A 112360-nucleotide genomic window follows, 5' to 3' on the forward strand; every position below is an offset into this window, starting at 1 on the left:
GCGGCGACTGGCCGTGCAGCACCTGGAGGAACAGCGGCACGAACACGTCGTCGCTTGTTACCGTCAGGGCCAGCAGCGACATCACGCCATAGACGAGCATCAGCGGCGCGCCCCGGCCGAAGGTGCCCTCCGGCAGCAGACGCCGCGGGCCGCGGCGCTCGTTCACGATGACCAGGGCGGACAGCGCGACGCCGCCGACGAGACCGGCGATGTTCCATGCCGGCCGGGTCGACAGGCTGCCGGCCGACACCGCGAGCACGGCGGCGCTGAGCAGCGCCATCTGTACGACGGGCAGTGGCGAGGCGCGCCTCGCATCGACCTCGCGCGGCAGCACCAGCGCGGCGATGGCGGCGAAGGTCAGTGCCAGCGGGATCAGGACATGGAAGGCGCTGCGCCAGGCATCGAGCTCGGCGAACACGCCGCCGATCGCCGGGCCGACCAGCGTGCCGATCCCCCACATGCCGGACACCAGCGCCATGGCGCGGGGCCACAACGCTTGCGGGAACAGGATGCGGATCATGGCGTAGGACAGCGAGATGAGCAGGCCGCCGCCGAGCCCCTGCACGGTGCGCCCGACCAGCATCACCGGCATCGCGGGCGCGAAGCCGCACACCAGCGCGCCCAGCGCGAACAGGATCGCCGCGGTGACATAGGCGCCGCGCGGCCGCAGGGCCTGCAGCAGGCGCGCCGAGCAGGTCGCGCCGATGATCGAGGCGATCACGAACAGTGTCGTGTTCCAGGCATAGTAGCCGAGGCCACCGATGTCGCGCACGATGGACGGCAGCATGGTTGTGGTCAGGAACACGTTGGTGGCGTGCAGCGCCACGCCGCCGGCGAGCATCAGCGACGACAGCGCGTTGCGCCCGCCGAGCAGTGTGGCCCAGCCGGGCCTTCCGCCCGTCACGGGGGTCGGATCGATGATGGCGGTGGAGGAATCGGACGAGGAAGACAAGAGATCGGCTCCGGGTAGGGAACGGTTCAGGCACGGACGCCATGCCGCCGATCCTTCATAGAACCTCAACCGCTGTTGAGGTCAACCCGGCGCTCCGGCGCCGATGCTCACACCGTCAGATGCGCCAGGATGTCATCGCGGGCGAGCGTGGCGGCGGCACCGGCGCGCACCACCTCGCCATGATCCATGACGGCGATATGGTCGGCGACGCGCTCGACCAGGGTGAGGTTCTGTTCGATCACCAGGAAGGCGGTGCCCCGCTGCTTTCGTTCGGCGATCAGGTCGGCCATGCGGATCACGTTTTCGTATTGCACGCCCTCGGTCGGCTCGTCGATCACGACGAGGGGCGTGTCGGCGGCAAGGCCGCGCACGAACGACAGCAGCTTCTTCTCGCCGCCGGACAGCGTGCCGGCGTGCTGCCGCCGCCGCTCGGCGAGCCGCGGGAACACGGCGAAATACGGCTCGAACGCGGCAAGATCCCGTGTCGGCCGCATCAGCGTGAGATTTTCGGCGACGGTGAGATCGTCGAACACGACGCGTTCCTGCGGGCAGTAAGCCAGACCGAGCCGCGCGCGGTGTGACGGCGACAGCGCGGTGATGTCGCGGCCGGCCATCGTCACGGTGCCGTCCGACGGGCGCAGGAAGCCGCAGGCGAGCTTGGCCAGCGTCGACTTGCCGACGCCGTTGCGGCCGAGGACGCACAGCGCCTCGCCGGCGCGGACCGACGCGGTGACGGCGCGCACCACGAGGCCGGAACCATAGCCGCCGGACAGGCGGTCGAGCGCGAGCATGGCGGTGTCGGTCATCGCGTGCCTCCGACATAGACGGCGCGGACGTCCGGATTGGCCTGCACCTGCTCGACGCTGCCGTCGGCGAGGAAGCGGCCCTGGTGCAGCACCACCACACGGTCGGCGAGGCGGCGCACCAGTTCCATGTCGTGCTCGATGATGATGATCTTGAGGTCGAGATGCTGCTGTGCCCAGCGTACAGCTTCGATCACGGCGCCGGTCTCGTCATGCGACAGCCCTGCGCAGGGTTCGTCGAGCAGCAGCAGGCGCGGTTCGGTGATCAGTGCCATTGTCAGTTCGAGGATCTGACGTTCGCCATGGGAGAGGTCCGAGGCCGGTTTGTCGGCATCCGACAAAAACGGAAAGCGATGACGCATTTCGTCGAGCACCGGCGTGGTCCAGCCGAACAGGCTCGGCCGCAGCAGGTCGAACCAGCGGCAGCGGCCGCTCCACAGCGCGATCGCAAGGTTCTCGGCGATGGTCAGGCGTGGGAACACCGACGGGGTCTGGAATTTGCGGCCAACACCGGTCCGCGCCACCGTGGCGGGGCGCGGGTGCGGCACGTCACGGCCATCGATGGTGAGCCGGCCGGCGCGCTTCGGCAACGCACCGGTCAGCACGTTCAGCGTCGAGGTCTTGCCGGCGCCGTTGGGGCCGATGACGCAGAGGATCGCCTCCGCGCCGGTGGTGAGGGTCAGGCCGTCGAGGATGGTGACGTCGCCCATGCGGACATGGACGTCGTCGAAGCCGACGCTCAGGGGCGCCGCCTTGCGCGGCTTGGTGGGCGCGGCCTGGAGCGGGACCTTGACCACACGCAGCGGCAGCCAGCGCTTGAGCGGCCCGACCAGCGTCATCAGGCCGCCCGGCAGGCGCAGCACGACGGCGATGAAGAACAGCGCCACCACGATCTCCCACCACGGAAAGCGGTCGCGCAATTCGGCGGATAGGATGCCGACCGCGACGGCGCCGGCGACGGGCCCGAGCACCGTGGCGCGGCCGCCGACCGCGGCGAACACGACAAGGTCGCCGGAAAAGGCGAAGCCGGCGAGATCGGGGGTCACGAGATTCTGTTGCGGGGCGTAGAGCGCGCCGGCGAGGCCGGCGAGACCGCAGGCCACGGCGAACGCCGTGGCCTTGATGCGTGGCGTGTCGTACCCGAGGAAGGCGAGGCGGCGCTCGTTCTCGGCCACCGCTCGCCACAGTGCGCCGATCGGCGCGCGCAGCAACCAGTCGACGCCGGCGATGCCCAGAGCCAGCATCACGGCGATGAGGTAGTAAAGGTCGAGGAAGCCGTCGAGGCCGGGCAGGCCCGGAACATTGCGCAGGCCGTTGAAGCCGCCGGTGACGCTCGTCCAGGTGGTCGCGACCTGGAACGCGGCGAGGGTCAACGCCAGCGTGATCAGCGAGAACGACGGGCCGCTCTCGGTGCGGCCGCGAAACACGGCGGCGGCGAAGACGAAGCCGAGGGCTGCCATGGCCAGCGCCGCGAGCGGCAGCAGGCCATAGGCCAGCGGCGATGCCCCCAACCCGAACAGGCCGTAGGCGGTGAGGTAGGCCGCGAAGGCAACGAACAGGCCCTGCCCCAGCGGCAGGATGCCGGCCTGTCCCCAAGCGAGACCGACGCCGATCGCCGCCAGCGCATACAGCAGATAGAGACCGAGCTGGTAGGCCCAGAAATCGCCGACGAAGGTCGGGATCACGAGCAGCAGCGCGAGGACGAGGCCATTACGGCCGAGGAAAGAGGCCACGGGGTCGCTGCCACAGGAACAGGATGGAAAGGAGAAGCATGGCGAGATAGGCGGTGGTCGGGCTGACGGCCGCCGAGAGGCCGCTTTGCAGGCCGCCGATGATGCCGGAGCCGGCAACGAGCCCGGTGATGGTGCCCATGCCGCCGACCACCAGCGCGAAGAACGCGTTGACGATCAACGTAAGGCCCATGAACGGCTCGACCGGCGTGAGTGGCGCGATCATCACGCCCGCGATGCCGGCCCAGGCGGTGCCGGCGACGAAGGTGTTGCGGGCGAGCTGGCGGGTGCGGATGCCGACGGCCTCCGCGAGCACGGGGTTGCCGACCATGGCGCGGATGCGTGCGCCGGTCGGGGCGCGGGCGTACCACACGAACAGCAGCGCCAGCACCGCGATGGAGATCGCCATCAGCAGCAGGCGATAGGTCGGATAGGCCTCGCCGAAGATCGTCACCGAGCCGCTGATGGGAATGTCGACGCTGCGAAAGCCGCGGCCGAACGCCAGTTCGACCAGCTTGCGCAGCAGCAGCCCGAGCCCCCAGGTGGCGAGCAGGGTCTCGAACGGATCGTAGCGCAGCGGCCGGATCAGCACGCGCTCAACGACGAGGCCGATGGCGCCGCAGACGATCGCGGCGGCCGGGATCGCCGCGAGATACGGCAGCCCCGCCTTCTGCACGACATAGGCGGTGTAGCAACCGACCATGACGAACTCGCCATGGGCGATGTTCAGCACATTGAGCAGGCCCATCACCACGGCGAGGCCGAGCACGACCTGCGCCAGGATCAGGATTTCATAGACGACATTGATCGCCTGGGTGACGACGACAGGATCCATCGGCGACCTTCTGTGCGCCTTCAGCTGCAGGTCTGTTGCGTCGCGACCGCCTTGAACGTCTCGACGACAGTGAATTTGGTGCCGTCGCAACGCGCGAGGAAGACGTTCTTGTCGGTATGGCGATGGCGCACGGTCATGGTGCCGCTCGGCGTGTCGAATGACAGGCCCTCGGCCGCGGCGGCGAAGGCCTTGGCGTCCAGCGACCTGGCTTTCGCGGCGGCGGCCGCCGAGAACACGAAGGCGTCATACAGGCCCTTGGAGATGGTGCACTGCTGCGGCGCCTTGTCGCCATACTTCTTGGTCAGCGCGCCGATGAACGCCTTGTTCTCGGGGGTATCGATGTCAGCGAAATAGCCGAGGCTGGAGTAAAGGTTCTTGCTGGCGTCCTTGCCGATGCCGGCGAGGGTGTTCTCCTCCAGCAGGCACGACATGCGCAGGATGTCGTCAGAAAGGTTGAAGTCGGCAAAGGTGCGGTTGAAGTTGACGTTGTCGCCGCCGACCAGGGTTTCCAGCACGATTGCCGGCTTGGCGCTCTTAATCTTGGTTACTGAACTCTCGAACTTGTTGGGCGCGCCGAACGGATAGTAGTCTTCCGCCACCACGGTGCCGCCGAGCGCGGCGATGAACTTCTTGGCTTGCTCGTTGGTGGTGCGGGCCCAGACATAGTCGTCGCCGATCAGGTAGAAGGTCTTGCCCTTCGCCAGCTCGACCAGCTTGGGCAGCGACTTCTGCAGCTGCTGCTCCGGTGTCTCGCCGAGGAAGTAGACATTCTCCGAGCAGTCCTGCCCTTCGAACACCGGTGTATAGACGTAAGGCACCTTGCCCTTGACGGCGTTCTCGACGCCCTGGCGCACGGCGCTGTCGTGGGCGCCGAAGATCAGCTCGACCTTGTCGCTGAGCAGCAGGCGCACCGCGCTCTTGGAGGCTTCCGCCGGTGCGGCGCCGCCGTCGGCGTAGACGATTTCCACCTGTCGCCCGAGGACGCCACCGGCGGCATTGACGGTGGCGGCGCCGAGTTCGGCGGCGGCGCGCTGTGCCGGACCGAACAGCGCGGCGGGGCCGGAGTCCGAGACGAAAACGCCAATCTTCAGCGGACCGGCGGCGGATGCGGAGCGGATCACGGCAGGCAGGCTGGCGGCGAACGCGCCTGCGGCGGCGGTGCGCAACAGGTTGCGGCGGCTGAGCATCAAGGATTTCGGCATGGTCGTTCCCCCTGTGTGTGCTTGTTGTGGTTAGCGTGATGGCGCCGGCAGCGGCGGCAGCAGCGTGTCGAGTGCCAGCGCGCAGGCGAGCAGATCGCGGTCGCGGCCCGCCGGGCCGTCGAGTTCGAGGCCGACCGGCAGCCCCGCCGCGGTCAGGCCGACCGGGATGCTGACACCGGGAATGCCCGCGTTGCTGCTCGGGCCGGTGTTGCGCACCACGGTGATGAAGGTCGGCACCGCGCGGCCGTTGAGCGTGATGGTTTCGTCCTCGCCGAGCGGCGGCGCCGGCAGCGGCGTGGTCGGGAACGCCATAACGTCGATGCCCGCGGCGAAGTAGCTGCGGTAAGCCTCGATCAGTCGCGGCCGGTGGGTGTCGCGGGCTTCGCGGTAGATCGCCTCGGGCACGGCGGTCGCAGGATCGAGCACGGAGCCGAGGATACCCTTGACGTCGGGACTGGCGGCGCCGGCGACGATGTCCGCGAAGCGAATGTTCAGTCCTTCCTTCTCGAGGTAGCGGTCGAGGTCGCGGTGCACCTCATAGAGCGCGACGCTGAAGCCCACGGCTTCGTCGAGCGCCTGCACGTCGGGCAGGTCGGCCTCGATCAGCACGGCGCCGGCCTCCTTCATGGTGGCAAGCGCGGCCTCGCACAGCCGCCACGTTTCGCTGTCGATGTCTTCCCAGAAGTAGGTGCGTGGCACGCCGACCCGCAGCCCCTTGAGAGAAGCCGGCACGCTCACCGGCGTCTCGCCGGTCACGACGCTATCGATCAGCGCGAGATCCGCCGCGCGGCGCGCCAGTGGCCCGGCGGTGTCACGGGTCGTGGAGATCGGCACGATGCCGTCCTGCGACCAGCGCAGGAGCGAGGGCCGGAAGCCGAAGGCGCCGCAGAAGGCGGCCGGCACACGCACCGAGCCACCGGTGTCGCTGCCGAGGCTCGCTGGCACGAGACGCGCGCCGACCACGGCGCCCGAGCCGCCGCTCGAGCCTCCGGGAATGCGGGACGAATCGTAGGGATTGCGGATGGCGCCGAACGCGCCGTTGTTGGAAGTGATGCCGAACGCCAGCTCGTGCATGCCGGTCTTGCCAAACAGGATCGCACCGGCGTCAAACAGCGCCTGGGCGACCGGCGCGTTGCGCTTGGGCCGATGCTGGCGCAGCGCTGGCGTGCCGGCGGTGGTCGGCAGCGCCGTGGTGTTGATGTTGTCCTTGAGTGCGACGGGCACGCCGTGCAGTGCGCCGAGCACGGCGCCAGCCTGGCGGGCGCGGTCGGCGGCACGCGCCGCCTGACGCACCTGGTCGGCGTCGAGCGCGGTGAAGGCATTGAGGTCGGCGTGGGCCAGCGTGCGGGCGAGCAGCGCTTCTGCGAGCGCCTCCGCCGTCACGTCGCCGGCGCGGATCGCCTGGGCGGCCGCGACGACATCGAGTTCATGGTACGCCTTCATGGAGCAAACCTCGCCGCCGGTATCGGGGAGAGGATGCTAGCGACCGGTCCGTCGCGGCGGTATCGACAGAAATGTGGATGTTTCGGCGTGGCCGATCATATCGCGCTGCACCATGAGCGCAGGCGGTCCGCGCGGACGTGCCGGGATCGGAACGTCAGGCGTTGAGGCTCTCGCGGGCGATGAGGGCGGCGAGTTCGGCCCGATTGGCGCAGCAGCGCTTCTGCATCGCGCGGTTGATATGGGTGCGCACCGTGGCAAAGCCAATGTTGAGCAGGCGGGCGATGTCGCGGTCGGTACAGCCGCGCGCCACCAGGGCGGCGACATCGCTCTCTCGCGCAGTCAATTGCTCGTAGCGATGGCTGCCGCGTTGCAGTGCGCGGCGCAGGAACGGCTCCAGCGCGTTCAGCAGATCGAGGTCGCGCTGCTCGAAATCCGGGCGGCGGGCGCTGCGCCAGATGCGGAAATCGCCGAGATCCTCGTCGCCGTCGAACACGTACATGTTGATGCCGTGGTGCAGGCCGTCGCGGGCGAGAAAATCGTTGTAGAACGCGGTACGCACCATCTCGCGGCGTGGCAGCACCTGCTCGACAAAGGTGGCGCGGCGGCACTGCCGCAGCTGCGCGGTCATCGGATCATGAAACTGAAACCATTCGTCATAGGTTTTCAGGTTGTCCGGATCCATGTTGTGGCCGACGCGGTGCTGAAAGCGCACCTGCTCCGACCGCCAGATATAGGAGGCGCCGAAGTCCGCGCGCAGCAGGCGGATGACGTCGCCGAGCACGGCGGCGCGCAGGTCGACCTCCGGCGTCAGCCGTTCCAGCCGGCCGACGATCGCGCCGAACAGTTGTAATTCATCGGACGTGACATCTCTGATGGTTGTCATCGCAGCCGTCTCCCTCGCCGATCCTCCGGCGGCAATTCTGTCCTACAGCAATTCGCATGCCAAGGTCGTTAGGCGGATTTTTATCGGGAGCGGTGGCGCCGTCGCCCCGTCGTTGGACGGGGTCACTGCGAATGCGGCCGCGATTTGCCCGGGAGTCTGATCTTCAGCCAGTCGTCACGCTTGCGGCAGAGGGCCTGGATATGCCGGTCGAGCTCTTCCATGAACGCGGTCGCCAGTCGCGTGGTCTCCAGGTGTCTTGGCCGCATCGCGAAGAATGTGAATTCGATGGCGGGCTCGAAGCGGCAGATCGCGATCGACGGGTCGCTGCGGTAGAGGACGCCGAGCGGCTCGACGATCGAGACGCCGAGGCCGCGCGCCACCAGCCCGCTGGCCTCGACCGACGTGAAGACCTCATACTGGGTCAGCCGCGACACGCCGCGTTCCTCGAATTTGGCATCGATCAGGTGGCGCATGCGGCTTTCGCGCATGAAGGAAATGACCTGCTCGCCCTCGAGATCGTCCACCGAAATCGCCGCGCGTCCGGCCAGCCGATGGTCCGCGGGGACGATGCATACCGCGCGGGCATGAAACAGCGGTTCGGTGACCAGCGCCGGATGCTGGATCTGGAGCAGCGTGAAGCCGAGATCGACTTTCTGGCTGGTGACGAGCTGGCTGATGGACGTGCTGACATTGAGGTTGATGCGGGTCTTGTCGTGCTCGCGGGCAAAGGCCGCAATGGCGTCGGCGAGCAGCGTATGACCGATGGAGGCCGCCGCGGCGATGCGCAGTTCGCCGCTGCGCAGATGAGCCAGATCCCGGGCGAACTCCGTGATGTCGCTGATCGATGTCATCAGGCGGCGAACCTCGACATAGAGCAGATGCGCCTCGTTGGTCGGCATCAGACGCTTGCGGACGCGTTTGAAGAGCTTGAGTTTCAGGTCGTATTCGAGCGCCGCCAGGATCTTGCTCATCGCAGGCTGTGACACCCGCAGCCGGTCGGCTGCGGCCGTGACCGTGCCCATCTCCATGAAAACCTGGAATGCCTCCAGTTGCCGGTGCGTGAGCGCCACGGTGCCTCCTCTGTCGCTGCGTCAACATAACATCTGATTATGATTTTCAAAGTTCTTGATATTTGACCCCCGCCACGGAGCATGGTTGTTTGCCGACAACGGGCGCGAGCTACCGGTAAAACGCAAGATTCGGTCGTTCAGGGGATGAAATGCGGGAAGGGAATAACATAACTTCCGGAAATATTCTTGAGGTCACGTCGGTCACGAAGCGCTTCGGTGCGTTCCTGGCCGTCGATGACGTGTCGTTGAGTGTCCGCGAAGGCGAGTTCCTGACGCTGCTGGGGCCGAGCGGCTGCGGCAAGACCACGCTGCTGCGCATGATCGCCGGGTTCGAGTGGCCGACGTCGGGCGAGATCGCCATCGGCGGAAAGCGCATGAACGAAGCGGCGCCCTATGCGCGCCCGATCGGGATGGTGTTCCAGAATCTCGCGCTGTTTCCGCACCTGTCGGTCGGCGAGAACGTCGCCTATGGGCTAAAGGCGCGCCGGGTCGATCGGCGCCAGATCGAGCACGAGGTGACGCAGGCGCTGGCAATGCTCGGCCTCGCCGGCTTCGAGCGGCGCTATGTGCATGAACTCAGCGGCGGGCAGAAGCAGCGGATCGCGCTGGCGCGGGCGCTGGTCATTCGCCCCAAGGTGCTGCTGCTCGACGAGCCGCTGAGCGCGCTCGACATGAAGCTGCGGCGCCAGTTGCAGCGCGAGCTCAAGCAGATCCAGCAGCAGGTCGGCACCACCTTCATCTTCGTGACCCATGATCAGGAAGAAGCCCTGACCATGTCCGATCGCATTGCAGTGTTCAGCCGCGGGCGGATCGAGCAGGTCGGCACGCCGCGCGAGGTCTATGGCCAGCCGGCGACGCCCTTCGTCGCGCAGTTCGTCGGCGAATCCAATTTCATGATCGGCGTCGTCATGGGCCGGGAGGGCGATGTCTTCACCATTCGCCTCGATCCGACCGGCCAGGTCGTGCCGGTGCGATCGGCGACGTCCTTCGATGTCGGATCGCGCGTCGGCTTGTCGGTGCGGCCGGAGCAACTGGCGCTCGGTGGCGAGCAGGGCGCCTACTTCGAGGGGCGGGTGTCGGACCTGTTCTATGTCGGCGCCAACACCCGCTACACGATCGAGGCGGCGGATCAGGCGTTCATCGCGTTGCAGCCGAGCACGCAAGGTGGCCATGCCGGCTGGCGGCCGGGAGACACGGTGCGGATCAGCTGGCCGCTCGATGGCGCGGCGTTGGTGCCGGCGGACGAGCATGCCGCTCACGCGCGATAGGCCGATGTGATGTCAGACAAGGGAAGCATTCGCATGTCGATGAAAGCTGGATTGAACGCGGCGCTGGCCGTCGGATTCGCCGTCGTGCTTGCGCATCGTCCGGCGAGCGCCACCGAGCTGCTCGTCGCGACCTGGGGCGGCGGCGTCGAGAAGGTGTGGAAGACCGCGTTTGCCGACCCGTTTGAAAAGGAGACCGGCATCAAGGTCCGCATCGTGCCTGTCCCCACGCCGGACGCACAGCTGCGAACCCAGGCGGGTCATCCGCAATACAACGCCGTCATGGTGACCTATCCGCAGGGCGCCAACCTGATGCGGGATGGCCTGATCGAGATGTTCGATCCGGCAGCGCTTCCGGCAACGGCCGACACCAGTCCCGATGACCTGATGCGCGATGCGCAGGGCCGGCTCGCCGGCGCCAGTCCGTACTTCATGTACTACGGCATCGCCGTCAACACGGATCTCGCGAAGCCCGGTGATTTCTCGTCCTGGAGCGAGCTGGCGAATCCGAAGTGGAAGGAGAAGATCGCGATCACACGGCCGATCTACCTTTCGTCCTATGACCTGCCGATGTTGGCGAAGGCCGCGGGCGGTGATGTCAGGAATATCGAGCCGGGTCTGTCGCTGCTCAAGCAGGTCGTGCGCAACACGCTGACGACCTACACCTCGATCGCACACATGAACGGGCTTTTGACCCGCGGCGAAATCGCGGCGGGACCGTATTATTCCGGGCGGCTGTGGCATCTGCGGCAGCAGGGTGCGCGCAACGTCACCATGGTGGTGCCGCGCGAGGGTGCGCTGATGATCCCCTATCTGCTCGTGGTGCCCAGGGGCGCGCGCGACATGGAGGCGACCACGCGCTTCCTGAACTATGTCTCGCAGGCCGAGCCGCAGGCGCGCGGCGCGGTGCTCGGCGGCTACCTGCCCCTCAACCGGACCGCCAAGCTGCCGCCGGAGGCGGAGGAGCAGATGGGCATGTCCCTGAAGGAGCTGATGTCGAAGCTTTATCGGCCGGACTGGGCCTACACCGCCGAGCATGAAGAAGAGCGCATCAACATCATCGAGAAGCTGATCGCCGACACCAACTAGGGCCGGCAGGCCGTCATCGCACCGTCCGCGAAGCCGCGGGACGGATCCTATCGACCATCAGACCCAGATCGCACGGGACCCCTGTTCCATGAACGCTCAAGCTATGTCTCAAGACAACTTCATCGATACTCTGGCGGCGATGACGCCGGACCAGCGCAGGCAGGCCATCGAGGCCGCTCCCTTGCCCGCCAACATCGGGCACCTGCTCGATCAGGCGGCGGCGGACGCCGGCGATACGCTGGCCTGGAATTTCTTCGAGACCGGAGAGACGATCACTTACGCCGAGCTGGTTCGCGCGGTGAACCGCACAGCGAACGCACTGCGCGCCTGGGGCGTCACGCGCGGCGCCCATGTTGCGGTGATGCTGCCCAACTGCCCGCAGATGCCGACGATCTGGCTCGCGCTGGCGCGTCTCGGCGCGGTGATGGTTCCTGTCAACGTGCGCTACACCCGTCGCGAGCTGCGTTACATCCTGGACGATTCCGAGGCTGGTTTCCTGATCTTGCACAGCGACTTCGCCGCGCTGCTGGCGGCGACGGCCGATGACACGGCGCCTCTGTCGGTCGCCGCCGACCGGATTGCACTGTTCGGCGGACGGGCCGAAGGCTTCGCCGGGCGGATCTGGGAAGACGAGGTGCGCGGTCACGCGGAGACGTTCGCCGCGGACGCATCGATCGGCCATGGCGACCTCATGAATATCCAGTATACGTCAGGCACGACCGGCTTCCCCAAGGGCTGCATGCTGACCCATCGCTACTGGCTGAGCGCGAGCAAGGTCAACGGGCTGCGCGACGGCAAGCGCTATGAGCGGGTTCTGGCCTCGACGCCGTTCTTCTATCTCGATCCGCAATGGCTGCTGCTGCTCGCCTTCCATCATCGCGGCACGCTGTATGTCGCGCAGCGCCAGAGCGCCAGCCGCTTCGCCGGCTGGCTGCGCGAGCACCGCATCAACTTCTGCCTGTTTCCGGAAGTGGTGTTCAAGCAGCCGGCGTGCCCCGACGACGGCACCTCCTATCTGCGGCGCGCCAACATCTATGGCGTGCGCAAGGAGATCCATCCCGAGCTGCGCCAGCGCTTCAGCGTTCCCGCGATGGAAGCGTTCGGCATGACGGAAACGGGCCCGACGCTGTTCGTGCCGCTCGAGGCGACGCAAATGATCGGGTCCGGCTCCTGCGGCGTGCCGACTGCGTTCCGTGAATGCCGCGTCGTCGACGAGGCCGGACAGGACGTACCGCGCGGCGAGATCGGCGAGCTGGTCGTGCGCGGTCCGGGCATGATGCTCGGCTACTACAAGAAGCCCGAGGCCAACGAGGCATCGTATTTCGGCGACTGGTTCCGCACCGGCGACCTGTTTCGCCAGGACGAGAACGGCTTCTTCTACATCGTCGGCCGCCTCAAGGACATGGTGCGCAGGGCCGGCGAGAACATCGCGGCCCGCGAGGTCGAGGCGGTTTTGAAGAACCTGCCGGACGTGCACGACGCCGCTGTCATCGCCGTTCCCGACGACCTGCGCGGGCAGGAAGTGAAGGCCTATGTGGTGCTCCAGCCGCATGCCACGGCCGGCGTCCCGCCGACGCAACAGATCTTCGATCACTGCTCGCGCAACCTCGCAGCGTTCAAGGTGCCGCGCTATCTTGAGTTTGTCGATGCGCTGCCGAAGACTCCTTCGGAGAAAATCGCCAAGAGCGAGCTGATCCGCGCCAAGAGCGACCTGCGCGTTGGCGCGTATGACCGGGTCGACGGTCTCTGGCGCTAACTGGAACTGGAGGGCCCATGGACGAGATTTGGCAACAGCCGGCGCATCAACTGGCGCGTTTGATCCGGGAGCGGCGGCTGTCGTCGCGTGAGACGGTCGGCGCCGTGCTGGACCGGATCAAACGCCTGAACGGACCAGTCAACGCGTTCGCCCTGGTCGATGACGACCAGGCTCTGCGTAGCGCGGATGCCGCCGATGCGGAGATCCGCGCCGGCGTCAACTGCGGGGCGCTGCACGGCGTGCCCGTGCACGTCAAGGATCTGCTGCCGACCGCAGGGATGCGCACTGCGTTCGGCTCCGCTGCCTTCGCGGACAATGTCCCCGAGCGCGACGCCCGGGCGATCGCGCGGGTGCGGGAGGCCGGCGGCATCGTCATCGGCAAGACGACGACGCCGGAGCTTGGACACAAGGTGCTCACGGACAGCCCCGTGCACGGCATCACGCGCAACCCCTGGTCGCCGGAGCATTCGCCCGGCGGATCCAGCGGCGGTGCGGCCGTCGCGGTGGCCATGGGCTTCGGCCCGCTCGGCGTCAGCACTGATGGCGCTGGATCGAGCCGTATTCCCGCGTCGTGCTGCGGCATCGTGGGCCTCAAGCCGACGATCGGCGCCGTTCCGCACGAGACCTCGCCGGATCTGTTCGGCTCGTTGACCTGCATCGGCAGCATGGCGCGTGACGTCGAGGACGTGGTCCTGCTCCACAATGTGATGGCGGGCCCCGATCCGGGCGATCCCTGGTCCTATGGCGGTCGACAGAGCCCGCTGCGGCTGCCGGACGATCCGCTCGCCATCCTGCGCGGCCTGCGGGTGATGTGGCTGCCGCGCACGGTGAACAAGCATCTCGACGCCGATGTGGAAGCGCATTGCGCGCGGGCGGTCGCCCGCATGGCTGGCGAAGGGGCTATCGTTGTCGACGGGCCGGCGCAGTTCGACTGGGCGCTGGACGAAGCCCTGGTGCTGATGCGGTCCTATCAGGGCACGCGCTTCAAGGGCCTGCTCGGGCGCTGGCGCGACACGATGGATCCGACGACGGTGGCGTCGATCGAGGATGGCGGCAAGCTGTCCGCGGAGGCCTTGCGCCGTGCGCTGTTCGCGCGCACCGAGCTTCTGCGGCGTGTCCTGGCGCTGTTCGAGACCGCCGACGTGATCGTCACGCCGACGGTGTCGGTGCCGGCCCTGCCCGTCTCGCAGCGCGCCGACCAGCCCCTCATGGTCGATGGCGTCGCGGCCGGCTCGCTGCGCGAGGGCTGGTACAGTTACACGATCCCCTTCAATCCCAGCGGCAATCCGGCGATTTCGGTGCCTTGCGGCTTTGCCGCGAACGGCATTCCCGTCGGCCTGCAGATCGTCGCGCCGTGGCACGAGGAACAGCGTCTTGTCGCGCTGGCCGCGGCCTTGTCCCACTTGCAGCCGTGGCGGCATCTCTGGCCTTCACTCGCAATCGGAGCGGAACGCACATGATCATCGACTATGGATGCCGGCCGCCAGTGCCGGAGTTCGCCCAAACCGGCTCGACGCATCTCAAGCGCTATCGCTCGATCTACGCATCGAGCGAGCGGGCGGTCGGTGATCGCGATGCGCACACGCTGGCGGACCTCATCGGGATGTATGACAGCGTCGGCGCCGAGCACGTGGTCGTCAAGGCGCGCGATCTCGAAACCACGTTCGGCTGGCGCATCTCGAACGAGGACGTCGCGAAGTTCTGCAAGGACAACGGCCCGCGCTTCATCGGCTTCGCCGGTGTCGATCCGCACAAGGGAATGACAGCGGTTCGCGAGCTGGAAACCGCCGTGCGCGACCTCGGCCTGCGTGGTCTCAATCTGCAATGCTTCGAGCACAAGCTGGCGATCAACGACAAGCGTCTCTATCCGCTGTATGCGAAATGCGTCGAGCTCGACATTCCCGTCAATCTCCACACCAGCATCAACTTCTCGACCGCGACGCTGATGGAGTATGGCCGTCCGATCCTGCTCGACGAGGTCATGGTGCATTTCCCGGACCTGCGGGTCTGCGCCGCGCCGCCCGGCTTTCCCTGGGTGCATGAACTGATCGGCGTCGCTTGGCGGCACGCCAATGTCCATATCGGGCTGGTGGCTGTCCGTCCGAAATATCTCAACGTCGCCGGCTCGGGCTACGAGCCGCTGCTGCAATACGGCCGCACGATTCTCCAGGATCGCATCATCTTCGGCTCGTCCTATCCGATGATGCCGATCGAGCGCACGGTGCGCGAGGTCGAGGATCTGCCGCTCGACGACACCGTCAAGCGGAAGTGGTTGTACGGCAACGCGAAGAAATTCCTCCGCATCTGATGCTGCTGGGCAGGGAGCGGTGGTGATGACTCGATCGATTGGACTGCAGGCGCCGCTCCCGGTGCCGGCCGAGGAGCGGCGGCGACGGCTGCGGACGCGTCTCGTTCGCGGCGTCATGCTGCTGCCCGCCCTGCTGCTGCTGGCGTTCTTCTTCGTCAGCATCGGCAGGATGATCGCGATGACGGTCGTCGATAGCAATGGCCTGACGCTGGCGTTGTATCGCGAGTTCATCGCCCGGCCGGACTATCTCGGGATCTATGTCCGCACGATCGTCGTGTCGCTGGCCGTGACGGCGCTCAGCATCGTCGCCGGCTATCCGATCGCATACGGCATCTGGCGTTACCCCGGCAATCGCAACATTCTAATGATCCTGGTCATCCTGCCATGGCTGGTGAGCATCGTGGTGCGCACCTATGGCTGGATCGTCATCCTCGGGCCACGGGGGCTCGTCAACGAATGGCTCAAATGGGCGGGCGTGATCGAGAGCCCGATCCGGCTGATGTTCAATACCACCGGCGTCATCATCGGGCTGGTCCACGTCTTGATGCCGTTCATGATCATTTCGGTGCTGACCGTGCTGCTGCATCTGGACAAGAGCCTCGATGAAGCCAGCAAGAGCCTCGGCGCGCGGCCGTGGTATGGCTTCTGCCGCGTGACGCTGCCCCTGTCCCTGCCGGGTATCGTGTCCGGCGCGATCCTGGTGTTCCTGATGTCGACCGGCGCGATCGTCACGCCGATCCTGCTCGGCGGCGTGCAGGATCGCATGGTCGGGACGCAGATCTATCAGGAAGCGATCCAGACGTTCAATTTCCCGAAGGCCTCGATGCTGGCCTTCCTGCTGCTGCTCTCGGGGGTGGCTGTGGCGCTGCCATTGCAATGGCTCGAGCGCAGGCTGACGGCATGGTCTCGCAGCCGGAGGACGGCGTCATGAAGAGCGTGGTGTGGGGACGCATCGGCTTGTGGGGGCTGATCCTCTTTCTGCCGGCGCCGATCCTGATCGTGGCGGCGGCGTCGTTCAGCGATGCCGGCTACATCCGGTTTCCACCCGGTGCGCTGTCGCTGCGCTGGTATGCGGAATTTCTGTCGGACCCGCGCTGGCTGGAAGGCCTGATGGTCAGCCTCGGCCTTGCGGCGGCCGGCGCCGTCGTCAGCACGCTGTCGGCGTTCACGGCGGCCCTGGTCGTGGTCCGGGGAGACAGGCGATGGACCGGCCTGTTCGAGACCGCCGTGCTGATGCCGATCCTGTTTCCCCATGCCGCGCTCGGCATTGCGATGCTGGCGCTGATGTCGATGTTCAAGATCTACGGCACCTTCGCGGGGCTGCTCCTCGCACACTGCATCATCACGCTGCCTTACGCCTATCGGCCGATCGCCGTCTCGTTGCGCAAGCTGGATCCGTCCATGGCGGAAGCTTCGCTCAGCCTCGGCGCCCGCCACTGGTCGACGTTCTGGCGTGTCACGGTGCCGCTGGTGCGGCCGGGGCTGGTCACGGCCCTGCTGTTCAGCTTCATACTGTCGTTCGACGAGGTGACCGTGACCATGTTCCTTGTCGGTCCCGACGTCACGACGCTCCCGGTGCAGATCTACTCGTTCATTCAGGAAAGCGGCACGCCGGTCGTTGCGGCGATTTCGACGACGCTGGTGCTGTTCACGATGGTCATGATCTTGCTGATCGAGCGGCTCGTCGGGGTGCAGTTCTTTGTCGAGCCGGACAGGGCGCGGTGAGATTGATCGTCCTGTCGCTTGCGGCAGCCCGGCACCGGTGTTGACACGAACCGCGCTCCATTGCTCGATATTTCCAGGGCTGCCTTCGCATCGGGTTCGTTGTTGCCGCGGCCTGTGTCGCCCTGTTAATCAGGACGCTTCCAGGCCGCCGGCACCGCTTCCGGTGCCCGCGACCTGGCGCCGGGGGCGAGGCGACGCATGCGAATGTTTCGCGCTTTGTGGTGTGCGATGGCTGCGCTGCTGCTATCCAGCGGCAGCCATGCCCAGACGTTCGGCTGGTCCTGCCAGCCCAAATGCATTGACGCCGGCGTGAACTGGAGCGGTGGCCGCCACTACCTGTTCAAGGGCAACCAGTACGTCAGATATACCGGAGAGGACGCGGACGACTATTACCCGCGTCCGATCGCCGGCTCCTGGAGCGGCTTTCCGGCCGCGTGGTCGGCCGGCATCAACGCGGCCGTCGACTGGGGCAATGGCAAGGCCTATTTTTTCAGTGGCCGCGAGTATCTGCGTTTTGATATCGCCGCGGACAAGGCCGATGGCGGCTATCCACGTCCGATCGCGGGAAACTGGAACGGCTTCGCGGCGACGTGGTCGTCCGGCATCGATGCGGCCGTCAAATGGAGCGCCGGCAAGGTCTATTTCTTCAGAGGTAGCGAATATCTGCGCTTCGACGTCACAACGGAGAAGGTCGACGAGGGTTTTCCGCGGCCGATCGCGGGAAACTGGCCAGGCTTCCCGCACGACTGGTCGAGCGGTATCGATGCGGCCGTCAACTGGGGCGACGGCACGATCTATTTCTTTCGGGGCGATCGCTATGTCCGCTATGACGTCACGCCCGATGGAAAGTTCGGCTACACCGGCGCACGATCGGTCCCGGGAAACTGGACGGTCTTTGCCGAGCCGCCACGCGTGGACCTCAACGAAACCTACGTGACCGTTCCGGTCACTGCGCGCGGCCTCGGTGGGCAGGTCCATGGCGGGCCGATGATCCTCACCTTCTATCGGCCCAAGGGTGCCGGGCCGTTCCCGGCGGTGATCTACAGCCATGGCAGGCGGCCCTACAATCGCGAATTTCCAATGCGTCGCCGCGAGTCCGAGATTGCCGAGGCATGGCTGCGCCGCGGCTTCAGCTTCTTCATCGCGACGCGTCTCGGTTATGGCGGCACAGGCCTCGATCCCGATGTCGAGGAAAACGGCGGCTGTGCCAAAGCGCAGTATGAACCAGGCGCCAGAGCCGCGGTGGAGCAGGCGGTGGCCGCGGTGACCTACGCGCGGACGCTTCCGTTCGTCGATCGCAACCGCATCATTCTTGCCGGAAACTCGACCGGTGGATTGGCCATGATGGTCGCTGCGGGCACGCCGATGCCCGAGGGCGTGCTCGGTGCAGTGAACTACGCCGGCGGTGCAGGCGGCGGCGTCCTTGGAGTCGGTCACCCCTGTAATGAGCCGGATCTCCGCGCTCTGATGGTCAAATATGGCCACACGGCGCGCCTGCCGATGTTGTGGCTCTATGCCAGCGATGACGCGTTCTGGGGACCGGCCTTGCCGCGCCTGTGGTACGCGGATTTTGTCAAAGCCGGCGGCAAAGCCGAATTTCAGGAAATCGAGAACGGCGGCCATGGCCACGATGTGGTCAGCCATCCGGAGGTCTGGGGCCCGGCGGTCGATGCCTTTCTTGCCAGGCTCGGCCTGAGGCCGGCGGCCGCCCGGCGGTGATGGATCAACGGCCGTGACGTCCCGTCTGCGAGGCGGCCGGGCTTCGCCGCCGGTCGCGCGTCTTGTCGCGCGACCGCGCTGTTGTCGCGACAGGCGCAGCGCGTTCACGAGCGCCGACAGCGCGGCTGGCTGATGCCGACGCGTGGGATAGCTGCGTTCACGGGCGACCATCGCAAACGCGGCGAGATCGTTCAGTTCGCTCTGCATGATTTATGAATTTTCCTCATCACGTCATCCTGGGTCGCAGGTCTATCGTCATAAAGTCCGCTGTCCTAGGCTCGGTCAATACCGAGGCACAGGCGAGAAGGTGGCCCCATGATCGTGACATTGCACAGCGACAGCGTTTTCGGCGGCATGTCGGGACAGTGGCGTGTCTGGTCGCTGTCGGACGGCTTTATCGAGATGCCGGTGGATCTCCTGCGCGATCCGCACAACAATCCGGTGCCCCATGCCGCGCAGGCGGCGGCGCTGCGCCTGTCGGTCAATTGCTTCGCCCTGGCAGGTCCGGATGGTGACTGCATTCTGATCGACAGCGGTGGCGGTGGTTGGGCCCCCACGGTGGGACGTCTCGAGCAGACGATGACGGAAGCCGGGATCGATCCGGCTGCGGTCTCCGTGCTGGTGCTCACCCACACCCATCAGGATCATGTGCTGGGGCTGTTGACCCCCGGCGGCCGCGCGCTGCTTCCGAACCTGACGGCGATCATGATCAGCGACGAGGCGATGGAGGGTTTTCTCGCCGAGCCGCTGCTCACGCGGTTTCGGCCGTTGCTGAAGTCCGTCAGGCCTGGCGATGAGGTGGCCGGGCGATTGCGGGCCGTCGCCCTGCCGGGGCATGCTCCCGGTCACACCGGCTATACGTTTGACACGGGCGAAGACCGTTTCCTGTTCTTCGGCGACATCGTCCATGTGCCATCCCGGCAGTTCGGCAATCCCGCGCTGAGCTGGGGCTATGACGACGATCAGCCGATCGCCCGCGCCACCCGCCTCGCGGTTTTTCATGAGGCAGCGGAGACCGGGACATGGATCGCCGGCGCGCATCTCGGCTGGCCGGGTATCGGCCGGGTGATCCGCAAGGGGGATGCCTACGATTGTCAGCCGGCATCGACATGACCTAACGGTGATGTCGCCGATCTCCGCGCGTGCATATCGAAGAGCTGCGCGCGGATCTGGCGGGATTACATCAGCCGCAGGCTCTTCAGGCTGGCATGGCCATTCTTGCCGATGATGATGTGATCGTGCACCGCGATGCCGAGCGGCTCGGCGATGGTGACGATCGCCTTGGTCATCTTGATATCCGCCTGCGACGGTGTCGGGTCGCCGGAGGGGTGGTTGTGCAGGAGTCTGCTATGATCGACTAACCTGCTGTAGTTGCGCTAGAAATTGGTGATGCGTAAGTTGGGTGAGGTCGGCAACTGAGATCGGCAAATCGTGCACCTGGGTGATCATCACACCTGATCCTGACCCCTCATGCCGAGGCGCGTTGATGCACGGCAGGTCACGCGGTTCTTCTCGTCCCAGGCATCGAGTTCGTCAACGGGATACAGCACGGCTTTGCCGATCTTGATGAAAGTCGGCCCGATTCTCATAGCCCGCCAGTTGCGTAGAGTGCCTATCGAGATGCTGCCACGGTAGCGCTCCGCGACTTCTTCGGCAGTGAGATATCTCCTAGGGTCCATGCTTAGCTCCACATCTCGCATTCGCGGCGCCCGCCGACGCACTTTTAGCCAAGGATCACACAAGGCGGTGCGAACACGTTCCGGCAGGTTTCCGCACGCTGGCGCATGCGGTTGCCCGCTACGAATGGGACTTTCACCTTCGGACGGGAAGGGCGGACAAGCGGTGGTAGTGGCCGCGGACACCCACGGATAAGAATCGGACGGGCCGCGCTCGTTCGGTCGGGTGGTCGACGATCGTCGCCCACGGTCCGCTTTTCAAGCAACTCCAGCACAGCGTGCAACGCGGCGCAGAAATGAGCCGAATGACCGCGCGGATCCAGTGATGAGATTGCCGATCAAGCGTGGTCAGGCCGTAAGGCCGATCTGATCTTTGCGTTTGAAGCATCTTCCCTTGTGGCTAGTCTGGGCGCTTCCTATATGACCGTCGCGGGCCGGGCCCCTCTGGCGACCATGATGGTCGTGATGTCGGACCGCATCGAGTGCGCTCGATGCCCGGGTCCGATCCTACGCTCCCGATCGAGCCGCACTCCATGACAGGGAGGCGGCATTTGGAATTCCTACTGCTCGATTGGCTCGGCAACCCCGCTTGGATGTGGCTGGGCTTTGTGTCGATCGTCGGTGTGCTGCTCGCGCTGGACCTCGGTGTCCTGCATCGCAAGCAGAAAGAGATTGGCGTGCGCGAAAGCCTCGTGCTCTCGGCAGGCTACATCGTGCTTGGAGTCTCCTTCGCCGGCCTCGTTTGGTTGCAGCTGGGCGAAACCGCGGGCATCCAGTATCTCACCGGCTTCGTCGTCGAAAAGAGCCTGGCGCTCGACAACGTCTTTGTGATCGCGTTGATCTTCGGCTACTTCGCGGTACCACGTCAGTATCAGCATCGCGTGCTGTTCTGGGGCATTCTCGGCGTCATCGTTCTACGCGCGATCATGATCGGCATCGGCGCCACGCTGGTCGCCGAGTTTGCGTGGGTTCTCTACGTCTTTGCGGCCTTCCTTATCCTGACCGGGATCAAGATGCTGGCGCTGGGTGACAAGGAGACCGATCTCTCAAAGAACCCGGTCCTCAAGCTGATCCGCCGCCGCTTCCGCGTGACCGAGGAGTTGCACGGTGAGCGCTTCCTGGTGAAGCTGCCGGACCCGAGGACGGGGCGGCCGGTGCGCTATATGACGCCGCTCTTCCTCGCGCTGATCCTGATCGAGATCGCGGACGTGATTTTCGCGGTGGACTCAGTGCCCGCGATCTTCGCGATCACCACCGATCCCTACATTGTGTACACGTCGAATATCTTCGCGATCCTGGGGCTTCGCGCGCTCTATTTTGCACTTGCTGCCGTTCTGCACCGCTTCGCTTACCTCAAGCAGGCGCTTGCCGTGCTGCTGATCTTCATCGGCTCGAAGATCTTCGTCGCCGATTTCCTCGGGCTCGACAAATTTCCCGCCATCTGGTCGCTCGGCGCCACTTTCGCGATCCTCGCCGCCGGCATCGTCTATTCGCTGTGGCGGACCCGCAATCCCGCCCCTGCCGTGAAAGGCAAGTTCTGATGCCGTGCCGCGGCGTCTGGCTCGACCGCGGCCAGCTCGCAGAGCTGCTGGGGGTCGCACGGAAGGATGATGCCGCTGATCCGGCCCGCAAACGGGAGCGGACGTCGGAAGCGGCCACGCCAACCGAGAGCCCGCTCGTCTCGAAGGTCGGCGCGTTTGGGACGATGGTCACGACAACTATCGGCGCAACGAGCGGCGATCGCGCATCTTCGACTGATCGGCCGGTTGGCGGCGCTTCATGCAACATCGAGGAAAAGGAGATTACATGCCGTATCGACACGCGCTTGGAGGTTTTGCGAAACGCTCCTGGGAAGACTTCGGCGACGAGGTTCATCGGGCGCAGAACGAACATCTGATGGAAGGCATCGTCGCGGGGTGTGCGCTGATCGCCTTCGCCGATGGCTGGGTAACGACGGAGGAGCATGACCGGATGCTCGGGTTGATCCGTGGATTTGAGCCGATCGCTGCGTTCGGGCTAGACGATGTCACCGCGACGTTCGAAACTCTGACCGAGCGGTTCGCCAAGGACCAGAAGGGTGGCGAGGCGGCCGCGTTCGAGGCGGTCGCACGCGTCAAGGGCGCGCAGCGGTATCCGGCACTGCTCGTCGAGGCCTGCTGCGCGATCGCCGCTGCCGATGGCGGGTTCGACTCCGAAGAACGGGCGACCGCTAGGCTCAGGACTCATTGATCAGAGCCAGAAGATCACGGTGGCGGCGAGGGCGATAGCGGAGAAGAAGACCGTAGGGCACCGATCGTAGCGGGTGGCGACGCGGCGCCAGTCCTTGAGGCGGCCGAACATGATCTCGATGCGGTTGCGGCGTTTGTACCGACGCTTGTCGTATTTGATGGGGTCGAGACGGGATTTCCGCCCAGGAATGCAGGGCTTGATCCCCTTCTGCTGAAGGGCATCCCTGAACCAGTCGGCGTCGTAGCCGCGGTCACCCAGCAGCCATTGCGCCTTGGGAAGGTCGTCGAGAAGCGCCGCAGCGCCGGTGTAATCGCTGATTTGGCCTGCGGTCATGAAGAAACTGAGCGGGCGGCCGTTGGCGTCGGTGACAGCATGAAGCTTGGTGTTCATCCCGCCTTTGGTGCGGCCGATCAGCCGCCCGAGATCCCCTTTTTAACCCGCAGGCTCGATGCCGTGCGGTGCGCCTTCAAGTAGGTCGCGTCGATCATAACCGTCTTCGGATCGGCACCCTCGGCGGCCAGCCCTTCCATCATGCGGAGGAAGACGCCCATCTCGCCCCAACGCTTCCATCGGTTGTAGAGCGTCTTGTGCGGACCGTACTCCTTGGGCGCATCACACCAGCGCGAACCGTTGCGATTGACGAAGATAATCCCGCTCAGCACCCGCCGATCATCGACCCGGGGCCTGCCGTGGCTCTTGGGAAAATATGGCCGGAGCCGAGCCATCTGCTCGTCCGTCAGCCAGTACAGGTCGCTCATCTTCAGTCTCCTCGCGGAGCCTGAATCAGATCATGCCTCTCAAATCAATGGGTCCAGAGCCTAGCCGGATCTGCGAAGTTCTCGGGCTCGAACCGGCGGACTTTGGGTTGGCCGACGCGCCTTGAAACGAGGTGGTCGCAAACTGACTTCGATCGGGATCCACACCGACGTTTGGAAGTGAGCGGCCTGGGTTGACCGTCAGTGTTTGCCCTGAATCCGGATCCCGGCAAGGTGTTGCTGTTGCGACGAAGGAATCGCTTCCGTCGCAGTGCGAGGAACGCCGGGCGCGCGTTGGTTTGGCGGTGCGGACGTGCTTGCGTCGCGCCGTTTAAGCTCGGTGGCGGGTTGTTATATAAAACAGAACAAAACCGTGAGTTATTTGAAGTAACTAAAAGCTCTCACTACCGCTACCGTACAGGGAGGACGGTTTCGAAACGGCAGAGCGGAGCGGCTGGTCCCATGCAAATCGCAGGACAGAAGATCGGGTTGCACGTCGCGGAGGCGCTTCGTGGATGACCGTGACGAATCCGCGCCGACGCAGTCTCGGGCTGTCCAATCGGACCCGGGCAAGTCGGGGCTGCCGAGCCGGCATACGACAGTAGGCCCCGAGCGCGCACCCCATCGCTCGTTCCTGTACGCGATGGGCTTGTCGGCCCGCGAGATCGCGCAACCTTTCGTCGGCGTCGTCACGACCTGGAATGAAGCGGCGCCCTGCAACATCTCGCTGTCTCGGCAGGCGCAGGTGGTGAAGAAGGGGGTGGCGGCCGCCGGCGGCACGCCGCGCGAGTTCACCACCATTACGGTCACCGACGGCATTGCGATGGGGCACGCCGGCATGAAGGCCTCGCTCGTCAGCCGCGAGGTGATCGCCGACTCGGTTGAACTCTCCGTGCGCGGTCATTGCTACGACGCGCTGGTGGGGCTGGCCGGGTGCGACAAGACTCTGCCGGGGCTGATGATGGCGATGCTGCGCCTCAACGTGCCCTCGGTATTCCTCTACGGCGGCTCGATCCTGCCGGGACGGTTCCGCGGCAAAGACGTCACGGTGCTCGACGTGTTCGAGGCGGTCGGCGCCAACGCCGCCGGAACGATGAGCGATGCGGACCTCGCCGAACTCGAAACGGTGGCATGCCCATCGGCGGGGTCATGCGGCGGCCAATATACCGCCAACAGCATGGCCTATGTGTCGGAGGCGATCGGTCTCGCTCTGCCGGGTTCGGCCAGCACACCGGCGCCTTACGAGTCCCGGGACCGGTTTGCCGACGCGTCGGGTCGCGCGGTGATGGCGCTGCTCAAACGGGGCTTGCGCCCGCGTGACATCGTCACGCGCCAGGCGCTCGAGAATGCGGCCGCGGTCGTCGCCGCGACAGGCGGATCGACCAACGCCGCGCTCCATCTGCCGGCGATGGCCCATGAGGCAGGCATCGCCTTCGACATCTTCGATGTCGCCGCGGTGTTTCGGCGCACGCCGTTGATCGCCGATCTGAAGCCCGGTGGACGCTATCTCGCCAAGGACGTGCACGAGATCGGCGGCGTGCCGGTGGTCCTGAAGGCGCTGCTCGACGGTGGCTTCCTGCACGGCGAATGCCTGACGGTCACGGGCCGCACCCTGGCCGAGAATCTGGAATCCGTGCTTTTGCCCGACCACCAGGACGTCGTCCATCCGACGACGCGGCCGCTGTCACCGACCGGCGGCCTCGTCGGCCTTTCCGGAAATCTCGCGCCTGAAGGGGCAATCGTGAAGGTGGCGGGCCTGCGCAGGCTCGCCTTCAGCGGTCCGGCGCGCGTGTTCGACCGGGAGGAGGATGCCTTCGCAGCGGTGATGCAGCGGCGCTACCATGCGGGCGAGGTGCTCGTCATCCGCTACGAGGGGCCGCGTGGCGGACCCGGCATGCGCGAGATGCTGTCCACCACCTCGGCGATCTATGGCCAGGGCATGGGGGAGGACGTGGCCTTGATTACCGACGGCCGCTTCTCGGGCGCGACGCGCGGCCTGTGCGTCGGTCATGTCGGACCGGAAGCCGCGGTCGGCGGCCCGATCGCATTGATCGAGGACGGCGATGTGATTGAGATCGATGCGGAGCGAGGGACGCTCTCGCTCCGCATCGATCCCGCCGAGTTGGCGGCGCGCCGCGAGCGGTGGCAGCCGCGCCGGCATGCCTTCCAGTCCGGAGCGCTGTGGCGCTACGCGCAGACCGTCGGTTCCGCCGGCAAGGGCGCGGTGACCCATCCAGGCGCTGCCGCCGAAGAGCACGTCTATGCTGATATCTGACCCAGGCGCCGCAGCCGAGAGAGTGGAGTCATCCAGCGCGCACCGCTTAGTCCTTCGCCAGCCCGATGATTGGCATGTGCATCTCCGTGACGGCGGGATGCTCGCCGCCGTCGTCAACGAGACCGCCCGTCAGTTCGCCAGGGCGATCGTCATGCCCAACCTCGATCCGCCGGTGACCACCGTGGCCGCGGCGGAAGCCTATCGTGCGCGGATCCAGGGGGCGCTCGCGCCTGGCCTTGCCTTCACACCGCTGATGACGGCCTATCTGACCGACGACATCGCCCCGGCGGAAATCGAGCGCGGCTTCAGGTCCGGCGTGTTCACCGCAGCCAAGCTCTATCCTGCGCATGCGACCACCAACGCCGCGCAGGGCGTGACGGACGTGGCTCACATCTTCGGCGTCCTTGACGTCATGCAGCGCCTGGGGATGCCGTTGCTGCTGCACGGGGAAGTCACGGACCACGACGTCGATGTTTTCGACCGCGAAGCCGTCTTCATCGACCGTGTGCTTGCGAATGTCGTCGCAGGATTTCCCGCTCTCAAGATTGTCTTCGAGCATATCACCACCGCCGAAGCCGTGGCCTTCGTCGAGGCCGCCGGGCCGAACGTCGGCGCCACGATCACGCCACACCATCTGATGATCAATCGCAACGCGATGTTCGCCGGCGGCATCAGACCGCATCTCTACTGCCTGCCGGTCGCAAAACGCGAGCGGCATCGTCTGGCGTTGCGACGCGCGGCGACCTCGGGAAATCCGAAGTTCTTCCTCGGCACCGATTCAGCGCCACACGCGGTCCGTGACAAGGAGTCCGCCTGCGGCTGCGCCGGCATCTTCAACGCGCCGGTCGCCCTGCAGAGTTACGCCACGGTGTTTGACGAGGAAGGTGCGCTGGACCGGTTCGAAGCCTTCGCGTCTGAGCATGGAGCGCGCTTCTACGACCTCCCGCTCAACGCCGGCTCGATCGTCCTTGAACGGACACCATGGCGGGCGCCATCGGTCTTCGCCGCTGCTGGCGACCAAGTCGTTCCGTTCCAGGCCGGTGCGTCCATGGCCTGGACGTATCGAGGACCGATCGATGCGCCGTCATGAGCGAACCGCGATCTATGAACCACGTCCTTACGCAGGTCGCAGCGCCGTGCTCGCCACCATGCATCGCAAGGAAGAAGCGATCGCGCCGGCCCTTAGCGCGACCCTTGGTCTTGTCGTCGTACCCGCGGCGGGTCTCGATACCGATCAGCTCGGGACGTTCTCGGGCGAAATCGCGCGGCAGGGGACGATGCTCGAGGTCGCGGTGCGCAAGGCGAGGCTGGGCATGCAGGGCGCCGGATTACCGCTCGGCCTCGCCAGCGAGGGCTCGTTCGGGCCCCATCCAGCGATCCCGTTCTTCGCGGCCGGCATGGAGCTCCTGGTGTTCGTCGATGACGAGAGGGGGATCGTCGTCAGTGAAAGCCTGATCGCCGACGCGACCAACTTCGGCCATCTCGTCGTTTCTCCAGGCGATGCGCTGGAGGCATTCCTCGAACGGGTGGGATTCCCGAGCCACGCCCTGATCGTGCGGGCGAATGAGGGTTCGGTGACAGCGGCTCTCGTTAAAGGCCTCACCGACCGGAAAGGCCTTGCGCTCGCGATCGCGGCCGCCGCTGCCGCATCCTCGGATGGCCGGGCGCGTCTCGAGACCGACATGCGCGCGCACCTCAATCCGACGCGGATGAAAAGCCTCGCCGCGCTCGCGGATCGCCTCGCTCGACGGCTCGCGACACCGTGCCCTGCGTGCGGCGCGCCCGGCTTCGGACGTACGGGATCGCGGATCGGGCTGAAATGCGAGGACTGCGGCGCGCCCACCGAAATGGTCCTCGCCGAGGAATATGGTTGCTCGGTGTGTGGGTGTCGTGAGGAACGGCCTCGGTCTGATGGGTTGCTCCGTGCGCCGGCGCAATATTGCCCGGAGTGCAATCCATGAGGAAGCGGGGCGCTCGCCCGGATTCGAGATCGTCGTCGCGGGGTGCTGCTGCTCGGAGGCGTGCGCGGCGCGAAGGGCGGACCCCGCCGGCTTCGGTGGGGCCCGCCGAATCGCCAATCGCACCGCCGCTCCCGGTGGACCGCCCCTCGTGATCCACGGTGTGCGAGCTCACGACGCCGCGCTGGAGCGGCTGCGCGCGCTGCATCCGCAGCTGATCGACTTCTCGCTCGTTCGCATGAAGCGTCTCTGCGCGAAACTGGGGCGCCCTGAGCGTCGGCTGCCGCCCGTAATCCATGTGGCGGGGACCAACGGCAAAGGGTCGACGATCGCCTTCCTGCGCGGCATCGCCGAGGCCGCCGGCTTACGCACGCATGTCTATACCTCACCGCACCTCGTACGTTTTGCGGAGCGCATCCGGCTGGCGGGCGAACTGATTTCCGAGGACGATCTGGCCGAGGTGGTGGCGCGGATTGAAACGGCGAACGAGGGTGAGCCGATCACATTCTTCGAGATCACGACGGCGGCGGCGTTGCTGGCGTTCGCGGAGACGCCCGCCGATCTCTGCCTTGTCGAGGTGGGTCTGGGCGGGCGTTATGACGCAACGAACGTCATAGAGCGTCCGGCGATCACGGCCATCGCGCCCGTCGCCCTTGACCACTGTGAGTTTCTTGGCGAAACGATCGCCGAGATCGCGGGGGAGAAGGCCGGCATCATAAAACCCGGCGTTCCCTGCGTTTCCACTCGCCAGGTCGAAAGCGCCTTGGTCGTGATCAGGAAAGCGGCCGAGCGCGCACGAGCGCCGCTGATGCTCGCTGGCCGCGACTTTAATGCATGGACGGAACAGGACCGCGTCCGCTACCAGGACTCTGCCGGCAATATGGACTTGCCCCACGGTCGTTTGATGGGCGCGCATCAGGTCGCCAACGCGGGGCTCGCGGTAGCCGTGGCCCGCAAGTTCGGCTTGTCGGATGCAGCCGTGAACGAGGGACTGAGACGCGCCTCGTGGCCTGCCCGGATGCAGCGCTTGACGGCGGGTCCGCTGGCCGCACGAGCGTCAGCGCGAGGCGCCGATCTCTGGCTCGACGGCGCCCACAATCCGCACGCGTTCGAATCGCTGGCGCGATCGTTGCGCGACCTCAGAGCGAGGGACGGGCGGCCATTGGCAGTCATCCTCGGCGTCCTCGCCAACAAGGACCTTGAAGGCATCTTCGCGGCGTTGTGTCCGATCCGTCCCCTAAAGCTGTTGCTCGTGGACTTTGATGCAAGCGGGGCGGCCGATCCCGCGGTCCTTTTGGACGTGGCTCGGCGTACAGGGCTTGGCGCGGAGGTTCGGCCGGATGTCTCATCGGCTCTCGATGCGGCGCTTTCTGGCGATGGGCCGCCGCCGCATGTGGTCATTTGCGGTTCGCTGTATCTCGCTGGCGAGGTCTTGGCGCTGGACTTAGAAACCTGGCCAAAATGAAAGGCTGACGTTGCCGCAGGGTGCATTCGAGCGGAAGCCACGGCATCCTTTCCGTTCGCCGCCCGGATGGGCAACTCCAAGCCAATAATTCGAAACGCGACGCTTCTCGGTGCCCGCGTAGAAGGTCTCGCTGAGGTTCGGGACCGGAAGAGGCCTTTGCGAGGGGGTCGGCGGGAGAGCTCGCGGTTGGCTGCGCAAGGCCGAAGGTCCAGCTCCGACCAGCGGGCTAGGGATTCACAACCGGGTTCAGTGGGACGGACACCGTCGATCTTACCCGACATCAATGGCAGCCGAGCCTGAGGTCTCCATAAACGGGGGGTAAGTCGTCGCGTAACGACCCCAATCCCCCTGCGCTCCCCTGCGCGAGAAGGAGAAACCCGGATGGCCAGTGTTTCAAATCCCATGACTCGTGATCTGTCAGCGGGAGTATCGGATCAACCCCAAGCGCCACCCTACCTCCCGGCAGCTGTGCTCCTGCTCGCCCAATTCATCTTGATGTGGGCCGCCTTCTTCATATTGATGCCGTCAATCAACTGGCCCGCGTCGCTCGGGGAGCCGCCATCGATCATCCTGCCGTTGATCCTTCAACAGGCCGGTCCGGTCTTTGCGGGCTATCTGAGCTACCTCCTGCACGCACTGATTCTGATTCCCTTGGCGATCTTACTCGGCCGCACATTGGCGATGGGGCGGGCGCTCGGAAACTTTGCGGTTGCGCTCGGAATTCTGGCCGGGGTCGCGAAAGCGTTTGGTATCGTCCGCTGGCTGTTCCTGATGCCGGGTCTCGCCGTTGCCTATGTCGATCCGGGCGCGAGCGGCGCCACCAAAGCCGCGATTGAGGTTGTTTACGTTTCCTTCAACGCCTTCGCTGGCGGGGTTGGTGAACTTTTAGGTGTCGGCCTTTTCGCCGGCGTCTGGACCATCCTGGTTTCGATCGCCCTGCTGAGGCTAGGCGGCGGCGCCCGCATCATCGGCTGTGCCGGTTTTATTGCGGCGGCAGGTCTGCTCTCCACGCTACCCTCGGTGATCGGGGTGGAATCATCGATCCTGCTGACGCTTTCGGGGATCTTCTGGCAGCTCTGGACGGCGGCGCTTGCGATTTGGCACCTGCGCGCACGCTCAGTGGAAAACATTGGGATCTCATCCGACGCGAGAGCGGCCGTCCGATCAAGCCGAGCCTGATCACGGCACAGGTGAACCCCCATCGCGCGGACCGGGAGCTACTTTGATGAACAGCCATGATCTGCATGTCGTGATCGGCCAGGGTCCGGTCGGCAAGGCCGTCGTCAGCTCGCTGTTGCTGCAGGGCGCGCGGGTTCGGACCGTCACCCGCTCCTCTCGTTCTGCCCGCCATGCAGGCGTCGAGGTTCACGTCGGCGACGTCTCGCGGCGTGAGGACGCCATATCGGCCTGCGCAGGGGCCACCGTGGTCTATCAATGCGCCGCGCCGCCCTATCAGAGCTGGTCCATGATGTTTCCGAAGCTGCAGGCGAGCGTTCTGGAAGGGTCTGCGCGTGCCGGCGCGGTCCTCGTGGCCGCCGAGAACCTCTACGGATACGGCGTTGCCGGGACTCTGGATGAGAACCTTCCGCTCATCGCGACAACGCGGAAGGGCAAGGTTCGTGCAGATCTCAGCCGGCAACTGATCGAGGCCCACCAACGCGGCGATGTGCGTACAGTGACTGGGCGTGCAGCCGACTTCCTCGGCCCCGGCGTGCGCCAATCGGCGTTTGGTGAGCGCGTGTGGCCGAACCTGTTAAAGGGCAAAGCGATTGGATGGTTCGGCAACGCCGACATGTTGCACAGCGTGACATATGTACCGGACTTCGCCCAAGCGCTGATCCGGCTCGGGCGGGAGGAGCGCGCCTGGGGCAGGGCATGGCACGTGCCGTCTCCACCGGCGCTAACGCCACGGGAGATCCTGACGCGGGCGGCGGAGATCGCTAACGCACCAGCGCCCAAGATCTGTCGGGTTCCCAGGTTCGTTCTCCGAACGATCGGCCTCTTCGCGCCTGCGGCGAGCGAGGTTATTGAAATGGCCTACTCCTATGAGGCGCCGTTCATCATCTCCGACAAGGCTTACACCGAAACGTTCGGCGTCCGCGCCACGGACTGGGACGACGCGCTCACGGCGACGCTGGAAAGCTGGCAGAACGCATCTTGACGCTCCGATCACCGCTTAACGGGTAGCTTTTTGACGAGCCGCCCGCGGATGCGCGACAGGCTTTCCGGCGTGATTCCGAGATAGCTCGCAATGAGATATTGTGGCACACGCCGTGCCACCTCCGGCCTGGCGTTGACAAACGTGCGGTAGCGCTCGTCAGGCGCAAGGGTGAGGAGACTGGTAGAGCGTCGCTGTGAGCCAACCAGTGCCGCCTCCACCATCAGCCGACCGAATCGCTCCATCGCATGGTCGGCGGCGTAGGCGGCGTAAAGTGCCCGGCGAGACAGACAGATCACCTCGGACGGTTCCAGCGCCTGCATCGACTGAGATGCGGGCGCTTGGGACAGGAAGCTCGATGCATCGGTGAAGACCTGGTCCTTGTCGAAAAACTGTCCGGTGCGCTCTTCACCGCTATCGCCGTCGAGAAAATAGTAGCGAACAAGCCCGGCTGACATGAAGTAGATGTGCTCAGCGATGTCCCCGACCCGGAGCAGATGGTCGCCTTTGGCAAGCACACGGAGTTCGCAGGCGTCCGCGATATCGTTCAGCGTCAGCTCGGACGGCGTCAAGGGTGCCACTGATCTGATGATCAGGTCGGAAAAGGCTGCAAATGCTGGATCCTTGGAACGCATCCAGCGACTATACGCGATGCGGTGAATGCTGAAGTTCGCTTTGTGTTCGGTCGACCGTCAGCCCTTGAGACGATGTGACAGGCCTCATGATGCGCATGTGAGCAACAAAGTCATTTATCCTTTACCGCCCGCGTGAGCAGCTCCCCGAGCAAGGGATTCGGAAAGCGGCGCTTCTGGGTGATCGCGTAGAATGTTTCGCTGAGGTTCGGGACCGGACAGACCTCCACGAGCAGGCCGGCGGCGAGTTCGTCGCGCACGACGATCGGCGGTACGAGAGCCAGACCGTCGCTGTCACGGGCGAGGAGCCGCAACATGGCCATGTCATCCACTTCGGCAAAAATGATCGGGCGCACGCCGGCGAGTTCGAGGATCCGATCGAACCCAACGCGAATTTCACTGTCGAGACTCGGTAACAAGATGGGCTGCGACCGCAGGTCGTCCGGGAAGCGGAACGCGGTCGGTTCGGCGCGCGGGCGCCTTACCAGTGCGACCGGCTGCTGAGCGAGCAAATGGCTGCGAAGGTCGGAGCGCGCGTCGTGCTGCGGAGCGCTGTTGGCGAGCACGACATCGATCATATGCGCCTCAAGCTGGGCGAGGAGATCGCGCATGGTGCCTGAGCGGATAATCAACTCGACGTCGGCCCGGCCCACGAGTGGGCTCAGGAACTCCAGCTGGAAGTTTCGGGATAGCGTCGTCAACGCGCCCACCCGGAACGCCTGCCGCCGATCCACCGGCCGCCCTTTCATCGTGCTCACCAGCTCGTCTCCGGCCTGAAAGACGGTGTCGGCATAGTCGAGGGCGATCCGACCGGCCTCGGTGAGGATGAGACGCTTGCCGGATCGGTCGAACAGCGGATGGCCCAGCTGCAGCTCGAGCTTGCCGAGCTGCACCGAGAGGGCCGATTGCGAGAGATTTAGCCGATCGGCGGCGCGGGTAAGGCTGCCCTCATGCGCGATGGCCCAGAAATAGCGCAAGTGGTGATAGTTGAGGGTTGCCATTGCATGATTTTACAGAAACGAACGAAGTGCCGCAATCTTTGTATTATTAAGAACCCGCATGTGGCGTTAATTGATAGGTCGCTTCTCGCTGGAGACGACCATGACGCCGAACCTGACCTGGTGCCTCGCTCTCGGACCATTCGCGCTCGCAGTCGCCGGATTGGCGACCGGAAGCGCCAAGTCGGGTCAGCGACAGGTCGGAGGGGGCGCCGCTTGGATCGCCGGCTTCGCCCTGGCGATGGCCGCAGCCGCGGGCCTCTGCGTCGCGGTCAACGGCCCCCTGGTGACAGGCACGGTGGGGTTCGCAGGTGTCGGCCTGGGATTCTACGTCGATACTCTGGCCGCGATCATGTTCGTGCTGGTCGCCTTCGTCGGCCTGATCGTCGTCCTGTATAGCCGCAACTATCTCGACGGCGACCGCGGGCAGGCCCGCTTCACCAAGTGGCTGTGTCTGACCCTCGCGGCGGTGCTGCTGCTGATCGTCTCGGGCAATCTGTTCCAGTTCGCGCTGGCGTGGATCGCGACCAGCCTCGGGCTCAACAAGCTGCTGCTGTTCTATCCCGAGCGGCAGGCGGCCGTGCTCGCCGCGCGCAAGAAATTCCTCGCCAGCCGGCTCGGCGATCTCTGCCTGATCGCGGCGATGGTGCTGCTCCATCAGGCTTTCGGCAGTCTCGACTATGCGGTCCTGTTCGCGGGGGCGGAGGCGATGCGCGTCGGCGGAGACATTCCCGCTGCCATCCATGCGGTCGCGGTACTGCTGGTGATCGCCGCGCTGCTCAAGTCGGCGCAGTTCCCGCTGCATGGCTGGCTCACCGAGGTGATGGAGACACCGACACCCGTGTCGGCGCTCCTCCACGCCGGCGTGATCAACGCCGGCGGCTTCCTCGTGCTGCGTTTCGCCGACGTCATTTCGCTCTCGTCGCCATCGATGGAGATCCTGGTCATCGTTGGCGGCGTTACCGCGCTGTTCGGATCGGTCGTCATGCTGACCCAGACCAGCGTCAAGGTTTCGCTGGCCTATTCGACCATCGCCCAGATGGGCTTCATGATGCTGCAATGCGGGCTCGGCGCGTTCGCCGCAGCGTTGCTGCACATCGTCGCTCACTCGCTCTACAAGGCCCACGCCTTCCTCTCGTCTGGCAGCGTCATCGACCTGGCGCGGGCGTCGTGGTCGCCGAGCCCCGGCGGTCAGCCGCACCCGGCCCGGATGGCGATGATCGTCGGCCTGGTCCTGGCCGCGGCTTTGGTCGTGGGGACGCTGTTCGGCGCGACGATCACCGCGCAACCCGGTGTGTTCGCCCTCGGCGCGGTGGTGATGCTGGGTCTCGCGCACCTCATAACCCAGGCCTTCGACGAGCGGCCAAGCCTCTATGTCGTCGGCCGGACGGCCGCGCTCGCACTGGTGGTGTCGCTCGCCTATTTCGGACTCCAATGGGCGGTGGAGCATGTGCTTGCCGGGTCCTTGCCCCCGGTGCAGGCGCTGCGCGGACCACTCGACCTCGTCATCGTCGCCCTGGTCGTCCTGGCGTTCGCGGCGGTGACCGTCTTCCAGAGCGTCTTGCCGGGCAAGGCGGACGCCCCGCGCTGGCAGGCGGCCTACGTCCACCTTGCCAACGGCCTCTACGTCAACACGCTCGCCAACCGGCTGGTGCTGCGGTTCTGGCCAAGCCCGCCGCCGCCGCCCGCGATCGTTCCTTCGACCCCTGTCAGCGGAGTTCCCTCATGAGCCATGCCGTCGCCGCCGCGATCGACCCGCCGAGGCGGGCGCAAGATGCGGAGCCAGTGGCCAACCCGCCACGCCCGGCGATCGACGCCGCCATCGACCGGGCGTGCAATAAGATCGCGCCGCTTTGGCCGCTCAAGCACTTCGTCGCGGTCAATCCGTTTCTCGGCTTCAGCGACCAGAGCTTTTCCTCGACGTGCGCGACGCTGCGCCGCGTCGCCGGCGTCGACATGCTGATGCCGCGTGCATTCTACCGAGAAGCGCTGGCGGCGGGACGGATCGAGGATCGCGACCTGAAGGCGGCGGTCGCCGCGACGTCCGGTCACGCAGCGCTGGCGAGCGACGACGCGGCGCTGCGCCGGTCGGCCGCAACAGACCCGGTGACGAAGAGGCCAAAAGCAGTGGTTGCGACCGTCGCCGAGGTTCTCGACAGCCTGTCGGCGGGCGACCGCCAAGCCTCGCGCACTGCCTTCATGATCGACGAGATCTCGAAGTGGTGCGCGGCCTATTTCGACGAGGGTCAAGCCGCGTGGAAGCTGCCGTCGCGGGCGCTGCCGCCTTACGCCGCCTGGCGCGCGGCTATGCAGTTCGACCGCAACCCCGAGACGATGGGAATCAAGGGCTTCCGCAAGGCCGTCGCCGCCATGCCGGACGACCCGCGCGAAGCGATCGCCGCAGTCGTGGGCGCGCTCGGCATCCCCGAGCGCGCGGTCGAGGATTACCTGCACCGCGCGCTGATCGATGTCGGCGGCTGGGCCGCCTATGCGCGATACCGCGTCTGGGACAACTCGCTCTACGGGCGCGATGACGACACGCTGGTGCAGCTGTTGGCGATCCGGGTGGTGTGGGGCTATGCGCTGTTCCTCGAACGCGCCGACCCGGATTTTAGGGCGGCATGGTCGAAGGCGATGGCAGAGGCCACCGCGCTGCCGGAGGACGAGCGCCTTGGCGACGATCCGGAGCTGGTCGTCGATCTGATGCTGCACGAAGCCTATGAGGCCGGGTATCAGCGCCAGTTACTGGCGCGGCTCGGGCAGCACCTCGCATCCCCCGTGCCCTCAAAGGCTGTGCGCAAGGCGTTCCAGGCGGCGTTCTGCATCGACGTGCGCTCCGAGGTCTATCGGCGCGCGCTCGAGACGGTCTGCCCCGACGCCGAGACGATCGGCTTCGCCGGCTTCTTCGGCTTCCCAATCGAATATGTGCCGATCGGCCGCGACACCGGCGGCGCGCAATGCCCGGTGCTGCTCAAACCCGCCTTCGTCGTCTGCGAGGCGGTCGCCGGTGCTTCCGAGCCCGAGGAGGCGGAGATCCTCAACCGGCGCCTGCTGCGCCGCCGCGCGGCGAAGGCGTGGAAGGCGTTCAAGCTCTCGGCGGTGTCTTCCTTCACCTATGTCGAGACGGCGGGGTTGCTGTTCGCCGGCAAGCTCGTCGGCGACAGCGCGCGCCTGACCCGGACGGTCAGCGACCCCAATACCGATGGCCTCGACGAGAGCGTCATCGATCGGGTGGGCCCGCGTCTAGATCCCCGCGCGGTGGCTGGCCGGCTCACCGGCTTCGACGACGCGCAGCGTGTCGCCATGGCCGAGGCCGTCCTGCGCGCGATGTCGATGACGCAAGACTTCGCGCGCCTGGTCCTGCTCACCGGGCACGGCAGCACGACCGTCAACAATCCCCATGCCTCGGGGCTCGATTGCGGCGCGTGCGGCGGCCACACCGGCGAGGCGAACGCACGGGTCGCCGCCGCCATCCTCAACGATCCGGGCGTGCGCAGAGGTCTCGCCGGCAAGGGAATCGATATCCCCGAGGACACCTGGTTCCTGGGCTGCCTGCACGATACGACCACCGACGAGGTCCACATCTTCGACGCGGACGATCTCCCCGCGTCCCACGCCGCCGATCTCGCCGCTCTGCGCAGGGCGCTGGCGAAGGCTTCGTCGCTGGCGCGCGCCGAACGCGCGCTGGGGCTCGGAATCGACAAGACCAGGGACGTTGATCGTGCGGTGAAGGCGCGTAGCCGCGACTGGGCGCAGGTCCGTCCCGAATGGGGGCTCGCGGGCAACGCCGCCTTCATCGCCGCGCCGCGGTCACGGACGCGCGGGCTCGATCTCGGCGGCCGCGCCTTCCTGCACGACTATGACTGGCGCAAGGACGACGGGTTCGGCGTGCTCGAACTGATCATGACCGCGCCGATGGTCGTCGCGAGCTGGATCAACCTGCAATATTACGGCTCGACCGTGAACAACCGCGCCTTCGGCAGCGGCAACAAGGTGCTGCACAACGTCGTCGGGCAGCTGGGGGTGCTGGAGGGCAACTCCGGTGACCTCAAGGTGGGATTGCCCTGGCAGTCGGTCCACGACGGCGAGCGCTTCGTGCATGAACCGCTGCGGCTCAACGTCTTCATCGCAGCCCCCGAAGACGCGCTGAATGGCGTCATCGAGAAGCACGCGGGCGTTCGTCATCTCGTCGACAACGGCTGGGTTCACCTCTTCCGGCTGGCCGATGAAGGCCGGGTGATCCGCCGCTACGTCGGTGGGCTTCAATGGGAAGCCGCCGCATGACCGCACGGCTGTCCCACCTCGCGCGACTGGAATCGGAGGCGATCCACATCCTGCGCGAAGCCGTCGCCGAAGCGCGCAAGCCGGTGATGCTGTTCTCGGCCGGCAAGGACTCGACCGTGCTCGCTTACCTCGCCTTGCGCGCCTTCTTCCCGGGAAGGCCTCCGTTCCCGCTGCTCCACATCGACTCGACCTGGGAGTTCCAGTCGCTGCTCGACTTCCGCGACGGCTTCGCGCGAGAGCATCGCTTCGAGTTGATCGTCCACGCCAATGAGGCGGCGCGCGCCGCCGGTCTCAACCCGTTCGATCATGGCGATCGCTATACGTTGGAGATGCGCACCGAGCCGCTCAAGGCCGCGCTGGACCAGGGCGGCTATGACTTCGTCTTCGGCGGGGCGCGCCGCGACGAAGAGAAGTCGCGGGCCAAAGAGCGGGTGTTTTCCGTTCGGAGCGCCGGCCATGTCTGGGATCCGCGCCAACAGCGGCCCGAACTCTGGAACCTATACAACACCCGGCTCGGCAAGGATCAGTCGGCGCGGGTGTTCCCGCTCTCGAACTGGACCGAAACCGACGTCTGGACCTACGCGCTGACACACGACATCGCGCTGGCGCCGCTCTATTTCGCCGCGCCCCGGCCGGTTGTCGAGAGGGGCGGCGGGCTGATCGTCGTCGATGATGAGCCCCGCATGCGACTGCGGGCCGGCGAAACCGTCCAAACCAAGACCGTGCGTTTTCGGACGCTCGGCTGCTGGCCGGTGACGGCGGCGGTCGAATCCGACGCGGCCGACCTCCGCTCAGTCGTTCAGGAGACGTTGGCTGCCACGGGATCGGAACGTCAGGGCCGGATCAGTGACGGCGAGGACGGCGGCTCGCTCGAACAGAAGAAGCGGGAGGGGTATTTCTAGTCATGCCGGCCGCTCCGCGCCCCTACGACGATGAACTGGCGATGCTCGCGACGATGCACGCCAAGGAGCGGGTGATCGCGCCGCTGCTGGAACGATCGCTCGGCGTGCGCGTCAGGGTAAGCAGCGGCATCGATACTGACCGGTTTGGGACCTTCAGCCGGGACGTCGAGCGGACCGGCTCGCAGCTCGATGCCGCGCGGGCCAAGATCGCGGCGGCGTTCGCGGAAGCGCCCGACGCTCAGTTCGCGTTGGCCAGCGAAGGCAGTTTCGGCCCTCATCCTTACATCCCGTTCGCGCCGCTCGCCCGCGAGATCGTCGTCCTGGCCGATCGCGCGCGCGGGATTGAGCTCATCGGTCGTCATGCGAGCCTGACCACCAACTTCAGTCACGCGGTTGTTTCAGACTTGCCCAGCGCGCGCGCATTTTGCGAGCGGGCCCAGTTCCCCGGTCATGGCGTGATCGTCATCGGCTGCATCGACGGTGAGCCGGCGCCTGGCCGCGCGCTCATCAAGGACATCGCCAGCGCGGCGGACCTCGACAACGCTGTGACTCAGACGATCGCGATGTGCGGCGCGGCCTTCGTCGAGACCGACATGCGAGCCCATCGCAACCCGACCCGCATGCGCGCCATCAAAGCCGCCACCCTCGATCTGGTCCGCCGGTTCCGCAGCAAGTGTCCCGTGTGCGCGGCGCCCGGATTCGCGGTAACCGAGCGGCTTTCCGGTCTGCCCTGTTCGTGGTGCGGCGGGCCAACTCTGGCGATCAAGGCGGACGTGCTTTCGTGCGAGGGCTGTGGTCATCGGATCGAGCGCCCCGTCGCAGCGACGACGGCGGACCCAGGTCAATGCGGCGATTGCAACCCCTGAGGTCAGTCGAGAGAGGAGGTCCACATGGCAGAAGTCGGAAAGCCCCGCGACGGCCCAGCAGACACCGACTCGATGATCGAATGGGTCCTGTCGCACCCTGGTATGAGCAAGTGGCTAAAGGACGCGCTGCGTAGCGCACTTGATCGGAACCCCTTTGATGTCCTCAACGACCTCGAAATATTGAAACACCTGTCGACAGCACGATGCCGATCAGCGCTGAGCTCCTATTACGCGGAACCCGACAGCGGCGCCGTCGAGTCCGTCGACAAGGATTGAGCCTGCGCCTCGAGAGATGACAGGAGGCGTTGAAAGGATGGAGCTTCGGCATCTTCGCTACATGGTTGCAGCCGCCGAGCGGGGGAGCTTCCGGCGCGCCGCTAAAGCAATGGGAGTCCACGAGTCCGCTATTAGCCGCCGCGTGCGCGACCTTGAGGATGAGATCGGCGCAGCACTGTTTGTCCGCCATCACGGGGGCGTTCAACTCACCCATGCAGGCAACCAGTTTCTCGTCCGGGCACGCAAGGCCCTGCGGCATATTGGTCATGCAGCGATGGATGCCGGCTCGCACGGGCGTGGAGAGGCTGGAGCTGTCCGGATCGGCATATTCTCTTCTCTTGCTTCCGGATTCCTCGCTGATCTGCTGCGCAGCTTCATTGCGGCACATCCGGCCATCCGACCCGACCTTGTCGAGGGCGGACCGTCTACGCACATCAACGCGATACAGCGGCTTGAACTTGACGTTGCGTTTCTCACTGGCGAACCGAGCGCGGAGGGCTGTGATGTGGCACAGCTTTGGACGGAACGCGTTTATGTGGCAGTCCCCCTGGGTGACGAGTTGTCGAAGATGGCGGTTATTTCGTGGGCGGCCCTATACGAGCGACACTTCATCATCAGCGATACCGACCCCGGGCCCGAAATCCACGACTATCTCATCAAGCACCTCGCTGACCTCGGTCGTCACCCGAGCATTGAGAGCCATCGCGTTGGGCGAGATAATCTGATGCACCTCGTGGCCCTTGGGCGAGGTCTGACTTTGACAAGCGAAGCGACCATAGCGACGCGCTTCCCCGGTGTTGTTTACCGGCCGCTCTCGGACGATCTCCTCACGTTCTGTGCCGTATGGTCTCCGCGAAACGACAATCCGGCCTTGAGACGATTGCTCAGCCTCGCCAAGTCGCTGTCAGCGCCCCAAGGGCTCGCAAGGTCACGCGTCGATTCCTAAGTCTTGAATCAATTACAATGTCGTCGAATGCGGTTCAGCTACCTGTTGTCCGACGCGCTTTTGCGAACGCTCGATCGGTCGCCATGAACCGCTCGATCATCGGTGAAATCAGCTTGATCGGATCACCGACAGGCCGACCCGTCTCGCGCGCGAGCACCTCGGCGTAGGCGATCAGGTTCCGATGGACGGTCGCCGGCAGTTCGACCGACGCCTTAACCGGCTTGTCGTCGTCGAGGGCGCCAAGTTTCAGCTTCGCCATGGTCAACCTCCATAGGGCTCGAGAACAAGGTCGCGCGTTACGATGACCCGTACGGGGAATCCCGGTCGGATCGTAAGCGTCGGCGCGACGTTGAGCTGACGGCGGACGATCTGCTGGCCGGCGTCATTGATGGTGTCCTGTCCGCCGTTGCGGATCGCCTGGATCAGGCGGTTCTCATCGTTGGTCGCGAGCTCGGCGCCGACGCTTAGCAACGTGGAGAGGCCAGCCGCCTTGGCGAGATCCCACCAATGATAATCGACGCCGTCCTGAAGACCGGCGTAGCCTTCCGCATCAGCACCGGGCTGACGCTCGAGCACAATTGACCGGCCGTTCGGGAAGATCAGCCGGTTCCAGACCAGCAGCACGCGGCTTTGACCGAACTGAACGTTGTTGTCGTATTGGCCGATGATGCGCGTGCCTTGTGGCACGAGCAGGGTACGTCCGGTTGGGCTGTCATAGATGTTTTCGGTCACCTGGGCTGCAATTTGGCCCGGAAGGTCGGAACGGATGCCGGTAATGAGCGCGGCGGAGATGACCGCGCCCGCCTGCAGGATGTTCGGCGACGCCGGCGCGGCGACGCGGTCGGGGGCGACCGTGCGCCGATCGGCGGCGGCATTGAGGAAGGCGAGCTGCCGATCCTGCGCTGTGGGTGTGGCGGGTTGCGGCGCCAGCCCGAGGCCTGTGAGATCGGGCGCCGGTGGGGGCGCGACAGAGGCAACGCCGGCTGCCGGCGATGACAGCGGACGGCCCTCCGTCCCGGCAAAGAGCTTGGCAGTGCGCGCGGTCTCGATCTCCTGGAGACGTCGTTGCTCCTCGGCGCTGAGGCCGGGGTTCGGCGTGGCGATGCCGGGCACCGGCACCGGTTGGCCGCGGTTCTGCGCGTCGAGGATTGGGCGACCGAGATCGCCTGGGAGCGGTGGTCCGAGCTGCGGAACCCGGCTGTAGTCGCGCGGGAGGCTCGCCAAGCCGTCCGCGGTCGAGCGGTTGTCGGTGGAATAGAGCTCCTCGGAGGCCTTGCCGCCGTCGCGGGTTTGAAGCGCGTAGATCAGGGCGCCGCCGAGGCCGACGCTCGCGACCAGCCCGATCCCGGCGAGCACCTTGCGTGACAGCCGCGTGACCCTTGGTGCTTCGGCGCGCAGCCGCATGGTCGAGGCAGCCTCCGGGGCGGCCCCCGTCAGCGGCGCCGTCTCGTCTTTCGGGGACTGCGGCTCGCTCACGATGTGGGCCTCCCGTCGGTGCGGGTAACGCGAACCCGCCTCTGGCGATCGCCGGCGCCCAACCGCAGCTCGGCGGCCGCGAACAGGCGATCGACGATCATGTAGTTGCCGCGAACGCGGTAGTTCACGAGCTCGGACGTGTTGCCCTCAGGGCCGACCACGAACAACGGCGGCATCTCGCCCTGGGCGATGCCCCGGGGGAACTCGATGAACACCTGCCGCCCATCGTCATAGGCGCGCAGCGGCCGCCAAGGCGCGCGGTCGCCCTCGATGGCGTAGCGGAAGTTGATGTTGGCGAGGTCGACGCCGGTAGCGACCGGCCGCGCCGCCTCGGCCTGCGCGTTCTGGCGGCGAAGCGCGATCAGCTGATCCTGCGGATACTGCCAGGAGACCGACGCCATATAGGTCCGCTCGGTGGAGCGCAGCTCCATATGGTAGGTGCGCAGGTTGGTGTTGATGACCAGGTTCGTCATCAGGTCCGCACGGGTCGGCTTCACCAGGATATGGACTTGGGTGGTCGCGCCGGAGCCGCTCTGGGTGTCGCCGATGATCCAGCGCACCGTGTCGCCGGCGGCCACCGGCCCCGAGCCGACGAGCTGTTCGCCGGGCTGGAGCGCAATGTCGGTGATCTGCCCGACGGCGGTATAGACTTGATAGAGCGCGCCCTGCGTCCACGGATAGACCTGCATGGCGTTGATGAAGCCGTCGCGAACCGGCTGCACCCGCGCGGCGGCATTGGCCTGGTTGACCCGCGCGGCAGGATCGGTCGGCTCGGGCGTCCGGCGACGTTCCTCTACCGGCTTCATCTGGCCGGGCAACGGCAGCGGGCGTGGCAGCTCCACGACCTGGACCGGCGCAGGCGGATCAACCGTCTGCACTGCGGGCGCGGCGTCGTCATACGAAATCTCGGGCGGCTTTTGCGTGGTGGCGCAGCCGGCGAGCGTGGTTGCTGAGAGCAGCAAAGCCGCGATTGTGGACGTGCGGAAAGCCGGGTTTCCGGCTCTACGGAAAGACGGCTTCATTGTCCAAGCTCCCGTGACCAGTTGATGGCGTTGACGTAGATGCCGAGCGGGTTCGCGCGCAGCCGGTCGGCATTGCTCGGGACCTGCACGACGATGGTGAGGATGGCGGTCCAGCGGCTCGTCTCGGCGAGCTGGCCGTTCTCGTAGCGGCGCTCGGTCCAGGCGACGCGGAACGAGTCCGGCGACGCCCGGATCACGCTCGAGACGTCGATCGCGACCTGGATCCGCCCGACCTTGGTGAAGGGGTCGTTCGAGCGTGCATAGTCGTTGAGCGCCGCGGCGCCGCGATCGGTGGTGAAATCGTAGGCGCGCAGCCAATTCTGGCGGACGATGATCGGGTCGGCGGGGATCGAGCGGACCTGCTCGATGAAGCGCGCGAGATGGAAGGCGATCTGGGGATCGGTGGGACGATAGTCCGCGACCGCGGGCGCGATCGCCTGCGCCTGGCCGAGCCGGTCGACCTGCACCACCCAGGGCACGACCGTGCCGCGCGCCGATTGCCAGACGAGCGCGGCCGCGAACCCGGCAGACAGGATCAGCGAGCCGAAGGCCATCAGCCGCCAGTTCCTGGCCTGGACGCGGGCGCCGCCGATCCGGTCATCCCAAACCTGGGCGGCGCGTTGGTAGGGCGTCTCGGGCTCGGGGGTCTTGCCGTAGTGTGTGGAAGGTCTTTTGAACATCAGCGGTCGCTTTCGGAGAGGTTGATGGAGGAGCCGCCGCCATGGCTGTCGCCGCTGCGCACCGCGTGCGCGGCGGCCGTCACGCCGTGGCTGAGGGCTTGGGAGCGTTTCATGCGGCGGGCCCAGGCGGGCGGCGCGTCACTGGCCGCCGACGAGGCTGCGTCCGTCGCGCCGCCGCCGATCGAGCCCATGGTCGACGAACCGCCCGTCGCCTCGAACGCGGTCTTGCCGCCCTCCGAGAAGCTCGACTTCATGCTGGCCGCGGCGCGGCGCAGCGGCGAAGTCGCCCCGCTGCCGGCGGCGCGGGCGACGCCGCCGAGGCCGGAAGCCACGCCAGCCGCGCCCGACTGACCCGCCGCACCGAGGCTGTAGGCGGTGGACGCGCCGCCCGCCATCGCGGCGCCGCCCCGTGCGGCGGCGGCCGCGCCGCCGGCCACGGCTCCGACACCACCGGCGGCCAGACCGGCCGCGGCGCCGCCGGCGGCGATCATGCCTCCGGCCGCGAGCCCGGTCCCGACCGCCGCGCCGGCGCCGAGCTGAGGGCCGCCGGACACCAGCCCGTTGGCGATGCCGGGCCCGAAGATGCCAAGTCCGAGCAGCGACAGTGCGGCGAGCACGATCGCCATGGCCTCATCGATAGTCGGATTGGCGCCGCCGAAACCGGCGGTGAACTCGGAGAACAGTGTCGAGCCGATACCGATGATGACGGCGAGCACCAGGACCTTGATGCCCGACGAGATGACGTTGCCGAGCACCCGCTCGGCCATGAAGGCGCTCTTTCCGAACAGGCCGAAGGGGATGAGCACGAAGCCGGCGAGAGTCGTCAGCTTGAATTCGATCAGGGTAACGAAGAGCTGGATGGCGAGGATGAAGAAGGCGAGCAGCACCAGCGCCCAAGCGAGGAACATGCAGGCGATCTGGATGAAGTTCTCGAAGAACGACCAGTAGCCCATCAGGCTGGAGATCGAATCGAGCAGCGGTCGGCCGGCATCGAGCCCGGTCTGCGCGACCTTGCCGGGGCGCAGCAGATCGGCGGTCGTGAAACCGGTGCCGGAGGCCTTCAGGCCGAGGCCGGCGAAGCTCTCGAAGACGATCCGCGCGAGGTTGTTCCAGTTGCCGATGATGTAGGCGAACACGCCGACGAACAGGGTCTTCTTGACCAGGCGCGCCATGATGTCGTCGTCGGCGCCCCAGCTCCAGAACAGGGCGGCGAGCGTTACGTCGATGACGATCAGCGTGGTCGCGATAAACGCGACCTCGCCACTCAAGAGGCCGAAGCCGCTGTCGATGTAGCGGGTGAAGATCTCGAGGAAATGATCGATGACGCCGGTGCCGCCCATGATGCTATCGGGCCTCGTCCAGCTGCGGCGCCATTTCCTTGCGGATCGGATCATCCGGCATGGAGCGAGTTCCGGCCGCGTCGGGCGGCGTCGGCGGAACCTCGGTGGCCGGGGTGGCGCGCACGCCCGGCCGCGCGCCGGGAGCAAGGAACCGCTCGCGGCTTTCCGCCCAGGCGGAGAGGCATGCCGGATCGCGGGGACCGGCTTCGCCGAGGCGCTGGCACCGGATCAGCTCCGCGCGCAGCGGGTCGGCCGCCACCGCGACGGCGGCGCGCGCGAACGCCGCCGCCGGTTCTTCCTCTTTCCGGGTCATCTCGATCGCCGTCGCAGTGACCGCGACAGCGACGAAGACGATGGCCCCGATCCGCGCGAAAAGCTTGCCGTCCATAAGCTCGCCCTCAGTTCCCGCTTGGGAACATCCGGGCGTTGCCGGGCTGATAGCCGACGCCGGGGGTCAGGAACCGTCGGCGCTGCTCGCGGCCCTGTTCGGCAGCCGCCGCGCGTTCGGCTTCCGAGAGCGATTGCGCGCGGCCGTTGGCGGCGACGACGGCGGTGAGATCGGCGAGCTGTTGGGCCTGGAGTGCGAGGAGCTGGTTGCCGGCCTGGGCCGCCTGCAACGCGCCGGTAGCGCCCTGGCTCTGGCCAACCAGCGCGGACAGCTGCGTGCGGTTGGTGTCGATGTTGCCGACGACGCCCGCCTGCACCCGCATCGCGTCCTGCAAACCGCCAACCGTGTTCTGCCAGCGCTCGCGGGCCTGGGCGACGAGCTGGGCGTCAGACGCGGAGAGTGAGGCGTTGCCGTAGGTCGACTGGAAGGCGCGGTCGACCTGCTGGACGTCGAAGGCGATGTTTTGCGCCTGATTCAGGAGCTGCTGGGTCCGCTGCACGGACTGTTGAAGCTGCTGCAACGAGGAGTAGGGGAGGCTGGCCAGATTGCGCGCTTGATTGATCAGCGATTGCGCTTCGTTCTGCAGCGAGGTGATCTGGTTGTTGATCTGCTGCAGCGCGCGCGCCGCCTGAAGGACGTTCTGGGCGTAGTTGGTCGGATCGTAGACCACCCACTGCGCAGCGGCCGGGGTGGTGAGGACCGGCGACAACGCGACGGGCACGGCGAAGATGCTGGCGGACAAAAGGGCCGCGCGCGAGCGACGAAGGATCATGGTCGGGTCTCCAGGTTGGTGAGGTCGGGGATCAGGTCGGCGGCCCAGCCGACGCCGCGCAGGCCCAGCCATTCGGCGAGGAAGGCGTCGCGGCCGTGCTCGGCGAGGACGCGCTCGATGGCGGCCTGGTCGGTCTTGGAGGATGCGGCGCATAGCGCCAGCGCGACCTCGCCGAGGCCGAGCTCGAACAGCCGGTTGCCGCGGCGGGACTGGCAGTAATAGTCGCGCTTGGGCATGGCCCGGGCGAGGATCTCGATCTGCCGGTCGTTGAGGCCGAAGCGCCGGTAGATCGCGGTGATCTGCGGCTCGATCGCCCGCTCGTTCGGCAGGAGCAGCCGGGTCTGGCAGCTCTCGATGATGGCGGGCGCGATGGCCGATCCATCGATGTCCGACAGCGACTGCGTGGCGAATACGACGGAGGCGTTCTTCTTCCTCAAGGTCTTCAGCCATTCCCGAAGCTGGCCGGCGAATCCCTCGTCATCGAGCGCCAGCCAGCCTTCGTCGACGATCAGCAAGGTCGGGCTGCCGTCGAGGCGGTCCTCGATGCGGTGGAACAGATAGGGGAGCACCGCTGGCGCCGCGCCGGTGCCGATCAGGCCCTCGGTCTCGAACGCCTGGACGGACGCTTGACCCAGATGCTCGCTCTCGGCGTCGAGCAGGCGACCGTAGGGGCCGCCGACGCAGTAGGGGCGGAGCGCCTGTTTGAGGTCGTTGGACTGCAGGAGGACTGCGAGCCCGGTGATCGTGCGCTCGCCCACCGGCGCGCTGGCCAGCGAGGTCAACGCCGTCCAGAGATGTTCCTTCACCTCGGGCGAGATGGTCACGCCCTCGCGCATGAGGATGGCGACGATCCAGTCGGCGGCCCAGGCGCGCTCGGGCACCTCCTGGATGCGGGCGAGCGGCTGCAGCGACACGCTGTCGGTGGCGCCTTCCGTCAAGCCGCCGCCGAGGTCGTGCCAGTCACCGCCACAAGCAAGCGCAGCCGCACGGATCGAGCCGCCGAAGTCGAAGGCGAAGACCTGCGAACCCGGGTATCGCCGGAACTGCAGCGCCATCAGCGCCAGCAGGACGGACTTGCCGGCGCCGGTCGGGCCAACCACCAGGGTGTGGCCGACGTCGCCGACGTGAAGGGAAAACCGGAACGGGGTGGAGCCTTCGGTCTTGCCGAACAGCAAGGGGGGCGCACCGAAATGCTCGTCCCGTTCCGGCCCCGCCCACACCGCTGACAGGGGAATCATGTGGGCGAGATTGAGGGTGGAGATCGGCGGTTGCCGAACATTGGCGTAGACATGACCCGGCAGGGAGCCGAGCCAGGCATCGACGGCGTTGACCGTCTCAGGCATCGCGGTGAAGTCGCGCCCCTGAATGACCTTCTCGACCAGGCGCAGCTTCTCGGCCGCGACGCGTGGATCAGCGTCCCAGACGGCGACGGTCGCCGTGACATAGGCCTGACCGGCATAATCGGCGCCGAGCTCCTGCAGCGCGAGATCGGCATCCGCCGCCTTGTTGGCTGCGTCGGTGTCAACCAGCACGGAGGCCTCGTTGGTCATCACCTCCTTCAGGATCGCGGCGATCGACTTGCGCTTGGAGAACCATTGCCGCCGGATCTTTGTCAGCAGCTTGGTGGCGTCGGTTTTGTCGAGCAGCACCGCGCGGGTCGACCAGCGATAGGGGAAGGCGAGGCGGTTGAGATCGTGGAGCAGGCCGGGCGTGGTCGCCGTTGGAAAGCCGACGATGGTGAGGACGCGCAGATGCGCCTCGCCGAGCCGCGGCTCGAGGCCGCCGGTCAGCGGCTGGTCCGCCAGCAGCGCGTCGAGATACATCGGCGTCTCGGGCACGCGCACGCGGTGGCGTTTGGTAGAGACGGTCGAATGAAGGTAGGTCAGCGTCTCGCCATCATCGAGCCAGGCGCATTCGGGCATGAAGCTCTCGACGAGCTGGAGCACGCGGTTGGTGCGATCGACGAAGCCGCGCAGCGCCTCCCAGGCGTCAACGCCCTTCTCGGCCTTGCCTTCGTAGAGCCAGCTTTCAGCGCGTGCGGCGTCCTCGGCCGGGGGCAGGAAGACGAAGGTGAGGAAATAGCTCGACTCGAAATGCGAGGCGTCTTCCTCGAAGTCGGCTTTGCGCTCGGCGTCGACCAGCGCGGATGCGGGCTCTGGAAAGCGGCTCGCCGGGTAGGCGCCGACGCTGTGACGCTGGGCCTCGACAAAGATCGCCCACCCGGAGCCCAGGCGGCGGAAGGCGTTGTTGAGCCGGCCGGCGACCGCGACGAGCTCAGCCGGCACCGCGGAATCGAGATCGGGCCCGCGGAAGCGTGCTGTGCGCTGGAAGCTGCCGTCCTTGTTGAGGACAACGCCTTCGCCAACCAGCGCCGCCCAAGGTAGGAAGTCGGCGAGGCGGGTCGAGGTCCGGCGATACTCGGCAAGGTTCATCATGCGGTCGGCCTCAGACGTTCAGGAAGCCGGGGATACGCAGGTGGCGGCGCACCACATCGACGAACTGCGGATCGCGCTTGGCCGCCCAGACGGCGGCAAGGTGCCCGACCGCCCAGAGTCCCAAGCCCACCAGCCAGAGGCGCAATCCGAGGCCAAGCGCCGCCGCCAGCGTGCCATTGAGGATGGCGATCGAGCGCGGCGCGCCGCCAAGCAGGATGTGCTCCGTCAAGGCGCGGTGCACCGGCACGCTGAAGCCAGGCACTTCGCCGGCGCTGTCGGCAAGGCCCGTCATCAAACGAGCGCCCCGCCGCCGAAGGAGAAAAACGACAGGAAGAAGCTCGATGCCGCGAAGGCGATCGAGAGGCCGAAGACGATCTGGATCAGCCGGCGGAAGCCGCCGCTCGTGTCGCCGAAGGCGAGCGTCAGGCCGGTGACGATGATGATGATCACCGCGATGATCTTGGCGACCGGTCCTTCGATGGACTGCAGGATCTGATTGAGCGGTTGCTCCCACGGCATGGACGAGCCGGAGGCGTGGGCGGCCGGCGCGAACGCAACGCTGAAAAGCGCGAGACTGACCGCCGTTGTGAGGCGGCGACGTAGGGCCAAGGACCGGCGGATCATGCGGGATCTCCTGAGGGGGGCTGGGTTGCGGGGGTTACGTGGTAGTCGCCGTCGGGACGGAGGCCCTCGATCCGGGCGAGTTCGGCCAGGCGGCGATTGGACCCGCGGCCGCTCAGCACCGCGACCAGATCGATCGTCTCGGCGATCAGGGCGCGCGGGACGGTGACGACGGCTTCCTGGATGAGCTGCTCGAGGCGGCGTAGCGCGCCTAGCGCGGTGCCGGCGTGGATTGTGCCGACGCCGCCAGGGTGGCCGGTGCCCCAGGCCTTCAAGAGGTCGAGCGCCTCGGACCCGCGCACCTCACCGATGGGGATACGGTCTGGTCGCAGGCGCAGCGACGAGCGGACCAGCTCAGAGAGGGTGGCGACGCCATCCTTGGTGCGCATCGCGACCAGGTTTGGGGCCGCGCATTGCAGCTCGCGCGTGTCCTCGATCAGGACGACGCGGTCGGCGGTCTTTGAGATCTCGGCGAGCAAGGCGTTGGTGAGCGTGGTCTTGCCGGTCGAGGTGCCGCCGGCCACGAGGATGTTGCGCCGATCGGCCACGGCGCGACGAAGGACGTCGGCCTGATCCGCCGACATGATCGCGGACGCGACGTAGTCCTGCAGCGTAAAGACCGCGACGGCGGGCTTGCGGATCGCGAAGGCCGGCGCCGCCACGACGGGGGGCAACAGCCCCTCGAACCGCTCTCCGGTTTCGGGCAGCTCGGCTGAGACGCGTGGTGCGCCGGCATGAACCTCGGCGCCGACGTGATGCGCCACCAGGCGCACGATACGCTCGCCGTCGGCGGCGGACAGGCACTCTCCCGTATCAGACAGCCCCTCGGACAGGCGGTCGATCCAGAGCCGCCCGTCGGGGTTGAGCATCACCTCGACGACTGTGGGGTCTTCCAGGAATCCGGCGATGGCGGGGCCGAGCGCGGTGCGCAACATGCGCGCGCCGCGTAAGCTCGCCTCGGATCGCTGGTGAGAAGCCGCCATGTCGTCCCCGTTCGTGAAGGGACCGCGGACGAGCGGCCCTGGATCGGGGATGAGTAGAAGAGGCAGAAATGTGGGCGCGGCAACAAGGGAATGCGTTCGTAGAACCGTAGCGTAGAAATACAGGTAAAGGGCGGACCTGCGGAATAGCTTGCGATCCTTCGCCGGTCAGCGTGCCCAACTTTGGAGATCGTCCAATGGCGCTAAAGAGATATCTCGAATGTGCTGTAGCTCTCGAACCCCGTACTCAATCACTTCCGCGATCATATCGCAGAGAGCTTCTGGGCACTCGCATGGCCAGGATCGCTTGTAAGAAAGACCGTCTGCCATTGGGTGCGAATACGTCGGAATCGGATAGATCGCGCGCAGTACCAAGCGACCTTACGTCGCCCGCGGACGCGCGACTGACATCCTTCTCAATTTCGAAGTCGACGATGTTGACACCGTGCATGGCCAGGTTGTTGCCGACGGGATCCCTATGCTCCTGTCCTTGCGCGATGAGGACTTCGGCCAGCGCCACTTCATCACTAGCGACCCCAACGGGGGTGCTGATCGACATCATCAAGCCGATCCCGGCCAGCGCGGAGTTCGCAGCCAGCTATGTTACCGGGGATTCGCCGAGGTAGCGAAATCGACCGCAGACAAAGCCTTGCGGACCTCCAGGCTGCCGGGAACGCGACGGAAGCCAATCGAGGCGTTGAGCCGAAGCGCCGCAGTATTGGCGTCGAGGTTCGTTGTCCGCATCGTCGTGATGCCCGACATTTGCGCCGCAGCGATCAGGCGCAGCTTGAGCGCGAGGCCGACATGCCTGCCGCGCCAGTCGGGCAACACGCCAGTGAAGTAGGAATAGATCTCCTGGCCCAAAGCGTGGCCGATGGTGAGGCCGACGGGTCTGCCGTTAAACCCGGCAACAACGACCCATTCCGGTCGCGAGGCCGGAGTCTCGCGCAGTACCGAAAAACAGCGCGCCAACGTCCATGACGGGAGGTCTCGCATGTCGGGCGCATCGGCGATGAGGGTCTGCAACAGCATCGCCACCGCCTTCCACTGCGCCTCACTGGCTCCGGTCATGTCCGAGAGCGTCACCCCCGCGCGCACTGCCGACTGACCGTCGAAGGTCCGAAGGTCGAGCAGACTGTCGCAACGCAGCGCGTGGCGCTGAAACCCGCGTGCCTCGGCCCAGGCCTGCGGACCGGATGCTGCCTCAGGTATCGTGGCGACAAGCCCCCGAAAACCGCGCCCGATGGCTTCGCTCTCCACAAGGCCGAGCATGGTGCTGCCTCTCCCCCGGCCGCGATGATCGGGATCGACAGTGACCTGCACGGCAAGATGATCAGATAGCGCATAGGGCGAGTTGGCGATCTGCCCGAGGGCAACGGCCCGGTCATTGTCGTAACCAAGCCAGCGCAGACGCAGATCGCCCGCCGGCCATCGTGCCTCGCGGTCCAGGAACTCGGGCAGGCTGATCGGCGTGAGCCGAAGCAGGTTCATCAGGCGCAATGCGTCTTCGGCACGATCCATCGTGAAGGGCACGATCCTCACCTTGGCGTCTCCGCAGGTATCTCAACGCCATCGACGAAGATCCGTCCGCTTGGGGCAAGCGCCGCGCGAATTCGCGGCCAGGCGCGAGCGCCGGCCGCGGGATGACGGCCGTCGAGCGCGCCGACGCGGACCGCCACGACAAGATCGAACGGCGCCTCGCCGGGTCCCATCACGAAATCCTCGGCCGCCACCGTTCGGAATGACAGACGGCCGGCAGCGACCTGCTCCTTGGAGCCTGCGATCGCCTGCGCGATGGCCCGGTCTGACCGGTCGATCCCGAGCACATACCCGCTGCCGATCGCCGACGACATGGCGCGCGTCAGCGCTCCGGGACCGCATCCCACCTCGAGCACGCGTATACAGGGCGAGAGAGGCAGGGCTTCGAGGATTGCCTTCAGACGTAGGGACAGCCGTTCAGTCACTTTTCTCCTCCGGACAGGCTCGGTGGCTTCGACGGGTTTGGTGCGACGACGTCGTCCGTGTCGTTTGGTTTCATCATGACCTTCGCTCCGCCGGATGGAAGACACCTTTCCATATGGCTAGGTATCTTGACGAGCACTGTGCCAAGTCAATAGATAGCCATATGGCTAACCTTGATTCGATTTTCCACGGACTCGCTGATCCCACCCGCCGTGCGGTGATCGCCCGGCTGGCAGCCGGCCCCGCGCCTGTCTCTGAGCTTGCCGCGCCGCATGACATGGCGCTGCCGAGCTTCCTCAAGCACCTGAAGGTGCTGGAGGCGGGCGGATGGATTGAATCCGACAAGGCCGGCCGCATCCGCACCTGTCGGCTCAAGGCTGAAACGGCGAAAGCCGCCGAAGGCTGGCTGGGCCAGCAGCGGTCACTTTGGGAGGCGCGTCTCGACCGCCTCGATGCATTTCTAGCGAATCTACCCGGTGAAGGAGAAAATAGTGACGCATGATGCCAAACTCGATCTCGTGCTGGAGCGGACGGTCAGGGCCACACCCGCCCAGCTCTGGCGCGCGTGGACGGAGCCCGACCTGCTCAAGCAATGGTTCGCACCGAAACCTTGGACGGTAGCGCGCGTCGCGATCGACCCCCGCGCCGGGGGAATCTTCTCGGTCGTGATGGCGTCGCCGGACGGCGCCGAAATGGATGAAACGCCAGGCTGCGTGCTGCTGGCAGAGCCTCGGAAGCGTATGGTATGGACCGATGCGGTCGGGCCCGAGTTCCGTCCGAATTCCGAAACCTTCATGACCGCCGACATCACGATGGAGGCGGTGGAAGGCGGCACCCGCTATCGGGCACTGGTGCGCCACAAGTCAGACGCAGACCGTCAGAAGCATGAGGAGATGGGCTTCCATGATGGCTGGGGCACGTGCCTCAACCAGCTCGAAGCCTTGGCCGGAGGGCTCTGATGGCGGGCAACCCGATCAAGCACGGAAGCTTCACCATCGAACGGAATTACTCTGCGCTGCCGGCCAAGGTTTTCGCGGCGTTCGCGCAGGCCGACGCGCGGCGCAAGTGGCTGGTCTTCGCCGACGGCTGGACCATCCATGAGTATCGGCCAGCCGAACCGACCGTGGCAGGCGCCGTTGAGTTCACCCGGTTCAGCCCCCGGGGAGCGGACTTCGTCCTCACGAACGCCACGACCTGGCTGCACGTAGATGAGGGCAACACGCTCATCTACGCCTACCACATGACATTGGAGGGGACGCCGCTGTCCTCTTCGCTCGTCACCATCAGCTTCAACTCCGATGGCGCCGGTACGCGTTTGGAGCTGACCGAACAGGGCGCCTACTTCGACGGCGACATCGCCGGCCGGGAAGCAGGTACGAGAGCGCTCCTCGATGAAGTGGAGAAGGTGCTTTGAAAGGAGGATCGCTGAACAGCCCGACGCAATCAGCGAACGGAGTGGTCGAATGATGCGTGCCAGCGATGAGGTCACGCTGGCCGGGATCATGACCGAAGCGGCGCAGCGTAAGGGGCTGCCCTTGATCGTCGCGGTTGATGGCAGAAGTGGTGTCGGCAAATCGACGTTGGCGAGGACGCTCGCCGAGCGGGTCGAGGCCTGCGTGATCGAGGGCGACGACTTTTATGCGGGCGGGATCGAGCTTCGGGCGGATAGCGCCGTAGCGCGCGCAGCGGCCTGCATCGATTGGACGAGACAACGATCGGTGCTCCAAGGCCTTGCGGCCGGCCGGGAGGCATGTTGGCGCGCCTTCGACTGGGACGCTTTCGATGGACGGCTGCGCGATGAGCCGACGTGGATCGGCCCAAGGCCGATCGTGATCCTGGAAGGGGTCTATGCGGCGCGTCCGGAACTGGCCGACCTGCTCGATCTGCGCGTCGCGCTCTTGGCGCCGGACGATGTGCGCTTGGCGCGGTTGGCCGCTCGGGAAGGAGCGATCGGACCTTGGGAGCGGCAGTGGCATGAAGCTGAGGATTTCTACTTCAAGAGCGTGATGCCCCCTGACGCGTTTGACGTGGCCATTAATCTCACCCCCTGAGCCCGAGCGTCGCAAACCTGGTCGCGTAGCCGAGGTGGTCCCGGCACCGATCAATTGCCGCCTGCAGGAACGTCCTCCGAGATTTCCTGTCGCAGCTTCGGCCCCTTGGCGAGTCGCCGGCCGAGGGCCGCGACGAACGCATCGTAGCGCTCGCCGGCCTGTGCGCGGGCGGCGGCTTGGGCCGGCTCAGGCAAGGGTGGATTGGTCGTGAGCCAGAAGCGCACGAAGACCGCCAGTGTCTCGACCGAGATACCGAGGTCGCGTTCCATGCGCGTCATGCGCCGATCGAGTTGATCGAGCCGCTTCGTCGTGGCCGCCTCCTGCCGCTCGGCGGCGTCGGGAGACAGGAAGGACGCGATGGCCGCCTCCGCGACGAGAGAGCGCGAATGATCCCGGCGCGCGGCATAATCCGCCAGCGCCTTCATGACCTCCCGGTCGAGGTAGACGGACAAGCGCTGTTTTTTCGAGCTTGATGCCATCGCCGCCTCTCACAGCTCCATGCCGTCGTTGGGATCAAGCGACACTTGCCGGGCCACACCCTGCACGAGCCGGTTCATCCGGCTGATCCGGGCGCTGTCGTCTTCGGCGTCATCATCGAGATCTGCCGCAAACTCGTTCTCGATCGGGACCTTCTTCTCGACCGCTTGGGCGTGGCTCAATTCGGGCTGGTGGCGGCGCTCCGATCCCGTCGGATCCTCACCGTCAGTCCCGCCCTGCTCGACGGCTGGTTCGGTTTGCGGTGACCGCGGCAACGGCAAGGCGCTCCAATCGTCGGGATTTGCCTCAGGCGACTTCGCCAAAGAGGGCGGTGGCAGGATGCGCTCCTGGAAGCGCCGGTCCTCGAAATAGCGCGCCTTTTTTGCGCGGATCGGCGGCGTCCCAGCCACCATGACGATCTCATCGGCCGGTGGGAGCTGCATCACCTCGCCGGGGGTGAGCAGCGGCCGCGCCGTCTCCGAGCGCGAGACCATAAGGTGGCCGAGCCAGGGCGAGAGGCGGTGCCCGGCATAGTTCTTCATCGCGCGCATCTCGGTCGCGGTTCCGAGCGCATCGGAAACCCGCTTGGCGGTACGCTCGTCGTTTGTCGCGAAGCTGACCCGGACATGGCAGTTGTCGAGGATCGAGTTGTTCGGCCCGTAAGCCTTCTCGATCTGGTTCAGCGACTGCGCGATCAGGAAGCTCTTCAGGCCGTAGCCGGCCATGAAAGCCAAGGCGCTTTCGAAGAAGTCCAGGCGTCCGAGCGCGGGAAACTCATCGAGCATCAGGAGCAGCCGGTGGCGTCCGCCTTTGGCCTGCAGGTCCTCGGTCAGCCGTCGGCCGACCTGGTTGAGGATCAGGCGGATCAGCGGCTTGGTGCGCGCGATGTCGGAGGGCGGCACCACCAGATAAAGCGTGGTGGGTCGTTTCCCCCCAATGATATCCGTAATGCACCAGTCGCAACGGCGCGTGACTGCGGCGACGACGGGATCGCGGTAGAGGCCGAGGAACGACATCGCGGTAGAGAGCACGCCTGACCGTTCGTTGTCCGATTTGTTGAGCAGCTCGCGCGCGGCGCTGGCGATGACCGGGTGGGGACCGGCCTCGCCGAGATGCGCGGTCTTCATCATGGCGGCCAGTGTCGATTCGATCGGTCGCTTCGGGTCGGAAAGGAAAGCGGCGACACCGGCCAGCGTCTTGTCGGCTTCGGCGTAGAGGACATGGAGGATGGCGCCGACGAGGAGCGCGTGGCTGGTCTTCTCCCAATGGTTCCGTTTCTCCAGGCTCCCTTCCGGATCGACCAGGATGTCGGCGATGTTCTGGACGTCGCGTACCTCCCACTCGCCGCGGCGGACCTCGAGCAGAGGATTGTAAGCGGCCGACTGCGCATTGGTGGGATCGAACAGCAGCACCCGGCCGTGCCGGGCGCGAAAGCCCGCAGTGAGCTGCCAGTTCTCACCCTTGATGTCGTGGACGATCGCGGAGCCCGGCCAGGTCAGAAGCGACGGAACGACGAGGCCGACTCCTTTGCCGGACCGGGTCGGAGCAAAGCAGAGCACATGCTCGGGTCCATCATGACGGAGATAGGCGCGGTCGAGCTTGCCGAGCACTACGCCATCGGGTCCGAGTAACCCGGCGGACCTCACCTCGTCCGGGCGTGCCCATCGCGCCGAGCCGTAGGTCTCGACGTTCTTGGCCTCGCGTGCCCGCCACACCGACATGCCGATCGCGACCGCTATCGAAATGAAGCCACCCGATGCGGCGATATAGGCGCCTTCGACGAAGATCGGCGGCGCATAGGCATCGTAGAAATACCACCACCAGAAGAAGGCCGGTGGGTAGTAGATGGGCCAGCCGAACAGCTCGAACCAGGGTGAGCCGAGCTGCGGCTGGAAGCCGAGCCGCCAAGCCGTCCATTGCGTCGCCGCCCATGTGGTCAGGACCACGATCAGCAAGACGGTGAGGATCTGACCCCATAGGATTTTCGTGGCAGACAAGCAGATTTCCTCGACGGTGACTGCATCGAGGTCAGTGCTTGGCCGGCCAGATTGCAAGACGCGTTTTCGGGGATCGCATTGCCGGCAACCTTGGCGCGCGAATACAGGTCTTGGCGTAGAAAGTTTCATTGTCCGAGACCGGCGCCCGCATGACACCTGACCCCGTATTGCGCTGGGGCAGGCATTTCTCGCCATCGGCCGGTTCGCGATGATCGCCTGGGGCCGGACTTCTAGCCCGTGCCAAAGGCGACGCTACGGATAGGCAGCTTTTGCCATATCGGCGACGGGCGGCTGACTGACTATGCGGGCGAACCCCAAGGTGAGCATTTGAACGGCGCGCTCAGCAGCTGACTCCCTGTGGAGTCCGGAATGTCGGCCTTTGCGACAAGAACCGATTGAACCGGAGGCTAGAAATAAGGCCCGTTGCTCAGGCGCTGGGAGATCCACCATATGTTGCCTGCGGGATCTCTGATGCCCCCTTGCAGATCTCCATAAGGCATGTCGGCCGTATCCATGATCTTGTCGGCGCCAGCTCCCAATGCTTTGTCCATCGCTGCATCGGCATCGTCGACGTAAAGGTAAAAGGCAGCTGAGCTCGCTGGAAAATCCTCGGACGCTTCGCTGATCATGATCGTCGCGGTCTCGAATCTCATCTGGCAATTGGCGATGCGGCCGTCGGGAGCGATGCTTCTACCGATTTCGCGCGCGCCGAATGCGGCCTCGAGGAAGCGTACATAATCCTCGCCTCCATCTACAAAAATGTACGGCGTCACCACCGCGAAACCTTCTGGAACGGGCATGTCACTCTTCCTTTGGGTGCGAAATACGATGTCTAGCTCAGCCTTTAAGGTCAACGCGGAAGCCTACGTTTGGCGGAAACGTCATCACCGCGGTCGAACGCTGGCAGTGTGCCAGCCTGTAGCGACGCCATCCAGGTGGCGGGCACGCTCGTCGGCCAGGCCACGTTGGCCCCCTGTCCAACGATGGGGTCTCGGCTTCCTGTAAACTATTCCAAAACGCAACTCCAACTATAGGCCGAGGCCCCGCTTGCGGCCGAAGCTCCAGTCGACGCCGCCGTCGCCGCGCGAGACGCCGGAAACATGCTGACCGAGCTGCCTTTCCAGCGAGGGGGACCAAGGCACGAGCTGGAAGCCGAGCCCGTCGTCGATCATCGCGAACCGGCCCGAGGCGAGCGTGAAGCGCTGTCGGTAGCTGCCGGCGACATACTCGCCGGCCGCGGCGCGGGTCAGCGGCCGGCCGATTTCGGTCGTCAACTGTTTCGCGAGGGCGTTCAACTCACGCTGGCGGAGCGTCTCGATCAGCCCGGGTCGGAAGCTGACGCCGCGAGCCTGGCGTTCGGCAAGACCTTGCCCGATCAAATGTTCGGCGCGTGCGTCCATCGCGTGGCGAACCTCCGCGCCGAAACCGGCACCGCCGAGCGCGACCGGCTCGCGCGCGATCGCCTGCCGGTCCAGCCAGGTGGCGCCGCTCGCGGTAATCTGTTGTTCGATCGCCAGGTCCGAGCGGACCGCCAACGCGACCCGTCGCTGACCCCGCGCGTCGTCGAATTTGCGGAGTTCGACGATCGAGCCCGGCGCACTGTCGCCGGCGGCGTCGAGGTCGGCGAGTCTGACGTGGTGCGTGCGGCCATCGACGCCGTCGATCACGGCGAAGGCTGTGCCCTTCAGCTCGTCGTCGAGGCCGCGGGCGACCAGCCGGCCGACGACGGGATCGTCGAGGCTCTCGCCGGCCAACACGTAGCTCGCCGTGCCGCGCTCGATGCCGCGCTCCGAAAGCCCACGATGGATGCGCTTGATGATGTCGCCGCGCTCGCCGAGCTCGCGCAGCGTCGCCTCGGCCTTCTCTGATACCGACCACTGGCCGGGGCCGATCTGGTCGGCGAGTCCCAGTGACTCCAGCTTGCGCAGCCGTCCGACCTTGAGGGCATGGAATTCATCGGGCTGGCGGTCTGGATGCGGTGCGAGGTCGATGACGCCGGTCCGGTAGGTGTCGCGGGCGAGCTGGCGATCGAGATTGGTCCAGCGCTCTGCTTCGATCTGGCGTTCGAGCGTGCGGCGGATCTCCTGATCGGTCCGGACGCCGAGCTCCTGGGTGATCAGGTCGCGCGCGCGATCGCGCATGCCTTCCTTGATGTAGTCCCGCGCGATGACAAGATTTTCGCCGTCGTCGCGCACGCCGCGGAGGATCAGGTGGACGTGCGGATGTTCGGTATTCCAGTGCGCGACGCCGACCCAGTCGAGCCCGGTCCCGAGATCCTTCTCCATCTGGCCGACGAGCTCGCGAGTAAAGCCTTTGAGGTCGGACATCTCGACGGCGTCGTCGGGCGAGACGATGAAGCGGAAATGATGGCGGTCCTCCTCGCACCGTGCCGAGAAGGCCTTGGGATCGGCGTCGTCGATTTCGGGGCCGAACAGCCGGGCCTTCTCTCCATCCCGGGTGACGCCTTCGCGGCGCAGATAGCTCAAGTGGGTGGCGAGCGGCGCGCCTCGTCCCGTGTGGCGCACGACGCGCGCCTTGATCACGGCGCCGCGCGACCGGGCGGTGATGAAGCGATTGGCCTGGACCGAGGCGCGCTGGCCGCGGCCGAAGCGCGAGCGATGGCCGGGTCCGATCGCGCCCTTGCGTGAGACCGATCCGCCTGCGCGCTGGGCGGCGGCCAGCGCCTGGGCGATGAAGGGTCGCGCCCGGTGCGCGCTGGTCGAGCGGATGCGGCCCGGCCGGATGCGGAACTCGTCCTCGCCGCTCATTGTGCCCAGTTCGCACATCGCGCGATCGCGCTGATCTGCCGAGGAAAATACCGAAGTCGCAGGCTGCGCCTCTCATGCGCACATCGCGAATTTGCCGCATAAGTCCCTGAAAAAGCACGACCGACCCGAAGCGCACATCGCGCCCCTTTATCCTGCCATCGTGCGGTTGTGTTGCCTGCTTCTCCTCCCGAAGGTCGCCAGAAGACGCCGGGGCACGCTAGACTGCGATATCGGCTTGGTGCGGTCATCGCGGGCCTCGACTATCGGGTCGTGCGACGAACAGGCCGGTGGACTGCGGCGCCATCGCTAGCGTTTCCTGCACTGGAGCGGGCAGCGGAGCCTCGCCCGAACGGCGTTCAGTTTGCGCCGGATCGGCAGCTGTCGTGCTGCCGCTGTGCGCGATGAACAGCGGCGCCCGCGTCCATGCGAGTGGATCGGCGGCCGCCACTATGGCGGGGCCGGCGATCTCTCCGCCGCCAATGACGGGCGCGAGCGCCGCCACATAGGCCCGCGTTTCAGCCGGCAAGGCTCGGCCGCTCGCCAGGTATTCGTCGTAGCGGCCGGGACCCGCATTGTAGGCCGCGAGGAAGCCGGGCGAGCCGTAGCGGTCGTGCATCTCGCGCAGATAGGCGGCCCCCGCCAGGATGTTCTCGCGGGGATCATAGGGGTCGTTCCCGAGCCCGTGACGGGTGCGCAAATCGGCCCATGTCGCGGGCATGATCTGCATCAATCCCATCGCGCCCGCAGGAGAGATCGCGCGCACCTCGCCGGCGCTTTCGACACGCATGACGGCGCGGAGCCAGCTCTCCGGAACGCCGAAGCGCTGCGCCGCTTCGGTGACGAAGGCGGCGAACGGATCGGCTGGAACCGAGCGGACGATCTGCGGCGTCTGGCCGAGTGCGGCTGCGGGCGGGCCGAGCTGGATTAGCAGACCGGAAAGGAGAAGCGGTGAGAGACGCCGGGCGGCGTGTAACCGCCCGGTGTCGGTGGATGGCTCAAGCGAGCGGCGAAACCTCCACATCGGCTCAGTCCTGCTCGTTGCGCTTGGGCGGACGGCTCCAGTTCAGGCCCCAAGCCGATATGTCGTCGCCCGACTGGAACAGGTTGGCGCGCATCGGACGGGCGAGCGTGGGATCGTCGAGCAGCAGCGAGACGTAGTCGCCGGCCTTCTCGCCGGTGCGTTTCCACGCAGCGCCGACCTCCGGGCCGTCCTCATCGCCGAGATGGATGCGGAAGTCCGGCGCATTCTCGGCGTCGGACGGATCGGCCGGGAGGAGGACGAGTGCAGCATCCAGCGTGAGCGTTCGGATGTGGCCGGAATAGCCGGACTTGGTGCGGGTGAATTGACCGATCAGCGCCATGGAAAGGCTCCTTCTGCTGGTGGTGGGGGAGAGGATCGGCGCGCGGTCATCGTGTTGGCGCGCGCCATTCGAAACGGCCGCTGCCGTCTTCGTCGGTCCACACCGGCATCGCGCGGCCGATGATCGTGCCCGTGGGAAGCGGACCGAAGTAGCGGCCGTCGAGGCTGTCCTCGACGGACCAGTTCATGAGGAAGATTTCGCCCGCCGCGATACGGCGGCAGCCCTGCCAGATCGGCAGTTCGCGACCGAGCCGGTCGCGCGCCAGCGCGTCTCCCATCGGCACGCCGTCGACGCTGACCTGCGCGCCGGCGCGGCAAACCCGTTGTCCGGGAAGGCCGGCGACGCGCTTCAGGAGTGGCACGCCGCGGGGCAGATAGCCACGCCCGGCGAGGAAGGACGCGAGCGGTTCCGGGGCGTCCACGGCCACGAGGTCCGTGACCTCAAGACGGGGCGAGCGCTCGATCGCATAGAGCCCGATCGGCGTGCTGCCGGAGGCATTCCAGATCAGCCTCGGCGTGATCGGCAGCACCGACAGCCCGCCGATCAACATAACGGTCAGACCCGTTGTCATGACATAGCCGAGACGGGTCATGGTGCGACGCTCCGGCGCAGGCGGAACGCCAGGTGGCGCGCGGACGTATAGGTCCGCGGCTCCAAACCGGCGGCCAGCCGGTTGTGGACATGTCGCCAGTAATCCGGCGCGGCGTCGGCGGGATCGAGGCCGCGGTGCTCGACGGCGTCGATGGTCTGCAGCACGCGCTCGACCTTTGGCCATCCATCCACCGTCAGCAGGATGTCCGCGCCAGGACGCACCGATGGCAGCGTCTGAAAGGCCTCGGCGTGCTCCACCGCGCGCCCAATGGCGATGTTGGAGAGGATCGTGCCGAAGTCGTTGGCCGCCCACCGGACCAAGGCAAACGTGCTTCCGGGTGGGAAGCTGACGACCCGTCGGCGGCGATCGAGAATCTGTTCACGCGCCTGCCGGCCGAACCGGATCCAGTCCTCCTGCCGCTTCTCGAGCCAGGTCAGCTCGACGTGGGTGAGCGGGTCGGATGCGGCGTCGGCGGAGCTCTTGTCGCGCCTCGCGGGGCTGGCGTCGGGGGCGATCATTGATCACCTCCTTGGTTCTCGGGATACTCACGCGCGAGCAGCGCGCGCAGCATGTCGGCGACGGTTTGCGCACGCTGGAACGCGGCGATCTTGATCCGTCCGCGCAGCTCCGGCGTGACGTCGATGGTTAGCCGGGCCGTGAAGGCGGCGGCATCGCCGCTTCGCGGCCGTTGCGGGTCGCAGGCCTTGATCCAGCTGTCCGGATCAGCGGGACGCTTGGCGAAGGCACGCTTCGACGACCGCTCGGTCACCATGTGATCCTCCCGATTTCGGCGCAGAGGGCGGTGATCTCGCGCGCCGCTCGGCTTTGCCCGTCGACCTCCGAGACGAGCCGTCCGGATTGAGCGGTGTCGGCGAAGGCGACGCGCTGGCCGATGGTGGAAGCCAGCAGCGGCGGATCGTGGTCGGCGAGCGTCTCGGCGGTGTCGCGGGCGATGACGGTGCGCGCGGCGCAGCGGTTGAGCACGAAGCGTGCGGCGAGCTGCGGGCGGTAGATGCGCGCCTCGCCGAGCAGCGACAGCATCTCGGCGGACGCCCAGCCGTCGAACGGCGATGGTTGCACCGGGATCAGGATCAGATCGGCGGCGAGCAAGGCCGATCGCATCAGCCCGGCGACGCGCGGCGGGCCGTCGATGACGATGTGATCGGCGTCCTGCGCCAGCTCGGGCGCTTCACGGTGGAGCGTGTCTCGCGCCAGGCCGACGACGCCGAACAGGCGCGGCAAGCGCTCACGGGCGCGCTGCTGCGACCAATCGAGCGCGGAGCCTTGCGGGTCAGCGTCAATCAGGGTGACGCGCCGACCCTGGCGCGCCCACTCGCCGGCGAGATGCAGAGCGAGCGTTGTCTTGCCCACGCCGCCCTTCTGATTGAGGAGCGCGACGATCATGACGCGCCCCGGAGCAGGGCCTGCCGGTTATCCGCAGGCGTGCAAAACCGCGGTCGCGTTAGAAAGATTCCGAAGGAATCTAGGTTAGATAAGTTACGGGGGCCGCAAGCTACTGAACCGAAGACTGGAATCGACGATTCCGGTCCCCGATAGCACGAGGATCGGGTCCCCGATGGCACGATAGGGGCGGTCCCCAATAGCACGAGACGATTCACAGCTTATCCCCAAGGCGCGTTGTCGGCCGACGGTGGCGCCGCGGCATCCCGAGCGCGTCGGGATCGGTTGCGACGAAGGACAGGATTTCGGGGCCGTCGGCGCACGGCTCGATGCGTAGGCGATAGCCGGGCAGCGGCTGACGGCGGACGATGTCGCGCAGGTCGTAGGCGAAGTGCTTGAGCGGCGAGAGGCTGCCCGACTTGGCGTGGAGGTGCGCGAAGTCGAAGCTCCAGCCGTGTTCCTGGCGGCCGCCATGCTTGCGGACGAGCCTGTAGAGCCAGCGCTCAAGGCCTCCGGTGAGGCCGAAATAGGCGCGGTCGATGGTCAGCACGAGCGCGTCGTCGAGCACCGCGGCGTAGAACCAGTCGGGCACGATCAGTTCGAGGCCGAGGGGCCGCCCGCGCGCGTCGGCCTTCTCCTTCCACTCGTTGATCCAGGAGAAGCGGTGCATCCGCCGCTCGCTGGGCTGGCGGATCGAAGTTGCGATCGTGGTCGACTGCAGCCGGTCGAGGGCCGCCTTCAGCCGGTCATAGTCGCGCAGAGACACGCCGCGACCGATGAAGTTCAAGATCCCGTAGGGCGTCGTGCCCATCAGCCGTGACGGCCGCAAGCCGGTGTCGCGCGCCTCGACGATCTGGCTCGCGGCCCAGATCAGCACGTCGGCGTCCCAGATGGTTGCCATGCCGTGCTCCGGCACGGCTTCGACCCGGATGACAACGGGGCCCGCCTTGAAGTTGATCGGCGCCAGGCGCTTCGACTTGGCGAGCGAGAAGAACGGATAGGCCATGAGGTCTTGGGTATCCCTGGGTGCGAGGTCGCCGGGCAGCGCCCGGAAGAGATCGAGCTGCTCGCGTTCGTGGCGTGGACGAGGCGGCGACATCCGGGGATGTTTCAGCGGGCCTGACGACTGGCGCGGACCAACGCCGCGGGTTCATGGCGCTTGGCGGGGAGGACGCTCCCGCGCGGGTCGGACGTGGAGGTGACGGCGCCGCGATCGGCCCAGGCCTGCAGGTCGTCGACCGCGTAAACGACACGGCCGCCGAGCTTGCGGTAGGCGGGGCCGGTGCCGTAGGTCCGGTGCTTTTCCAGGGTGCGGCCGGACAGACCGAGAAATCGCGCGGCTTCGGGTGTGCGGAGATAGCGCGGCGGCAAGCCGGCTGCGTTGGCGGACATGATCGAGCCTCCGGGTCGTTCGTTGAGGCCGCTGGCGAGCAGCGGCGAGCGAAGGCCACGGTGGCGAAGAGTTGTCGCGCGGGGGGATGGCGAAGATGGGTGGGCTTAAATCGCACCCCTTTTGGTGCGCAGCCTCAGGTACGGCGTCGGCTGCGCAGCAGCTTGCGATAGCCGCCGGCGATCAGCGCGGCGCCGTCCTTGACGAGGTCGATGGTGCTATCTCGGAGGGCGGAGGTCTTCCATGCGGCCGCGCCGACCCGCGACGCACCGTAGATCGCGGCGGCGATCTCGCGATAACTTGCGCCGTTCATGTGCCCGTCAACCGCTTGCAGCATATAACGCAGCCGGCGTCGCTGCTGGGCGGTGAGGCGGCCGTCCGGCGGCACGGACCGTTTGTTGAGGGCGCGCCAGAGTCGCGTCACAGCTTCGATCCGGTCGAGGCCGTCCGCGCCGAGGGGGACGAGCGCCGCGAGGGGCTGGGTGGGAAGGGCAGCGTCGACAAGAAGGAGGCGGACGGCTTTCGGTCCGCGTCCGTAAACCAAGCTGAGCCCGTCGACGCCTGCATGGAAGTCGCCTAGCTCGCGGCCAGAAAGCGATCCTCCATCCAAACCCGGGATCGGTGGAACCGTTGTGACAATGACGCTGCCTGGATCAATCTCCGGCGCCCAGAACACCGTCGTCTCTGTGGCATTGAGGATCGGTGGGACGGGGAAATCGCAACCCCCATCGCAGGCGCACTCCCTCGGTGATGATCTGCAGGTCGGGGGCGGGCCGCTCGGTGTCAGCGTAATCGCGTTGATAATCGCGGTTGCGGCGCAGACATTCCCAGGCGAGGTCCGGGGCAATGAGTTGGTCGAGGAAATCGTAGCCGGGTGAAGTGCGCCACCCGGACGTGTCGGGCGTCATCGGTATCCTCCTGGTCGCACGCGTGCGGGACGGGGAAGAGACGATCCACGGTTGAGCGAGGCGCGGGAAGTCAGCGCGTCGGCAATGGGTGATGCCGCGGCGGCATCGCGCTCAGTGGTGGCCTTCACGGACGAGCTGGCGATAGCCGTGCTCGGTCATCCAGCGCGCGCGCGCCAGGTGGCTGTGGTGAACGCGTTGGGCTCGTTCGGGCTCGCGGTCCGGATCGATGCCGAACAGCAATGCGACCGCCTCCCGCCAATCGGCCCCATCGGTGTCGGCGTCGAGCAGGCGCAAATAGAGCTTCACGTGCGTACGGTCGTAGGGTGTCAGCGCCGGGCTCTCCGGCGGCTGGTCAAGAAACTCTTGCTGGGTCATGCGTTCCCCCCGCCGTGATGAGCGCCGCTGAATCAGCGGTTAACCATATCCACAATTCTGCGACATGCGAGGGGCGATGGGGGGCATCACCCGATGAACGCGCGGCATCACCGCAGGTCCGGCGCACCTCAAGTTGCTGAGCCGATCTTCGCACGGACAAGCATGACTCCTTCACCCTGGTCGGAGGTGAGGAGGACGATGCCGCTTCGTTCCAGGGCCCGACGGACCTGATCGCGCGTGCTTTCAAACACCTCGAGACCGTTGACGGATTCGAGGCGTTTGAGCGCGGTCAAAGAAACCTGGGCCTTGTCAGCGAGCGTCTCCTGGTTCCAACCGAGCAGCGCGCGTGCGGCCCGCGACTGTCGGGCGGTGATCATGCATGATCACCTCCCACCGACACGAACGTGCACGCCAGAACTACGACTTCTCTATTCGGATCAGGCCGCTAACACGGTCCAATCCCATATCCAATCGTCATTTACATACTATAGTTGATAAACTCAAAGTATGTAAATCACGATCCTCCTGCGCATGGATATGCGCAAATTGGTCGGCCGGAACTTCGCCCGTCTGCGTCGGGAGAAGGGCCTGACCCAGGAGGAGGTCGAAGCGCGTTCTGGGTTCAGTCAACAATACCTCAGCAGTCTGGAGCGCGGGCGGCGCAATCCGACCGTGATCACCCTTTTCGAGCTGGCCCAAGCCCTGGGCGTCAGCCATATCGAGCTCGTCCAACCGGACGGCGAAGGCTGATAGGCATACCCGTGAGGATCATGCTTCTCTTCGTGGTCGGCACAAAGCCGCCACAGGATGGGGTCAGAGGAGCGGCGGAACAATCTAAAATGCGGCATCGCGTTGGTAGGACCGACGCGGCCAAGTCGTATTTGCGAACTCGCCGTCCCTCGTCCCCTCGCGGGGAGCCCTTCGCACCCGGCCTGCGCCCGGCGCGAGATCGTTCAGGCCGTAGCCGCCGCAGGCGGCGTGCCCCAGTCGAACTCCGTACCATCGACCCACATGCGATGTAGGACGACACCAATGCGGCGCGCGAGGGCGACGATTGCTTTCTTGTGCCCGCGGCGCCGCGAGACGTGAGCGGCCCACGCCTTGAGCGCAGACCAGCGTTTGACGCGCGTGAGGAGAACCTGTGCTGCCTCGTAGAGCGCGCTTCGCATCATGGCATCGCCCCACTTGGAGATGCGACCGGTGCGGTCAACTTCACCCGATTGGTACTTTCGTGGCGTTAGGCCGAAATGCGCGCCCACGTCTCGCGATCGAGTGAATCGTGCTGGCACGTCGACAGTGGCGCGGAAGGTCAGTGCGACCACCGGGCCGACGCCGGGAACGGTCATGAGACGGCGCGAGAGTGCATCATCACGTGCAAGCCGGACCAACAGATTATCCAAGCGGCCGAACTCCTCGCGAAGAACCCGACGTGCATTGAGCAACGGATCGGCGATGACATGCAGATCGCTCTCGCTGAGCAATTCGCGGACTCGCGATTCGAACTCGCGTGCTGTGACCTTGCCGAGATGGTAGCCGAAGTTGCGGATGAGACCCCGGATCTCGTTCTCGACATCCTGGAGCTTGTTTCTCAGCAACTGGCGCGCCGTCAGGATTGTGCGTAGCCGCTGGCTGGTCGGCGTCTTGACGTGCACCGGCTTGAATAGACCGACGCGCATCATTTGGGCGATGCCGCGGGCGTCGTGACGATCGGTCTTATTGAGCTGTGCGGAGAGCGCCGCCTTCATATGACGGGTCTCGACGCAAACAACGGGAAGTCCCGCTGCCGCCAATCCCGCAAACAGATGCTGCGAGAGCATTCCGGCCTCGAGGCCGATGCGGGCGAGATGCAGATCGAGACCAAGAAGATGCGCTGAGATGGCGTCAGGGTCGACGTTCAGCTTGCGCTCGTGCGCCACGCGACCCTCGTCGTCGACCACGCACAAGTTCACGGAACGGGCGGATACATCAAGTCCAACGTAGTGCTTTGCTGTCATCACCGGAGTCCTCAGTTGAATGTCCGGTGATTTCTTTAGCGCTTCCGACGCGGCTTTTGGCAACTACGACCTTTCTAGTCGTCCTTCACGACGACAGTCGCAAGCAGGCCGTGCTCAGCCGGCGCAGCACGATAACTTGGCGACATCCTTGCCGAACGACAGCGCCGCGAGCTTCAGACCCTCGACAGTGGTGAGATACGGAAAAATGGTATCCACGAGGTCATCGACCGTGAGGCCCTGTCGGATTGCGATCGCCGCGGTCTGGATGCTGTCGGCGCCTTCCGGCGCAAGGATATGGGCGCCGAGTAGACGGCCGCTGCCGGCGTCGGCCACGAGCTTGATCAGCCCGCGGGTGTCACGAGCGGCAAGCGCGCGTGGCACCTGGTCAAGGCCGATCGTCGAGACACGAACGGTATGACCGGCCGCGCGCGCGGTGGCCTCGGTCAGCCCGACGCTCGCCACCTGGGGATCGGTGAACACGATGGCGGGCATGGCGCTGTTGTCGTAGCGCAGGCTGTCGCCATTGAAGGCGTTCCTGGCGGCGAGCTTGGCGCCGTAGGCAGCCATGTAGACGAACTGGTCGCGGCCGGTGACGTCGCCGGCGGCATAGACGCCAGTCTTGGTCGTGCGCATCCGGTCGTCGACTACGATGCCGCCCTTCGTCGAGACAGTGATCCCGTGCTCGGCCAGCCCAAGGCCTTCGATGTTGGGCGTGCGCCCCGTGGTGATCAGCACCTGATCGGCGTCGATCGCAATATCCTGGCCGTCGCGCGTGACCGTCAGTGACACACCGCCATCAATTTTACGGATCGCGCGGTAAGCGATGCCGGAGACAACGGTGATGCCTTCGTCCTCGAAATACCCCGTGAGCGCCGCGCTGATCTCGGGCTCGGCCTCTGGGAGCAGACGAGACCGGCAGACGAGAGTCACCTTAACGCCTGCACGAGCGAACATCTGCGCGAGCTCCGCGCCGATGTAGCCGCCGCCGATCACGAGAAGCGAGCTCGGCAGCTCCTCGAGCTCGAGCGCCGTTGTGCTGGTGAGATACGGCACGGTCACGAGGCCAGGAATGGCAGGCACTGCCGGCCGCGCGCCGGTCGCGATGATGATCTTGCCAGCGGCAATGCGCGCGCCGTCAACTTCGACACCGCCGTCGAGGAGGCGAGCTGGCCCGTCGCGATAGGCGATGCCGTTATACGCGGGGAGCAGATCGGCGTACTTGGCTTGGCGCAGTTCGGAAACGAGGGCGTCTTTCTGACGAACGGTTCCGCGCCAGTCGATCAGTTCGGCCGCCGCCGTGATGCCGGCAAAACGTGCCGCCACGCGAGCGTTGTGAAGCGTCTCGGCGGCGCGGATCAGGGTCTTTGACGGCACGCAGCCGATATTGACGCAGGTGCCGCCGATGGCGCCGCTGCCGATGAGCGCCACTTGCGCGCCCTGATCGGCGGCCGTGATCGAGGCCGAGAAGCCGGCAGAGCCGGCGCCGATCACGACGAGATCGTAAGCGCCTCCATTGCGACCGTTTGTGCGGAAGGGGCGGTTCGCGACTGATGGGCTGTTCGATTCCGGATCGGCAGGCGGTTGTTGTGTCACACCGAGCCCGGCGAGGCTCGGCCCGAACAGAGCGCGGCCGGCCTCCAGGCCTTCATCGATCGACAGCCGAAAACCTGGCTCGTCGGCGGAACGCTCGCGGCGCCAGGCGGAGAGATGCTCATCCGAGCAGAAAAAGGTGGTCGTCGCGCACAGCGAGTTCGCGGCGCATGCGTCTTCATAGCGAACGCTTTGCCACATGACGGCCGTCTGCGGCTCGACATCGGCCAGCACCCGCCCTCGGTCCCGTGTGGTGATCCGGATTGGCGCGCCGCAATGGCGGCAACTCGAGGCGATCGAGATGTCGCGATCGGTCATGGCGCCGATCCCAAGCGCGTCGACCGCGCACATAGCGTTGAGCGCGCGCCCGTCCAGCGTGACCTCATGGCCCCTGTCTTGGTCGGTGAACGGATAGGCGCCGACGATTCGTTCGCCGTCGAGAACGACCAGGTCGCGCCGGCGGAGCTCGTCGAGCAACGGCGGGACGGCGGCCTCACCGAGACCTGCAAGGTTCGCAATCGCGGCTACGGTCAGCGCTCGCCCGTGTTCGACGTAGAGCTGAAGCAGCGCAACGCGCACGCGATCCGTGGCGGGATCGTAGCCGCTCCAGCGATTGAGCACGTGGCCAGACCCGACCATGGCCAGCAAAGCGTCCCTCACTGCGGGCGACGTGACCGTCGACCAATCCGGGAACGTGACGCCCGGCCGCACCGCATAGCTGGGCAGAGTGTCGGGCGTAGGGATGACAGCTTCGTTTCGGGACGAGGAGGAGGCACAACAATCGTTCACGGCTTCACGCCTTCCTTGTGAATCGTCGTCTCGCAACGGGCGGCCTTTGCGTGGCGACGATGGAATATCCAAGCGATGAGGCCGAAGCTCGCAGCCATCAGCGGAAGCACTACAAGGCCCTTACCGGCTAGCCACGCGCCAAGGCCCGCAAAGGACAGGCCGACGGCAATGAGCGGCGCGGCGCAGCAGATCGCGACCAGGACGGCACCGGCCATGCCTACGCGGATTGCGGTGCGGTCACTCATCTTAGCTGCCCCGCTGCCTCAGATGGGCTGGATAGCCCGCGTTCATGCTGGCGACGGCGATGATGTCGGCGTTCGTCTTTGCGTCGTCGAAGGTCACGGTCGCTGTCTTTGCCTCGAAGGAGACGGTCACATTCGCGACGCCCGGGACTGCCGTCATCGAGGTCTTCACGATGTAAGGGCACGAGGCGCAGGTCATGTTGTCGACGGCAAACGTAACGGTGCGTTCGGCGGCGAACGCGGTCGATGCCGTCATCACCGAGGCGATTAGGGCAAGGACGCTCAAGCTCTTCTTCATGGGATGGTCTCCTCTTGGTGTCAGGCGAGCAGCAGCAGCGGGGCGACATAGTCAAAGGCAAAGGCGGCGATCACGAGCACAGTCGCGATCCAGAGCGCGAGCTGGACGAGACGGCTGGGGATGGGGCGCGCGCACGCGGCGCCAGCGGCGCAGGCGCGCCGCGGCTTCCAGTATACGAGGTAGAAACCGTATCCGAGGAGTCCCGCCGTTCCAGCGACGAAGAGCGGCTTGTACGGCGCGAGCGCCGTAAGGTTGCCGATCCAGGCGCCGCCGATGCCGAGGCTAAACAGGATGAGCGGAATTACGCAGCAGGACGACGCGGCGATCGCGCCGAGAATGCCGCCCAGAGCAACCAGACGCTGCCGTCCAGCCTCGGTCCGCTCCGACGATGCAAGAACTGTCGTGACGGGTGCCATATCTGCCGTTCCGGATCGCGGTGTAACCATGTCCGACCTCTCATTCCTTGCCGAAATCCTCATTGCGGCGTAGGATGCGGTCTGTAGTCACTACAGGGTCAAGGGGTATTTGCGATGCGCGATCACGCTGTAGTGAAGGGCCTGCAGCGAGCCGAACTCGCCCGGCGGACGGGCAGCAATCTGGAGACGGTCCGCTACTACGAGAAGGTCGGGCTGCTGCCTGAGCCGCCGCGCACGACGGCGGGCTACCGCAGCTATGACACGACGCACGAGCGGCGGCTTCGCTTCGTCCTGCGGGCGCGCGAACTCGGCTTCTCGCTGGATGAAATCCGCGAGCTGCTGCGGCTCGTCGATGAACGCGATCAACCTTGCGCGGAGGCGCGCGCCGTCGCTGCTGCCCATCTCGACGACGTGCGAGCGAAGATCGCCGATCTGAAACGGATGGAGCGGGTATTGAAGGACGTGGTCGCACAATGCGCCGACGGCACGCTGCCAGAATGTCCGCTGATAGAGACGTTATTTGGTGAAGCCGCTTGAACGCTTCGCCTATACGCTTTGCGGACTATGGAGCAACTAAAGCCGACCGCTAAACGCTCCGAATACCCCATCTATAATAGTCGCTCCTCGTGGGTCTGGCCAGACAATTTGACAGGTTTACGGGTGGGATAGATTGAACTGCTGCCGACTGATTCGGTTGCCCTCAAGCGCTTTGCCCCGCCCGGATCGTCCGGGCGGGGCATCTTCGCGCGACGGGCTTACTCGCCATTGCGGCGATTGGGCCGGGACCAGATCAAAGCGTAGCTCTCGCCGTCTTCGTCGTCGAAGAGGTTGGCGTAGATCGGGGCGGTGAAGCTCGGATCGTCGAGCTTGAGGCCCAAATAGTCGCGGCCCTCGTTGGAGCGCTTGGACCAGGCGGCGCCGATCTCGGCGCGGCCGACCAGGACCCGATGGCTGGGGGCGTTCTCGCCGGTGGCACGCAGGTCGGGAACGATGCGCACGCCCTTGGCCTGGACGCTGAGGGTGACGATTTCGCCGGTGAATTCGTTCGAGCCGGTCTTCTTGAAGGTGCCGATGGTTGCCATTTTAAGTCTCCGTTTTCCGTTTCCGAGCCCGCACCATTGCGGCCTCGATGGCGATCGACCGGCCGGAGACGAACGCTGGCGCACCCCAAAGGGGCTGGACAGCACAGGAGAAACTTTCTTGTTCCGCGCGGAATGGCGGCTCTGCCGGCAGGGGAAGAAAGTTGTGACGACGCTGTTGCGCTAAAGCGGTCGAAGCGCATCGCGCTGTTCTTCGGCCAGATCAGGCCATTGAAGAGGCCGTTTGGAGCGGTCGAGACACGGGGGCTGAACGGAGACGGTGGCAACCTTGGGGCTCAACAGGATGACCAGACCGGCCGTACCGGCTCTTTTGTCACCGCGCGTCTCAGGCCATGCGCATCTCTCATTCCGGCCTATTCCAACCGGCGTCGCCCCATCGGTTTCTGGTCAGTCCACGAACGCTGGCGCTGACCGTCCTACGCTCCTATGGGGCGCGGCTGTGTCTCACGCTGATCCGATGCTTGCCCGCTATCTACCGCCATATTCCTGACGAAGATGGAAGATGATCCGTATCCGCTTCTGGTCGCGATCAACGGATCACTGTGGTTCAAGTGCGCACAAAGCCGCCGTCCGCTGGGCCGGTCGCGGCCATGCCCGCAACGCGCAGGAACGTTGTCACGCCCACCGCAACCGCTCCGATGACCGAGAAGATGAGTTGCCATGTCTCTGAGGGCATCATGTGCTTGACGATACCGAGGGTGGCGTAGAACCCGGCCATACCCGCCGGAGCGACAAAGGCCAGAGCGATCAGCAGTCGCGCCCAGATCGGGCGGACCAGCATGAGCAGGCCCTGACCGACTGCCAGTGTCAGACCGGCGGCGAGAAAACCAATGAGGATGCCGCCGAGCCAGCCAGCCCCCGTGCCATAGGCCCAGGTTCCTGCGTTTATGCCGATAAAGAACGGAAGAGCAAAGACGGCAAGGTTGAACAGCAGCCAGCACATGGTGCCGATGGCTGCGATGGAAACAAGGATTCCGAGGACGATCATGGTGGTGTCTCCGTGCAAAATGTTGGACGGTTGCGCCTTCCACCACCACCACGGCGCACCGCGACCTTTAGCATGAACATGTCTGTCTGTGCGACATGGAATGATCGGCGTGAGCTATCGCCATGCTCATGATGAAGCTGGGAAGGCAGCGCTCACGCGCTGCCTGTCCCGAAGCGATAGACCGGGATGCCCATCTTGCGGGCCTTATCGGCCAGGTTGTCCTGAATGCCCGTGCCGGGGAAGATGATGACCCCGATCGGCATAATGCCGAGCATCTGGTCGTTGCGTTTGAACGGTGCTGCCTTGGCATGTTTTGCCCAGTCGGGTTTGAAGGCGACCTGTGCGACCTTGCGGTTATTGGCCCATGTGGCCGCGATGCGTTCCGCGCCCTTGGGCGATCCGCCATGCATCAGCACCATGTCCGGGTGCTTGGCGTGGACCTGATCGAGCTTGGCCCAGATCGTCCGGTGATCGGTGGTGTCACCGCCCGAGAAGGCGATCTTCGGACCTGCGGGCAGCAGCACCTCGTTGTCGGCCCGGCGTTTTGCGGCGATGAAGTCGCGGCTGTCGATCATGGCCGAGGTCATCTTGCGATGGTTGACCCGTGAGCCGGAGCGTTGCGACCAGGGCGTTCCGGTGGTGCGCAGATAGATGTCCGCGGCGCTATCGCGGAAGGTTTCCATGCTGTCGCGGCGCTCGATCAGGCTTTGGCCCGCGCCGATCAGGGTTTCGAGCTGGACGGATTTGACCTCGCTGCCATCCTGTTCACGCTGAAGACGCTTCTGTGCCTGCTCGTTATCGTCGAGTTTCGTCTCGATCCATTCGACAGCGCGGTGGAAGGTGTTGACGGTGGACCAGAGGATCTCGTCGAGGTCGAAATCGAGGCTGGTGTCGGCCATGGTGGAAATCAGGGCATCGAAGATGTCGGAGACTGCGCCCTGGATGACGTGATCTTCGGGTGTGATCCGGGGATCGGCCTCGTCTTCGGAGGGGCGGTAGCCGTAGAGTTCGAGTTCTTCGATGGCATGGCCGGTCGGGGACGTGCTGTGATCGGGTTCGAAATCGTCGTGCGCGTACATGGGATGCTTCCGTCAGTTGGACCGCGACCGTCGCGGCCTTCATGGCGACGAAAGCCCACGGGCGCTCCGGTCTGGCAGCGCGAGCCTCTGGCGAGGGCCTTGATGGCAAAGCCCGGCTGATTTGTTTCGCGCTGTAAAGGCGGGCTTGCCCGCCGACGGAAATCAGTCGGGCGCCGCCATTGCCTGACCGGAGCGTTTGTGGGCCGATCGCCCTCTCGGAAGGCCAAGGCGCGGTCCTCTGCTGATGACAGGATGCAGCCAATGCGCATGAAAGGATCGGAACGCCCCGATCACGGCCCCCGTACCGGCTATGCTATCGAGGCCATGAAGCGGCTGACGTCCTCGGGAGCGATTTGCACCCGGATCTTTGCCCGAACGGCATCCAGCCCATGAGTTGCGAGATCTTCGTTGAAGTCCCCCATCATGGGCGAGAGCGTGATGGCCTCGATCCCGACCTCGTGCGCCCGGCCCACCAGGCTATCGCAGGCGCTGTCACCTGCCGGATCGTTATCGCGGACGATATAGAGCCTGCGCAGTTGTGGCGGGAACAGGATGGCAGCGAGGTGTCCGGCAGAGAGTGCGGAAACCATCGGCATGGTGGGCAGAGTCTGACGCAGCGACAGGATGGTTTCGATGCCTTCCCCCGCTGCCATGACATCCTGCGCATCACCGAAACGAACCGCATGCCCGAGCAGGTCGCCCATTGCCTTCCTCGGCGGATCGACAGGTGCCTTGCCGGAACCGTCCGGGGCCAACCATGTGCGGTGTGCGCCGGTAATCCTGCCATCGAGGCCGGTGACGGCGGCGATCATGGCGGGCCATGTCTCGGTCGGGCCATCGTCCTCAGGCCGCCAGTAGCAGTTGGGATGGAAGCGCAGATTTGCGGTTTGGCGTAAATCCGTAATGCCGCGTCCGCGTAAATACGCCTCTGCGGTACTGCCGATGAGCGGTTGCGTCATGCGCCAGAGGCGACGTGCCGCTTCGGACGATCCCGATGGTGCTGGCGTTCGAGACTGGCGGGATGACGGATCAGGGTCAGCATGCGGCAGGCTGAGGAAGCGCCGGGCCTCTTCGGCAACATCTGCGAAGTCGATCAGGCCGAGCGAGTCCCGGATCACGTCGAGCAGATCGCCATGTTCACCCGTGGCCGAGTCCTGCCATTTTCCGGCAATGCCTTTCACGCTGTCGTGCAACCGGACGAACATGGAGCGTCCAGCCGTGTTTCGGACATTGCCAACCTGCCAGTAATTGCCCTGTTTACGACCATTCGACAGATAGTGGCGGCACACCGCCTCGGCCTGTCGGCCGAGACGCTGGGCCAGTTCGGAAGCGTTGAGACGCGCCATTATGCGGCCTCCCGCTCACCGATGCGCTCAACCGGGAAGCGGTCAAGCAGTTTGCCGGTGATCTCCGGTCCCGTTGCATCGACGGGCACGAAGAAACGCAGCTTCCACGAGATGATCTCGCTGAAGAGGCCATAGGCCCGCAGCCGGTCGCGCATCGCGTCAGTAAAGCCGGTCAGTTCGATCCGGTTGGCGCCCATGACCCGGACGCGGCGCAGTTGCAGCCCCTCGGCGAGATCAAGGATCGTGCGACCTTCGATCAGCGCGGCATAGGCGGCATCCGGTGTCAGGCTGCTGGTGACGCCACTGGTCGAGGCATTGGCGGCCCATGCCGGCGAGACCCGGCGACCAATGATGCGTTCGCCCTCGTCGGTCTGGAGGCGATAGACGCGGGAGGATTCCTGCGGCAGGCGTTTCCAGATCGGCAGAAGCAGCCCTGTCACCATATGCAGGATGCTGTCGGTGAACTCCGGCACCTCGGCCAGTTCCGCAGTCCAGGCTGCGCTGAAGGCGACACGATCGGCCTCGATCCAGTGGGTTTCGCCCATCGCCCGCACCGGAATATTTATCGCCTCCATCGGCCGGATCAGCCGCACGCGCCGTTCGATCTCGCCATCATCCAGCATAACGCTGGTGGTCGGAATCTGCACGGCGGCACGTCCCGACCGCTCGTTGATGAGCAATCTTGCGCGGGGATCATCCAGTTCAGCCAGCGTGGCATCGAGCGTGACCGGCTGATTGCGTTTGCGCTCGGTGAGCGTCAGGAGCCGGGTTTCCGCCCCTGTGCCCGGATGGATGTGGATCACCTGCCGGTCGGTGACGATGAAGCTTTCCGCCTTCAGCGTTTCCAGCCCCATGTCATAGGTGCCGGATGCAATGGCCCCGTCGATCCGGGCCTGCAGAAGCTGCTCGAAGGCCGAGAACAGAATACCCTGCAATTCGATGGTCAGCGCCAGCAGACGGTTGAGGAAGGTGGTGATCGGCGGCAGGTCGTCCTTCACACCATTGCTGTCCATCAGCTTCAGGCCGGTGGCGGATTCAAACCGTTCGAGCGAGCATCCCTCGACCTTGCCGCGCACGATCAGCAGATAGAGCTGGCGAAGCGCGTCGCGGGCATAGCCGGATTCCAGATTGTCCTCGGGGCGGAACAGCCCTTGTCCGCCGGTCTGGCGCTGGCCGCGTGTGATCGCGCCCAGCGTGTCGAGGCGGCGGGCGATGGTCGAGAGGAAGCGCTTCTCGGCTTTGACATCCGTGGCAATCGGCCGGAACAGAGGCGGCTGCGCCTGATTGGTCCGGTTGGTGCGCCCCAGCCCCTGAATGGCGGCATCGGCCTTCCAGCCCGGTTCCAGCAGATAATGGACTCGCAGCCGCTGGTTTCGTGCCGAGAGTTCTGCGTGATAGCTGCGCCCGGTGCCACCGGCATCCGAGAAGACCAGAATGCGCTTGTGGTCATCCATGAAGGCCGAAGTCTCGGCAAGGTTGGCGGACGGCGCACGGTTCTCGACCGCAAGGCGTGCCGATGCTCCGTCGCTCTTGCGCACGATCCGGCGCGAGCGGCCCGTGACCTCGGCCACCACATCCGTGCCGAAACGCTGGACGATCTGGTCAAGCGCACCGGGTACAGGTGGAAGCGAACCCAGCTGCTCCAGCATCTCGTCGCGCCGCGCCACGGCTTCGCGGCATTCCACCGGCTGACCGTCGCGGAAGACGGGGCGTGACGACAGGTTGCCCTCGCCATCGCTGAAGGGTTCATAGAGCTGTACCGGGAAGGAATGCTGCAAATACGAGCCGACATACTCCCTCGGCGTGATATCGACGGAAATATCGTTCCATTCCTCGGTCGGGATCTCGGCCAGTCGCCGTTCCATCAGGGCTTCGCCGGTCGAGACAATCTGAATGACGGCGGCATGGCCTGCTTCAAGATCTGCCTCGATGGACCGGATCAGGGTCGGGGTTTTCATGGAGGTCAGCAGATGGCCGAAGAAGCGCTGCTTGGTGCTCTCGAAGGCGGAACGCGCGGCGGATTTGGCCTGCCGGTTTAGAGTGCCCTCGCTGCCGGTGATATTGGCCGCTTCCATCGCCGCGTCCAGGTTTCCATGGATCACGGCAAATGCGGCCGCGTAAGCATCGTAGATGCGGCGTTGCTCGCCGGTCAGCGGGTGCTCGACCAGTTCATATTCAACGCCATCATAGGAGAGCGACCGCGCGGTATAGAGACCAAGAGAGCGGAGATCGCGGGCCAGAACCTCCATCGCCGCTACGCCGCCGGCCTCGATCGCCTCGACGAATTCGGCGCGGGTCTGAAACGGGAAATCCTCGCCGCCCCAGAGGCCGAGCCGCTGCGCATAGGCGAGATTGTGGACGGTGGTGGCGCCCGTCGCCGACACATAGACCACGCGGGCATCCGGCAGAGCGTGCTGGAGCCGCAGGCCCGCGCGTCCTTGCTGCGAGGCGGCGACATCGCCGCGTTCTCCCTTACCGCCACCGGCATTCTGCATGGCATGGCTCTCGTCGAATATGATGACTCCATCGAAATCGGAGCCCAACCAATCGACGATCTGACGCACGCGCGAAACCTTTTCGCCCCGGTCATCGGAGCGCAGCGTGGCATAGGTGGTAAACAGGATGCCTTCCGTCAGCGTGATCGGCTTGCCCTGCGGGAAGCGCGACAGAGGTGTGACTAGCAGTCGCTCCATGCCGAGCGCCGACCAGTCGCGCTGAGCGTCCTCGATCAGCTTGTCGGATTTCGAAATCCAAACCGCCTTGCGCCGTCCGCGCAGCCAATTGTCGAGGATGATCCCGGCCGATTGGCGACCCTTGCCCGCGCCGGTCCCGTCGCCCAGCATGAAGCCTCGGCGAAAGCGGACAGCGCCGGCTGCATCCTCGAGTGCGGCGCTCACATTGTCGAAATGCTCATCCACCATCCAGGCGCCAGCGAGATGATCAGCATGGGCTTCTCCTGCATAGATCAGGGTCTCCAACTGCGCATCCGACAGGCGGGTACGGATGTCGGCGGGAAGCATGGGCCGGTAAGAAGGCTTGGGCGGCGCGATCGAGGCCATGGCGGCCGATTGCACCAGCTTGGTCGGATGTGGCTCGGCGAGGGGGATGCGCAGCGATTGCAGCGCATATTCCTCATAGATCGCGTCCGACAGCCGCGCGCCTTCCGGCGGCGCCCAGTCCACTGGCTCATAGGCGAGTTCCATGCCCTCGGGATCGTTGGCCGGAGCAGCAACGGGGCGGGAGGATGCGGCGCGGGCAAGATAACCGCGCACCGTCTTCGGAGCCTCGGCGGGCAATGCGATAGCGGCTTTCGGCAAGGAGACCGGCAGGCGTGGCGGAACCTGGCTCTCGATCCAGCCGATCAGCGTGGCGACGTCGGGCGCAATCCCAGGTGAGACCGGGAAGATGGCAGGGTCGTCGGCGGGCGCCTTGTCGATCACCGTCAACCGTGTGTCGATGCTGGTGCCGTGCTTGGCATAGACCGCCCCGCCGATGGCGGCGGTGAACACCACGCGGCCACGTGCCTGCAAGCGGATGAAGGCATCGCGCCAGGCCGGGGCCTCGGGATTGAAATTCGCGCCGGTAATCGTGACTAGCCGCCCGCCGGGGGCCAGCCGGGCGAGCGCGGAAGCGACATGCCGACATGCGGCATCCGCTACGCGTCCGGTGACGTTCGCCATGACCGAGAATGGCGGGTTCATCATCACGACGGACGGCACGGCATCCGGGGCCAGATGATCGTCGATCTGGGCGGCATCCAACCGGGTGACGGGAAAGGCCGGAAAGAGAGAAGAGAGAAGATCGGCGCGGATTTCGGCCAGTTCGTTGAGGATCAGCGAACCACCGAGGGTTTGTGCCAGGATGGCCACAAGACCAGTGCCCGTCGAGGGTTCGAGCACTATATCGTCCGGGGTGATCGATGCCGCGGTCAGCGCGGCGAGGCCGAGCGGCAAAGGCGTGCTGAATTGCTGGAAGCTCTGGCTTTCTTCGGAACGGCGGGTTTGCGTCGGCAGCAGGCCGGCGATCTTCGCCAGCGGATCGAGCCGGGAAAGCGGAGACGCGGCTTTACGGAAAAGCGCCTTTCCGTATTTTCGCAGGAACAGAACCGTGGCGACCTCGCAGGCTTCATACGCCAGTTTCCAGTCCCAGGCGCCGCTGGCGTCGGACGCACCGAAGGCGGTTTCCATCGCGCCGCGCAGGATCGCGACATCGACGCGCTGGCCGCGTTCGAGATAGGGAAGGATGAGATTGGCGGCGGCCAGGATGGAAGGCGCAGCCGCCAGCGGCGCGACCGGCTCGGCCGCGGGAGACGAAATGTTCATTACGGAAAACCTCAGGAGAGCGGGAACGGGAAAGCCCGGAGGGCGCTCTCTCTCGACCACCCGGACTCAACCCGTCCCGGCACCTCTCTGCCTCTTGAGATGATGACAGTGGAAAAGCGCCCCGCCGTGACGGCGGGGCGCTTATCAGGATCAGCCGAAGCGGCGTCCCGTGTCGGTGAAGGTGTAGTCATTGGCGATGATGGTCTCATCAACTGCTTCGTCTGAGGACAGATAGTCGTATTCGCGCTCAAGCTGGCGATAGAGCCAGCGGGCGAGGTCACGCAGCGCCTCAATGACGGTTTCCTCGGCGTCGTCCGTCATGTCCTGCCAGGCCGGGCTATCGCGCTCGACGGAGATCGCCATGCAATACTCATGATAGTAATGACCGCGATGGGTGGCTTCGGCGCGAAGCTGATAGAAGTTTCGGCGCTGGATCGTGTGAAAGGCATCGGCGATGCGGTGCAGTTCGGTGTCCTGCGGGGCATATTCCCTGATACGGCGCGGCGCGGCCTTTCGATAGGAATACCGCGTTTCAAAGCAAGCCCCGTCGCCCTGCGACCAGAATCCCCGAAACCAGATGCGGGGCTCCTGCCGTGTGCTGCCGCCCATGAGCCGGACGGGCCGTGTCTTGAGGTCCAGGCCCAAGATTTCCGCGATGCGCTGGAAATCTTCATAGACGGCATCGTACCATTCGTAGTCGAATCCGCCCTCGCGATACCAGGCGCGAGCCTTGTCCTTGGCCGCATCGGACAGCTCGTCGAGCCTGTAGACCGTGGTTTCGATGATCTCAGGCATGAGGGTCGCCTCCCTCCAGCACGATGGACAGCCAGCCATCGGTATAGATCCAGTCCACAGTCTCGCCGGTGGCGAGATCGAGGACATGTGCGCCGCCGCCGAACCCATCGACGCGGGGTTTGGAACAGGTGTTGGCGTATTGCATGCCCCATAATCCGGTCAGGCCGAACTCGGCCGCGCAGCGTTTGACGAACTGGATGACATGCTCGGGATCGCCCGTGCCGTCATCGCGCATCCAGAGATGCGAGCCCCCATGTTCGGGCTGGATCGAGAGCAGAAATCCGTCCGAAGGCGGATCTTCCGCGGCGTTATCATCCGAGAGCGCATTATAGAGGTCGAGCGCGCGGGCAGCGTTTTCGGGGGTGCCCACTTCAAGCAGGCAGGAGAAATGGGTGAAATAGTCGGCCATGTCAGGCTCCTGAAACGAAAGCGCCCGGCGCGAGGCCGGGCGGAATTGGGAGGAAAGGCGGCGGTCAGCGTGCCGATGGATCGGGAACCGGATGCGGCGAGCCGCCGGTGTTCGGTTCGGTCTCCGCGGTCGCGGCGAAGGGATCGACCAGCTTGTGTATCGGCTGGGCGCGGCCCATCCATGGCTGGGGACGGATCGCGCGCACCCAATCGGCGAAGCTAGGTATGAAGCCGAAATCCTCCAGCACATGCTGTTCGCCGATCAACCGCACGGGCACGACGCGGCCGGTCGAGATGGTGATGGTGGCGCCGAACGTCCGCTCCAGTTCGAATATGCCCTGGGCATGATGGCGGAGCGCCCTATGCCGGAAATCCGCGATGATCTCCTTGGACTCGTCGAACCATTGGTGCAGCGGCAGATAGTCTTCCGCCGCGCCACCCCATTTGCGCGCCGAGGACAGCGCGTGATGATAACAATGTCCCATCATCGCCTCCCTCAGAAACTGTGCATGTAGTTTTCGGAGGCGGTGTAACGCTCGTTGTAGTCGAGCGTGATCTCCCGCTTTGCGACGTCGAATATGACCTCACCATAGGCGCCGTCATTATTCTCCCAGCCGCCATGCGTTCGTTCGAGGACGTCATAGGCGAGATTCTCGACAGCCGTGGCGATGGTGACGGTCGAGCGCTCCGGCTCCGACTGGCCCCAGACGGTTTTGGCGAATGCGATCATGGCCCCCGGCATGGCGATGTTATCGTCGCCGGCCTTGACCTCGACGTCCTCGATCTGGCCGGAATCGCCATATCCGTCGAAGGTGACGATGATGGTGGTAACGCCGGTGAAGACCAGCGCATCGAACAATGTCGCCTTGTTGATGGCGAACAGATCGGCCTCGAGCCGGGATTGAAGGGCGGCCTGCGCTTCCCAGTCGGAGAACGGCGGGCGCGGTTCGGATGCGGTTTTGCTGTTGTCGGCCATATCAGGCTCCTGAAATGAAAAACCCGGCGGATGGCCGGGCGAAGTGGATGGGAAGGTTGGCGTGAGGTCAGGCCGCCTGAGGCAGGCGGAGCAGCTCGGTGGTGGTCTCGCGCCAGAACGGATCGACCAGCCGGGCTTCCAGCGTGGCGGCGCGGTAGCGATACTCGCGAGCCTCGTCGGGATCGGGCGACCGGAAGGCCATGCCGCGCAACCGGCTGGCCTCGGAGACGATCCGGCGCGCCTCGGGGTCCGAGGCAACGGGCTGCTGCCAGAGAATGACACCGGCACGGATTTCACCGGCGAGGACCAGGCGATGCTCGCAATCCTCGATGACCATGATCCGTGGGCGGAAGTGTGGGAAGCTGTCGGGGCCGGTGCAGATATTGCTCTGGGACAGGCGCAGGCAGGCAAAGCGCATGGCCTCTTCGGGTGATTGGCATTCCCCAAGCGGAATGGTGCGGTCGAACCGGTCGGCCTTGTCATTACCGTCATCGCTGGCGATGCCGAGGCACGAGATGCGCAGCGGCAGCCTCCGGGCGCGAAAGAGCGCGGGCATCACCTCGGTTGCGAGAATCTGGCCGATGGGCCGGAAAGTATCGGATCGGAAATGGGTCATCGGGATCACTCCATGACGGGCGCCGGCGAGCCTCTCTCTCCGGCAACCAACCCGTCACGGCCGAACGGCCCGCACTCTTCCTCTCTGGCCGGGGCGCGTCCCCGGTTGCGCTGCCGGCGATAGGCGGTCATCGCAGGACCGGACGCCCGGTCGCGGGATAAGCCGCGATCCGGGCGGAGGGAATGAGGCGCGTGTCGCGCCTCAGGCCCATGGGTCCAGTTCCAGCTTCACCATGTCGTTGTCGCCGTCGAATTCGGCGGCGGGGCAAGCACCGTGGGTTCCGTCCCCGGCCTGGAACACGACGATCTCGACCATCAGCGTGTCGGCGAGGCTGGCGGCGAAGGCGGTGGCATCTGCGTAGGACATCGGGATCGGCTCCTGTCTCTGGAGGCGGGGGACCATCCCCCGCGCGACAGGCGCCCGAAGTGTCTGACTGGATCTGCAATCACTCTCGTGCGTTCGGGCATGTGTCCCGAATCCGCGAGAGCGGCACGCGCGCGTAGGCCGACCCCTTGCGGGTTGACTGCAAAGAGACGGATCAGACCAAGGTTTGCGAATGGAAGCGGGGGTGGTGTTTTGCCTCTGACAGGATGCCGAAGACCCGTCGCAGATGTTTCTCCGCGCCAGCCTTGCCCTCATGCGGCATCAGGATCGTGTTCCAGGCCGGGGATGGAACCCGTTGCCCAGACCGGATCATCGGAATCATGATGAAGCTGGTATCGGGACCATTGAGGCCGGTACCGGGTCCGTGACGACCTTCAATCCCAAAGTCCGTCAGCGATCTCGCGCGCGATCATGGCTTGCGCCTTCATCATCACGTCATCGCCGCAAGTGTCGATGTGATCGTAGAACCGGGCATCATTGCCCTGCGCGGTCCAATCCGCGTAGCGGCAATATTGGCGCATATCGAGACGAAAGGCGCGCATGTCGTCGGCCCAATGGGGCTTTGGCTCCACTACGACGGTAATGCCATCGCGGGTTTCCTCCCACGGCAGCGAGCGTTCCGAAGGAGGGGTGGCGCTGTCCTCGCGAAAGATCTGGTCAATGTCGATATTTGCGGGCATCGGATATCTCCAAAGAAAAAGCCCGGTCACGAGGACCGGGCGAAGTGTGGAAACGGAACGGAGGAGACGGAGCAGCGGAAGCCGCCCCGCCTGAGGATCATTCGGCAGCGACCATCGACTGCGCGTCCTCCTCCTCGGTGGCTTCTTCATCCTCGCCATCGTCGACAAGGAACTCGGGCAGATCGTCCGCGTCCGTATCGACCTTGGCATCACGGTCCACCATGCGCAGCGGCTCCGGCAGCCAGCCGGTTTCGGCCAGCAGGCGCTCGGCTTCTTTCGCCATGTCGCCTTTCTTCAGATGATCGATGAGCTGCGCCGCCCAGTCGCCGGCGCCCTCGCGCACCGCCTCGATGATCCGCGGTTTGGTCACGCGGCCGAGATAGTTCCCGACCGTGGGCCGCCAGCCCACCGCCACCATGTCGAGTCCGGTCGCCCGAGCGAGCCGGTCTGCCTGCGACAGGCGCACGTCGAGACCATGCTGGCTGACGCCCATGCCGCTATAGGGGTTGGGTTTCTCGTGCAGGGCGTTGACGCCGAAGCTAACGCAATGGGCGAGCAACTCCATCCGGGTGTCGTCGTCCTGATCGGCCAGCCAGTCCCAGAGCGCGGCATCGTTGGCCGGGATGTGATCGCCCCAGCGTTCATGCCGATCCTGGATGGACTTTGCCGAGGCGCTTTCGCCCAGATCCTCTGCCTGCGCCGGGAAGTGAACCTCCCGGACCTGGGCCTCGAGGCAGCCCCTGGCGGAATGAGGCAGGAAGCAATCCGTGACCAACCGGTGCAGCAACGCCGTCATCGCCACATGCGGGTTGGTCGCCACGGCATCCCGAAGCGCCAAGGTGCGATGCGCAGTCAACTCGCTGACGAGGCGATCGGGCAGCGGCCGGATGGTCTCGACCTCTTCGTCCTCCTCGGTTTCCGGCGCTGCACCGCCCACGGTGATGACGGCGCGCTGGACACTGCCGGGCTCGCCGCCTTCAACAGATGCACCTTGGGCGCCATCGCCCTCCTGGCCTTCCACCACCTCGTCTTCGGAGCGGACATAACCGCGCTCGACGGCGAGCTGACCGTCGTGACGGATGCTGACGAAAACACCGGCACGGGCCATCTGGTCGGCGGCATAGATCATCGGCCGGGATTCGAGGGCATCCAGCGCTTCCTCGATCTCGCCGAGCCGCGCATCCACCTCGTCGGGCAATTCGTCGGCCTCGGCATATTCCGCCTCCAGCGCGTCGAACTCGTCGCGGAGCTTCTCGCGTTCGGCACGCTCCTCGTCAGTCAAGTCGATGGTGGCGCCGGCCAGACGGCGCATCCCGCTGGTGTGGCCATAGGGGAAGTCCACCGCGATCTCGATCCATTTCCAGCCTTCCTCAGCGATGGTTTCCGCGTCGGCCTTCAGCTTTTCCCCGACAAGCCTGTCGAGCAGCACCGGGTCCTGGAGCCAGCCGCCATCGTCCTGCTGGAAGAGATCGCGCAGCACGCAGCCGCCGGCGTCCTCGTATGCGCCAACCCCGACGAAGAGCGCCCGCTTGTCGGAAGCGCGCACGGTGGTTTCGGTGAGAAGGCGGCGGATATAATAAGGTTCCTTCTGCCAGCCGTCCCGGATCGCTTCCCAAACCTTTTCCTGGCGGGCGTGATCCTCGGAAACGCTGAAGGCCATGAGCTGTTCGAGCGTCATGCCGTCCTCGGCATAGACATCGAGCAGCGAAGGCGAGACCGAAACGAGGCGAAGGCGCTGCTTTACCACCTTGGCGTCGACGAAGAACGCGGCGGCGATTTCCTCCTCGCTCATGCCCTTCTCACGCAGGGTCTGGAAGGCGCGGAACTGATCCAGCGGATGCAGCGGCGCGCGCTCGATGTTCTCGGCCAGCGACACCTCGTCGATCAGGATGTCGTCACTGGCCTCCGAGACGATGCAAGGCACCGGCGCGGTCTTGTTGAGGCGCTTCTGCTTGACCAGATGCTCCAGTGCCCGGTAGCGCCGTCCGCCGGCGGGCACCTCGAAGAGGCCGGTCTCCTTGCCCTCCGCATCCAGCTCTGGCCGGACATGCAGGGACTGGATCAGGCCCCGGCGGGCGATGGACGCGGCCAGTTCCTCGACCGAGACGCCAGCCTTCACGCGCCGGACATTGGACTGGCTGAGCACCAGCTTGTTGAAGGGGATGTCGCGCGAGGACGACAGGGTGATTTTCTGAACGGCAGTGGCCATGTCAGTGACTCCATGACGGACGCCGGGGAGCCTCTCTCTCCGGCAACCAGCCCGTCACGAAGCGAAGCGCCGCCCTCTTCCTCTGAAGAGAGCGACGCCGAACCCGCAGAGCCTGGAACCCGGAATTCAGGGAAACCGGCTTTCCGTATCGGAGGATTTCCGGCTCAAGGATTGAGCCGCGCGGTAAAGCACGCGCTCGGCATCACGGATGCTGCCGGTCTCACGCGCCGCCTCGGCCCAGACCGAGATCGGGAAATCTCCGATGAAAAGCAGATCCCGTTCGATGCCCATGCCAAACGGCAACTGGAGGGATCGCAGTTCCTCGAAGCGCCATGAGCCCAGTTCGGGACAGCCGATATCGGCCAGTCCGAACATGGTGTCGCCATCCTCGTCCAATTCGGTCGCAAGCCAGACACCCGCGCCGAAGGGGTTGAAGAATTTGACGACCGGGATGTGATCGGCGTCCGGTTGGCGGCCATTGGCGAGAAGCTGCGCGCGCTGTTCATCTGTCAGGAGGATCATGCCGCGGCCCTCCGCTCGGTGGCCGCCATATCGGCTTCTGCGGCGTCGCCCTCCGGCAGATGCGAGAGAATCCAGTCGGCCGCCTTGCTCGCCTGCGAGGCGGCGCGCACGATGGCGCGGGAATCCTCGCGCATCACCTCCAGCCACGAACCAACATAGTCGGCATGGCGCACCGTCGGCACGATCCCGAGCGAGGCGCAGCAAAAAGCGCTCGAAATCTCGGCTATCATCTCCTCGAAGGCGTATTTCTTCGTACCGAAGCTACCCGAGAAATCCCGCCCGAGCCGGGTCTCATGCCCTGTGGCGTGACCTATCTCGTGGAGGGCGGTCCGGTGCCAATTGATCGGCTCGAAATAGGCTTGCGGCGGCGGCACCTGCACATAGTCCTGAGCGGGGGCATAATAGGCGCGGTTCCCGCCGATCCGGAAATCGATGCCGGTCGCCGCGATCAGCGCCTCGACCTGCGGCTCGATCATGCCGGGCGGTGGAGGTGGGGCCTCGACGGCGATGTTGTCGGGCAGGCCTTCGCATTGCGCGGCGTTGAATACGGTGAACCGCTTGAGGAACGGAATGCTGCCGGCTTCCTCCCCGGTCTCACGGGCGCGGCGCTTTTCGTCCTCCGGCGTGAAACGATCGGCATAGACGACGGTGGTGCCGTGCTCGCCCTTCCTGACATTGCCGCCAAGCGACAGCGCCTGGCGGAAAGTGAGCCAATGCTGGGTGGGATAGCCATGCTGGATCACGGCCCCCCAGAGGATCAGGACATTGATGCCGGAATATTGCCGGGCGGTCGCCGCGTTCCTCGGCATGGCGAGCGGCGCTTTCGCCGCCGCCGTGCCCCAAGGTTGGACCCAGGGAAAGCGCCCTTCCTCCAGGTCGGCGATGATCTTGTCGGTGATGTCGTCGTAAAGATTCGTGCGCGTGCCGCCCTTGCGAGCCGCGCGTTGCTCTCTGGCCATCGGGATGATCTCCGCGACGGGCGCCGGAAGCCTCTCCTCCGGCCCTCAACCCGTCACGGAAAACCCGTCCGCACTCTCACTCTGAAGGGGGCGTTGCGGGGTCTCCCCGCAGAAGGGGGTGCGCCGGCGACCGAGGCGCCGGCCAGGGGGAAGACTTTCCCCCGCAATCCGTAAATCAGGGCTTCGGCAGGCATGGACGTCCGGTTCAGAGATCGTCGATATGCTTCTCGATCTGCGCTGCCAGCCTGGTGAGTTTCTGACCTCGCAGGATGTCGAGGAAGTCGGACGCGGACACACGCGACCGCCTGAGATTGCGCCGAGCATTCGCCAGCGACCCGGTGGTCTGCTCCGGAAGCTGTTCATGGAGATCGGCCAGGAAGGCGTCTGGTGTCTGACGCACCAGATTGTGTTTTCTCAACGCGCCAACCGGGAAATCGCGCAGGTTCCAAGTGATGATCGTCGATGCGCCTGCCGCGATGGCGGCTGCGGCGACATGACGGTCATCGGGGTCGGGGAGACTGATGGCAGGGATATGCTGTTCGTATCCGGCAATACGCGCCTCGGGCAATGCAAGGTCCATGAGACGCTTCGTGCCCATCAGGCGATCGGGCGGAAGGCCCGGCGTATTGGCGATGAGGTTCTGCATCCATTCGTCATGGATCGCATCGGTCCAGCGCGCGTGGAACAGGCGGTCGACTGCCGCCTGCACGATGACGTTCCTCAGATGAAACGGATACAGGACACAGGCATCGCAGACCGCGACAACGGGATTAAATGCCATAGCGGAGGTTGAGATCCTCGGCATCGGCCGCCAGGCCTTCCATCGCCTTGCGCTGGCCGTCGATCTGCGCCTTCAGCGCCAGAACGTCCTTGAGCGATGCGCGGCGATGCTTTCCCACATAGCGGAACGGCAGATCGCCGATGTCCATGCGATGGACGACGAGCGGCCGCGAGATGCCGAGGATTTCGGAGGCATCGGCGGGGCTTAGTTCCTGATCCTCGGCCAGCACGGCGACGCGCTCGCCGCTGCGCAGATGGTCCAGCAGGGCCTCGACCACATCGGCCGCGGCAGGCGGCAGTACGACGGTCTGCTCCTCTCCGTCCCGGCGGCGGACACGCAACTCGAAGCGGTCGCCCGCCCCGAGACTGGGAAGGGCGAGCACCTTCTTGCGGTCCCGGTCCGAAAGACCGGCGAATTTGACAACCTGGCTGGCCATGGCGGTTTCTCCTTCCTGACCAATATAGGCGCCCTGAACGCTAACTGCAATAACTGAAAATCTGGTATCAGGCTGCAAGGCGCTCATCCTCCTCGGTTTCTGGCTCACCGATCGCCTGAAGCAGGAAGCGCGACAGTGCAGCCTTGCGGGAATCGCGATCCAGCGCATAGGCGGTCTGCTTGAATTCGATCCCGTCGAGCAATCCCTGAATGTAGCCGGAGATCGTGTCGGCGGCCATGATCAGGGCCGTGTCGAGCGAATGGATATACTTGCTCGTGACCGACCCCTTGGCGTGCCCGACCAGCGCGGCGATCGTGACCTCGGTGAAACCGAGATCGTTGGCGATGCTGGCGAAGCTGTGCCGCAAGACATGCGGCGTCACGTCGGCCAGCGGGCTGTCCCTGAACATCTGTCTCCAGTGGTTGGGAAAGCCGCCGAAGGCGTTGTCCTCGCCTTGGCCGGGGAACACATAGGTGCCCGTCGCCGTCTTGCGACGTTCTTCCAGATATTCGATCACCGGCAGGCCAACGGGCCGAATGGAGGCGCCTTCCTTGCTTTCCTTGAGGCGTATGCAACTCGCGTCGATATCCGCCTCGGCCCATTTGAGGCCGATCATCTCGCTGCGGCGACAGCCGGTGAGCGCGATCTGCCGGATGATCTCGACCGTCATCTCATATTTCGGATTCTCGGCTGCCGCCCGCAACATCTCGCCGAGGATGCGGTATTCGGCTTCGGTGAGACGACGATCGCGCACATTGTCCTTGGGCTTGCGGATACCATGCGCGGGATTGGAGGTGATGATTCCGGCCTCCATGGCGTATGTGAGAATGCCACCGAGGAGCCCGACGGTCCGCGTAGCCGTGCCGGCGCCGCCGCGCACGATGGCTTTGCCGCGCAGCTTCTTGGTTTTGACCGATACCGCCGTCTTGCCGGCCATGACGTCCTTCAACACCTTGGCGACATCGGCCTTGACCAGATCTTTGACCTTGCGGTTGCCGATCAGCGGAATGATGTGCCGGCGAATTCGGCCCACATCGCTGACGATGGTGCCTGCCTTTTTTGGGCGTCCGCCTTTGCCGAGGATGAGACCAGCGTCGAGATCCTTGAGATACATCGCGCACAACTCCTTGACGGTGAGCGCCTGATGATCGAGCTGGCGTTCTTCGGAAGGGTTGTCACCTTGGGCCACCCGGCCGAGCTGTATCTTCGCTTCCTGCCGGGCGGTTTCTGCCGTCCAGATGCCATGGAGGCCGATAGTGTAACGACGGGTTCGACCTGCGGCGCGATATTGGATAAGGTAGCTGCGTTTTCCGGACGCGAAGACACGAAGGCCGAAGCCGGGCAGCTCGTCGTCCCAGATGAAATAGTCCTTTTCACGGACGGCAGCGGCGTCCACCACACGTTTTGTCAGCTTTGACATTAGCCATTCCTCCCGCTGAGGAAGGGTTGCTTCCGCGGAAGCACCACGGAAGCACCCGGATGGAATTCGGAGCGAAGTTCTGGATATGGATTTCGGCGGGAAAAGCAGAATTGTCCATATGTTTCAAATCGTTGTCGTATCATAGCGTGCCCTGGCGTGTATTTAGGATAGCCAGGACAAAATGCTCCGAAGGCAAAGGTCACACGTTCGAATCGTGTCGGGTGCGCCAAAGAACCGCAACAAGATCAGTTGCTTGTTGAAGCGTTCACAGGGTACTTGCCACCAAATCCGAATTGTCGGCACACTTTTGGCACAGCGCGGCTGGGCATGAGTGGAGTACGATGGCGACAATTCGGGAGAAAGGTCCGCACCAGTGGCACGCACAGGTGAGGCGTAAGGGCTGGCCGATAGCAACCGCAACGCTGCGCACTAAGAAAGACGCTGAGGCGTGGTCGCGGGATGTTGAGAGCCAAATGGATCGCGGCGTGTACGTCGATCGGTCAGCAGGCGAGCGTACGACCTTCAAGCAGGCGATCGAGCGCTATCTCAGGGAGGTAACCGACAATCGGCCTGGTGAAGCCTCCCGTCTTGCCGAGCGTGCGCGGCTAGAACGCTTCATGCGGGATGAGCTGAGCTTATGCGCTTATGCAGTTGCAAATTTGCAACCCGAACATTTCGAGGACTATCGCGACCGGAGATTGACCCAAACTGCGAGCCGCGGCGCGCCAGGCGGACGCGGGCAATACAAGGCAGAAGCGCGCCACGTGAAGCTCCGGAAAGACGGCAAGCCCCGGGCTAACGCAGCGAAGCCGAAACCTGCACCAAAGCCCGCAACGCTGATCGCGCCCGGGACAGTCAAGAGGGAGATGACCCTCCTCAAACGAGTCATCGATCATGGGAAGCGGCGCTACGGATTGATGATCAATCCGGTTAACACCGAGGACGTTAAGCGCCCCGTCGTCAACGATGAAAGAGACGTGCGTCTCAGCCATGAAGAAATTGAAAAGCTGCTGGCCGCGTGCCGGCAGGCCCGAACCCCATGGATTGCGCCGCTCGTCGAAATGGCTTTTGAGACCGGAGCCCGGCGAGGGAGTTTATTGCGGCTCCGTTGGGTAGACGTGGACCTCCCAGGCCGTGGCGCGCTCCTTCGGGGCGTCAAGAATTCGCGCAATCCAGGTGAGCAAATTGACGTACAAATCGGCCTGTCGCCTCGTGCAATTGAAATTCTGACCGCGTTACCGCGGTCAATCAACGGCACCGTATTTCCAATATCAAAGAACGCGCTAAAGGGGGCGTTTGACCGCGCTCGCCGCCGGGCGGGGCTTTCGCATTTCAGATTCCACGACACGCGACATGAACGCGCGTCGTCGTTGATAGAGGCGGGATGGTCGGATTCGGCCGTGATGTCGCAAACTGGTCACCGCGACCCCAAATCGCTCAAACGCTATGTTAATCTGCGCAAATCGCATCTTGCGGACGCTCTCGCCGCATTGCCGAAGCGAGCCCGGGAAGCGAAAAGCTAAACTATTCGCTCGCCACGCGGCCAACTGTAAGTGGCTTGTCCTGCCCGCACCGGAATGCCGGTACGATCGTATCGGCAAGCTTCACCGCTTCGACATTGGCATCATGCCCGCGCTCGACGGCGACGACAGCGGCAATGCAGGACGTACGGTCGTCTTTGTTAAGCTTATGGATGGTGAGCGCCTGCCGCTGATCATCGAAAAAATACCGATGGATCGCCGCGATGGGCTTGCCGTCGTGAAGACGCCACTCGATCGTATTATGAGGGTCCGCAAAGCCGCCGCCCAGCGCCATGATTGCGCCGGCGCGCCGATCGGTGAGCTTGCCGAATGTCACCTGCGTGCGCCCGTCGGCCGCCAACATTTCGACTGGCCAATTATCCGGGCCCGGTCGACACCTCAGGGTAACGACTGGATTGTCGCGATCTCCAGCAGTCGTGACTGTCCGACACAAACGGTCGGCCGCGCCGTGCCGCACATCGTCAATGCGAGAAAAGACTGACGAATTGGACTCGGCCTGCGCCAGCGAGGAGGCATAAGCGACGAAAAAGACGGCAACGGCCGAGAATAAGCGCATTGTTTTGCTAGCTCTCTAAAACCAGCCACCACGCTACAGCCAATCGGTTCCGGCGAGATGTGCGTAACGGCTCAAATTTTAGGAATGACAACCACGCGCCCGCGCCCCGCGCGCGGGGAAAAGCTCCGAAACGTGATCCAGTCTTGCGGTGTCTCAGCCAAGCAATCGATAAAGTCAGGGGAGATCGTTGTGGACGTACGATTCCCCTTCGCTTCCCGAAGGGCCGAGACGCCGTTTTGTGGCTAGGGGCGCGATAACGCCTAGAGCTTGGGTCCAGCGTTGCTGGATGCCCCATAAACCATTGTTTCGTGACTGCCAGCGTGGGAGTAATATCGATTGGGGAGAATGAGTCTCCTGCAACCAAGTAATATTGAGCAGCAGCATCGCGGTGTTCGAACCGCAAAACGACATCATGGCGAAGAAGAAAGCACAAGCGACGCAACCGATCGCCCCCGCTGTTCGCGAGGAGAATCCAGTTTGGCTGATAGAAGAGCCGACTGGCCCGCGGTCAACGCCGCCTGTGACAACGCTGATGCCGACCCTAAACTTTCTTGAGCTCGGTTGGCTCGATTTCGAACGTCTGTGTCGTCGTTTAGCGGTTCGCTCGGGCGACGTTGTGGCGTCCTGGGCCTATGGAAGTCAGGGGCACACACAGCTCGGCATCGACATCCTCGTCCGCAAGAAAGATGGATCGTTCGAAGCATGGCAAAGCAAGCGGCATCAGTCGTTCGGTCCTGCAGATGTTCGCAAGGCTATCAAAGTTTTCCTTGAAGCCGATTGGGCCAAGGAAGCGAAGCGTTTCGTGCTAGCAGTCGCTTGCGCGCCGACGCCGGGTGTGATCGACGAGCTGGAAAAAGCGCGAACACAACTCACCGCCAAGAATATCACATTCGAACCCCAATTTATCGAGGAGTTGACCGATCGCCTACGGCCAGAGCCCGAGATCGTCCATGACTTCTTTTCGCGTGAATGGGTCGCGGTGATTTGCGGGCCGGAACGCGCCGCATTGCTCAAGGACCGCCTATCTCGGTTTGACATCGCCGATATTCGGGAACGATTGCGCGATCTCTACAGCACGTGGATTGCGACCGTCGATCCCGGCTTACCACTTGCGGGCCACGACCTCGATGGCCAGCCAATCCCAACGCCGCGGCTAGAAAAGCGGTATGTATTGCCCGATTTGCTCGTCGGGCCGGGTGGCGTCGATACAGCGCCGCAAGACAGACCAGGCGAAGAACAGCGTAAAGCTGAGCACCGAACGGATCAGCGCGATAGTCGAACTAATGGAAACGAAGGCGCAGCTTCCGTCAGTGCGCCGACGCAACTGCGAGACCGCTTGATCTCAGTGGCACAATTCCTAACGGAAACGCCTCACGCAATCATTAGCGCAGATGCCGGCGCTGGCAAAACGACATTTCTGCGTTACGTGGCGCTGGAGGTCCTGTCCAACACACCGATAGAAGCCGTGCGTGCCCGTTACGCTGGATTAGTGCCGGTGTGGATACCGTTCGCGTTGTGGGCGCGTATGACGGAAGATGCTGGCCAGCCGGTTACACTGGAAGACGCTGCATGTCGCTTCATCACCGCGTTGGGCGACGCTGCACTTGGCAAGGATGTGGGTAGAGCTATCACGACGGGTCGATGCGTCCTTCTCGTCGACGGCATCGACGAGGCGCGCAATCCAGCCGTTGCCGGCTCTCTCCTCGTCTCTTTGACCGTCGCTTCGGAGCGGCTCGGCGTTGGCGTGCTGGCTACGTCTCGGCCTCACGGACTCAGGGCGTTGAGCGGAATTGGCGGCAACTGGACCCGCGTGCGGCTGGCACCGCTTTCCGAACCGCAACGCGCCGCTCTGGCGTTGCTGTGGTATCGAATTCTGGAGCGTCAAGAACTTGGAGTCGCTTGCGACGAAAGCACCGTCGAAGCTGCGGCACAGCGCCGTGCCGACAACTTTGTTACAGCGTTGGCAAGAGGGTCCGGCATTGTGCGTTTGGCACAGACACCCTTGTTCTTACTCGCGTTACTTAAGTTGCATCGCTTGGACCGGGATTTGCCACGCAATCGGTTCGACGCGAGCCGGGAAATTGTTGCGCAATTACTCGAACATCAGCCGCGTCGCCGTGCCAAAGATGCTGCCCGCGTCGATCATCCTACGATTGACGCGCGAGTTCGCGACCGAATTTTAGGAGATTTCGCGTTTGGACTCCACTCCGGAAAGTTAAAGGGGTCGGTCGTCGACGGCGCGCTCGAACATGAAGCGATCGATCGCGCGACCAAACTTATAATCTCCCGTGGAGCAATTCTTGAGGCCGCCGAGACGCAAGCCCGTTTAGTTTTCACTTTTTCGGAAGAGTCCAGCGGACTCCTCGTCAAGAAGGCAGCCGAAACTCTTGGATTTCTGCATCGCTCACTTCAAGAATACTTCGTCGGTCAAAGCCTGGCACAACTACCAAACGTTGAAAGAGTGGCGTTTATCAAGAGCCATGCGGCGCTGAGCAATTGGTCTGAGCCGATCCTCTACCTGCTCCATCGGGTGGAACCGGAGCACGAGGTTGGCGCTCTGGTCGAAGCGATCGCGGCAGCTGATTTTTCCGACGCTGCAGGCAAAGTGACTCGCGATGCGCTACTCACGGCTGCGATCTTTGCCGATTTTGCACACGATGTTCCGAAAGTCCTCGCCCTTGCGCGAGAGCAATTCACCGAGCTTGAACTATACGCGTGGGGCGAACGTCAACAGCAGCTGGTTGCCGCCGTGACCGACGGTCTGTACTCGCAATCTTTAGCAATTCAATGCTTCGACAAGATTTCCGAATGGGTACCCGACTATCACGGCTACGAGCGCGCAGGCGCAATCGCCGCAATGCTCAACTGGTCCAGACCGTCACAAACAACTGCTGTCCCAGCCCTGCTACGCGTTCTTGCCGGCGATCATGAGCACGTAAGCAGAGAGGCTGCGCACATCCTGGCCGAAATTGCCAAGGGCGATACATCGATCAAGGGTTCGATCATTGAGCTAATGAAGCGGCCGCGATCGATCGAAACCCTTCACGCAAGCTTTCTTGCATTGGGCCGAGGTTGGAGCGGCGACAGCGATGTCGGCATTTTAGCAGAGCAACTTCGCAAAAGCGCGAACCGCAGCCTACAAATCGATGCGATCCGGGTGCGAGCGGCGCGCGGGGAGACCGACTTGGTCGACCTGGATATATTCTCCACGATCTCGTTCAATCGCGAGGGCCCCGGCATCAACGCTCCCGACCTCGTGCGGCATTTTGCAACAACGATGAGACAAGAGTTGGTCGCGCGAATCGAGCGCGCGATATCTCAAGACGATCGGCGTGGGAGTAAGCTTGGACTAGTCGGTTCTCTCGTTCTAGCGAACCCGTCGCACCCAGATATTGAGCGCCATCTGGAAGAGTTTCTGACGCAGGACTATATGTTTAGTGACCTCTTCGCCCGGGGTTCGTTTCCAGTTGATCGCGTCAACTGGACGCCGAGTTTGCGGCAGATGGTTGAGGCGCACGTTGCCAAGCATGAAAGCCATTTCGATTACGAGCTCTATTGGGTAAGCAAGGTCTTGCCGCTGCCTTCTGTGAAGGCGCGGCTTCTGAAGTCGATGATGGATGGTGATCCAGACTTCTGGACTTCGCGCGCTCTTGCCGAGATCTGGGGTAAAGGCGACCCAGATGTTGTGGCAGCGTTCCGATCGTTCATAGGAGGTTCGGCCAAAGCACTGTCCATGGTGGGGGACGAACTGCCTCTCATCATCGATGATCCCACCGTCTGTCGTTCGGAACTCATTCGAGCGCTCCGCGACAAGCCGCGTCGTTCTAGCTTTCTATTACGTGGGCTCAAACGTCTCAAAATTCCGTCAAGTGACAACGAGGCTGTGCGCGCTTCACTCGAAGCTGGAGACTTGTTCGGGCCGACCTTCATGGATGAAGAATGGCGAGCATCCCTTGTCGACACGTTTCCGGACCACCCGGACGTTCGCGCCATCGCGATCGATGAAATTAGAAGGCACGATGGAAACCTAAGCATCGTGGCGCAGAAATACGGCCACGAAGTCGCGGTATGCGATCGGATCATTCAGGTCATCAGCCCGCTACCTCAGCAGGCGCGGCTGACGTTCGTATCGACACTCGAGCCCGCGGCGCAATCAAGCGACCGCGCTTTCGCTCTGCTGGCGGAGGCTAGGAAGGATGCAGAGGGATCGGTGCACGGTGAGGCCGTGATGGCTTGGGCGAAAGCGACCGTGGCCATGGATCGTCTGTCAGAGGACGATGAAACGTTCCTTGCAACCGAGCTGGTGGCGATTGGACCCCAACTAGATCATCGGCGAGCTGCCGCAGTAGTTGGGCTTGGGATGGCGAACAGGCTCTCGCATTTCGTCGATCTTAAGGACTACAAACAATCGCCAGAGACAATCCGCCTCACGAGTTTTTCGTTCCGGGGAGGACGCGATCAATACCTCAATCGCATGCTCCCATTTTGGACGCGGTTCTCAACCGCCCTAGGTGGAGACGAGCAGATCCTGGAGCGTCTTGAGCTCACGCCGGAAACATCATTAAGCCCACTAAACAGCGGTGTTCCGAACGCCGAACGCCTTTTCAGATTGCTCAACGAACGCGTTCCGCAATCGGTCCATGCCCGAGCGGACGAGCACATGGTCGCGCTGGTAAAGTTTGCGCCAGAAAGTGATCAGCTCCGCGAAATGGTTATGGACACGATATTTAGGAGAGGTTTGGGGAACGACGGGCACGGACTGCGCACGAACCGCGATCGCTGGCCGTTCATGGTGGCGGCCGGAGTATTCGCAGAGCTCTTCTCACGGAATTCCGCGCTGCTACGCGAAGTGATCGATGCTTTCGTTGAAAGCCCGCAAAACGCAACCGCGGCATCGGCTCTTGCGGAGTCTGCATTGCGGCGTCTGGACCCTGCGATTGATCGGTTGTTGAAGGCCAAGACAGCGGGTATTGAATACGACATGGTGACCGCCCTTCGCGTAACCGCCGCGATTGGAAGCATGGAAGAGCTCATCGGTTTCATCATGGACCTGCTTGACCGTGATCCGATTGAAACCTTCGCTTGGAATTGCAACTATTGGGTCCCAGCGGTGCTCCGACGCATTGGAAGAGATGCCGCGGCGACTGACGCAATCATCGAAGCGATACCACTGGCACCCTCAAATTCGGCACGTATATCGCTTTTGGCGCTTCTCGGCAAAGGCAGCGCGAACGATACCGAAGTTAGACCGTTCTTGGAGCAGGCTTTGGCCGCCGATGCTAACGCGGACGTGCCGAGCTTCGGTTTTGACATAACGACCGAGAAGAGCCGCCTTGTGAGGCATGTTCTCAGCGAGCTTCTCAGCTAAAAAATTCGCTTTCATGAGTTGCTAGAGTCGGCCCCTCGGTTCGCCACGGCAACTTGACGCGATGGCCCATGAACTCAACGAAGTGCAAAAGCATCATAAGGTGTGGTCCGACTAGGGCGCCCCGCCGTGCGCGATGAAGCTATCATCGCGGCGTCGGCAAGGTGCCCTTTCTCGGACGAGAAACTGCAATTCGCCGGCGCACGGCGTCAACTGTGCGTCTAGCATATTGCCCGGCATCGTGATGACGCTCGTACACATTGGGTGACGACTCCAGTATGGCGGCTTCCGCGTGCGCGGGCTCCCAGCCCTGTTCCAACATCGTGGCGGCCGCGGCGAAATCAGCACGCGACTCATCACGACTACCGTCGGCCCGACGCACATCGGCCCGGCTGCGGGCGGCACGAAAAGCCTCCGCAGCAGACGCCAAATACTGTGCTCCACCCAGATCCACGGCGGCGCGCTGTCGATCTTCAGCGCGGCGGGCGCGGTAGTGTTGTTCATTATGCGCCGCGCGGGCATTTTGATCTTGCAACTGCAAGGTAGCTCTCACTTCTAACAGGAGCTTAGGGCCGGCGGCCGCGATGTCACCGGACGCAGCGTGCAGCTTTGCAAAGGGTGCGCCACGCTCGCTACGACGTTCTCTTTTCCGATTAGTGAACCCGGCGAGACGGCCATACTGATTCCAACTGGCAGCGCCGGGATCGCCGCCGAAGCGTCTAGAGAGTTCCCGGGCCAACTGTTGCGCTTCAACGCGGGTAATCGGGTCACCAGCCACGCGACACCAGCCATGAAATCGGCCTGGGCTCGACTCGACCTCAATGGCGAGCGGAAATCCGGCCCGCTTCATCTGCGCGACCTGGTCAGCTCTGAGGTCGTCAACAAAAACCAGTGGTGGCCGACGTTCGTCATCAAGTGCAGCGGGCCGAACAAAAATGTCGCGATCAAGCGCGTTCATGCGCTTCAGCCACGCGATGGTGCGGCTTTCCGCCAGTTGCGCGGCCGCAAATCGGCGCGTGCGCTCCGGCTTCAGGTCGGCCCGATGTTTGGGCGGAATGACCCCAACCTCGAACGCCGGGCAAGCAAACGCCTGGACTTGCCGGCGGACCTGGTCCGCGGTCGGATCGTTTTTCACAACGACCTGTGCAATCGCGGTCAGGCGCCTAAGTGACGGTGATGAAAATGGCGACATCGTGGGGCTCCTCACGGGTGCATTAAGTTCGGCATGAAGGGCTGCAAGAGCATCCAGCTTGCGCCTCTCGCCGTCGGCCCACAGGCGCAGGGCTTCCTCTGCGGTCGCGTCGCCGGGGATCACCACGGGGGCAAGAGCGCCGACAGCAGTCGTACGGGCGACATGCCCGCGGCCCGCCCGATGGCGAGACCGATCAGCGTCCCCGGCATCGCGGCGATCACCCCGGTCACTATTGCCACCGACAATTGACTTCGACGCTGCCGTTGATCGACTTGCTTCGCGTAATTTGAGACCGACTTCGCCTGGTTGCTGACGTCGCTCACGAGGTACATCAGGCTCGTGACTCTTTTCTCCAAATTTTCGGCGGCCTGTTTCACCGCTACGGAGTGCGATGATGGCAGACTCGCCGCGGTCATCTGAACCGCGTTCAGCGACGATTTTGCCTCGTGACTCAGGGCGCCCAGCGTATTCCGCGCCTCGGTCGTCAGCTGTGCGATCGATTGTGCGACTGGATTGAGCGTTGAGGCCAAGTTCTCGATCGCGGCTGTGTGAGTGGTCATGATCTCGATCATTTGGTCGCGCGCTTGATCCATCTCCGCCCGGATTTCTCGCCGCCTCGCATCTGCGGACGCACTCGCAAGCGATGTCGCGATCTCTTTGTTCGTCATAATTCACGCCCCTTTCTTGTAAACGGCCCCACGAATAAGCCTTGCCCAAGGTCGAGCCGCGCATTTCGACACCGTCCAAAATAAAACTTAGGCCGGCCACCCGGCCCGTGGACTGCACGTTTGGCCGAACTTCCACGCCAGCGGCCCGCAGCCGTGTGACAAAGTCGATGAAGGTTGCGCCGCCGGAAATCGCAGCATCAACAGCTTCCTGGAGTTGCAGCCGAACACTTGGCTCGCCGCGGCCTGCTGCGCCAAGCTCTGCGGCAGACAGGGACGCGCGGTGATCATCGCGCTTTGACGGGTCGAGAAGGTGAGAACTCTCGATCTGGGCGAGACCAAATTTCAGCTCGAGCGCGCGAACGCTCTCCTCTGCACGTTTCCAGTCCCAGTTATCGGCGACGACGGAGCCATCGGCGTTGATACGACTCGCCGCAATGTGGAGGTGGTCGCCATGAGAAAAAGCGCGCCAGTGCCGATAACCCAATGATGTTGCATGCAGTTCGGCCATAAGAGTTTGCTCAGCGAGCGATGGATGGTCGGCAGCGGTCCAGCGGAGCATGAGGTGTGAAACGGGGGCCGTGACGGTAGGACGCTGGTCGGCGAGCATTTTGAAAAGGGCCACCTGCTCGGCAGTGGTCTCGCCAGTAATTGTGCCGCCGAGATCGATGACAGTTTCACGCTCGCGGCCGGCGGCGTCCTGAGCCGCCGATACGTACGCCAGTAGGCCGGCTGCGTCGACGCCTTTGATTATTTTGCCGATCACAGACGGGGCCCTCCCCCGTGGCCATCGTCACCCCCGGCCGAGGGCGGCCGTAGCTCGTAGGCCCCCTCTCCGTCGACGGGAACGGGGTCCGGGCTAGGCTCCTGCGAGCGTCTCGGGCGTGGCTTGAGATACTCATTGGTTGGATCGCGCCATTTGTTTTCGGCAGCCGGAGGAAGTCCCGCCGCCCGGCGACGCTCGTTCAATGACTTTACGAGGTCATCGTAATCGCGCAGTCGCGGTTCCACTGGCTCGCGGAATGCTTGAAAAGCCGTGCGCAAGGCAGTGATTACAGTCGCGACAAAGGCAGAGTACCCGAGCAGCCAAGAAATCGCAGCGCGGGACGGCGCAATCACGGGAGGCAACATAGCGGTTTGCGGCGATCGCTGGCGCCGCTGGGTTGCCGGCCTGGGCCTGGGCTTGGGCTTCCGCTTTTGGCCGACCGTTGCCAGGAGATGCTCGTACCACTCAGCGGCGAGGCGCCACTGGTGAGCCCACCACATGGCCCGGGCGCGGCGCATCATGTGACCACCCGGATGCGCGGGACGATTCCGAGGCCCCCTTCAATATGCTCGGCATCGCCGCGAAGGTTCGCGACGATAAATTGGTCACAGCGAACTATCGCTGCACAGAATCTGTGGTTTCCATCGAAAATAGGCCACGGCGGGAAATATCCGTGGCCCGGAAAACCAAGGTCAACTTCGATCGGCGTCGCATCGGGATCGACAACAAGCGCGGCGATGCGCGCGATGTGTTGCCCGCGGGAAAAGCTCCAATTTTTTGCCCAATGGACCGGGGAAATATCACCCTTGGCAATCGCCGATTCTACCTCGTCGATACAAATCTGAGCTATGGGACGGCCACATCGGTCGCCCCAAGGAGGGGTAAGGAGCGGATCGCCGATCGCGCGCAAGTTTTTGACTGGAACAGCCATCGTATCGAGCCCGACCAACTTGAATTCGATCATCGGCCGACCTTTGTGGCCAGCGCCGTCGAAATCGCATTCAGCTCCCGGCGCAGCGCATCAATGTCATCAGCCGGCCAACCTGGCGCGCGACCTTCATGCGCGAGTCGAGCGGCTTGATTCAGGTTATTTCCGATTTTGCCGAGATGGGTGATCACCTCAATATCGATGTGAGCAGCCGCCGCAGTAACCGCCTGACCGAGGGCCCTCCGCCGAACAAAAATGGCGACGGGCAACCGCGATGCAGCGGCTGACGTCTGGATGGCCGTGGACTCGGCCGGGGTCACACGTAGCTTGATGACGCGTGTGCGCGGCTGGATCGCGCGCGGGCGCCCCCAGATTTTTCTCTGCGGCGCGGTTACGTTTTCAGCCTGGCCATCACTTGCGGTCAAAAAAACCTCCGATGTTTTTGAGTTGGCAAGCGAAGCGCGGCCGGCAAGCGTTGCTGGGGCCCGATCAGGGCACCAGCAACATGGCTGGCTACTTCCATCTGCTGACCTTCAAGATTGAACGTGACGACGATTGATCGCCTGCGCAATCGCGCGCGGGCGATATCAAGGGCGAGGTCAGGGCAAGAAAGGTTGAGGTGATGACGTCAGATATCGCTGGTCGTCGCACGCGATCGCAGCGCAGCCGTAAAAGCACGCAATAAAATAGCTGTGAACAGTGTGGCGTGGACAAGCAATGGCCGGCGCAACTGCAGCCTCTGACCTTCGATCGGAACCAGCACAGCCAGCCACACGAGCCCGCCGCCCGCGCGGGCGGACGGCATCAATGCGAGGGTAGCGCCGCGAATGCGAGCCAGCCGGAGCGTGACGACAGCGATTTGGTCCAGGTATAGATTCTTTTTTTGCAGGGCCCGCGAAATGCTTCGCCGCAGAATTTCAACCGAGCTGCACCGCGGTGCTCGACGCAGACGGCCGTCGGCGCAACGAATAAAAAAGGTCAACGGGCGTAACTTTAGCATCCATCAGGGCGTCAGGAGCATCGCCCAGCCCATGGCGACTACGCCGGTTTCGTCGACAAAAGGAAATGGTCGCAACTTAACGTCGCTGGCCGCAAATTTGGCGAGGCGCCAGGCGCTATCGGCCGCGTGAGCTGGTTCCCAGCCGCGACGAAGGGCCTCGGTGGCAACATCGATCATTTTTTGAACAACCGGGGTGATTTTGGCCTGCTCAACGGCCGCGCCAGCGACCACGAAGGCGCGGACTACCGGTAGGCAATCAAGAATGAGCATGATCGTTGATCCCGTCTTCTAATGGTGGTCATGGCTCATCCTGACGTGAGTTCGACGATACTGCCGTCTTCAAGGCGAACACCAAAGACAACATCGCCAAAGCGGTAATTGTTGTTATTGCCTTGCAGGCCGTACCCCATGTCGGGCACGACGCGGACATCGAACCATCCATCTTCGGGAGCCTGATAGGAGTACTTGCTGCTCCGCTTGATGCGGGCCACGAGCTGCTGCCTATTCTCGTTTTCAGCGTCCTCGGCGCATGCCAACCGCTCAAGTGGTCGTAGTGGTCGCACGTCTGTCATCACCAATCCTCCAACACTTTAATGAAGCCACATAATCAAACACTCGGGCTTCGGCAGCAACTGCACACGGTCCGCACCCTTTTCCGGCCTCTTAACAGGGCCCCGCTTCTTTTTTCCGCGCCGCGCGGCGGCGCGGCTTCGTGGATTGCTCCACCTCTCCCCGATGCAGCAGCACCACCACCCTCCACCTCCAAGACAGGAGGTGGAGGGTGGAGCAGTGGCGCAAGCGCTCCACTGCTCCACGTTGCTCCGCTGCACCACATCGAGGTGGAGCAGCAGGTCAAACGGCAACCCCGGCGACGACATACTTTCTCTTGACGCGGCCCTTGTCCTCTTTTTCCACGACCCGCAACACGTCGTTTTCGATCCACTTTGCCACGATTGACTTCACCATGCCCCGCCCCGCAACATCGCCAAGGTCGATACCGATGACGTCGGCAACGATAATTCCCACCCATGCTGCAGACTGCGCGTCCCGTCGGGCCGCGCCGGCGGCTACGCGTTTCTGTACCTCGCGTAGATGGTGGATGGTCACTTCGCTAAATGGGTCTGGCCGCTTCCATTCCTCCACCACAGCGACGTGATCCGACTGCCTTTCTTCGGTCGAGTTGCCGAGGTCCACGCTGGTCAGGCGGTGCCATCGCGCCGCCTCGAGCGGGGCTAAGTTAGCCTTCCCGTCGTCGACACGAAAATATGAGCGCGGCTGATCGACACCGAATTTCTCGGCTTCTTTCTTTGTCATTGTATTGATCACTCGGACCGACCTGGCGGCAGCGACAAGTGCACCAGCCCCCCGCGCGTCATCCGCGGTTCTATCCCCGTCACCCAAGCCCTTCCGCAGGTGGTGGACGAGTTCAACAGCTGCACGGGTCGAGTCCGCTATTCGCGCCCAAGTTTTCGCTACAGCGCCAATTTGACCATTGTCGTTTTCGTTGACCAAATGAGAGCTAATGAATGGGTCGACGGAGAAAACGTCAATTTTCCATTCAATTATCGCCGCGATCACTGCATCAACGACGGGGCTGTGTATGAGTGCCCCGCCGGGCGCCCCGCTCGCGATGATCATTTCGCTCACTCGACCTGAATCAAGGAATAGATTTCCGGCGATTTCAATCGGATCGATGCCAAAATGCAGCATGATCGCGCCGACCCGACGCTGGAGCTCCTCAAGCGGATCCTCGCCATTCCAAACCCAAACCCGGAGCGGTTGTTGAACTTTGACACCCAACAACGGCCGCCCACTCGCCATTGCGATCGCTTCAGCGAGGATTAGGGATGATTTTCCAGCAGCGCCGGGCGCCACGGTCGCCGACAGGAAGCGGCGGATATAGTGCCGGCCATAAAGCCATTCACGCGGTGGAATTGATGAGGGATGACGCCAGACGAATGGTGAGGCTGCGATGAGCCGCTTCCGCGGCTGCGCAACAATAGCGGCAGCCTGCTCGATCATTCATCACCCCGCAGCGGCTGTGCCATCATTTCCGCTATCGAGGGCCGGCCGCGCTTCCGGCGTGGTTGCTCTGCGGTGGGCCGCTGTAGCAACGGCGATCGATGTGCAGCGACAAAAGCGTGCAAATCAGCTACTGCGAACAGTGTTCGTCGGCCAATTTTTATCTGCACCGGGCCGCGGCCACGATAACAAAGATCACGAAGCGCGCCGGGGGTTATGCCCAGCAACGCCGCAGCGCGGCGATAATCAGCTAAAATCGGATCAGCCGGAAGCGGAGCAGTGTCGGGCGCGCCTCCTGGCGCGCGGGTATGCGTTGGCATGTGCAGCCCCATCATATCAATGAGAGGCCGCGGCCCGCCCAGATGGCGCGGTCAAATCATGGTTTAGTTTACGTACATATCCCGACCGATGGGATCTAGGGCGCTCTCAAGAGCGACCCACAGTTCGCTCTTGATGAAAAAGCTCACCCGATAACCGAAAAATGTCAACGCTGACAGTCTCGCAGGGCTGTGGATTGTGTGCCTGCGTCGCAGATCATCGCTCTCCGCCGTCGCCTAAGCGGCCTGAGCAGGGCCTTTCGCTCGGTCAATCTGCCTCAGACCGTGGCCTTCGCCGAATGAGTACCCCGCAAGAGTGCCACCGGTTGGCTCAGGCGACTTTGCGGACGGGAATTGCCTGTTCAACGCTGAGAACGGCTCTTTGACGACGACAGGGGCATTCGTGGCCATGATGTCAATTAGTGATTAACGTTGTTTGCACTGAAGAATTGTATCTCCAGCCGTCTCTAGGATAGTTGAGTTGTTCAGATATGCGAGCGGCCCCTCCTTCCGCTCGTTTTGACCCCACCCGGGGTGGTTGGAGACGCAACGCTCTGGTGTGTCCGGAGCGGGAGCGCACTGCAACCTGTGCCGCCCAGCACGCGCGGTGAACATAAGGAGGACTACATGCTTACGATCGCCCCCCCAACGAAAGGCTCGAAGCGTCCGCTGTTGTGTCAGCCGATGGGAGAGTTTGAGCCCCTCCCTGCGTACATCGAGCTCGGCCTGAAGCATCGTGTGGTCAATTTTACCTACTGGGAGCGGAACACCGAACCGCTGTACGTCACGCTCGGACATGCGCGCCGGTGGCGAATAAATGCTATGACGTCTCGGCGCGCAGCGATCAGGCTCGCAAAAGAACTTGAGCCGCTGTTCGAGCGATTGTGCGATGGCTATGCGGTAGACTGGAATGGACGCCATCTCGTAGGCGTGCTCGATGCTCACGCTCAAACAGCGGCAGAGGAAGTGTCAGCACGGCTAAAAGAATACCTATGGCCCGAAGCTGTATGAGGCCACCCCGCCGGCCGCAGAACACAGCACATGCGCGCGCCAGCGAGCGCGCGCAATCTCGGCTCCAGCGAAGCCGCGACAATCCTTTTCGACTTGTGACCAGCGCCGTCGCCGTTGCACGACAGGCGTAGCGCCGGTCGCCGACCGTTAAGCATCATCGCTCGTGATCGCTGACGATCAGAACTGCATCAGAGACGTGATTTTAGCTGGCACAATTTTGGCACAGTAAGGGGCGACTTTTAGCGATAATCCGCGACCCAGAGCGATGATAAGTTATTGATTTTTCTTGCTTTAAACTCTGAAATAAGTGTTTTTATTGCCCTCCGAAGGCAAAGGTCACACGTTCGAATCGTGTCGGGTGCGCCATTTTTGCCTGTCTGCCAACGCGATAACTGAAGCACCTGGTTGCGCGCGCTCAGCGGCTGGCTACCGATCCGGTTTCGCAATCCGCCCTGGTCACGTCACGATGTCGGGTAGTCCCAGATATCGGCGGGCAGCTTGTCCTTGAGCGAGGCGTACATGGCATCGCGGAACAGTTTCACCGCTGGATAGGGGCGAAGGGCAATCGTGCGCTCCACGATCAGCCCCTGCTCGTCATCCACGATGACTTCAAGGCTCTCGATCTTGTGACCGTCCATGCTTCCTTCCCAGCGCAAGAACGTCGTGCGGTCGTCGAGCTTGAATTCGGCCGTGTAAGCGCCCGAGCCTCGCGTAGAGCTCGATTGGGCGAAGATCGCCGCGACGACATCACGTCCCGCGATCGCCCGCACCAGAATCGGACTGTTGAATACAACGTTTTCGGCAAGCAACGCGCTTACCTGAGCGGCCGTGGCGCCACCCGTTTCTCGCAGTTTGCGCAGCGGATGCATTGGCTTCCTCCCCTTCGGTGAAAAGGCGTCAAAGGCCGCAAATCGGGCGCGCTCCTATCAACAAACAGATCAAACGCTACGTCTGCTTCAACTGGGCGCTGTCGACCGGCATCTTGCGCAGCCGCTTGCCGGTCGCCGCGAAGATGGCGTTGGCGATCGCCGGCACCGCCGCCGAGGTTCCGGTCTCGCCCATTCCACCCGGCGGCTCGACGCTCTGCACGATGTGAACCTCGATCGCCGGCGCCTCGTTGATGCGCAGCATCTGATACGTATCGAAGTTGGTCTGCTCGACACGGCCGTCTTTCAGCGTGATCTCGCCGTAGAGCGCCGCAGTGGTGCCGAAGATCGCCCCGCTCTGGATCTGCGCCCGGACCGTATCGGGATTGACGACGGCGCCGCAATCCATGGCACAGACGATACGCCGAACACGCACTACGCCATCCTTCGCAACCTCGACCTCGGCGACTTGCGCGAGGTAACTGCCGAACACGAACTGCAGCGACACGCCGCGGCCGCTCCCTTTCGGCAACGGCTGTCCCCAACCGGCCTTTGCCGCCGCAAGGTCCAGCACGGCCCTGGCGCGGGGCGACTTGTCGAGCAGCGCCCGCCGATAGTCGACCGGGTCCTGCTTCGCCGCCGCGGCCAGCTCGTCGATGACGCTTTCCGTGACGAAGACGTTGTGCGAGGGCCCGACGCTGCGCCAGAACGCCGTCGGAATGCCGGGCGGTTCGACCCGCACATATTCGACATGGAAGTTGGGGATGTCGTAGACGAGGTCGATGGCGCCTTCGGTCGTATCGGGATCGAGCCCGTTCTGGAATGCGGGAGGCAGCCAGCGCGCGATCACCGAAGACCCGGCAAAGCGGTTGTTCCAGGCGATCGGCTTGCCCGTCTTGTCGAGGCCGACCGCGATCCGGTCGAACCAATAGGGACGATACATGTCGTGCTGGATGTCCTCCTCGCGCGTCCAGACAACCTTCACCGGCGCGTCGACCTGCCGGGCGATCTCGACCGCACGGACCACACCATCGACTTCGAGCCTGCGGCCAAAGCCGCCGCCGAGCAGGTGATTGTGCACCACCACCTTTTCGGGCGGCATCCCCAAAACCTTGGCCGCTGCGGCCTGTGCACGCCCGAGCACCTGGCTGCCGACCCAGATCTCGCAACCGTCCTGCCGGACATGCACGGTGCAGTTCATCGGCTCCATGGTCGCATGCGCGAGGAACGGCACCTCATAGGTCGCCTCGACCTTGCTTGCGGCGCCGGCCATTGCCTTGTCGACGTCGCCGACGTTCTGCGCCACCGCGCCCGCTTTCGTCGTGGCGCTTTCGAGCGCGCGAGCGACGTCGGCGGTCGCAAGCCGGGCGTGCGGCCCCTCGTCCCACTCGATGGTCAGCGCGGCGAGGCCTTTCCTGGCCGCGCCCATATGGTCCGCCACCACCGCAACCGCATCATCGAGCCGCACGATCTGGCGCACACCCTTGATGGCCCGGGCTGCGGCATCGTCCACGCGCTTCACCCGTCCGCCGAACACGGGCGATTGGGCGAGCGTGGCAATCTTCACCCCGGGCGGCCGGGCATCGATGCCGTAGACCGCGGTGCCGTTGATCTTGGCAGGCGTGTCGAGCCGCTTCGCCGGCGTGCCGATCAGCCTGAAATCGGCCGGCGTCTTCAGCGTCACGTTTTCCGGCACCGGCATCTGCGCCGCATCGGCCGCAAGCGCACCGTAACCGAGGCTGCGTCCCGACGCCGGATGCCGCACCTCGCCGTTCTCCGCCCGGCAGGAGCCGGCATCCACGTTCCAGCGTCGCGCTGCCGCCGCGACGAGCATCGTCCGCGCGGTCGCGCCGGCCTTGCGCATCGGCTGCCAGGCACCGCGAATCGCATTCGAATTGCCGGTGGCCTGCACGCCGAGCAACGGGTTCATGTAGAGCTTGTCGTTCGGTGGTGCATGTTCGAGGCGGACCTGATTCAGGCCGACTTCGAGTTCCTCGGCGATCAGCATGGGAATCGAGGTGTAGGTGCCCTGCCCCATCTCGACATAAGGCATGGTCAGGACGATCTGCCCGTCGCCGCCGATGCGGATGAACGCATTCGGCTCGAACGCGTCGGACGTCGCAGCTGCGCTGTCGCCACCTGCGAACGGCAGGCTCACGCTGAGCAGCAGGCCGCCGCCCGCCATGGCGCTGACACCGAGAAAGCTGCGCCGCGACAGGCCAGCTGTGGTTGGCTTGGTTTCGGTTGACTTGAGCATCACGATCAGCCTCCCGATTGCGCGGCTTGCTTGATGGCTTCGCGAATGCGGACATAGGTTCCGCAACGGCAGATGTTGCCCGACATCGCGTCATCGATATCGGCATCCGTTGGCTGCGGCTTGCTCGCGAGCAGGGCGGACGCCGACATGATCTGCCCGGACTGGCAGTAGCCGCATTGCGGGACTTCCCGATCGAGCCAGGCCTGTTGAATCTTGTGACCCGCCGGCGTCTTGCCGATCGCCTCGATGGTCGTCACCTTCGCATCGCCGATGCTGTCGATCGACGTAATGCAGGACCGGACAGCCTCGCCGTCGACATGCACGGTGCACGCGCCACACAGCGCCATGCCGCAGCCGAATTTCGTGCCGGTCATACCCAGCACGTCGCGCAACACCCACAGAAGCGGCGTATCGCCGTCGACATCGACCGAATGGCGATCTCCGTTGATCGTGACCTCGAAAGTCATGACGACCTCCTCTTGAAGATGATACCGACCGAGCTGCGAGGCGGCGTGCGGAGCTCACCTCGTTTCATTCGCGGACCGGGATCGGCGATTGCAGCTGGCCGGCCGCAGCTATTTCTATCCAATCACCAACTCCGACGTGAACGCAACACGTCCCGTGGCAGAAAAATGCGACAGTGTGCCGGCAGCCCCGCACCTTCATGGACTGTATTGACCTCCTGGCAGAGACCTGCGGTTGCGGCTCACTGCTCGTGACGCCCTGTCTCACCACGACAAAACGCATATCGGCTGTTATGAGGCCGCCGGCTCCGACATGCTTCCTGCAGGGGCGCCGCATGGCTGCGTTGCGCACGCCCTCATCTCCAGGCGAGTGCGCTCGATCCAGAGCCTTCCAGGATCTGGAAGTATTCCTCCCGATTTCCGCGCCTGTCTTTGCCCGGCCTCACCCCCATGTCTCCGAAGACGCCGCCCGCACAGTGCTCGTGCCCGCAGGGCACATGCAGCTTCTGCCGCAAGCCATCGAACAGGGAAGCCATGTCAACAATTCATCTTCATCGCAGGACCATCTCAACGCCCGAGCAGTATATTGCCGCGCTCACCGACTTCGGGCCGGGCCGGTCGCAGGTGTTTGGCAACAGCGCCGACGACTATCTCAAGGTGCATCACAAGAGCGCATCGCACGCGGATGTCACGGAAGGTTCGGGTGGGGTCTGGGAGCGCCTGCACTATGACTGGTCGGATCCTCATCGCGTGGTCCTGACGACGACCGGCTCCAATGTCTGGGGCGGCGCATCCGGCCATACCTATACGTTCACGCCTCGCCCCGACGGCACGACCGATATCGACGTGATCGTCGTGCGCGACGGCAAGAATCTCAGGGGCCGGGTGCTCGGCTTCATCCTCGGGAGTATCGGCAGAGGCGTCCTGGCAAGGGCGTTTGAGCGCTCCGTCGACGCTGTCGAACTCCGCAACAGTGCGCTCGACCTGCACGGCCTCGCTGCCATCTAGCCAGCAATCAACGGGAGCAAATCCCACGCCATGCCCAGGGACCGAAAGCCGACCTCAACCGTATTTGAACGCGTATTGGAGAACGCCATGTCCACGAACCGGAACACGGAAGCGATCGATCTCGACCGCCGTCGACTTCTTGGCACCGCTGCGCTCAGCGCGGCCGCACTCGGCGCTGCGAGCCTGCTGCCTTCGACGCAGGCTACGGCAACCACCGCCGAGGCGGTACGTCCGTTCCGCGTCGCATTCACCGACGAGCAACTCAACGATCTGCGCCGGCGCATCGCTGCCACGCGCTGGCCCGACCCGGAGACCGTGACGGACGACTCGCAGGGAGTGCGGCTTGCGACTATCCAGAAGCTCGCCCGCCACTGGCAGACCAGCCATGACTGGCGCAAGGTCGAGGCGCGGCTCAACGCCTTGCCGCAGTTCGTGACCACGATCGACGGCCTCGACATCCATTTCATTCACGTTCGCTCGAAGCATGACGACGCGCTGCCCATGATCATCACCCATGGCTGGCCCGGCTCGATCATCGAGCAGATGAAGGTCATCGCCCCGCTGACGGATCCCACGGCTTACGGCGGCAGCGCATCGGATGCTTTCCATCTCGTGATTCCATCGCTGCCGGGGTACGGCTTCTCCGGCAAGCCGACGGCTCCCGGCTGGACGCCGGTGCGCATCGCACGCGCCTGGGCGACGCTGATGGAGCGCCTGGGCTACGCGCGCTATGTCGCGCAGGGCGGCGACTGGGGCAATGCCGTGTCCGAGATCATGGCGCTGCAGCAACCGCAAGGGCTGCTCGCCATTCACACCAACATGGCCGCGACCGTACCGGCCGACGTCTCGAAGGCGCTGGCCACCGGCGCGCCCGCGCCATCCGGCCTGTCGAGCGAGGAAAAGCACGCCTGGGATCAGCTCGACGATTTCTACAAGAACGGGCTGGGCTACGCGATCGAGATGAACAGCCGTCCGCAGACGCTGTATGGACTGGTCGATTCGCCGGTCGGCCTTGCGGCGTGGATGCTCGACCACGACATCCGCAGCTACCGCATGATCGCGCGCTCTTTCGATGGCACGCCCGAAGGGCTGACACCGGATGACGTGCTGGACAATGTCACCCTCTATTGGCTCACGAACACGGCGATCTCGTCGGCGCGCCTTTACTGGGACACAGCGCGTGTCGCGAAAGGTGGCTTCTTCGACGCCAGAGGGCTCCGGATTCCCGTCGCCGTCAGCGCCTTCCCCGACGAGATCTATCAGGCGCCGCGGAGCTGGGCCGAGAAGGCGTATCCCAAGCTCATCCACTACAACAAGCCCGGCAAGGGCGGGCATTTCGCCGCCTGGGAGCAGCCCGAGCTGTTCACGGCGGAGATGCGGGCTGCCTTCCAGTCGCTCCGCAAGTCGATCTGAGCCGACCGCAAACGGGGCGCGCACCGCGCGCCCCTGCCAGTCTCGCGTCAGCTACGAGGAATGAACGCCGGTGGACGTGGCTGCCGGGCGCGGTGCAGTCCATTCCACCTAGCGAGGCGGCGGATTGAACTCCGCGAGGACCTGCTTCAAACGCGGCGTTGCAAAATCGAGGAACGCTCGCACCTTGATCGGCAGAAACCGGTTGGCCGAGTACACGAGATTGACAGGCCGCGGTGCGGGCTGGAAATCGTCGAGCACGGTCATCAGACCTGCGCCGTCCGAAGCTGCCCCCAGCTGGTAGGACAATGCGATGGTGATTCCGATGCCGGCGCGGGCTGCAGCACAGGCGGCCTCGGCGCCGCCGACGATCAGCCGCGTCTTCACCGGCACCGCGACGGTTGCCCTGTCCCTCACGAATGTCCAGAGATCGTGTGACTCAAAGCCGGCATAGCTGATGCAATCATGCGCGGCCAGATCCTCTGGTGTCCGCGGGCGACCGCGCGCTGCCAGATAGGCGGGACTGGCGCATGCGAGGCGGCGCGTCGTGCCGACCGGGATCGCGATCAGGCTGCTATCCGGCAAGGTGCCGATGCGCACCCCGACATCGATCTGCTCCTGGACCAGACTCAGCACCCGATCGGTCGGGATGATTCTGGTCTTGATATCCGGGTAGGTCTTGAGGAAATCCGCAATGATCGGGATGAGGATAGTGCGGCCAAAACCGACCGGGGTCGTCACACTCAGCTCGCCTGTCGGCGCGGTATATTCGCCGGAGGCGATACGCTCGGCTTCGCTCACGTCGGCCAGAATGCGTTTGCAGGCCGTCAAATAGGAACTGCCTGCGTCGGTGAGCACCAATTGACGGCTCGAGCGGTTGAACAGCTTTGTCCGAAGGTGCGCCTCAAGCTCCGAAACCTTGCGGCTGACGGTCGTCAGCGGCGTCTTCAAGCGACGCGCTGCAGCGGACAGGCTGCCAGCCTCGACAACGGCCAGGAAGGTGGACATCGCATCCAGGCGATCCATCGAAATCCTCTTCCATGATCCGGAAGGACGCGCCGAAATCCTGCCACGCCCGCGCAAATTTCGGAAGCCGCCTGCTGGATCGCCGCCCAATAAGCAGCCCTTGGGCCAACGTCTCTTTTCCTGACGTCCCCAACTGGAGGCAGAAAAGCAGGGCAGGTGCCTCCCATGATCTGGAAGGACCGTTTCCACATCGACCAGTTCCTGAAGCCGACAGGCCACTCCATGTCATTGGATGAGGGCGGAAGCCACGTCGAGTGAGCGGTCCGCCACCGACAAGGAGAGTTCGATGACAAAGATGGTCAAGGCCTATCGCTACGAGCTGATGCACGACGAAGGCGCCGATTACATCGCTTATCGGCGCCAGGCGGGCGACGGCGTTTGGCAGACGGTGTCCGTCTGGATGATTCCCGCCGATGCGCA

112 protein-coding genes and 2 pseudogenes (2 of these 114 only partly in view) are annotated in these 112360 nt (G+C 64.6%); 37 read left to right on the top strand and 77 right to left on the bottom strand.

Going from position 1 to position 112360, the window contains the following annotated elements; translation table 11 throughout:
• The 8 genes from JQ639_RS24060 to JQ639_RS24095 form a co-directional block, all read right to left on the bottom strand.
• Positions 1-952 carry the 5' portion of an MFS transporter gene (locus JQ639_RS24060; RefSeq protein ID WP_211967568.1) on the bottom strand. The gene continues 509 nt to the left of window position 1, outside the view, so only the first 952 of its 1461 coding nucleotides appear in the window; it begins with the start codon at positions 950-952; its stop codon lies beyond the left edge, outside the window.
• A gap of 107 nt (positions 953-1059) precedes the next feature.
• Positions 1060-1758, bottom strand: a complete 699-nt coding sequence (locus JQ639_RS24065; protein ID WP_249123291.1) for an ABC transporter ATP-binding protein — start codon at positions 1756-1758, stop codon at positions 1060-1062.
• Positions 1755-3488: a branched-chain amino acid ABC transporter ATP-binding protein/permease gene (locus JQ639_RS24070; protein WP_211967566.1), complete on the bottom strand. Its 1734-nt coding sequence runs from the start codon at positions 3486-3488 to the stop codon at positions 1755-1757. Before JQ639_RS24070 ends, JQ639_RS24065 begins: the two co-directional genes overlap by 4 nt.
• Positions 3466-4320, bottom strand: a complete 855-nt coding sequence (locus tag JQ639_RS24075; protein ID WP_211967564.1) for a branched-chain amino acid ABC transporter permease — start codon at positions 4318-4320, stop codon at positions 3466-3468. The genes JQ639_RS24070 and JQ639_RS24075 overlap by 23 nt, the downstream gene beginning before the upstream one ends.
• Before the next feature lie 20 nt (positions 4321-4340).
• Entirely contained in the window at positions 4341-5522 is a 1182-nt protein-coding gene (locus tag JQ639_RS24080; RefSeq protein ID WP_211967562.1) for a substrate-binding domain-containing protein, read from the bottom strand.
• A 30-nt stretch (positions 5523-5552) separates the two neighbouring features.
• Complete coding sequence (iaaH, locus tag JQ639_RS24085; RefSeq protein WP_211967560.1) at positions 5553-6965, bottom strand: indoleacetamide hydrolase; 1413 nt, start codon at positions 6963-6965, stop codon at positions 5553-5555.
• A gap of 154 nt (positions 6966-7119) precedes the next feature.
• Positions 7120-7848 (bottom strand): helix-turn-helix transcriptional regulator, encoded by a 729-nt coding sequence (locus JQ639_RS24090; RefSeq protein ID WP_211967559.1) that lies wholly within the window; start codon positions 7846-7848, stop codon positions 7120-7122.
• Positions 7849-7970: 122 nt separating this feature from the next.
• On the bottom strand, positions 7971-8918 hold the full coding sequence (locus JQ639_RS24095) for a LysR substrate-binding domain-containing protein (protein ID WP_211967557.1): 948 nt from the start codon (positions 8916-8918) through the stop codon (positions 7971-7973).
• A 239-nt stretch (positions 8919-9157) separates the two neighbouring features.
• Here JQ639_RS24095 and JQ639_RS24100 point away from each other — a divergent pair, with 239 nt between their 5' ends.
• The 9 genes from JQ639_RS24100 (at position 9158) to JQ639_RS24140 (ending at position 19893) form a co-directional block, all read left to right on the top strand.
• On the top strand, positions 9158-10186 hold the full coding sequence (locus tag JQ639_RS24100; protein ID WP_371745142.1) for an ABC transporter ATP-binding protein: 1029 nt from the start codon (positions 9158-9160) through the stop codon (positions 10184-10186).
• A 33-nt stretch (positions 10187-10219) separates the two neighbouring features.
• Entirely contained in the window at positions 10220-11272 is a 1053-nt protein-coding gene (locus tag JQ639_RS24105; RefSeq protein WP_211967553.1) for an extracellular solute-binding protein, read from the top strand.
• 88 nt (positions 11273-11360) lie between these two features.
• Entirely contained in the window at positions 11361-13028 is a 1668-nt protein-coding gene (locus JQ639_RS24110; RefSeq protein WP_249123289.1) for a class I adenylate-forming enzyme family protein, read from the top strand.
• Positions 13029-13045: 17 nt separating this feature from the next.
• Positions 13046-14488, top strand: a complete 1443-nt coding sequence (locus JQ639_RS24115) for an amidase (protein ID WP_211967551.1) — start codon at positions 13046-13048, stop codon at positions 14486-14488.
• The gene (locus tag JQ639_RS24120; RefSeq protein ID WP_211967549.1) at positions 14485-15336 is read left to right on the top strand and encodes an amidohydrolase family protein; all 852 of its coding nucleotides are present in this window, start codon (positions 14485-14487) and stop codon (positions 15334-15336) included. The genes JQ639_RS24115 and JQ639_RS24120 overlap by 4 nt, the downstream gene beginning before the upstream one ends.
• 25 nt (positions 15337-15361) lie before the next feature.
• Positions 15362-16267, top strand: a complete 906-nt coding sequence (locus JQ639_RS24125) for an ABC transporter permease (protein ID WP_211967547.1) — start codon at positions 15362-15364, stop codon at positions 16265-16267.
• Complete coding sequence (locus JQ639_RS24130; protein ID WP_211974999.1) at positions 16264-17061, top strand: ABC transporter permease; 798 nt, start codon at positions 16264-16266, stop codon at positions 17059-17061. Before JQ639_RS24125 ends, JQ639_RS24130 begins: the two co-directional genes overlap by 4 nt.
• A 198-nt stretch (positions 17062-17259) precedes the next feature.
• Positions 17260-18780, top strand: a complete 1521-nt coding sequence (locus JQ639_RS24135; RefSeq protein ID WP_211967544.1) for a hemopexin repeat-containing protein — start codon at positions 17260-17262, stop codon at positions 18778-18780.
• 315 nt (positions 18781-19095) lie between these two features.
• Positions 19096-19893, top strand: a complete 798-nt coding sequence (locus JQ639_RS24140; protein WP_211967543.1) for an MBL fold metallo-hydrolase — start codon at positions 19096-19098, stop codon at positions 19891-19893.
• A gap of 65 nt (positions 19894-19958) precedes the next feature.
• Here JQ639_RS24140 and JQ639_RS24145 read toward each other — a convergent pair.
• Positions 19959-20123, bottom strand: a pseudogene (locus JQ639_RS24145) (JAB domain-containing protein); the annotation flags it as partial.
• A gap of 105 nt (positions 20124-20228) precedes the next feature.
• The gene (locus tag JQ639_RS24150) at positions 20229-20459 is read right to left on the bottom strand and encodes a helix-turn-helix transcriptional regulator (RefSeq protein WP_137900589.1); all 231 of its coding nucleotides are present in this window, start codon (positions 20457-20459) and stop codon (positions 20229-20231) included.
• A 530-nt stretch (positions 20460-20989) separates the two neighbouring features.
• Between JQ639_RS24150 and JQ639_RS24155 the strand changes: the two genes are divergently transcribed.
• Together JQ639_RS24155 and JQ639_RS24160 are read left to right on the top strand one after the other, a co-directional pair.
• Positions 20990-21997: a TerC family protein gene (locus JQ639_RS24155; RefSeq protein WP_137900590.1), complete on the top strand. Its 1008-nt coding sequence runs from the start codon at positions 20990-20992 to the stop codon at positions 21995-21997.
• 238 nt (positions 21998-22235) lie between these two features.
• Entirely contained in the window at positions 22236-22685 is a 450-nt protein-coding gene (locus JQ639_RS24160) for a tellurite resistance TerB family protein (RefSeq protein WP_116970706.1), read from the top strand.
• On the opposite strand, the gene JQ639_RS24165 is transcribed toward JQ639_RS24160, so the two are convergent.
• A protein-coding gene (locus JQ639_RS24165) for an IS5 family transposase (RefSeq protein WP_116970707.1) occupies positions 22686-23443 on the bottom strand; the annotation gives its coding sequence in 2 pieces (ribosomal slippage) (positions 22686-23110 and positions 23110-23443; 759 coding nt in all). It abuts the gene before it with no gap.
• Positions 23444-23951: 508 nt separating this feature from the next.
• Here JQ639_RS24165 and ilvD point away from each other — a divergent pair.
• The 6 genes from ilvD to JQ639_RS24195 all read left to right on the top strand — a co-directional run bounded on the left by ilvD (position 23952) and on the right by JQ639_RS24195 (position 31299).
• Positions 23952-25715, top strand: coding sequence for a dihydroxy-acid dehydratase (gene ilvD / locus JQ639_RS24170; protein ID WP_116970708.1), 1764 nt, complete (start codon positions 23952-23954; stop codon positions 25713-25715).
• Positions 25702-26805, top strand: coding sequence for a dihydroorotase (gene pyrC / locus JQ639_RS24175; RefSeq protein ID WP_116970713.1), 1104 nt, complete (start codon positions 25702-25704; stop codon positions 26803-26805). Before ilvD ends, pyrC begins: the two co-directional genes overlap by 14 nt.
• A 46-nt stretch (positions 26806-26851) precedes the next feature.
• On the top strand, positions 26852-27676 hold the full coding sequence (locus JQ639_RS24180) for a DUF6671 family protein (protein WP_349644564.1): 825 nt from the start codon (positions 26852-26854) through the stop codon (positions 27674-27676).
• Positions 27677-27824: 148 nt separating this feature from the next.
• On the top strand, positions 27825-29138 hold the full coding sequence (locus tag JQ639_RS24185; protein WP_116970710.1) for a bifunctional folylpolyglutamate synthase/dihydrofolate synthase: 1314 nt from the start codon (positions 27825-27827) through the stop codon (positions 29136-29138).
• Positions 29139-29519: 381 nt separating this feature from the next.
• Positions 29520-30317, top strand: a complete 798-nt coding sequence (locus JQ639_RS24190) for a DUF4386 family protein (protein ID WP_116970711.1) — start codon at positions 29520-29522, stop codon at positions 30315-30317.
• A gap of 46 nt (positions 30318-30363) precedes the next feature.
• Entirely contained in the window at positions 30364-31299 is a 936-nt protein-coding gene (locus JQ639_RS24195) for an NAD-dependent epimerase/dehydratase family protein (RefSeq protein ID WP_137900591.1), read from the top strand.
• Positions 31300-31307: 8 nt separating this feature from the next.
• On the opposite strand, the gene JQ639_RS24200 is transcribed toward JQ639_RS24195, so the two are convergent.
• Both JQ639_RS24200 and JQ639_RS24205 read right to left on the bottom strand, forming a co-directional pair.
• Entirely contained in the window at positions 31308-31931 is a 624-nt protein-coding gene (locus JQ639_RS24200) for a Crp/Fnr family transcriptional regulator (RefSeq protein ID WP_116970728.1), read from the bottom strand.
• Between the two features lie 110 nt (positions 31932-32041).
• On the bottom strand, positions 32042-32929 hold the full coding sequence (locus JQ639_RS24205; RefSeq protein ID WP_116970729.1) for a LysR family transcriptional regulator: 888 nt from the start codon (positions 32927-32929) through the stop codon (positions 32042-32044).
• Positions 32930-33029: 100 nt separating this feature from the next.
• Here JQ639_RS24205 and JQ639_RS24210 point away from each other — a divergent pair, with 100 nt between their 5' ends.
• The 6 genes from JQ639_RS24210 to JQ639_RS24235 are packed head-to-tail and all read left to right on the top strand — an operon-like array spanning position 33030 to position 40200.
• Entirely contained in the window at positions 33030-34655 is a 1626-nt protein-coding gene (locus tag JQ639_RS24210; RefSeq protein WP_116970730.1) for an NADH-quinone oxidoreductase subunit L, read from the top strand.
• Complete coding sequence (locus tag JQ639_RS24215) at positions 34652-37210, top strand: YbcC family protein (protein WP_116970731.1); 2559 nt, start codon at positions 34652-34654, stop codon at positions 37208-37210. The genes JQ639_RS24210 and JQ639_RS24215 overlap by 4 nt, the downstream gene beginning before the upstream one ends.
• Positions 37207-38112 carry a sulfate adenylyltransferase subunit CysD gene (gene cysD, locus JQ639_RS24220; RefSeq protein ID WP_116970737.1) on the top strand — a complete coding sequence of 302 codons (906 nt, stop codon included), beginning with the start codon at positions 37207-37209 and terminating at the stop codon, positions 38110-38112. Before JQ639_RS24215 ends, cysD begins: the two co-directional genes overlap by 4 nt.
• A 2-nt stretch (positions 38113-38114) precedes the next feature.
• Positions 38115-38978, top strand: a complete 864-nt coding sequence (locus JQ639_RS24225; protein WP_116970732.1) for a DUF6671 family protein — start codon at positions 38115-38117, stop codon at positions 38976-38978.
• Between the two features lie 24 nt (positions 38979-39002).
• On the top strand, positions 39003-39254 hold the full coding sequence (locus JQ639_RS24230; protein ID WP_116970733.1) for a hypothetical protein: 252 nt from the start codon (positions 39003-39005) through the stop codon (positions 39252-39254).
• 37 nt (positions 39255-39291) lie between these two features.
• Positions 39292-40200 (top strand): LysR family transcriptional regulator, encoded by a 909-nt coding sequence (locus tag JQ639_RS24235; RefSeq protein ID WP_116970738.1) that lies wholly within the window; start codon positions 39292-39294, stop codon positions 40198-40200.
• Between the two features lie 34 nt (positions 40201-40234).
• Here the strand turns inward: JQ639_RS24235 and JQ639_RS24240 are convergent, their stop codons facing one another.
• From JQ639_RS24240 to trbB, 11 genes are read right to left on the bottom strand one after another with little or no spacing between them, the layout of a single operon-like run.
• Positions 40235-40459: a DUF2274 domain-containing protein gene (locus JQ639_RS24240; protein WP_116970734.1), complete on the bottom strand. Its 225-nt coding sequence runs from the start codon at positions 40457-40459 to the stop codon at positions 40235-40237.
• A gap of 2 nt (positions 40460-40461) precedes the next feature.
• Positions 40462-41676: a TraB/TrbI/VirB10 family type IV secretion system protein gene (locus tag JQ639_RS24245; protein WP_201280134.1), complete on the bottom strand. Its 1215-nt coding sequence runs from the start codon at positions 41674-41676 to the stop codon at positions 40462-40464.
• Positions 41673-42698 carry a P-type conjugative transfer protein TrbG gene (gene trbG / locus JQ639_RS24250; RefSeq protein WP_116970735.1) on the bottom strand — a complete coding sequence of 342 codons (1026 nt, stop codon included), beginning with the start codon at positions 42696-42698 and terminating at the stop codon, positions 41673-41675. Before trbG ends, JQ639_RS24245 begins: the two co-directional genes overlap by 4 nt.
• Positions 42695-43378 (bottom strand): conjugal transfer protein TrbF, encoded by a 684-nt coding sequence (gene trbF / locus JQ639_RS24255; protein ID WP_116970736.1) that lies wholly within the window; start codon positions 43376-43378, stop codon positions 42695-42697. The genes trbG and trbF overlap by 4 nt, the downstream gene beginning before the upstream one ends.
• Positions 43378-44718, bottom strand: a complete 1341-nt coding sequence (gene trbL / locus JQ639_RS24260) for a P-type conjugative transfer protein TrbL (protein ID WP_137900593.1) — start codon at positions 44716-44718, stop codon at positions 43378-43380. The genes trbF and trbL overlap by 1 nt, the downstream gene beginning before the upstream one ends.
• 4 nt (positions 44719-44722) lie before the next feature.
• Positions 44723-45106, bottom strand: a complete 384-nt coding sequence (trbK-alt, locus tag JQ639_RS24265) for a putative entry exclusion protein TrbK-alt (RefSeq protein ID WP_137900594.1) — start codon at positions 45104-45106, stop codon at positions 44723-44725.
• A gap of 10 nt (positions 45107-45116) precedes the next feature.
• Complete coding sequence (trbJ, locus tag JQ639_RS24270) at positions 45117-45878, bottom strand: P-type conjugative transfer protein TrbJ (protein ID WP_137900595.1); 762 nt, start codon at positions 45876-45878, stop codon at positions 45117-45119.
• A complete protein-coding gene (gene trbE / locus JQ639_RS24275) occupies positions 45875-48313 on the bottom strand; it encodes a conjugal transfer protein TrbE (protein ID WP_137900596.1) in 2439 nt (812 codons plus the stop codon). The genes trbJ and trbE overlap by 4 nt, the downstream gene beginning before the upstream one ends.
• Before the next feature lie 10 nt (positions 48314-48323).
• Entirely contained in the window at positions 48324-48605 is a 282-nt protein-coding gene (locus JQ639_RS24280; protein ID WP_065998026.1) for a VirB3 family type IV secretion system protein, read from the bottom strand.
• Positions 48605-48937 (bottom strand): TrbC/VirB2 family type IV secretion system protein, encoded by a 333-nt coding sequence (locus JQ639_RS24285; RefSeq protein ID WP_033965391.1) that lies wholly within the window; start codon positions 48935-48937, stop codon positions 48605-48607. Before JQ639_RS24285 ends, JQ639_RS24280 begins: the two co-directional genes overlap by 1 nt.
• Positions 48934-49917, bottom strand: coding sequence for a P-type conjugative transfer ATPase TrbB (gene trbB, locus JQ639_RS24290; protein ID WP_137900597.1), 984 nt, complete (start codon positions 49915-49917; stop codon positions 48934-48936). The genes JQ639_RS24285 and trbB overlap by 4 nt, the downstream gene beginning before the upstream one ends.
• A gap of 376 nt (positions 49918-50293) precedes the next feature.
• Between trbB and JQ639_RS35400 the strand changes: the two are divergent.
• Positions 50294-50540: pseudogene (locus JQ639_RS35400) on the top strand (VOC family protein); the annotation flags it as partial.
• On the opposite strand, the gene JQ639_RS35720 reads toward JQ639_RS35400, so the two are convergent.
• On the bottom strand, positions 50518-51456 hold the full coding sequence (locus JQ639_RS35720; RefSeq protein WP_137900598.1) for a GNAT family N-acetyltransferase: 939 nt from the start codon (positions 51454-51456) through the stop codon (positions 50518-50520). The pseudogene JQ639_RS35400 and the gene JQ639_RS35720 overlap by 23 nt on opposite strands.
• Positions 51453-51878, bottom strand: coding sequence for an SAM-dependent methyltransferase (locus JQ639_RS24305; protein ID WP_137900599.1), 426 nt, complete (start codon positions 51876-51878; stop codon positions 51453-51455). Before JQ639_RS24305 ends, JQ639_RS35720 begins: the two co-directional genes overlap by 4 nt.
• 161 nt (positions 51879-52039) lie before the next feature.
• Here JQ639_RS24305 and JQ639_RS24310 point away from each other — a divergent pair, with 161 nt between their 5' ends.
• Genes JQ639_RS24310 through JQ639_RS24325 form a run of 4 tightly spaced genes read left to right on the top strand, consistent with a single transcriptional unit; the run spans position 52040 to position 53927 of the window.
• Entirely contained in the window at positions 52040-52378 is a 339-nt protein-coding gene (locus JQ639_RS24310) for an ArsR/SmtB family transcription factor (protein ID WP_116970616.1), read from the top strand.
• Positions 52368-52835, top strand: a complete 468-nt coding sequence (locus JQ639_RS24315) for an SRPBCC family protein (RefSeq protein ID WP_116970615.1) — start codon at positions 52368-52370, stop codon at positions 52833-52835. Before JQ639_RS24310 ends, JQ639_RS24315 begins: the two co-directional genes overlap by 11 nt.
• Positions 52835-53290 carry an SRPBCC domain-containing protein gene (locus JQ639_RS24320; protein WP_137900600.1) on the top strand — a complete coding sequence of 152 codons (456 nt, stop codon included), beginning with the start codon at positions 52835-52837 and terminating at the stop codon, positions 53288-53290. The genes JQ639_RS24315 and JQ639_RS24320 overlap by 1 nt, the downstream gene beginning before the upstream one ends.
• Before the next feature lie 49 nt (positions 53291-53339).
• Positions 53340-53927 carry a uridine kinase family protein gene (locus JQ639_RS24325; RefSeq protein ID WP_157973342.1) on the top strand — a complete coding sequence of 196 codons (588 nt, stop codon included), beginning with the start codon at positions 53340-53342 and terminating at the stop codon, positions 53925-53927.
• 50 nt (positions 53928-53977) lie between these two features.
• On the opposite strand, the gene JQ639_RS24330 is transcribed toward JQ639_RS24325, so the two are convergent.
• The 16 genes from JQ639_RS24330 to JQ639_RS24405 form a co-directional block, all read right to left on the bottom strand.
• Positions 53978-54406, bottom strand: a complete 429-nt coding sequence (locus JQ639_RS24330) for a CopG family transcriptional regulator (RefSeq protein ID WP_116970689.1) — start codon at positions 54404-54406, stop codon at positions 53978-53980.
• A gap of 9 nt (positions 54407-54415) precedes the next feature.
• Entirely contained in the window at positions 54416-56401 is a 1986-nt protein-coding gene (locus JQ639_RS24335; RefSeq protein ID WP_137900601.1) for a conjugal transfer protein TraG, read from the bottom strand.
• Positions 56402-56808: 407 nt separating this feature from the next.
• Positions 56809-57201, bottom strand: a complete 393-nt coding sequence (locus JQ639_RS24340; protein ID WP_137900602.1) for a VOC family protein — start codon at positions 57199-57201, stop codon at positions 56809-56811.
• 228 nt (positions 57202-57429) lie between these two features.
• Positions 57430-59169 (bottom strand): relaxase/mobilization nuclease domain-containing protein, encoded by a 1740-nt coding sequence (locus JQ639_RS24345; protein ID WP_137900603.1) that lies wholly within the window; start codon positions 59167-59169, stop codon positions 57430-57432.
• 244 nt (positions 59170-59413) lie between these two features.
• Positions 59414-60190 (bottom strand): lytic transglycosylase domain-containing protein, encoded by a 777-nt coding sequence (locus JQ639_RS24350; RefSeq protein WP_137900604.1) that lies wholly within the window; start codon positions 60188-60190, stop codon positions 59414-59416.
• A 4-nt stretch (positions 60191-60194) separates the two neighbouring features.
• Positions 60195-60530: a DUF736 domain-containing protein gene (locus JQ639_RS24355; RefSeq protein WP_137900605.1), complete on the bottom strand. Its 336-nt coding sequence runs from the start codon at positions 60528-60530 to the stop codon at positions 60195-60197.
• Between the two features lie 46 nt (positions 60531-60576).
• Complete coding sequence (locus JQ639_RS24360) at positions 60577-61122, bottom strand: S26 family signal peptidase (protein ID WP_137900606.1); 546 nt, start codon at positions 61120-61122, stop codon at positions 60577-60579.
• The gene (locus JQ639_RS24365) at positions 61119-61640 is read right to left on the bottom strand and encodes a DUF2840 domain-containing protein (RefSeq protein WP_137900607.1); all 522 of its coding nucleotides are present in this window, start codon (positions 61638-61640) and stop codon (positions 61119-61121) included. Before JQ639_RS24365 ends, JQ639_RS24360 begins: the two co-directional genes overlap by 4 nt.
• Complete coding sequence (locus JQ639_RS24370) at positions 61637-61891, bottom strand: hypothetical protein (RefSeq protein ID WP_137900620.1); 255 nt, start codon at positions 61889-61891, stop codon at positions 61637-61639. The genes JQ639_RS24365 and JQ639_RS24370 overlap by 4 nt, the downstream gene beginning before the upstream one ends.
• On the bottom strand, positions 61888-62526 hold the full coding sequence (gene parA / locus JQ639_RS24375) for a ParA family partition ATPase (RefSeq protein ID WP_137900608.1): 639 nt from the start codon (positions 62524-62526) through the stop codon (positions 61888-61890). The genes JQ639_RS24370 and parA overlap by 4 nt, the downstream gene beginning before the upstream one ends.
• 211 nt (positions 62527-62737) lie before the next feature.
• The gene (locus JQ639_RS24380; protein WP_137900609.1) at positions 62738-63622 is read right to left on the bottom strand and encodes a replication initiator protein A; all 885 of its coding nucleotides are present in this window, start codon (positions 63620-63622) and stop codon (positions 62738-62740) included.
• 11 nt (positions 63623-63633) lie between these two features.
• Positions 63634-63915 (bottom strand): helix-turn-helix transcriptional regulator, encoded by a 282-nt coding sequence (locus JQ639_RS24385; RefSeq protein WP_137900610.1) that lies wholly within the window; start codon positions 63913-63915, stop codon positions 63634-63636.
• A gap of 134 nt (positions 63916-64049) precedes the next feature.
• On the bottom strand, positions 64050-64589 hold the full coding sequence (locus tag JQ639_RS24390) for a DUF2285 domain-containing protein (protein ID WP_151646748.1): 540 nt from the start codon (positions 64587-64589) through the stop codon (positions 64050-64052).
• Positions 64567-64821 (bottom strand): transcriptional regulator domain-containing protein, encoded by a 255-nt coding sequence (locus JQ639_RS24395; protein ID WP_137901433.1) that lies wholly within the window; start codon positions 64819-64821, stop codon positions 64567-64569. The genes JQ639_RS24390 and JQ639_RS24395 overlap by 23 nt, the downstream gene beginning before the upstream one ends.
• Before the next feature lie 111 nt (positions 64822-64932).
• Positions 64933-65196 (bottom strand): DNA -binding domain-containing protein, encoded by a 264-nt coding sequence (locus JQ639_RS24400; RefSeq protein WP_137901432.1) that lies wholly within the window; start codon positions 65194-65196, stop codon positions 64933-64935.
• A 128-nt stretch (positions 65197-65324) separates the two neighbouring features.
• Entirely contained in the window at positions 65325-65573 is a 249-nt protein-coding gene (locus JQ639_RS24405; protein WP_033965369.1) for a helix-turn-helix domain-containing protein, read from the bottom strand.
• A gap of 154 nt (positions 65574-65727) precedes the next feature.
• On the opposite strand from JQ639_RS24405, the gene JQ639_RS24410 reads away from it, so the two are divergent.
• On the top strand, positions 65728-65946 hold the full coding sequence (locus tag JQ639_RS24410; RefSeq protein ID WP_137901431.1) for a helix-turn-helix domain-containing protein: 219 nt from the start codon (positions 65728-65730) through the stop codon (positions 65944-65946).
• 203 nt (positions 65947-66149) lie between these two features.
• Here JQ639_RS24410 and JQ639_RS24415 read toward each other — a convergent pair whose 3' ends face one another.
• The 5 genes from JQ639_RS24415 to JQ639_RS24435 all read right to left on the bottom strand — a co-directional run bounded on the left by JQ639_RS24415 (position 66150) and on the right by JQ639_RS24435 (position 70555).
• Positions 66150-67190 carry an IS110 family RNA-guided transposase gene (locus tag JQ639_RS24415; RefSeq protein ID WP_137901430.1) on the bottom strand — a complete coding sequence of 347 codons (1041 nt, stop codon included), beginning with the start codon at positions 67188-67190 and terminating at the stop codon, positions 66150-66152.
• Between the two features lie 114 nt (positions 67191-67304).
• On the bottom strand, positions 67305-69569 hold the full coding sequence (merBA, locus tag JQ639_RS24420) for a bifunctional organomercurial lyase/mercury(II) reductase MerBA (protein WP_137901429.1): 2265 nt from the start codon (positions 69567-69569) through the stop codon (positions 67305-67307).
• Complete coding sequence (locus tag JQ639_RS24425) at positions 69566-69814, bottom strand: mercury transport protein (RefSeq protein WP_137901428.1); 249 nt, start codon at positions 69812-69814, stop codon at positions 69566-69568. Before JQ639_RS24425 ends, merBA begins: the two co-directional genes overlap by 4 nt.
• Before the next feature lies 1 nt (position 69815).
• A complete protein-coding gene (gene merP, locus JQ639_RS24430; RefSeq protein WP_137901427.1) occupies positions 69816-70109 on the bottom strand; it encodes a mercury resistance system periplasmic binding protein MerP in 294 nt (97 codons plus the stop codon).
• 20 nt (positions 70110-70129) lie between these two features.
• Positions 70130-70555 carry a mercuric transporter MerT family protein gene (locus tag JQ639_RS24435; RefSeq protein WP_137901426.1) on the bottom strand — a complete coding sequence of 142 codons (426 nt, stop codon included), beginning with the start codon at positions 70553-70555 and terminating at the stop codon, positions 70130-70132.
• Between the two features lie 84 nt (positions 70556-70639).
• On the opposite strand from JQ639_RS24435, the gene JQ639_RS24440 reads away from it, so the two are divergent.
• On the top strand, positions 70640-71062 hold the full coding sequence (locus JQ639_RS24440) for a MerR family transcriptional regulator (RefSeq protein ID WP_137901425.1): 423 nt from the start codon (positions 70640-70642) through the stop codon (positions 71060-71062).
• 218 nt (positions 71063-71280) lie between these two features.
• Here the strand turns inward: JQ639_RS24440 and JQ639_RS24445 are convergent, their stop codons facing one another.
• From JQ639_RS24445 to JQ639_RS24530, 18 genes are all read right to left on the bottom strand, one after another.
• Entirely contained in the window at positions 71281-71607 is a 327-nt protein-coding gene (locus tag JQ639_RS24445) for a DUF736 domain-containing protein (protein WP_030540751.1), read from the bottom strand.
• Positions 71608-72172: 565 nt separating this feature from the next.
• The gene (locus JQ639_RS24450) at positions 72173-72613 is read right to left on the bottom strand and encodes a hypothetical protein (protein ID WP_030540752.1); all 441 of its coding nucleotides are present in this window, start codon (positions 72611-72613) and stop codon (positions 72173-72175) included.
• A gap of 152 nt (positions 72614-72765) precedes the next feature.
• Complete coding sequence (locus tag JQ639_RS24455; protein WP_103023844.1) at positions 72766-73692, bottom strand: DUF2493 domain-containing protein; 927 nt, start codon at positions 73690-73692, stop codon at positions 72766-72768.
• Between the two features lie 308 nt (positions 73693-74000).
• Positions 74001-75038, bottom strand: a complete 1038-nt coding sequence (locus JQ639_RS24460; RefSeq protein WP_030540754.1) for a DUF7146 domain-containing protein — start codon at positions 75036-75038, stop codon at positions 74001-74003.
• Complete coding sequence (locus JQ639_RS24465) at positions 75038-79360, bottom strand: strawberry notch family protein (RefSeq protein ID WP_030540755.1); 4323 nt, start codon at positions 79358-79360, stop codon at positions 75038-75040. The genes JQ639_RS24460 and JQ639_RS24465 overlap by 1 nt, the downstream gene beginning before the upstream one ends.
• Positions 79361-79510: 150 nt before the next feature.
• The gene (locus JQ639_RS24470; RefSeq protein ID WP_103023845.1) at positions 79511-80155 is read right to left on the bottom strand and encodes a DUF8835 domain-containing pootine; all 645 of its coding nucleotides are present in this window, start codon (positions 80153-80155) and stop codon (positions 79511-79513) included.
• Positions 80148-80564: a hypothetical protein gene (locus JQ639_RS24475; RefSeq protein ID WP_030540757.1), complete on the bottom strand. Its 417-nt coding sequence runs from the start codon at positions 80562-80564 to the stop codon at positions 80148-80150. The genes JQ639_RS24470 and JQ639_RS24475 overlap by 8 nt, the downstream gene beginning before the upstream one ends.
• A gap of 64 nt (positions 80565-80628) precedes the next feature.
• Positions 80629-81048, bottom strand: a complete 420-nt coding sequence (locus JQ639_RS24480; RefSeq protein WP_030540758.1) for a DUF6915 family protein — start codon at positions 81046-81048, stop codon at positions 80629-80631.
• Positions 81049-81059: 11 nt separating this feature from the next.
• Positions 81060-81539, bottom strand: a complete 480-nt coding sequence (locus JQ639_RS24485) for a DUF6878 family protein (RefSeq protein WP_030540759.1) — start codon at positions 81537-81539, stop codon at positions 81060-81062.
• Between the two features lie 67 nt (positions 81540-81606).
• Complete coding sequence (locus tag JQ639_RS24490; protein ID WP_030540760.1) at positions 81607-82155, bottom strand: hypothetical protein; 549 nt, start codon at positions 82153-82155, stop codon at positions 81607-81609.
• Positions 82156-82356: 201 nt separating this feature from the next.
• Positions 82357-82521, bottom strand: coding sequence for a hypothetical protein (locus tag JQ639_RS24495; protein WP_173830039.1), 165 nt, complete (start codon positions 82519-82521; stop codon positions 82357-82359).
• 392 nt (positions 82522-82913) lie between these two features.
• Positions 82914-83219 (bottom strand): hypothetical protein, encoded by a 306-nt coding sequence (locus JQ639_RS24500; RefSeq protein ID WP_030540761.1) that lies wholly within the window; start codon positions 83217-83219, stop codon positions 82914-82916.
• 97 nt (positions 83220-83316) lie between these two features.
• Positions 83317-85428, bottom strand: coding sequence for a ParB/RepB/Spo0J family partition protein (locus JQ639_RS24505; protein WP_030540762.1), 2112 nt, complete (start codon positions 85426-85428; stop codon positions 83317-83319).
• A 126-nt stretch (positions 85429-85554) separates the two neighbouring features.
• Complete coding sequence (locus tag JQ639_RS24510) at positions 85555-85950, bottom strand: DUF2958 domain-containing protein (protein ID WP_030540763.1); 396 nt, start codon at positions 85948-85950, stop codon at positions 85555-85557.
• Positions 85947-86909: an ArdC family protein gene (locus tag JQ639_RS24515; RefSeq protein ID WP_103023847.1), complete on the bottom strand. Its 963-nt coding sequence runs from the start codon at positions 86907-86909 to the stop codon at positions 85947-85949. Before JQ639_RS24515 ends, JQ639_RS24510 begins: the two co-directional genes overlap by 4 nt.
• 205 nt (positions 86910-87114) lie before the next feature.
• Entirely contained in the window at positions 87115-87690 is a 576-nt protein-coding gene (locus JQ639_RS24520; RefSeq protein WP_030540683.1) for a VapC50 family PIN domain-containing toxin, read from the bottom strand.
• Positions 87680-88204: a MerR family transcriptional regulator gene (locus tag JQ639_RS24525; RefSeq protein WP_249123450.1), complete on the bottom strand. Its 525-nt coding sequence runs from the start codon at positions 88202-88204 to the stop codon at positions 87680-87682. The genes JQ639_RS24520 and JQ639_RS24525 overlap by 11 nt, the downstream gene beginning before the upstream one ends.
• Entirely contained in the window at positions 88194-89546 is a 1353-nt protein-coding gene (locus JQ639_RS24530; RefSeq protein ID WP_030540685.1) for a tyrosine-type recombinase/integrase, read from the bottom strand. The genes JQ639_RS24525 and JQ639_RS24530 overlap by 11 nt, the downstream gene beginning before the upstream one ends.
• A 473-nt stretch (positions 89547-90019) precedes the next feature.
• Between JQ639_RS24530 and JQ639_RS24535 the strand changes: the two genes are divergently transcribed.
• The 3 genes from JQ639_RS24535 to JQ639_RS24545 all read left to right on the top strand — a co-directional run bounded on the left by JQ639_RS24535 (position 90020) and on the right by JQ639_RS24545 (position 97011).
• Positions 90020-91069, top strand: a complete 1050-nt coding sequence (locus JQ639_RS24535; protein ID WP_211968950.1) for a site-specific integrase — start codon at positions 90020-90022, stop codon at positions 91067-91069.
• Between the two features lie 103 nt (positions 91070-91172).
• Positions 91173-91568, top strand: a complete 396-nt coding sequence (locus tag JQ639_RS24540; RefSeq protein ID WP_211968949.1) for a hypothetical protein — start codon at positions 91173-91175, stop codon at positions 91566-91568.
• 445 nt (positions 91569-92013) lie between these two features.
• Positions 92014-97011: an NACHT domain-containing protein gene (locus JQ639_RS24545; protein WP_211968948.1), complete on the top strand. Its 4998-nt coding sequence runs from the start codon at positions 92014-92016 to the stop codon at positions 97009-97011.
• Positions 97012-97153: 142 nt separating this feature from the next.
• On the opposite strand, the gene JQ639_RS24550 is transcribed toward JQ639_RS24545, so the two are convergent.
• The 8 genes from JQ639_RS24550 to JQ639_RS24585 form a co-directional block, all read right to left on the bottom strand.
• Positions 97154-99631 (bottom strand): DNA-primase RepB domain-containing protein, encoded by a 2478-nt coding sequence (locus JQ639_RS24550; protein ID WP_211968947.1) that lies wholly within the window; start codon positions 99629-99631, stop codon positions 97154-97156.
• 517 nt (positions 99632-100148) lie between these two features.
• Positions 100149-100595, bottom strand: coding sequence for a hypothetical protein (locus tag JQ639_RS24555; RefSeq protein WP_211968946.1), 447 nt, complete (start codon positions 100593-100595; stop codon positions 100149-100151).
• Positions 100592-100984 carry a plasmid mobilization protein gene (locus JQ639_RS24560; protein WP_211968945.1) on the bottom strand — a complete coding sequence of 131 codons (393 nt, stop codon included), beginning with the start codon at positions 100982-100984 and terminating at the stop codon, positions 100592-100594. The genes JQ639_RS24555 and JQ639_RS24560 overlap by 4 nt, the downstream gene beginning before the upstream one ends.
• Positions 100985-101187: 203 nt before the next feature.
• A complete protein-coding gene (locus JQ639_RS24565; protein WP_211968944.1) occupies positions 101188-101541 on the bottom strand; it encodes a hypothetical protein in 354 nt (117 codons plus the stop codon).
• Between the two features lie 21 nt (positions 101542-101562).
• Positions 101563-101829, bottom strand: a complete 267-nt coding sequence (locus JQ639_RS24570) for a hypothetical protein (protein WP_211968943.1) — start codon at positions 101827-101829, stop codon at positions 101563-101565.
• A 35-nt stretch (positions 101830-101864) separates the two neighbouring features.
• Positions 101865-102131: a hypothetical protein gene (locus tag JQ639_RS24575; RefSeq protein ID WP_249123449.1), complete on the bottom strand. Its 267-nt coding sequence runs from the start codon at positions 102129-102131 to the stop codon at positions 101865-101867.
• A gap of 280 nt (positions 102132-102411) precedes the next feature.
• Positions 102412-103581: an AAA family ATPase gene (locus tag JQ639_RS24580; protein ID WP_211968942.1), complete on the bottom strand. Its 1170-nt coding sequence runs from the start codon at positions 103579-103581 to the stop codon at positions 102412-102414.
• On the bottom strand, positions 103578-103916 hold the full coding sequence (locus JQ639_RS24585) for a helix-turn-helix transcriptional regulator (protein WP_349644783.1): 339 nt from the start codon (positions 103914-103916) through the stop codon (positions 103578-103580). The genes JQ639_RS24580 and JQ639_RS24585 overlap by 4 nt, the downstream gene beginning before the upstream one ends.
• 609 nt (positions 103917-104525) lie before the next feature.
• On the opposite strand from JQ639_RS24585, the gene JQ639_RS24590 reads away from it, so the two are divergent.
• Positions 104526-104909, top strand: a complete 384-nt coding sequence (locus JQ639_RS24590; protein WP_211968940.1) for a hypothetical protein — start codon at positions 104526-104528, stop codon at positions 104907-104909.
• Positions 104910-105370: 461 nt separating this feature from the next.
• Here JQ639_RS24590 and JQ639_RS24595 read toward each other — a convergent pair whose 3' ends face one another.
• The 3 genes from JQ639_RS24595 to JQ639_RS24605 all read right to left on the bottom strand — a co-directional run bounded on the left by JQ639_RS24595 (position 105371) and on the right by JQ639_RS24605 (position 108499).
• The gene (locus JQ639_RS24595) at positions 105371-105778 is read right to left on the bottom strand and encodes a hypothetical protein (protein ID WP_211968939.1); all 408 of its coding nucleotides are present in this window, start codon (positions 105776-105778) and stop codon (positions 105371-105373) included.
• Positions 105779-105854: 76 nt separating this feature from the next.
• Positions 105855-108032, bottom strand: coding sequence for a xanthine dehydrogenase family protein molybdopterin-binding subunit (locus JQ639_RS24600; protein ID WP_211968938.1), 2178 nt, complete (start codon positions 108030-108032; stop codon positions 105855-105857).
• Between the two features lie 5 nt (positions 108033-108037).
• Entirely contained in the window at positions 108038-108499 is a 462-nt protein-coding gene (locus tag JQ639_RS24605; RefSeq protein WP_211968937.1) for a (2Fe-2S)-binding protein, read from the bottom strand.
• Positions 108500-109030: 531 nt separating this feature from the next.
• Between JQ639_RS24605 and JQ639_RS24610 the strand changes: the two genes are divergently transcribed.
• A complete protein-coding gene (locus JQ639_RS24610; RefSeq protein WP_211968936.1) occupies positions 109031-109504 on the top strand; it encodes a hypothetical protein in 474 nt (157 codons plus the stop codon).
• A gap of 87 nt (positions 109505-109591) precedes the next feature.
• Positions 109592-110917, top strand: coding sequence for an epoxide hydrolase family protein (locus JQ639_RS24615; protein ID WP_211968935.1), 1326 nt, complete (start codon positions 109592-109594; stop codon positions 110915-110917).
• Between the two features lie 108 nt (positions 110918-111025).
• On the opposite strand, the gene JQ639_RS24620 is transcribed toward JQ639_RS24615, so the two are convergent.
• On the bottom strand, positions 111026-111940 hold the full coding sequence (locus JQ639_RS24620) for a LysR family transcriptional regulator (protein ID WP_211968934.1): 915 nt from the start codon (positions 111938-111940) through the stop codon (positions 111026-111028).
• Positions 111941-112226: 286 nt separating this feature from the next.
• On the opposite strand from JQ639_RS24620, the gene JQ639_RS24625 reads away from it, so the two are divergent.
• Positions 112227-112360 carry the 5' portion of a hypothetical protein gene (locus JQ639_RS24625; protein WP_211968933.1) on the top strand. It continues 13 nt past the right edge of the window, so 134 of the gene's 147 nt are visible here — the first part of the coding sequence; it begins with the start codon at positions 112227-112229; its stop codon lies off the right edge, out of view.

The organism is Bradyrhizobium sp. U87765 SZCCT0048 (assembly GCF_018131225.1).
In the GTDB taxonomy this organism is placed as follows: domain Bacteria; phylum Pseudomonadota; class Alphaproteobacteria; order Rhizobiales; family Xanthobacteraceae; genus Bradyrhizobium_A.

What these genes read in the sequence shown, in the direction of transcription:
- JQ639_RS24585 (WP_349644783.1), bottom strand. Translation starts at nt 103,916, where the DNA reads ATGATGGGGCTGCACATGCCAACGCATACCCGCGCGCCAGGAGGCGCG.
- JQ639_RS24240 (WP_116970734.1), bottom strand. Translation starts at nt 40,459, where the DNA reads ATGGCGAAGCTGAAACTTGGCGCCCTCGACGACGACAAGCCGGTTAAG.
- JQ639_RS24365 (WP_137900607.1), bottom strand. Translation starts at nt 61,640, where the DNA reads ATGATCGCCCCCGACGCCAGCCCCGCGAGGCGCGACAAGAGCTCCGCC.
- JQ639_RS24595 (WP_211968939.1), bottom strand. Translation starts at nt 105,778, where the DNA reads ATGCATCCGCTGCGCAAACTGCGAGAAACGGGTGGCGCCACGGCCGCT.
- JQ639_RS24385 (WP_137900610.1), bottom strand. Translation starts at nt 63,915, where the DNA reads ATGTCCGCCAACGCAGCCGGCTTGCCGCCGCGCTATCTCCGCACACCC.
- JQ639_RS24190 (WP_116970711.1), top strand. Translation starts at nt 29,520, where the DNA reads ATGGCCAGTGTTTCAAATCCCATGACTCGTGATCTGTCAGCGGGAGTA.
- JQ639_RS24320 (WP_137900600.1), top strand. Translation starts at nt 52,835, where the DNA reads ATGGCGGGCAACCCGATCAAGCACGGAAGCTTCACCATCGAACGGAAT.
- trbK-alt (WP_137900594.1), bottom strand. Translation starts at nt 45,106, where the DNA reads ATGGACGGCAAGCTTTTCGCGCGGATCGGGGCCATCGTCTTCGTCGCT.
- JQ639_RS24285 (WP_033965391.1), bottom strand. Translation starts at nt 48,937, where the DNA reads ATGATCCGCCGGTCCTTGGCCCTACGTCGCCGCCTCACAACGGCGGTC.
- JQ639_RS24355 (WP_137900605.1), bottom strand. Translation starts at nt 60,530, where the DNA reads ATGGCGCTGATCGGTCAATTCACCCGCACCAAGTCCGGCTATTCCGGC.
- JQ639_RS24080 (WP_211967562.1), bottom strand. Translation starts at nt 5,522, where the DNA reads ATGCCGAAATCCTTGATGCTCAGCCGCCGCAACCTGTTGCGCACCGCC.
- JQ639_RS24465 (WP_030540755.1), bottom strand. Translation starts at nt 79,360, where the DNA reads ATGAACATTTCGTCTCCCGCGGCCGAGCCGGTCGCGCCGCTGGCGGCT.
- JQ639_RS24425 (WP_137901428.1), bottom strand. Translation starts at nt 69,814, where the DNA reads ATGAGTGACCGCACCGCAATCCGCGTAGGCATGGCCGGTGCCGTCCTG.
- parA (WP_137900608.1), bottom strand. Translation starts at nt 62,526, where the DNA reads ATGATCGTCGCGCTCCTCAATCAGAAGGGCGGCGTGGGCAAGACAACG.
- JQ639_RS24605 (WP_211968937.1), bottom strand. Translation starts at nt 108,499, where the DNA reads ATGACTTTCGAGGTCACGATCAACGGAGATCGCCATTCGGTCGATGTC.
- JQ639_RS24350 (WP_137900604.1), bottom strand. Translation starts at nt 60,190, where the DNA reads ATGTGGAGGTTTCGCCGCTCGCTTGAGCCATCCACCGACACCGGGCGG.
- JQ639_RS24210 (WP_116970730.1), top strand. Translation starts at nt 33,030, where the DNA reads ATGACGCCGAACCTGACCTGGTGCCTCGCTCTCGGACCATTCGCGCTC.
- JQ639_RS24610 (WP_211968936.1), top strand. Translation starts at nt 109,031, where the DNA reads ATGTCAACAATTCATCTTCATCGCAGGACCATCTCAACGCCCGAGCAG.
- JQ639_RS24400 (WP_137901432.1), bottom strand. Translation starts at nt 65,196, where the DNA reads ATGACCCAGCAAGAGTTTCTTGACCAGCCGCCGGAGAGCCCGGCGCTG.
- JQ639_RS24540 (WP_211968949.1), top strand. Translation starts at nt 91,173, where the DNA reads ATGCCCGCGCTCGACGGCGACGACAGCGGCAATGCAGGACGTACGGTC.
- JQ639_RS24515 (WP_103023847.1), bottom strand. Translation starts at nt 86,909, where the DNA reads ATGGCCAGAGAGCAACGCGCGGCTCGCAAGGGCGGCACGCGCACGAAT.
- JQ639_RS24120 (WP_211967549.1), top strand. Translation starts at nt 14,485, where the DNA reads ATGATCATCGACTATGGATGCCGGCCGCCAGTGCCGGAGTTCGCCCAA.
- trbL (WP_137900593.1), bottom strand. Translation starts at nt 44,718, where the DNA reads ATGGGCGGCACCGGCGTCATCGATCATTTCCTCGAGATCTTCACCCGC.
- trbE (WP_137900596.1), bottom strand. Translation starts at nt 48,313, where the DNA reads ATGATGAACCTTGCCGAGTATCGCCGGACCTCGACCCGCCTCGCCGAC.
- JQ639_RS24310 (WP_116970616.1), top strand. Translation starts at nt 52,040, where the DNA reads ATGGCTAACCTTGATTCGATTTTCCACGGACTCGCTGATCCCACCCGC.
- JQ639_RS24600 (WP_211968938.1), bottom strand. Translation starts at nt 108,032, where the DNA reads ATGCTCAAGTCAACCGAAACCAAGCCAACCACAGCTGGCCTGTCGCGG.
- JQ639_RS24440 (WP_137901425.1), top strand. Translation starts at nt 70,640, where the DNA reads ATGCGCGATCACGCTGTAGTGAAGGGCCTGCAGCGAGCCGAACTCGCC.
- JQ639_RS24405 (WP_033965369.1), bottom strand. Translation starts at nt 65,573, where the DNA reads ATGATCACCGCCCGACAGTCGCGGGCCGCACGCGCGCTGCTCGGTTGG.
- JQ639_RS24195 (WP_137900591.1), top strand. Translation starts at nt 30,364, where the DNA reads ATGAACAGCCATGATCTGCATGTCGTGATCGGCCAGGGTCCGGTCGGC.
- JQ639_RS24575 (WP_249123449.1), bottom strand. Translation starts at nt 102,131, where the DNA reads ATGACAGACGTGCGACCACTACGACCACTTGAGCGGTTGGCATGCGCC.
- trbF (WP_116970736.1), bottom strand. Translation starts at nt 43,378, where the DNA reads ATGTTCAAAAGACCTTCCACACACTACGGCAAGACCCCCGAGCCCGAG.
- JQ639_RS24480 (WP_030540758.1), bottom strand. Translation starts at nt 81,048, where the DNA reads ATGGGACATTGTTATCATCACGCGCTGTCCTCGGCGCGCAAATGGGGT.
- JQ639_RS24615 (WP_211968935.1), top strand. Translation starts at nt 109,592, where the DNA reads ATGTCCACGAACCGGAACACGGAAGCGATCGATCTCGACCGCCGTCGA.
- JQ639_RS24485 (WP_030540759.1), bottom strand. Translation starts at nt 81,539, where the DNA reads ATGGCCGACAACAGCAAAACCGCATCCGAACCGCGCCCGCCGTTCTCC.
- JQ639_RS24435 (WP_137901426.1), bottom strand. Translation starts at nt 70,555, where the DNA reads ATGGTTACACCGCGATCCGGAACGGCAGATATGGCACCCGTCACGACA.
- JQ639_RS24125 (WP_211967547.1), top strand. Translation starts at nt 15,362, where the DNA reads ATGACTCGATCGATTGGACTGCAGGCGCCGCTCCCGGTGCCGGCCGAG.
- JQ639_RS24235 (WP_116970738.1), top strand. Translation starts at nt 39,292, where the DNA reads ATGGAGCTTCGGCATCTTCGCTACATGGTTGCAGCCGCCGAGCGGGGG.
- JQ639_RS24230 (WP_116970733.1), top strand. Translation starts at nt 39,003, where the DNA reads ATGGCAGAAGTCGGAAAGCCCCGCGACGGCCCAGCAGACACCGACTCG.
- JQ639_RS24530 (WP_030540685.1), bottom strand. Translation starts at nt 89,546, where the DNA reads ATGTCAAAGCTGACAAAACGTGTGGTGGACGCCGCTGCCGTCCGTGAA.
- JQ639_RS24325 (WP_157973342.1), top strand. Translation starts at nt 53,340, where the DNA reads ATGATGCGTGCCAGCGATGAGGTCACGCTGGCCGGGATCATGACCGAA.
- JQ639_RS24450 (WP_030540752.1), bottom strand. Translation starts at nt 72,613, where the DNA reads ATGATCGTCCTCGGAATCCTTGTTTCCATCGCAGCCATCGGCACCATG.
- JQ639_RS24570 (WP_211968943.1), bottom strand. Translation starts at nt 101,829, where the DNA reads ATGCTCATTCTTGATTGCCTACCGGTAGTCCGCGCCTTCGTGGTCGCT.
- JQ639_RS24330 (WP_116970689.1), bottom strand. Translation starts at nt 54,406, where the DNA reads ATGGCATCAAGCTCGAAAAAACAGCGCTTGTCCGTCTACCTCGACCGG.
- trbB (WP_137900597.1), bottom strand. Translation starts at nt 49,917, where the DNA reads ATGGCGGCTTCTCACCAGCGATCCGAGGCGAGCTTACGCGGCGCGCGC.
- JQ639_RS24075 (WP_211967564.1), bottom strand. Translation starts at nt 4,320, where the DNA reads ATGGATCCTGTCGTCGTCACCCAGGCGATCAATGTCGTCTATGAAATC.
- JQ639_RS24470 (WP_103023845.1), bottom strand. Translation starts at nt 80,155, where the DNA reads ATGCCTGAGATCATCGAAACCACGGTCTACAGGCTCGACGAGCTGTCC.
- JQ639_RS24280 (WP_065998026.1), bottom strand. Translation starts at nt 48,605, where the DNA reads ATGACGGGCCTTGCCGACAGCGCCGGCGAAGTGCCTGGCTTCAGCGTG.
- JQ639_RS24155 (WP_137900590.1), top strand. Translation starts at nt 20,990, where the DNA reads ATGACAGGGAGGCGGCATTTGGAATTCCTACTGCTCGATTGGCTCGGC.
- JQ639_RS24415 (WP_137901430.1), bottom strand. Translation starts at nt 67,190, where the DNA reads ATGACAGCAAAGCACTACGTTGGACTTGATGTATCCGCCCGTTCCGTG.
- JQ639_RS24105 (WP_211967553.1), top strand. Translation starts at nt 10,220, where the DNA reads ATGTCGATGAAAGCTGGATTGAACGCGGCGCTGGCCGTCGGATTCGCC.
- JQ639_RS24130 (WP_211974999.1), top strand. Translation starts at nt 16,264, where the DNA reads ATGAAGAGCGTGGTGTGGGGACGCATCGGCTTGTGGGGGCTGATCCTC.
- JQ639_RS24150 (WP_137900589.1), bottom strand. Translation starts at nt 20,459, where the DNA reads ATGGACCCTAGGAGATATCTCACTGCCGAAGAAGTCGCGGAGCGCTAC.
- JQ639_RS24225 (WP_116970732.1), top strand. Translation starts at nt 38,115, where the DNA reads ATGCCGGCCGCTCCGCGCCCCTACGACGATGAACTGGCGATGCTCGCG.
- JQ639_RS24360 (WP_137900606.1), bottom strand. Translation starts at nt 61,122, where the DNA reads ATGACCCGTCTCGGCTATGTCATGACAACGGGTCTGACCGTTATGTTG.
- JQ639_RS24345 (WP_137900603.1), bottom strand. Translation starts at nt 59,169, where the DNA reads ATGAGCGGCGAGGACGAGTTCCGCATCCGGCCGGGCCGCATCCGCTCG.
- JQ639_RS24590 (WP_211968940.1), top strand. Translation starts at nt 104,526, where the DNA reads ATGCTTACGATCGCCCCCCCAACGAAAGGCTCGAAGCGTCCGCTGTTG.
- JQ639_RS24380 (WP_137900609.1), bottom strand. Translation starts at nt 63,622, where the DNA reads ATGTCGCCGCCTCGTCCACGCCACGAACGCGAGCAGCTCGATCTCTTC.
- JQ639_RS24090 (WP_211967559.1), bottom strand. Translation starts at nt 7,848, where the DNA reads ATGACAACCATCAGAGATGTCACGTCCGATGAATTACAACTGTTCGGC.
- JQ639_RS24505 (WP_030540762.1), bottom strand. Translation starts at nt 85,428, where the DNA reads ATGGCCACTGCCGTTCAGAAAATCACCCTGTCGTCCTCGCGCGACATC.
- JQ639_RS24140 (WP_211967543.1), top strand. Translation starts at nt 19,096, where the DNA reads ATGATCGTGACATTGCACAGCGACAGCGTTTTCGGCGGCATGTCGGGA.
- JQ639_RS24455 (WP_103023844.1), bottom strand. Translation starts at nt 73,692, where the DNA reads ATGTACGCGCACGACGATTTCGAACCCGATCACAGCACGTCCCCGACC.
- trbG (WP_116970735.1), bottom strand. Translation starts at nt 42,698, where the DNA reads ATGAAGCCGTCTTTCCGTAGAGCCGGAAACCCGGCTTTCCGCACGTCC.
- JQ639_RS24495 (WP_173830039.1), bottom strand. Translation starts at nt 82,521, where the DNA reads ATGTCCTACGCAGATGCCACCGCCTTCGCCGCCAGCCTCGCCGACACG.
- JQ639_RS24500 (WP_030540761.1), bottom strand. Translation starts at nt 83,219, where the DNA reads ATGCCCGCAAATATCGACATTGACCAGATCTTTCGCGAGGACAGCGCC.
- iaaH (WP_211967560.1), bottom strand. Translation starts at nt 6,965, where the DNA reads ATGAAGGCGTACCATGAACTCGATGTCGTCGCGGCCGCCCAGGCGATC.
- JQ639_RS24110 (WP_249123289.1), top strand. Translation starts at nt 11,361, where the DNA reads ATGAACGCTCAAGCTATGTCTCAAGACAACTTCATCGATACTCTGGCG.
- JQ639_RS24410 (WP_137901431.1), top strand. Translation starts at nt 65,728, where the DNA reads ATGGATATGCGCAAATTGGTCGGCCGGAACTTCGCCCGTCTGCGTCGG.
- JQ639_RS24200 (WP_116970728.1), bottom strand. Translation starts at nt 31,931, where the DNA reads ATGCGTTCCAAGGATCCAGCATTTGCAGCCTTTTCCGACCTGATCATC.
- pyrC (WP_116970713.1), top strand. Translation starts at nt 25,702, where the DNA reads ATGCTGATATCTGACCCAGGCGCCGCAGCCGAGAGAGTGGAGTCATCC.
- JQ639_RS24535 (WP_211968950.1), top strand. Translation starts at nt 90,020, where the DNA reads ATGGATCGCGGCGTGTACGTCGATCGGTCAGCAGGCGAGCGTACGACC.
- JQ639_RS24555 (WP_211968946.1), bottom strand. Translation starts at nt 100,595, where the DNA reads ATGATCGAATTCAAGTTGGTCGGGCTCGATACGATGGCTGTTCCAGTC.
- JQ639_RS24115 (WP_211967551.1), top strand. Translation starts at nt 13,046, where the DNA reads ATGGACGAGATTTGGCAACAGCCGGCGCATCAACTGGCGCGTTTGATC.
- JQ639_RS24580 (WP_211968942.1), bottom strand. Translation starts at nt 103,581, where the DNA reads ATGATCGAGCAGGCTGCCGCTATTGTTGCGCAGCCGCGGAAGCGGCTC.
- JQ639_RS24520 (WP_030540683.1), bottom strand. Translation starts at nt 87,690, where the DNA reads ATGGCATTTAATCCCGTTGTCGCGGTCTGCGATGCCTGTGTCCTGTAT.
- JQ639_RS24340 (WP_137900602.1), bottom strand. Translation starts at nt 57,201, where the DNA reads ATGCCCGTTCCAGAAGGTTTCGCGGTGGTGACGCCGTACATTTTTGTA.
- JQ639_RS24490 (WP_030540760.1), bottom strand. Translation starts at nt 82,155, where the DNA reads ATGACCCATTTCCGATCCGATACTTTCCGGCCCATCGGCCAGATTCTC.
- JQ639_RS24510 (WP_030540763.1), bottom strand. Translation starts at nt 85,950, where the DNA reads ATGATCCTCCTGACAGATGAACAGCGCGCGCAGCTTCTCGCCAATGGC.
- trbJ (WP_137900595.1), bottom strand. Translation starts at nt 45,878, where the DNA reads ATGATCCTTCGTCGCTCGCGCGCGGCCCTTTTGTCCGCCAGCATCTTC.
- JQ639_RS24065 (WP_249123291.1), bottom strand. Translation starts at nt 1,758, where the DNA reads ATGACCGACACCGCCATGCTCGCGCTCGACCGCCTGTCCGGCGGCTAT.
- merP (WP_137901427.1), bottom strand. Translation starts at nt 70,109, where the DNA reads ATGAAGAAGAGCTTGAGCGTCCTTGCCCTAATCGCCTCGGTGATGACG.
- JQ639_RS24620 (WP_211968934.1), bottom strand. Translation starts at nt 111,940, where the DNA reads ATGGATCGCCTGGATGCGATGTCCACCTTCCTGGCCGTTGTCGAGGCT.
- JQ639_RS24205 (WP_116970729.1), bottom strand. Translation starts at nt 32,929, where the DNA reads ATGGCAACCCTCAACTATCACCACTTGCGCTATTTCTGGGCCATCGCG.
- JQ639_RS24160 (WP_116970706.1), top strand. Translation starts at nt 22,236, where the DNA reads ATGCAACATCGAGGAAAAGGAGATTACATGCCGTATCGACACGCGCTT.
- JQ639_RS24215 (WP_116970731.1), top strand. Translation starts at nt 34,652, where the DNA reads ATGAGCCATGCCGTCGCCGCCGCGATCGACCCGCCGAGGCGGGCGCAA.
- JQ639_RS24445 (WP_030540751.1), bottom strand. Translation starts at nt 71,607, where the DNA reads ATGGCAACCATCGGCACCTTCAAGAAGACCGGCTCGAACGAATTCACC.
- cysD (WP_116970737.1), top strand. Translation starts at nt 37,207, where the DNA reads ATGACCGCACGGCTGTCCCACCTCGCGCGACTGGAATCGGAGGCGATC.
- JQ639_RS24395 (WP_137901433.1), bottom strand. Translation starts at nt 64,821, where the DNA reads ATGACGCCCGACACGTCCGGGTGGCGCACTTCACCCGGCTACGATTTC.
- JQ639_RS24460 (WP_030540754.1), bottom strand. Translation starts at nt 75,038, where the DNA reads ATGGCGCGTCTCAACGCTTCCGAACTGGCCCAGCGTCTCGGCCGACAG.
- JQ639_RS24475 (WP_030540757.1), bottom strand. Translation starts at nt 80,564, where the DNA reads ATGGCCGACTATTTCACCCATTTCTCCTGCCTGCTTGAAGTGGGCACC.
- JQ639_RS24135 (WP_211967544.1), top strand. Translation starts at nt 17,260, where the DNA reads ATGCGAATGTTTCGCGCTTTGTGGTGTGCGATGGCTGCGCTGCTGCTA.